Genomic DNA, 115,343 nt, shown 5'->3' on the forward strand with positions numbered 1-115,343 from the left:
CCGATCAGACCCACGGCATGGACGACCTGCGTTCGGTCGTGATGCACATGCGCCGGCGGATTCCGACCTATCTCAATCAGACGACTGCGAACGACATCATGTCGCGGTTCTCCTATTGCTTCGTCTCACCGGCGGGCAGCGACTATCCGCCGATCCTGACGGCGCAGTCGATCGAGGCCGGTGACAGCCAGACCATTCAGGGGAAGGGCGGCCAGGTGACGATGACGGCCTTCCTGGTGCAGCACGGCAACATTCCCGCGCTGGGCTATCGCATCGGCGATGCCGCCTACACGCCCGATCTCAACGACATCCCACGCGAGAGCTGGGGCGCCCTGGAAAATCTGGATCTCTGGATCGTCGATGGCCTGCGCTACACCAGCCATGTCAGCCATTTCAGCATCAACGACGCGTTGTCCTGGATCGAGCGCTTCAGGCCGAAGCGCGCCGTCATCACCAACATGACGGCCGACGTCGATTATGAGGTGATCCGGCAGTCGCTGCCGGCGGGAGTGGTGCCCGCGTATGACGGGCTGCGGCTGGAGACCCGCTGAACCTGCGGGGGAAATTCCGGCGAGAGCCGGCATACTCCTTGCTTGCGCTAGCCCCATCATGTTGATCTAACGTCTGAAAGACAGGCGCTGGGCAGGGGCGATATTCATGCAGGACCGGCGCGCGACGTGCGATCGCCGGGACCTTCTGAATCGCTTCGTATGAGGATGGGGATCGCGTTGGCAGGGGACGATGTCACGAGCCGGGGGCCGGTGCGACGCGCGCTAGATCTCCTTTATCTCGGTGCGGGCTACGCCGCCGGCGCCTTCATGGTTGCGATCTTTGCAATCATGATGATCATGTCGATCGGGCGCCAGTTTGCGGTCAACATTCCCGCCGGCGATGATTTCGCCTCATGGTGCATGGCCGCGATGGCATTCCTCGGCCTCGCTCACACCTTCAAGCGCGGAGAGATGATCCGGGTCGGCCTGTTGCTGGAGCGTCTGCATGGGCGCTCCAAACAGGTGGCGGAGGTCGTGGCCCTTGGTATTGCCGCCGCTTTCATCCTCTATTTCACCCGGCATGCCGTGCAGATGACCTACGATTCCTGGCGCTTCAACGACGTGGCGCAGGGCGTCGTCGCGCTTCCGCTCTGGATTCCGCAGCTCGGGTTTTCCGGCGGACTCGTGATCCTCTCGATCGCGCTCATTGATGAAATGGTCAGTGTCATCAGCGGCAACCGGCCGAGCTACGAGAAGGGCTCGCCGGACGAGACTCCGGACGAATTCATCGAGCGGATATCGCAGGGCGGCGGAGGTTGACGATGGCCAATCTCGGCATGATCGAACTATCGTTCATTCTGCTCGGCGTCATGATCGTGCTGCTGGGAAGTGGCATCTGGATCGCGGTTTCGCTGGGGCTTGTCGGCTTCGTGGCGATGGCGCTGACCACGAGCCTGCCGCTCGGCTCCGTGCTTGCGACCACGACATGGAGCGCAAGCTCGTCATGGACGCTGGCTGCGCTGCCGTTGTTCATCTGGATGGGCGAGATCCTCTTCCGCACCAAATTATCCGAGGAAATGTTCCGGGGCCTGTCGCCCTGGGTGCAGTGGCTGCCGGGGCGTCTGACCCATGTCAACGTGATCGGCTGCGGCATCTTCGCGGCAGTGTCGGGTTCGTCGGCGGCGACCTGTGCGACCATCGGCAAGATCGCGCTGCCCGAACTGGACAAGCGTGGTTACGATAAGGGCTTGAGTCTAGGCTCGCTCGCGGGCTCCGGCACGCTCGGCCTGCTGATCCCGCCGTCGATCCCGATGGTGGTCTATGCGGTCACCGCGAATGTCTCCGTGCTTCAGGTGTTCCTCGGCGGCTTCCTGCCGGGCGTGCTCGTGATGGTGCTCTATTCGGGCTACATCATCATCTGGTCGCTGCTGAACCCGAAGAAGATTCCGCCGCGCGATCCCCCGATGCCGTTCCGCCAGAAGCTGCGCGAGTCGGCCAGGCTTGCGCCCTGCCTGTTGCTGATCCTGGCAGTCTTCCTCTCCCTCGTGCTCGGCTTCGCGACGGCGACGGAATGCGCCGCCTGGGGCGTTTCGGGCGCGCTGCTGCTGGCGTGGTGGAGCCGCACGCTCACGCGCAAGAACTTCCTCGAGAGCATCATGAGCGCGACGCGCCTGACCTGCATGATCATGCTGATCCTGGCAGGCGCTGCCTATACGACCGCAGCGATGGCCTATACGGGCATTCCGGCGGCGCTCGCCACCTGGGTCCAGGGCCAGCAGCTGACGCCGGGCATGCTCGCGCTGTATCTGAGCATCATGTACATAATCCTGGGATGCCTGATCGACGGCATCTCGATGATCGTTCTGACCGCCGTGATCGTGCTGCCGATGGTCAAGCAGGCCGGTCTCGACCTGGTCTGGTTCGGCGTCTATCTCATCATCCACGTGGAGATGGCGCAGATCACGCCGCCGGTCGGTTTCAATCTGTTCGTGCTCCAGAACATGAGCGGGCGTGATACCTTGACCGTCGCGCGGGCGGCGTTCCCGTTCTTCGTCCTGTTGCTCGCCGCCGTGTTCATCATCACGGAATATCCGCAGATCGTGATGTTCCTGCCCAAGCTTGCTTTCCCAGACTGAGCGTACCGGTTTTGAAATTGACTGTGAGGAGAAGCCCGATGATGTCTCGTTTATTCCGCGCATCCTTGATCGCCAGCGCCGTGCTGGCTGCGACACCCGCTTTGGCTCAGACCAAATGGAATCTGCCGGCGGCATATCCGGCCGACAATCCGCACTCCGAGAATCTCGTCGCGTTCGCCAAGGACGTCGAAGCCGGCACGTCCGGCAAGCTCCAGATCACGGTTCATCCGGGCGCCTCACTGTTCAAGGCGCCCGACATCAAGCGCGCGGTGATGACCGGGCAGGCGCAGATGGGCGAAGTCTTGCTGTCGATCCACGAGAACGAGGATCCGGTATTCGGCGTCGACGTCGTGCCGTTTCTGGCGACCAGCTTCCCGGATGCCATGAAGCTGTACCAGGCGTCGAAGCCGCTGATTACGAAGAAGCTGGAGGCGCAGGGGCTCAAGCTGCTGTTCGTCGTGCCGTGGGCGCCGCAGGGCGTCTATGTCAGCAAGCCGCTTGCGACCATCGAAGACATGAAGGGCCTTAAATGGCGGGCCTACAACGTTGGGACCGCGCGCATCGGCGAACTGGTTGGCGCGCAGTCGGTCACCATTCAAGCCGCCGAGCTGCCGCAGGCACTTGCGACCGGCGTCGTGAACTCCTTCATGTCGTCAGGCGGCACGGGCTACGATGCGAAGGCATGGGAGTCGCTGAAGTACTTCTATGACGTGCAAGCCTGGATCCCGAAGGACTACACCTTCGTCAACAAGGCTGCGTTCGAGGCGCTCGACAAGCCGACCCAGGAGGCCATCCTCAAGGCCGCCGCGACCGCGGAAACCCGCGGCTGGAAGGCCTGGCAGGACAAGAGCACCTGGTACATCGATCAGCTCAAGGCCAAGGGCATGACGGTCGAGCCGCCGAGCCCGGCCCTGAAGGCTGGCTTCCAGAGGATCGGCGAACAGCTCACCGCCGACTGGCTCAAGAAGGCGGGAGCCGACGGCCAGGCCCTGGTTGACGCCTATAAGAAGATGTGAGGTCGAGGGGGCCCGGCGAATCTGACTAGTCGAAACTGCGCAACGACTTCGCGGCGACACCCAACCGCCGCGGAGGTCGAGACAAGCGGCTCTCAGCTCGAGATTGCCTTCGCCGATCCCGCTTCGTTGCGCAGCAGGAATTTCTGGATCTTTCCCGTCGACGTTTTCGGGATGGGCCCGAACACCACGGCCTTCGGCGTCTTGAAGCCGCTCATATGCGAGCGGCAGAAGGCGATGATATCGGCTTCGCTCGCGCTTGCGCCGTCCTTCAGCTCGACGAAGGCGCAGGGCACTTCGCCCCATTTCGGATCGGGCTTTGCGACCACGGCGGCAAACAGCACGGCGGGGTGCTTGTAGAGGATGTCCTCGACCTCGACGGAGGAAATGTTCTCGCCGCCGGAGATGATGATGTCCTTGGAGCGATCCTTGATGATGACGTAACCGTGCGCGTCGAGCACGCCGAGATCGCCGGTGTGAAACCAGCCGCCCTCGAAGGCTTCCTGCGTCGCCTTGTCGTTCTTGAGGTAGCCCTTCATCACGATGTTGCCGCGGAACATGACCTCGCCGATGGTCTCGCCGTCGCGCGGTACTTGCCTCATGGTCTGCGGATCGATGACGGTGACGGCTTCCTCGAGCGGGTAGGGCACGCCCTGCCGCCGCTTCAGGCTGGCGCGCTCGGCTGCGGGCAAATCATCCCAGCCAGGCTGCTCGGCGCAGACGGAAGCGGGGCCGTAGACCTCGGTCAGGCCATAGACGTGCGTCAGCTTGATGCCGATGCTCTCGGCGTCCTCGAGCACCGCGACCGGCGGCGCGGCACCGGCGATCAGGCCGACGACGCGGCGCGCGGCATCGCCCTTCGGTGCATCGGGCGCGTTGATCAGCGTGTTGTAGACGATCGGCGCGCCGCACATATGGGTGACGCCGTGCTGCTTGATCAGCTCGAAGATTTTCGTCGGCTCGACCTTGCGCAGGCAGACGTTGATGCCGGCGGCGGCTGCGATGGTCCAGGGGAAGCACCAGCCGTTGCAGTGGAACATCGGCAGCGTCCAGAGGTACACCGGATGCTGGCCGAGTTGGCCCGCGAGAATATTGCTGACGGCGTTCAGATAGGCGCCGCGATGATGGGTGACGACGCCCTTGGGATTTCCCGTGGTGCCCGAGGTGTAGCTCAGCGCGATTGCGTCCCATTCATCGCCCGGCAGGATCGCCGCGAAGTCAGGATCGCCTTGCGCGAGCGCGGCCTCGTACTCGATCTCGCCGATGCGCCCGCCGCCCTTGAAGGCGGTGTCGTCGACGTCGATCACGAACGGTTTTGGGCCACTCATCTGTGACAGCGCATCGGTGATCACGCCGGAAAACTCGGGGTCGACCAGAATGATCTTTGCGCCGCCATGGTCGAGCTGAAATGCGATCGAAGGCGCATCGAGCCGGATATTCAGCGCGTTGAGCACGGCACCGGTCATGGGGACGGCGAAATGCACCTCGTTCATCGCCGGAATGTTCGGCAGCATCGCCGCGACGGTGTCGCCGACGCCGATACCCTTGCCGGCAAGATACGAAGCAAAGCGCTTGCAGCGCTCATGCGTCTCGCGCCAGGTGAAGCTGCGCCCCTCGTAGACTGTGCTGACGTGATCGGGATAGACCGCGGCGCTGCGTGCGAGAAAGCTCAACGGGCTCAGCGGCACGTAATTGGCGGGCGTCTTGTCGAGGCCGATATTGTACTGGTTCTGCCGCTCGCTCATCGACACCTCCCTTACGCGCCGGCCTACAGGAATCCGATGGAGATCCACGGAAAGACGGCGACCACGATCAATCCTACCAGCAGCGCCAGCAGATAGCCCCAGATCGGCCTGATGCCTTCGGCCGGATCGACGCGTCCGATGGCGCAGGCGGCATAATAACCGACCCCGAAGGGCGGGGCGAATAGCCCGATACCCATGGCGAGAATGATGACCATGGCATAGTGCACCTCGTGGACGCCGACGGCGCGCGCAATCGGAAACAACAGCGGCCCGAACAGCACGATCGCCGGGATGCCCTCGAGCACGCTGCCGAGGATGGTGAAGGCCAGGATCGAGACGGCGATGAAGGTCGCCGCGCCGCCCGGCAATCCGGTCATGGCGGATGCCAGCGCCCGCGAGAAGCCTGATTGCGTCAGGCCCCAGGCCATGCCGGTCGCCGTGCCGATGATCAGCAGGATCGCGCCCGACAGCGCCGCGGTTTCGACCAGCATCGGAAACAGCCGCCGCCAGTCGAAGCGGCGGTAGACGAGGAGGCCGACCAGGGCGCCATAGACGATGCCGATCGTGGACACTTCGGTGGCGGTGGCGATGCCTTCGACCACGGCGTAGCGGATCACGAAGGGCAGCGCGAGCGCGGGCAGGGCGATGACGAAGGTCTTGCCGATCTCGCCGCCTGTGGCGCGGCGGACATGGCTCATGTCCTCGTGGCGATAGCGCCACCACACCAACATGCACAGCGTTATGGCCAGCACCACGCCGGGCAACAGGCCGCCGGTGAACAGCGCGGCGATCGAGACGCCGGTGACCGATCCGATCGTGATCAGCACGAGACTCGGCGGAATGGTTTCGGTCTGCGCGCCGGTGGCCGCAAGAAGCGCGACGAGATCGCCGGGCTTGGCGCCGCGCTGTTTCATCTCCGGGAACAGCACGGGCGCGACCGCGGCCATGTCCGCGGCCTTGGCACCTGAGATGCCGGAGACCAGGTACATCGCGCCGACAAGCACGTAATGCAGCCCACCGCGGACATGGCCGAGCAGGCTGGCCAGGAACGCCACCATGGCCCGTGCCATGCCGGTCATTTCAATCAGGAGCCCCAAAAATACGAACAGCGGCACCGAGAGCAAAATGAGGTGGCTCATGCCCTCGTCCATCCGCCCGACCAGTACCATGACCGGCGTGCGCGTGGTCAGTGCCAGATAGCCGAAGATCGCGAGCCCGAAGCCGAACGCGATGGGAACGCCGGCAAAGACGCAGAAGCCGGCGACGCCGACGAAGAAGATGACGAGGTTGAGATTGCCGAGCGGCCGCAGATATGGCTGCGCCAGCCAGAACAAGCCGACGACGACGGCAACGGCGACCGCGGCCGTCAGCACCATGCGGTAATCGACTGCGCGCAGCAGCCGCAACAGCGCGAACGCCGCCATCAGGCAGATGCCGGCCGGCAATGCCGCGGCGCGCCACATATTGGAGATCTGCAGCGCCGGCGTGGTGATGAAGCTTTCCTCGTAGGCGTAGTCCCAGGACGGCCAGACGATCAGCGCCAGGAAGGCCAGCGCCGCGCAGGTCGCGACCAGATCGAGCCAGGCCCGCGTGGCCGGCCTGGTGCTGGCGACGACCGCGGTCATGCGCATGTGCTCGGAACGGCGGAACGCCACCGCCGCGCCCAGCATGGCGAGCCACAGGAACAGGATCGAGGCCAGCTCGTCCGACCAGATCAGCGGCCGGTGCAGGCCGTAGCGCGCGACCACGCCGGCAAACAGGATCGCAATCTCGGCGACCACCAAAATGGCCGCCGGAATTTCGACGAGGAGACCGAGTGCGCGCTCCGTCGAGGCCAGCAAGGAAGGCCGGTGAGGGGACCGAACAGCCGCCTCGCCCGCCACTCCGCTCACTTCGACCTCAAGATGAGCCATGACGGCTCCAACGCGTTACGACAGCTTGCCGACGGCTTTTTCCAGCAGGTCCCAGGCCTGGTCGCCATATTTGCCTTTCCACTCGGCATAGAAGCCGGCGGAGCGCAGCTTGTCGCGGAACGGCGCGACCGCGGGCTGATTGAAGGTCAGGCCCTTGCCCGCGAGCTCCTGCTGCAGATTGGCATTGAGCTTGGCGGTATCCTCACGCTCCTTGAGCGCTGCGGCATTGATGTTCTTGGCGACGATGGTGCGCACATCCTCGGGCAGGCTGCTCCACGCCTTGCGATTGGCCAGGAACCAGAAGCCGTCCCACATGTGGTTGGTCAGCGAGCAGTATTTCTGCACCTCGTAGAGCTTGGCGGTCGAGATGATCGCCAGCGGGTTCTCCTGGCCCTCGACGATCCTGGTCTGCAGCGCGGAATAGACCTCGGCGAAATTGATCGAGGCGGGCGCCGCATCGAATGCCTTGAACATTGAGGTCCATAGCGGCGACACCGGCACGCGGATCTTGAAGCCCTTGAGATCGTCCGGATGGGTGATCGGCTTGCTCGACGACGTGGTCTGGCGGAAGCCGTTGTCCCAAATCTTGTCCATGACTTCGAGCCCGGCCTTCTTGATCTCGCCGCGGACAAAGGCGCCGAGATCGCCGTCCATCGCCTTCCAGACCGTGCCGTAGTCCGGGAACGCGAAGCCGATGCCGTTGATGGACGCCGCCGGTACCAGGGTCGACAGGATCAGCCCCGACAGCGTGAAGAACTCGACGCCGCCGGACCGGATCTGGCTCAGCATGTCGGTGTCAGACCCGAGCTGGTTGTTCGGGAAGATCTGGAGGTCGAACTTGCCGCCTGTCTCGGCCTTGATCGCCGCGGCCATCTCCTTGGCGCGCACGTTCAGCGGATGCGTGTCCGGCAGGTTATTGGCGTATTTGTAGGTGAACTCGGCGCTCTGGGCGCGGGCCACATGGGGCGCACTGAGGCCGCCCAGGACCGCGGTCGCGGCGGAGGCCTTGAGAAGCGTGCGGCGGGAAAAGCTCATGGGTCTGCTTCCTCGGAAAGTTTGTTGTTGTTCTGAGATGCAAACCTATACGGACGGAAGGTCAGAAGGTCATCTGCGATCTCGCGAAGCCTCGCTTATTGCAGCCGGACATCCTCACGGCAATATCGGCTTTCGGCGGCATCGGCCCGATTCAAAAACCGAAAAACAACCCCATGCACAGTAGCCGTCGAAAGTCGGGACCACGTCCGACGGCCAGCCTGGAAATGGACCGGGAACGAAGGTGCGATGAGAGGAATTCTAGCTAAATAACTGATCTGATTTGATATAATGATATTCCATAATATACCTTATGCGAATCGTGGATATGGCTGTGCAGGTCAGGCCAGATCATTCCGCAGCTACCCAGAACCCCTCTTTCGGATCAAACTTGTGCCAACAAATCCCGGGCAAACCGACGCAGCGGTTGTCGCCACGGCAGCATTGGGAGGTTCGTCATGCAGGAGAACGTCGCCCGCGCAGACCGCTCGCGCGCCATTCCATTCGACGCCGCCAAGCTCGACCGCCTGATGGAGGCTGCCGGCCTCGACGTCCTGGTCGCGACCTCCAAGCACAATGTGCAGTACCTGCTGGGTGCCGAGCGCGCGATCTTCTTCGACTACATGGATGCGCTCGGCGTCAGCCGCTATCTGCCGGTGCTGGTCTATCCCAAGGGCGCACCCGACAAGGCGGTTTATGTCGGCCACCGTCTGGAAACCCATCAGCGCGCCGTGGCGCCGCCATGGGTGGCGCAGGTGCGGACCGAGTCCAACGGCTCGGTCGATGCGATTACGCGGGCCGTAAGCCTGATCCGCGATGCCGGCGTGCCCCTGAAGCGGGTCGGGGTCGAGATGGCGTTCCTGCCGATGGATGCGGGCCGGGCGCTCAGTGACGCCCTGCCCGGCGCCGAGCTCAAGGACGCGCTGCTGGTGCTGGAGCGGCTGCGGGCGGTGAAGTCGGCGGACGAGCTTGCGAAGCTCAAGACGGCGTCCGAACTGGTGATCGCCTCGATGCTGGCGGTGATCGCCGGGCACGGGCCGGGCACGACCAAGCAGCAATTGTCGGACGCCTTGCGGCTCGCCGAAGCCAATCGCGGGCTGACCTTCGAATACTGCTTGCTCGCCTGCGGCAACAGCCACAACCGGGCGCCCTCGGCGCAGCGCTGGGAGCAAGGTGACGTGCTGTCGCTCGATTCCGGCGGCAATTATCACGGCTATATCGGCGACCTCGCGCGCATGGCCGTGCTCGGCGATCCCGATGCCGAGCTGAAGGACTGTCTGGCCGAGATCGAGGCGGTCCAGCGCGCCGCCTTCGCGGCGGTCAGGCCGGGCGCCATGGGCGGCGACATCTACGTCGCGGCCGAGCGGCAGCTCGCGAAGATCACCCAGCGCGACTGCACGGAGTTTTTGGCCCACGGCATGGGCCTCGTCAGCCACGAGGCCCCTCGCCTGACGGCCAAAGGTCCGATCCCCTACGACGACACGGATGCGCGGCTGCCGCTCGAAACTGGCATGGTGGTGTCGATCGAGACCACGATGAAGCATCCGAAGCGCGGGTTCATCAAGCTCGAGGACACGGTTGCGGTGACGGCGACGGGTTACGAGATCTTTGGCGAGGGTGGTCGCGGCTGGAATTTGGGTGGCAGTTCGCTGTAGGCTGGGACCGCGCGCACAGCAGACATCTCGCTCTCGGCCCAAGCCCAGCCGGGTCGTCAACCCCTGTCCTACACCGCCATGACCTAGACTTCCGCGGAAGCGGTAGCTCGCGGCATGCGCATGACCTGCTCGAGGGCGTGTGGGTGCTTCAGCACGGCAAGCGTCTCGCGTGCGCTGAGGCTGCTGACGACTTCCTCGAAATCGTCGCTCTGCTCAATCTTGGCCCGGCCGATCGCGAGATCTATGTCGATTTGGCCCGATTTGCGCGGCGGCGTTTCGAGGGACTGCATGTGCGGTCCCAGCAACGCGGGATTCTGTCTAAGTTCGATCAGGGCCCCGTGTGGCTCGATTCGATCCAGGCTGGCAAGCTCTCTCGCCCTCTGCAGCAGCGCCGGCACGCGATTGTCCTCCGGGGTTGCAAACAGGCGCGCCATTCGCGGTGCCGTCGAGGTGACGAGACCGATCGGAATGGCGCAAACCAGGCCGATGATCACCGGTGACATCCAGAGCAGCAGCGGAAGCGACACGGCGTAGGCGCTTGCCGCCATGGCCAGACCGCATAGGGTCGGCACCGTGAACTTGCGATAGACTTCGTCGCGCGTGATCCTGCCATCGCTTCGCCGTTGCACTTGCCAGCCCGCGTCACGGCCCAGCAGGATCTCCGCCACGGCGGTGGATTGAAAGATCATCATGGAGGGGGCGATCAAGGCGGCAAGCAGGCTCTCGGCGACCACCGCCAGCAGCACGCGAAATCCGCCGCCGAATGCCTGTCGTTCCGCACGCTTGGTGAGCAAAACGAGGTAGGCCAGCAATTTGGGCACGATGAGCAGCCCCATTGTCGCGGCAAAGACCCAGGCGGCGAGCACGGGATCCTGTGCGGGCCACGTTGGAAACAACGAGAAGCCCTTGGGAAAGTACTCCGGCTTGACGAAATAGGCCTGCAAGGAGGTCAGGATTCCGAGCAATAGAAACAGCAGCCACAGCGGCGCGGTGAGGTAGGATCCGATCCCGGTCAACAGGTGAAGCCTGGAGACCCAGTGCAGGCCTCGAGCCGGTAGAACGGCAAGATGCTGGAGATTGCCCTGACACCAGCGGCGGTCGCGCGCCGCGAAATCCAGAAGCGACGGGGGCACCTCCTCGAAACTCCCGCCGAGACCTGGAGCCATGAAAATTCCCCATCCCGCTCGTCGCATTAGTGCGGCTTCGACAAAATCGTGGCTGAGGATATGGCCGCCGAAAGGCTTCCTCCCGCGCAATTCGGGCAGGCCCGCCTCTTGCGCAAAAGCCTGCACCCGGATGATGGCGTTATGTCCCCAGTAGTTGCCCTCTGAGGCGTGCCACCAGGTGTTCCCGGCCGCGATCAGCGGGCCGTACAAACGACCCGAGAACTGCTGAAGCCGGCTAATCAGGGTTCGCGCATTGACGACGATCGGAAGCGTTTGAATCAGCGCGGCTTGCGGGTTCGATTCCATCGCGCCCGCCAGCCGCACGATGGTCTCTCCGCTCATCAGACTGTCCGCGTCGAGAATGATCATGTAGTCGTAGGCGCCACCGAACCGCCTCACCCATTCGGCGATGTTGCCGGACTTTCGGGCGGTGTTGTCGGATCGGTGACGATAGTAGAGATGGCCCGAACCGCAGTTGCGCTGCAGTTCCAGAAACGCAAGCTCCTCGGCAATCCAGATGTCCGGATCTGTCGTGTCACTGAGCAGAAACCAGTCGAACAACGGGTCCTGTCCGGTTTCGCCGACCGACTCGTACATGGCGCGGAGTCGCGCCATGAGATGGTGCTGATCCTCGTTATAGGTCGGCAACAGCATCGCCGTTCGGCCGGTGATCGTGGGCAGCGGACCCTGGCTGTCAATTGGCAGCATATCCGGCCGCCCCCGCAGGAGCACAAAAAAACCGGCGACTGAAGACACGAACGAAAACGCGATCCAGGCAAGCAGCACGAGAAACAACCCGAACACCATGCCTTCCAGGACCGTGACGCCACCAACCTTGAGAACATCGTACATCTCAACAGCGCCCGCAGCGGTAATCGCGACCGTTCCGCCAAGAATGAACAGGCGCCGCGCTGCAACGGCAGGGGCGGTCCGCAGTCGCCCCGGATCGGCACGGTTAGTCCGGTCCAATCGGCAAGGCTGCATGGGGAGAGGCGTTTCGTCGGGAAGATACCGAATGCCAAGCTCAAGCGAGAGCGCGGGCGAGGTCGTCAGGGCGCCCATCGGTAAACCCAGACTTCAGAGATCGGCTGTTCGCCCTGCATCAAGATCGCCCTCAACTCGACCGGCGCGTCCTTCACGGCGCACTGGAAACTCAGGCGCCAGCCGCCGGTTTCCGGGTTTGGCTGTGTGACGACGTTCTTGATCTCGGATTTGTCGGCGCTGACGGCACCCCTTACCTTGTTGGGATCGACCGCCTTCAGTCCGTCGCCGACGAGTTCGAGCACGAACAATTTGCTGTCGTCGCCCCGCGCGCCAACGCCTGTGCGGGTGAACCGGGCCAGGGAATTGGGCTTCGGCGCGTCCGGACCCCAGTGCAGACGGTAGGTGTAGTTGTTTTCGCTCTTGGCCTGGAGAGCTGTTTTCGGGCGCCAGAAGGCGGCGATGTTGTCGTGAACTTCCTCCTTGGTCGGGATCTCAAAGAGGACCACACTGCCCTCTCCCCAATCTCCGATCGGTTCGACCCAGAGGCTTGGGCGACGCTCAAAGCGCGATTCGATGTCCTCGTAGGCAAAGAAGTTTCGTTCCCGCTGCATCAGGCCGAAGCCGCGAGGATTGAGATCATTGAATGTGCTGGCTTGCAGATCGCGCGGATTGTTGAGAGGACGCCAGAGTTGCTCGCCCTTTCCGTTGAACACGGCGAGCCCATCGGAGTCGTGCACGGCAGGGCGGAAATCGTCGACATCGTGTCGGTCGTTCGGACCGAAAAAGAACATGCTTGTCATGGGCGCCAGGCCGGCATGCTGCAGCTCGATCCGCGGATAGAGCGACATCTCCACGTCGAAGACCGTCGGAGCGCCCGGCCTGATCGTGAAGCGATAGCTTGCCGTAGCGCTCTTGCTGTCAAGCAGCGCATGGACCACGACAGATGTGGCACCCGGCGCGGGCTTCTCCAGCCAGAACGCCTTGAAGAAGGGAAATTCCTCCCCCTTGCTCTCGCCGGTATCGATCGACAGACCGCGCGCGGACAGGCCATACGTCTCGCCTTTGGCAACGGCACGGAAGTAGCTGGCGCCGAGAAACGCGCAAACCTCGTCGTAATAGTCGGGGCGATTGATCGGGGCGTGAATGCGAAACCCGGCAAACCCGAGATCGGCGTCCGGTACCTGGCCGATATTGTCGCCGAATGCAAAATCGTCGCGCCGGTACCTGATCGGTACGGCTCGTCCGCCGGCGACCTCGTAAATGTCGACCCTGTTCTTATAGAAAAAGCCGCGGTGGAAAAACTGAACCTCGAAGGGCAGCTTCTCGCTGCGCCAAGCCGCGCGCTCCGGCAGAAAGCGGATTGACCGGTACTGGTCGTAGGTGAGATCTTTGAGCGCGTCCGGGACCTTTTCCTCTGGTGGCGCAAAGGGCTTACTCGCCAAATTGCGGGCAAGGTCGCGGACATAAGAGGGACCAAACGGCAAGTCCGCCGCCGATGCCGCAGAGACTGCGCCAGGTAGTAATGTCGCCAATGGCGTCAATGCCGAGGCTTCCAGGAATTGCCGGCGATTCAACTGTGCTACCCGTTCGGTTCCAACCGCAGTGCAACCCCCTCGTCGCGAACGAGTTCCACGAGCGCCGCCGAATCCGGGCGGAGTGTGGCCGACGACCTCGTCGAGCGGGCTTGGGGCGATTTCGCGCTGCTTGGCCTTGGTTGCGCCTGCAGGACAATCTGCAATTTCCGATTGCGCATTCTTGAGCCAGGGCGGCGCGCAACGTTGTAGCCCCGAAGGTAACTGGATGATCGCTCTAGCGCACGAGCAGCAACTCCAGCTGGCTCTGCGCTTTCTTGACCGCCGTCGCATACCAGCTCTGGCTTGGTGCCTCCTTGGCGAAGCACGCCGTGTACGCGGTCATCGCGTTGTCTTCGCGGGTGATGTCGCCGCGCGGGTCTTTCTTGTCGATGGGTTTGGCCATCATCTGCTTCCAGACCTTTTCGCAGGCCGGGATCTCAGCCGTCTTCACCGCGTCGCTTGCGGCGAGAAAGAAGACCTTGTCGCCCTGGATCGCGACGACGTCGATTTCATGCGGCGGTCCCTTCAAATCGCCATTGCCGCGCACGCCCAGTACGGCGACCGCAGCGCTCGCTCCCGCGGGCTTCGTGATCGGCAGCTCGGCATATTTGGCGAAGGCGGAGTCCTGGATCGCCTGATAGTAGAAGCGGTCCGATTTGAACGCCGCGCCGATCTCCTGCGGCATGCCGTCCTCGCGGTGCTCGCGAAGCCAGTGCCTGAGCAAGCCGGTCGTGGTCGCCACCGCTTGCATCTTGTCGCCTTCGGAGGCGAAGCCGAGCCCGTCGAGATGGCCAAAGCCGGAGTCGCCCTTGAAGAGCGTGTCCGCATTCGTCTTGCCGTCGGCCGGCAGTCCCTTGATTGCGACGGGACCCACCAGGCTGCGCAGGACGCCCGTCAACTCGTTGAGCGCCGCATCGTGCTGCTTATAGGTCTCGTCGTTTTCCGCAGCTTTCGAGAACTTTGCGATGTAGCGATCGCGCAGGTCGAGATAATGCTGCTCGGGCGTGGCCGCATCGGCGGGCGTAGCGAAGACGAGCAGGCAGAGCAAGGCAAGCGATCTCATGCGATTTCCGGCAAGACGGGGGGATCTCCAGTCTTTGTGCCGGTGCCGGGCGGGAAGGTTCATCCGCGCCGGACGAACGCCCTACTCCGCCGGCGTCAGCTGCTGCCGGCTCGGGCGCATCGCCGCCGTCGCCCGCACGCGCACGCGGGCGCGGCGCTTGCGCCACCAGATCACGATTCCGGTGACCGAGAGTGCCGCCACCACCAGCCCCATGACCGAGATCAGAATGCGGCCGAACAGCCCGACGATGCGGCCCGAATGCAGCGGGAATTGCGCCTGTACGAAGATGTCGGCGGCGGTGCCGACCCAAGGCAGCCGTTCGCCGATCGGACGACCGTCCTCGCTGTCGTAATAGAGCTGCGCCGGGCCGACGCCGCCGGCGCCGTGATCGTCGCCGGGGTGGAAGAAGGCCGCGGCATAGACGCCGTGGGCCGGGCCGTAATTGACCGAGCCGACCGGGACGGTCCACCCTCGCCCCTTGGCGTCGGCCGCCGCGCGCGCGGCGATGTCGGCGAAGCTCACCTTGGGTTCGATGGGATCATCGAGATCGCGATACGGCCGCTGCTCATAGGGCGTCGGCGTGTAGTTCGACACCATCTTCATCAGCGGCGAGAACACCTCGAAATAGAGGTTCAGCGAGAACGCCGTGAAGGCGATGATGAAGAGCACGCCCCAGGTCCACAGGCTGAAAGCGCGGTGGATGTCGAAATTGATCCGGTAGGCGCTGCCTGACGTCTTGATGGTCCACGCCGCCGCCCAACGCGCCCAGAAGCCGCGTTCGAGCTGGCGCGTGACCTGGGGCGCCCGTGCCGCCCTGGCGCGTCGGCGCGCGGGCAGCGTCAAATACAAGCCGACGAAGCAGTCGATGGTCCAGATGATGGCGATCACGCCGAGCAGGCGCATGCCCCAGCGGTCGCTGCCCCAGAATTCCGGGATGTGCATGGTGTAGTGCAGCTTGTACAGGAACGAGACGAAGTTTTCGCGCGTCACCGGCCACACCGCGCCCCAATAGCGCCGGCCGAGCTCCGCGCCGGTGTTGGGATCGAGGAAGATCTGATTGTAGTCGAGCGCGTAGCGCTTGCCGGTCGCGGGATCGATCCTGGGCATGACGAAGAACCACAGCGAGTGGCCCTCCTCCGGCGTCATGAACAGGTAGACCACGCGCGCGCGGGGATCGCGCTGCTCGATCATCTTGGCGAGATCGATCGAGGGAATGGCCGGGCCTTTGCTGCTGACATCGAACAGATGGCTGTTCAGGACCTCGTCGATCTCGTGATCCCAGGAGATGATCGCCCCGGTGACGCCGGAGAAGAACAGGAAGCCGGCCGTCAGCAGTCCCGCCCAGCGATGCAGCTTGCCGAATATCGCTCTCATCGTCTTCTCTCATCAAGCGGGCCCGGCCGCCATCACGGCCTGTCCTCATTCGAACTCACCACCGATATGTCAGCTTGCCGATGGCCTTGCGTCCCTCCGCGTAGAAGCAGCCCGACAGGCTGTAGCAGGCGGCGACATAGCGGGTGTCGGCGAGGTTGGTGATGTTCAGCGACAGGCGCCAATTGTCCCTTGTGTAGGCGAGCAGCGCGTCCAGCACGGTCGCGGATCCGACCTTGAATGTATTGGCGTCATCGCCCCAGGTCGCGCCGACATAGCGGACGCCGCCGCCGAACTGCAGGCCCGCGAGCGGCCCGGTCTGAAGCGTATAGTCGTTCCACAGCGAGGCGCGGTTGAGCGGCACGGTGACCGGCGCCTTGCCGACATTCACCGGATCCTGCGTGACGATTGCATCGACATAGGCATAGGCCGCGCGCAGGTTCCAGCCGTCGGCGAGCGACATCGTGCCTTCGAGCTCGAGGCCGCGCGATTTCACTTGACCGGTCTGCTCGGCAATGTTGAGCGGAGGCGCAAAGGTGACGACGTTGTCGCGCGTCAGGTCGAAGGCGGCGAAGGTGAACAGCGCGTTCCATCCGAGCGGCTGGTACTTGACGCCCACCTCGTACTGCACGCCGGTCTCGGGATTGAGCAGCTGTCCGCTCGGGCCGGTCGCGAGCACCGGCAGGAACGATTCCGAGTAGCTGAAATAGGGCGCGATGCCGTTGTCGAAATTGTACATCATTGCGGCGCGGCCGGTGAAGGCCGACGCATCCTTCGCGACCGACGTATTGAAGATGCCGCTGTCGACCTGCGTCGTTACAAAATCCTGGCGGCCACCGAGCTGGAACGAGAGCCGGCCGAGCTTGATCTGGTCCTGCGCGTAGAGGCCGACCTGCGACTGCTTGACCCCGGTGTCGTCGCTCATGGCGCCCATGGTCCAGTCGTAGCTGTAGACCGGGCTGAAGACGTTGATCTCGGGCGCGGACGTCGCGACGCCAAAGGCGGTGTCGCGGAATCTGGTGTTGCGATAGTCGATTCCGACCAGCGTGGTGTGGCTGAGGGAGCCGGTGGTGAACTTGCCCTGGAGCTGGTTGTCCACCGCGAAGGAGTTGATGTAGGAGTTGCTGTAGCTACCGAAACGCGCGAGCTGTCCCGCGGCCTCGTCGGTATAGCCGGCGCCGTAGAACACCTTCTCCTCGTTGTGCTGGTAGGCGTAGCGCAAATTCTGCCGGAACGTGATGTTGTCGGTGAAATTGTGCGAGAGCTGGTAGCCGGCGGTCGCGATCTCGGTGTTGAACGCGTTGAAGCTCGGCACGCCCGCGAAGAACGAGACCGGGATGGTGCGGCCGTTGTTTGGCCACACCGTGCCCGAGGCCGGCAAGAACTGGAGGCCCCACCCTGCCCGGTCGCGCTGGTAGTTGGCGAGGATCGTGATGGTGGTGTCATCGTTCGGCTTGAACGTGACGGCGGGCGCGATGAAGACGCGGTTGTCCTTGGTGAAGTCGACCTGGGTTTCGCCGTCGCGCACCACGCCGGTCAGGCGCCACAGCACGGTGCCGTCCTTGTTGGCGGGACCGCCCATGTCGAACTGGCCCTGATAGCGGTTGAAGCTGCCGCCCGAGATCGAGACCTCGCCGAACTGCTGGGCCGTCGGCAGCTTGGTCACGTAGTTGAGGATGCCGCCGGTGCCGCTGCCGCCATACATCGCCGAGGATGGGCCCTTGAGAACCTCGAGACGCTCGGCGCCATAGGGATCGAGGCCGTTGAAGTGCACGTAATTGCTGGAGGGAATCCGCAAACCGTCGACATAGAGGCCCGACATGGTGGTGTCGAAGCCGCGGATCTGGAGGGCGCCGAAGCGCGTGTCCGAGCCGCCGTTGACGTCGCCGCTGACGCCGGCGGTGTAGCGCAACGCCTCGCCGATCGAGACCGCGCCCTGGTTCCTGACCTGGTCGGTCGTGACGACGGAGACGGACTGCGGGGTTTCGATCAGCGGCGTATCCGTCTTGGTCGCGGTGCCGCTGCGCGTCGCAACGAAACCGCGCACCGGACCATTGGAGCGTTCACCGGTGGCATCGTTCGAGGATGCCGACTGGGTTGGCGCAGCTTGCTGCGACGGAGAGCGACGATTGGCGCGCGCGGTGCGTGTCGCCGCTGACTGTCGCGTTGAGGCGACCGCTGCAGGCCGGGCGCGCTGAGCCGGGGCTTCGACGGTGACGGCGGGGATCTGCGTTTGCGCCTCCACGGCACCGAAGGGAACGACGAGAGCAAATGTGCTGGCCGCTCCGAGGAAGAGAGTCTGTATCTGTCGACGACGCGTGTCGGCACGCGAAGCAAGTTGGAAATCGGTCACGTTTGTCGAGGCCCCACGCACTGCCGGCTTCGCCGGTATCGTTTTTGATGCCTCGCCCTAACGCAGGCGATTTCGGAGTGCGATAGGAACTGCGTTAGAATTTCTCCAGACGCGTGCGCAACGCGTGCGACGAATGCACTCAGTCGTGTCTCGAAGTTTGGAATGCTTCCAGACCGACAAGAACCTGCTTGTTCGAAATGTCTTAAACGGCGTCAGCGATGTCGCAGCCGGCGATTGACCCGGCGCGCGAGATAATCTCCGGCGCTCTGCACGAGCTGCACCAGCGCGATCAGCACCACGACGACGGCCAGCATCATCTCCGGCATGAAGCGCTGATAGCCGTAGCGGATGCCGAGATCGCCCAGGCCTCCGCCTCCGACGGCGCCGACCATGGCGGAATAGCCGAGCAGGCTGACAACCGCGAGCGTCAGCGCCAGCAGAAGACCCGGCAGCGCTTCGGGGATCAGCACCTTGAGCACGATCTGCATCGGCGAGGCCCCGAACGAGGACGCCGTCTCGATCAGGCCGCCATCGACCTCGCGGATCGCGGCCTCGACCAGGCGCGCGATGAACGGCGCCGATGCGATCGTCAACGGTACGATCGCGGCCGTCGATCCGATCGAGGTGCCGGCCACCAACCGCGTGAACGGGATAATGGCGACGACCAGGATGATGAAAGGCGTGGATCGCGTCGCGTTGACGACGGCACCGAGCACGCGATTGACGATGGGCGCCGCGAACAGCTCGCCTTTCCGGCTGGTCGCGAGAAAGACGCCGAGCGGCAGGCCGAAGGCGGTGCCGATCAGCGCGGCGAGCCCGACCATGTACAGGCTCTCGCCGGTCGCCTGGATGATCAGGTTGATGAGTTCAGGCGACATAGCCGAGACGCTCCGCGGGGAATTGATATTGTGAAAGCCAGGCCAGCGTGCGCGTCGTCGCGTCCTCGCCGCCGGACATGCCGAGAGGGATACCAAGCGTCAGCGAGCCCACATGCTGGCCGCCGATCTCGTCGATGCGGGCCGACAGCAGCGACACGTCGAGGCCGAGCTCGCGCGCCAGCCGCGCCACCATCGTGTCGCCGGCCCCTGCCCCGCGCACCTGGACGCGGATCACGGCCTGTCCGGCCGGAGGCTGCTCCGAAACGATCCGGCTCGCCAGCGACACCGGCAGGCTGTCTCCGATTACTTCGGCCAGGAAGGATTGCGTGATCGGATGCTTGGGGTAGGTGAAGATGTCGGCGACATGGCCGCTCTCGACGACGCGGCCGGCATCGAGCACCACGACATCCCCCGCAAGTTGGCGCACCACGGACATCTCATGGGTGATCAGTACGATGGTCACGCCTAGCTCGCGGTTGATGTTCGCGAGCAGATCGAGGATCGCCCGCGTGGTCTGCGGATCGAGCGCCGAGGTCGCCTCATCCGACAGCAGCACGCTCGGCCGCGTCGCGAGCGCACGGGCAATGCCGACGCGCTGCTTCTGGCCGCCGGAGAGTTCTGACGGGTAGCGATCGTGCTTGTCTGCGATGCCCACCAGCGCAAGCAGCTCGGCCACGCGCGCGCGGATATCGGCCTTGGCCCAGCCGGCGATCTCCAGCGGCAGCGCGATGTTGGCGGCAGCGGTGCGGGAGGACAGCAGATTGAAGTGCTGGAAGATCATGCCGATCGAGCGCTGCGCCAGCCGCAAGTCGCGGCCCGAGAGCGCCGAGATATCTCTGTTATCGACGACGACGCGGCCCGTGGTCGGCCTCTCCAGGCCGTTGATGAGCCGGACCAGGCTCGATTTGCCGGCGCCGGAGCGGCCGATGATTCCGGTGATCGAACCGCGCGGGATGGCGAAGTCGATGTTTTGCAGGGCATTGACGCCGGGCTTGCCGCGATAGGCCGGATAGGTTTTCGAGACGCCTTCGAAGCGGACCATCGCGTCGGACGCAGTCGCGGCAGGTGAGATCGCGTGAGCTGAGATCGCGTCAAACTTTTCGATCGGCTGTCCGATCGCGAGCGACGGGTGGACGTTCATGGAGGCGGCCTTCATGCACAATAGTTCCCTTGCCCCTGGGCATCCGGGAACGGTCGCATCAAGCGACGGAGAGTGAAACCGCGATGAGGACTCGGCTGGAGCGCGCTGCACCGCAGCACGCACAATCGCCCTTTCGGGTCGCTCTGGCAATGTCAGATATTTGCGGGGAGTTGGACGAAGTTTTCCAAATGTCTTCCCGCTGAAGAAAATTCATCTGCCGCCGTATTGCCCTCCCGCCCGACTCAGTGGACCTGCAACCAGGGCCATACGATCAGCAGCAGCCCCGCGAAATAGAGCACCCCGAAGATCAGCCCAAAACCCCAGAACTGACCCTTGCCGATATAGCCGCTCCCGAAATACATCGGCGCCGGCCCGGTCGCGTAAGGCGAGATCACCCCCATCAGGCCGAGCGAATACATGCAGAGCATGGCGAGCGTCGTGACTGGTAGGTCGGGGATGCCGGATCCGACCGCGAGCACCACGGGCAGCACGGCGGCGGCATGCGAGGTGATGCTCGAGAAGAAATAGTGGATCCAGAAGAACAGCGCGACCAGCAGGAGCATTGCGGTCGACGGCGACAGCCCGGCGAGCGGCTTTGCGTATTCGGTCGCGAACCATTTGATGAAGCCGATCTCGTTGAGGCCCGAGGCCAGCGTCAGCAGCGAGGTGAAATAGAAGAACACCTCCCAGGCGCCCTTCTCGGCGACGATGTCGGCAAACTCGATCACGCCCGTCACCAGCATCAGCGAGATCACGATGAACACGACGGTGGTGGCGTTGACGAAATTCGAGCCCAGAAGCGGCACGCGGATGTCCGGGCTCGAGCCCGCGATCCACAGGAACATCGCGAGCAAGATCAGCGCCAGCATGATCCATTCATTGCGCGACATCGGGCCCATCTCCGCGAGCTCCTTCGATGCCCATTCGGAAATTTCCGGGCTGCTCTTCACCTCGGGGCGGCAGACCGCGTAGCTGAGCAGCGGGACCAGCACCATCAGGAGCAGGCCGAGCGGCGCAAAGCCGATGAACCACTGCGCCCAGCTGACGTCGATTCCGGCGGTCTTCTTGGCGATGGCGAGCGCCGCTGCATTGGGCGCCAGCGCGGTGAAGAACAATGAGCTGGTGACGGCGGTCGACGCGAACGCGGTCCACATCACGTAGGTGCCGATCTTGCCGGCGGTCGGTCCTGGCTCGGAGCCGTAGATGCGCGGGATGTTGCTGATGATGGGATAGACGATGCCGCCGCTGCGCGCGGTGTTGGACGGTGTCGCCGGCGCCAGCAAGAAGTCCGACATCGCCACCGCATAGCCGAGACCGAGCGTGTTGGTGCCGAGCTTTTGCACCAGCACGAGCGCAATACGCCGGCCCAGCTGGCTCTTGCGGTACCCGATCGAGAACACGAAGGCGCCGACGATCAGCCACACCGTGCTCTCGGCAAAGCCCGCCAGCATCCAGCGCAGCGATTTGGTCGGATCGGGATCGATATAACCGCCGACGCCGGCAACCGTCAGCCCGATCAGGCCGACCGCGCCGACCGGCATCGATTCCAGGATGAGCCCGGTGATGACGGCCGCGAAGATCGCAAAATAGTGCCACTGATTGGCGTTGAGCCCTGCGGGCACCGGCCACAGATAGATCAGCAGCCATACCGCGAGCGGCGCGATCAGCTTCCAGCGAAACCCTTTCGTCTCGGGTGCCTGCGTGCCAGTGGTCATGGGCCCTCCCCCTCGATCGTCATTGTCGTCTGCCGGCCCGTTGATCGGGCCTATTTTGTCCCAGCGCCGCGTATACGGATAGTCCGCGGCGCAATCAATGCCTGGCCGGCTTCTACCGCCCTCTGAACTTCGGTTTGCGTCGCGTCAGGAACGCCTCGACGCCCTCCTTATGGTCCTCGCTAAGGCTTGCCAGGGCGAACTGGTCGACGTCCATGTGGCTGGCGAGATTATCCAGCGCATGCGCCAGCCGGTTGACCGTGAGTTTCGTCATGGCAACGGAGAGCGGCGGCTGCGCTGCCACCTTGCGCGCAAGCTCCATCGCGGCATCGAACGCATGGCCGGGATCGACCACCTGCTCGACCAGGCCCCACTCATAGGCCTCATCCGCGCTGATGCGCTGATCGGCCAGGACCACCGCCTGCTTGGTGCGCGCCGGGCCGATCAGATGCAGCATGCGCGGAATGCTCTGCCAGCTCATGTTCATGCCGAGGCCGATCTCGGGCACGCGCAGATGGGCATCGCGTCCCATGACGCGGAAGTCGAGCGCGACGGCCAGCGCCACGCCGCCGCCGACGCAAAACCCCTCGATGGCGGCGATCGTGATCTGCTCCATCTCCTGCCAGGCGTGGGTCAGGCGCGGTCCGAGCTTGAGATGCCGCCGCAGCGTGCCGAGGTCCATGTCCTTGCGCGCGCGGCCTTCGGCATCCTTGAGGTCGAAGCCGGCGCTGAACGCAGCCGCGCTGCCTGTCAGCACCACGGCAGAGGTTGCGGCGTCATCCTCAAAACTGCGCGCGGCCGCGGTGAGCTGGCGTAAAGCCTCTGGCGATAGCGCATTGATGCCGTCGCCGCGGTCGAACCGCACCACCGCAATCCGTCCCTCCGGCCCGAGGCCCTTCTCGATCTTGACATAGTCAGGCAACGCAAACTCCCCTGGTCTTGGTCTTCCTGGCGCTCACAGATGCCCGGTGCGCCGATGTTCGGGTTCGCTTCCATGGACCGGAAACCGGATCGTGGTCCCGATGGTGATCCAGTTGGCATTTTCGCCGGTGATGTTGCGGCCGTAGATCAGATCGACGGAGAATATCTCGTTCGGTCGGTAGCGGACACCGGTCTGGAAACGCGGCTGCACGATGCTTGCGACCTCGGCGGCGCCGGCCTGCCCGTACGCCTCGATCGTCCATTGCAGCGTGTCGGTGAATTTCCAATCGAAGCCGATGCCGTAGGTCAGGTAATGGCGATCCACCGTCCGATCCCAGAGCCAGCCGCCGTTGACGTTGATGCGCATGGTCTCCGACAGGCGGAAGGTCGCGGGGATGACGGCAAAGGGGGATAGCGCCTCGCCGGTCGCCGCGTCGAACGATCCTCCGCCATAGGCCGACAATCCCCACCGGCCGATTCCGGTCGGGACGAAATTCGTCTTGGCTTTTGGCGCGATTGTCGTGCTCCAGTCGCCGCCGCTCCGGGCCCGGATGGTCTGCAGGCTCAGCTCGATCGGCCTGAAGGGATCGACGACACAGGAGGGATTGGCGACCGCCGAAAAATCCGTGTTGGAAGCCGCCGACAGCCAACTTTCCACCTTGCAGGAGCCGACATCGGAAATGTCGGCGGCATCGACCGCATAGGCGCCATTCGCGGCGCGCGCATCCTGCGCCGCGAATGCGCCAAGAGCCGCGATTGCGACGGTTATTCCGGTTCTTGCAGCCCAGCCCATGGTGCGATGTTAGCAGAGTCTTCGGCTCGACAACGCCCGGATTCTGGGACTATCTTCGCCCCATGAGCGACCATCATCACCACGATCACGACCATTCCGAGCTGTCGGAGACCGAGCTGCGCGTGCGCGCGCTCGAGACGATCCTGACCGAAAAAGGCTATGTCGAGCCGGCCGCGCTCGACGCCATCATCCAGGCCTATGAGACCCGGATCGGCCCCCATAACGGCGCGCGCGTTGTCGCCAAGGCCTGGAGCGATCCGGCGTTCAAGAAGGCACTGCTGGAGGACGGCTCGAAGGCGATCGGCACGCTCGGCCATGTCAGCCGCGTCGGCGACCACCTCGTCGTGGTCGAGAACACGCCGCAACGTCACAACATGGTCGTGTGCACGCTGTGCTCCTGCTACCCCTGGGAAATGCTGGGGCTGCCGCCGGTCTGGTACAAGGCCGCGCCCTATCGCTCCCGCGCGGTGAAGGACCCGCGCGGCGTGCTCGCCGATTTCGGCGTGCAAGTCGCCAAGGACGTTGAAATCCGGGTATGGGATTCGACCGCCGAAACGCGCTTTCTGGTGCTGCCGATGCGCCCCGCAGGGACCGAAGGCTGGAGCGAGGAGCAGCTCGCCGAGCTGGTCACGCGCGATTCCATGATCGGCACCGGCTTTCCCAAGGCGCCGGGGGCGCCGTCATGAACGGCGTGCACGACATGGGCGGCATGGACGGGTTCGGCAAGGTCGAGCCCGAACCGAACGAGCCGGTGTTCCACGAGGAATGGGAGTCGCGTGTTCTCGCCATGGTGCGCGCGATGGGCGCGGCCGGCGCCTTCAACATCGACACCTCGCGCTTCTATCGCGAGACGATCCCGCCGCATATCTATCTCTCGAGCTCCTATTACAAGAAATGGTTTCTCGGGCTCGAGGAGATGCTGATCGAGAAGGGCTACCTCACTCGGGAGGAAGTCGCCGCCGGCCACGCGATGCAGCCGGCCAAGGCGCTCAAGCACGGCAAGTTCGATCTCGGCCAGGTCGAGCGCATCATGGTGCGCGGCAAGTTCGCCCGCCCTGCCCCGGCGCCGGCGAAATTCAAGATCGGTGACAAGGTCCGCGCGAAGAACATTCACCCGGCGACCCACACCCGCCTGCCGCGCTACGTGCGTGGTCATGTCGGAATCGTCGAGCTGAACCATGGCTGCCACGTGTTTCCGGACTCGGCGGCGATGGAGCTCGGCGAGAATCCGCAATGGCTCTACACTGTCGTGTTCGAGGGCCGCGATCTCTGGGGCGCGGACGGCGATCCGACCTCGAAAGTCTCGATCGATGCGTTCGAGCCGTATCTGGACCCGGCGTGATGAGCAGCACGGCTGCTGCTGCCGCGACGGCAGCGATCCCGAGCATTCCGCGCGACGATGACGGCCCGGTGTTCCGCGCGCCCTGGGAGGCGCACGCCTTCGCGATGGCGCTGACGCTGCACGAGCGCGGCGTGTTCACCTGGCCCGAATGGGCGGCAGCCCTGGCCTCCGAGATCAAGCGCGCGCAGGCGGCCGGCGATCCCGATACGGGCGAGACCTACTATCTCCATTGGCTCGCCACGCTGGAGGGGCTGGTCGCGCGCAAGGGCGTTGCGTCTGCGGAGACGTTGCATCGCTACCGCGACGCCTGGGACCACGCGGCCGATCGCACCCCGCACGGCAAGCCGATCGAGCTGAAGGCGGAGGATTTTGCGCCGTAGTCCCTTTGCGCGTTGCTTGGGTACACTCTAACCCCAACCAACACTGTCATTCCCCGCGAAGGCGGGGAATCCAGTACGCCGCGGCCTGTCGATTATCGCTACCTTCTCGGAGTACTGGATCACCCGCTTTCGCGGGTGATGACACCGAGTCTATGGTATCACCGTCCCGCCACGTACTCCCGCCACCCCTTCGCCCGCAGGCTGCACGCCGGGCATTCTCCGCAGCCGTATCCCCAATCATGCTGCGCGCCGCGTTCGCCGAGGTAGCAGGTGTGCGACTGCTCGCGGATGAGGTCGACCAGCCCGTCGCCGCCGAGGTCATGGGCGAGCTTCCACGTCGCGGCCTTGTCGATCCACATCAGCGGGGTATGCAGCTCGAACTTGCGGGCCATGCCGAGCGACAGCGCGGCCTGCATCGCGCGGATGGCGTCGTCGCGGCAATCGGGATAACCGGAATAGTCGGTCTCGCACATGCCGCCGACGATGTAACTGATGCCGCGCCGATAGGCCAGCGCCGCGGCGAAAGTCAAAAACACCAGATTGCGGCCGGGCACGAACGTGTTCGGCAGGCCGTCGGCGCCCATCGCAATCGCGACGTCGCGCGTCAGCGCCGTCTCGGACACGGCCGCCAGCGTCGGGATCGCTAGCGTGTGGCTCTCCCCGAGCCTGGAAGCCCAATCCGTGCGCAGGCCCTTGATGCCGTCGAACAGCCGGTCGCGGCAGGCAAGCTCGATGGCGTGGCGCTGCCCGTAATCGAACCCAAGCGTCTCCACGTGCGCAAAACGATTCAGCGCCCAGGCAAGGCAGGTGGTGGAATCCTGGCCGCCGGAAAACAGCACCAGCGCGGTTTCGGATGAAGATGCGTCAGTCATGGCCCGCGCTTTAGCACTGCGCACGCGGCTCGCCAATCTGGCGCGCCAACCGGTGGAAATCACCCTGTTCCGCCGCGCTACGCTGGGAACGGGGGCGCTTTTGGCATAAGGCTTGAGAGCCAGGAGAATGCCCGCAATGACCCCTTCCCGCGACATTTCCCGCCTGATCGAGATCATGGCGGCGCTGCGCACGCCGGTGACTGGCTGCCCCTGGGACCTCGAGCAGAATTTTGCGACCATCGCCCCCTATACGATCGAGGAAGCCTATGAGGTGGTCGAGGCCATCAGCCGCGGCGATCTCGACGATCTCTGCGAGGAGCTCGGCGACCTCCTGCTGCAGGTGGTGTTCCATGCTCAGATGGCCGAGGAGCAGAACGCCTTTGCCTTCGGCGATGTCGTCGAGGCCATCACCCGCAAGATGATCCGGCGCCATCCGCACGTCTTCGCCGACAAGGAGGGCAATCTCGCCTCCTCCCACGTCAAGGAAGTCTGGGACCGCATCAAGGCCGAGGAGAAAGCCGAGCGTGCCGCGCGCCGGCCACCCCAGGAAGCGCCGTCCCACAAGTCGCTGCTGTCAGGCGTGAAGGCCGGCCAGCCCGCCCTGACGCGCGCCATGGAGCTGCAGCGCAAGGCCTCCACTGTCGGCTTCGACTGGAACGATCCGCGCGCGGTGCTGGCAAAAATCCGCGAGGAAGCCGACGAGATCGAGGCCGCACTCGATCGCAACGACAGCGAGGGGTTGGCGGAAGAGACCGGCGACCTGATGTTCGCGCTGGTCAACCTCGCCCGCCATGTCGATGCCGATCCGGAAGCCGCGCTGCGGGCGACCAACACGAAGTTCGAGCGGCGGTTTGCCTATATCGAACGGGCGCTGGAGGCGCAGGGGCGGACCCTCGAGCAGGCGTCGCTGGCGGAGATGGACGCGTTGTGGAATGAGGCGAAGAGTGCGAAGCAGTCGTCACCAGAGGAGCGCAAGCAAGCCGGCCGCTAACTCGGCCGGGACGACACTAACTACACGGACAGTCGCGGCACGGCATCGAACCGGTTCACCACGATATCCCGCTTGGTCTCGTCCACCCGCACCGTCATGTCGAAGCGGCCGTCGTGCAGCTCTTTCGCCAGCACTTCGGAATTCCGATGCAGCCAGCTGATGCCGGCGCCGTCGGAGGCATCGATGGAGAGGTCGAGCGTGATGCGCTTGGCGGCCAAGCGCTCCTCGATCGCGGCGAGCAGCGCGTCGACCCCTTCGCCCGACACGGCCGACACCAGCATCGCGGGATGGTCCTCCGGCCTGCGCGCGGCGATATTCAAGAGTTCTTCGCGCTGTTCGGGACCATAACGGTCGATCTTGTTCCAGACCTCAATGATGCGGCCTGAATCATCGGGATTGATGCCGAGCTGGCGCAGCACCGCGTCGACGTCGCTCTGCTGCGCCTCGGCATCGTCGTGCGAGATGTCGCGCACATGCAGGATGACGTCGGCCTCCAGCACCTCCTCCAGCGTGGCGCGGAAGGCGGCGACGAGCTGCGTCGGCAGATTGGAGATGAAACCGACGGTGTCCGACAGCATCGCCTTGCCGCCATGCGGCAGGGTGAGCGCGCGCAGGGTCGGATCCAGCGTGGCGAACAGCATGTCGGCGGCCTGCACGTCGGCGCGGGTCAGGCGGTTGAACAGCGTCGATTTGCCGGCATTGGTGTAGCCGACCAGCGCCACGACGCGGTACGGCACCCGCTGGCGGCCTGCGCGATGCAGGCGGCGTGTGGCCTGCACCTTCTTCAGTTCGCCCTCGAGCTTGGAGATGCGCTCCTGGATCAGGCGGCGGTCGGCTTCGATCTGCGTCTCGCCGGGACCGCCCATGAATCCAAAGCCGCCGCGCTGGCGCTCGAGATGGGTCCATGAGCGCACCAGGCGCGAACGTTGATAGTTGAGATGCGCGAGCTCGACCTGGAGCGAGCCTTCCTTGGTCTTGGCGCGGCGGCCGAAGATTTCCAGGATGAGACCGGTGCGGTCGAGCACCTTTGCCTGCAACTCCTTCTCGAGGTTGCGCTGCTGGATCGGCGCAAGCGCGCAATCCATCACCACGAGTTCGACGTCGAGGCTCTTGGCGAGCGCGGCGATCTCCTCGACCTTACCCTTGCCGATATAGGTCGCAGGGCGGATCTGGCTGATCGGCGCGATGATGGCGTCGGCAACGACGAGATCGATCGCGCGCGCGAGGCCGGCGGCTTCGTCGAGCCGGGCTTCCGCGTCACGCACGACATGAGCTTCCGATTGCGCGTCGGCACTGCCTGCGCGCACCCGCAAATAGGGACCGATGACAAGCACCCGCCCCGTCTGCGTACCCCCTGCCGACCGCGGACGGTCGGCATCCCCGTCGAAATTCCGGGGTTCCAATCAGATCACTCTCAAGCCGGCTGATCCTCGCCGCCTTCGAACAGCTGGATCGGAGCGCCCGGCATGATGGTCGAGATCGCATGCTTGTAGACGAGCTGCGAGTGACCGTCGCGCCGAAGCAGCAAACAGAAATTGTCGAACCAGGTCACGATGCCCTGGAGCTTCACTCCGTTGACCAGAAAGATCGTCAGTGGCGTTTTGGTTTTGCGAACGTGATTAAGGAAGGTGTCCTGCAGGTTTTGTGCGCGGTCTGCCGCCATTGTTTTTTTCTCGCTTTGAGTTTCTTTTTATTGCGCCGGTTGCGGCCCTCTTTTGAAACTCGGGGTCCTCGTCCGGTTGCCGTCCCTCATGAGATCCCCCTCGGGGGGACAGCGGTTCAATTAGAGGACAGGTAGGCTTATTAGGCAAGCCGCTTCACGCGGCAGCCCATGCCGTATTGCCCCGAAAAACTACGGAAATCGATGATTTTCCTCGCCTATTCCAACGACGTCGCAGCGTTAGCCGACGCCGAGCGCCTTCAACTTCCGGTGCAGCGCCGAGCGTTCCATGCCAACAAACTCGGCCGTGCGAGAAATATTTCCTGAAAAACGGCTGATCTGTGCAATCAAATAGTCGCGCTCGAACACTTCGCGCGCTTCGCGCAGCGGCAGGCCCATGATGTGCTCGCCATTGTTGCTGGTCGGCATCGCGGGCACCATGGAGCCGACATCCTGCGGCAGCATGTCGGCAGTGATGATGACTTCCGGCCCGCCAGCGGCGAGAATCATGACTCTCTCAACGTTGTTGCGGAGCTGGCGCACATTGCCCGGCCAGACATGCGACTGCAGTACCGCCATCGCGTCCTGGCCGATCTGCCGCTTGGGCAGGCCGCTGCCCGCGGAGATCTGCTCCATGAAATAGTCGATCAATTCCGGAATGTCTTCACGCCGCTCCGACAATGCGGGCACGCGGATCGGCACCACCGAGAGCCGGTGATAGAGGTCCTCGCGGAAATGACCGGCCGCGATTTCCTCTTCGAGGTTGCGCGCGGTGGAGGAGATGATGCGGACGTCGACCTGCACCTTGCCGTTGCCGCCGACGCGCTGGAACGACTGCTCGACCAGCACGCGCAAGATCTTGTTCTGGGTCTCGCGCGGCATGTCCGCGATCTCGTCGATGAACAGCGTGCCGCCATGAGCCTCTTCGAGTGCGCCGGGCTTGCGCGCGTGCTCGCCGTTGGACTGCTCGATGCCGAACAGCTCGTGCTCCATCCGCTCGGGCGTGATCGCAGCGGCGTTGATGACGACGAAGGGGCCGTCGGCGCGGCCCGAGGCCGTGTGCAACGTGCGGGCGGTCAGTTCCTTGCCGGCGCCCGCGGGGCCGACGATCAGGATGCGGCTGTTGGCCTTGGCCGCACGCTCGATGGTCTGGCGCAGCTGGTTCATGCTGGGCGAGCGGCCGACCAGCGAGCTTGCGCTCGGCGCGAGTTGCTTCAGCTCCTTGACCTCGCGCTTGAGCCGCGAGTTCTCCAGTGCACGGTTCGCGACCAGGATCAGCCGGTCGGTCTTGAACGGCTTCTCGATGAAGTCGTAGGCGCCACGCTTGATCGCGGCGACCGCGGTCTCGATGTTGCCGTGGCCGGAGATCATCACGACCGGCAGATCGGGGTTGTCCTTCTTGACCTGCTCCAAGAGCTGCAAGCCGTCGAGCTTGGAGCCCTGCAGCCAGATGTCGAGGAACACCAGATGCGGCCTGCGGTTGGCGATCTCGGCGAGCGCCGTATCGCTGTCGCGCGCGGTCCGGGTCACGAAGCCCTCGTCTTCGAGGATGCCCGCAACGAGATCCCGAATATCGGCCTCATCATCGACAATCAGAATTTCACTTGCCATGGATCGCCTGTTTTCTCAGCTGCCTGTTGAGGCTTTGATCTTCGTTGAATCATTGGTCTTTTCAGCCGGCTCTTTGGTTTCGACGGCCGCCTCTTTTGTTTCCGGATCCTTGAGGGATTGCGTAGCCGTTTCGCCGCTTTCCGGCTTGGTCGTTGCCGCGGCTGCCGGTTCGGCCCCCTCGCTTTTCGCGGGAGCGCCGGCGATCGCAAAACGCATCCGCATCCAGGCGCCGCGCTGGCCCTCGCGGAAGTCCGAGGCATCCTTCAGCTCGATGCGCCCGCCATGGTCTTCCAGCACGCGACCGACGATCGCGAGCCCAAGGCCGGTGCCTTTGGCGCGTGTCGTCACATAGGGCTCGAGCAGGCGGGAGCGCGCCACCTTGGGCAGGCCGATGCCGTTGTCGACGACGTCGATCAGCACGTCCTCGCCCTCGCGCGAGACCACGACGTCGATCCGGCCTTTGCCGAGCTCCTCCAGGGGGACCTGCTCGATCGCCTCGGTGGCGTTCTTGACGATGTTGGTGACGGCCTGCGAGATCAGCCGCCGGTCGAACTGGGCGCGCAGCGGGTCTTCCTTGAACTCGGCCTCGATATCGATCTCGGGGTGGGCGACCTTCATCAGGAACACCGCCTGCCGCACTGTGTCGGCGACGTCCTCACCCTCCATGACCGGCTTAGGCATCCGCGCAAAGCGCGAGAACTCGTCGACCATGCGGCGGATGTCGTCGACCTGACGCACGATGGTGTCGGTGCACTGTTCGAAGATCTGCTTGTCCTTGCCCTCGGTGATGTCCTTGCCGAATTTGCGGCGAATGCGTTCGGCGGAGAGCTGGATCGGGGTCAGCGGATTCTTGATCTCATGCGCGATGCGGCGCGCGACGTCGCCCCAGGCCGAGGTGCGTTGCGCCGAGACCAGTTCGGTGATGTCGTCGAGCGTGATGATGTAGCTGTCGTGCGGCTGGCTGGTCTTCTCGGCGCTGACGCGGACCGACAGATTGCGTTCCTGCCCGTCGCGCGTGATCGTGATCTGCCCCTGCACCAGGCGCTGGGTCCCTTCCCGCGCCGTCTTCATCATCTCTTCGAGCTCGGGCAGCACGTCGGAGAGCGGATGGCCGAGCGTCTCGGCTTCGGAGTGACCGATCAGCTTTTCGGCGGAACGGTTGAGAATGCCGACGCTGCCTGAGGTATCCACGCCGATGATGCCGGCGCTGGCGGACGACAGCACCGCCTCGATGAAGCGGCGGCGGCTGTCGATGAGCTCGCTGGCGTTGACGAGCTCGTCGCGCTGGCTACGCAACTCCTCCGTCATCTTGTTGAAGGTCTCACCCAGCTGGGCGAGGTCGCCTTCCGACTGGTGCACCGGCACTTTCACATGGAGATCGCCCGTCGAGACCGTCTGGGCCGCGTTCATCAGCCGCCGGATCGGCGAGACCAGCGAGTTGGCGAAGTTGAGGCCGATCAGCACCGAGGCCATCAGGATGGTCAGCGCGATCACAGCGAACATCAGCGCGAACGCGACCTGGATGCCGAGCCGGCGCGACTCGATCTGGGCGTATTCGGCGACGCTGACCTCGGTCTGCTTGAGCTGGTTGACGACATTCGGATCGAGCGGCCGTGCGACGTAGAGGAATGTGTCACTGAAGGCGCGCAAGCGGACCACCGCGGCGACGAAGCTCGCATCGGGCAGCACCGCGATCTCGGGTTCGGATTCGTTGACGTTGCTGAGGAAGTCCGGTGCCGGCGGCGAATAGGCCAGCCGCATGCCGGTGTCGGCGGATTCGAGAATGTTGGTGTTCTTGTCGATGATCATCGCGCCCGGCAAATTGCGCGAGGCGGCGCTGGACGTCAGCAATTCGCGAAACGAGCGGCGATCCTGGTCGTAGAGCGGCCGCGCGTGGGCGATGTCGTTGGCCATGCCGAGAATGTCGCCCCGGATCAGCTGCGCATGGTCCTGCATGTAAGCCCGCGCGATCGTCAGTGAATTCTGGATCACCTCCTTGGTCGGGCCGGAGAACAGGCGGTCGAGGCCGCGCTCGATGGTGACGTTGGCGACGACGGCGACCAGCACCGCCGGCAGCACCGCCACGATCGAGAACAGGCTGACGATCTGGACATGGAGGCGCGCCGCCGCCCTGCCCCGCCGTCGCGCCAGGATCAGCTGCCAGAGCTCGCGGATGATGATGCCGACCAGCAGCAGGATGGTGGCTGCGTTGCTCAGATAGAACGAACGGACAACTTGCGGCGTCAGTTCGATGCTGGTGAGGCCGGTCAGGACCAGGAAGGTGAGCAAGGCCGACAGCAGCGCCAGCGCCACGGCGAACGGCGCCAGCCAGCGTCGCGCCGACCAACGCCGGGGCTCTTCTGCTGGGGCCGTGTCAAAGGATGCGGCCGAGGTGTCTGCGCTGGTCATTCCGGCAATGGGTGCTGAAAACGGGGGGCCGCGGCGGGCGGCTACTGATGTATTCGTACCACATTGTTGCCGAATTGCGACAATTCCGCGGCGTCACCGCCGCGACCGACCCGCGCATCCACAGCGACATGCCGGAGGGCCGGAACGGATTCCAGCCCCGGCGGCTTGACCAGCATGCACAGGTTCTTTCTCGCAGTGATGGTATCGGCCGTGCTGCTGCTGATCGTGGCGGCGGACCTGCTGGTCAATGGTCTCGGGGTGCAGGAGCCCAATGCGAACGTCGCCAGCGCAATACAGGTCTCAGGCCGGTTTGTCAGATAGGTGTGAGGCCGCGTCCCGCGGCTGAAATCACCCTTTGAATGTTCCTGCGGAACATTTCAGTCCGATCGGGACTTCTGCTCACCGCGTCAGCCACGACGGCCAGCGCGATCGGACAGGCTCAGCTCCGCTTGGTAGGGGGAGCTGAGCCACCGGCCGTTGCGTGGGGCTAGCCGCCGCTCCGATACACCTGGATATCGAGATCCCGGATCTTCTTCCGCAGCGTGTTGCGGTTGAGGCCGAGTAGATCGGCGGCGCGGATCTGGTTGCCGCGGGTGGCCGCGAGCGCGGCCGTGAGCAGTGGCACCTCGATCTCCTTCAAGATGCGGTGATAGAGGCCCGGCGGCGGCACGCCGTTCGGGAAGCCCTGGAAGTGCGAGGAGAGATACGCCTCCACGGCGCCACCGAGATTGTCGACGCCATGCTGGACGGCGGCACCCGGGCTGACCGTGGGTGGCGCCAGCTCGCCGTCGATGACGGAGCCCGTGATCACATCCTGGGGATACAGCGCCGCGAGGCGACGGGCGAGGTTCTCGAGCTCGCGCACGTTGCCCGGCCAGCGGTGCTGCTTCATGCGCTCCAGCGCCAGCGTATCGAGCTTTTTCGGCGGCAGGCCGTCCTTCTCCGCCAGCGCGAAGAAATGACGGATGAGATCGGGCAGATCCTCGATGCGCTCGCGCAACGGCGGCAGCCGTAGCGGCACGACGTTGAGGCGGAAGAACAGATCTTCGCGGAACAGGCCTTGCTGGATCAGGACGCGCAGATCCTTGTTGGAGGCCGCCACGATGCGAACGTCGGTCTTGATCGGGGTGCGACCGCCGACCGTGGTGTATTCGCCCTGCTGAAGCACGCGCAGCAGACGGGTTTGCGCCTCCATCGGCATGTCGCCGATCTCGTCCAGGAACAGCGTGCCGCCCTCGGCCTGCTCGAACCGGCCGGAGGCGCGGGTGTTGGCGCCGGTGAAGGCGCCGCGCTCATGGCCGAACAGTTCCGACTCGATCAGGTCGCGCGGGATCGCCGCCATATTGACCGCGACGAACGGGCCATTGCGGCGCTTGCCGTAATCGTGCAACGCGCGCGCCACCAGCTCCTTGCCGGTACCGGACTCGCCCGTGATCATCACGGTGAGGTCGGTCTGCATCAGGCGCGCCAGCACGCGATAGATTTCCTGCATCGCCGGCGAGCGGCCGACCAGCGGGATCGCCTCCATCTCGGCGTCCTCGTTCGGCGTCGAGACCCGCTCCTTCGGCTCGGCCAGCGCGCGGCCGACGATGGCGATCAGCTCCTTCAGATCGAAGGGCTTCGGCAGATATTCATAGGCGCCGCGCTCGGAGGCCCGGATCGCCGTCATGAAGGTGTTTTGCGCGCTCATGACGATAACAGGCAAATTCGGCCGCATCTTCTTGATCCGCGGCAACAGGTCGAACGCGTTCTCGTCGGGCATCACCACGTCGGTGATGACGAGATCGCCCTCCCCCTGGCTGACCCAGCGCCACAGCGTTGCGGCATTGCCGGTCAGCCGCACTTCGTAGCCGGCGCGCGATAGTGCCTGATTGAGAACCGTGCGGATGGCGGTGTCGTCATCAGCAACGAGAATGCTACCTGCGGGCATCGTTAATCCTCATTTCGCCCCCTGTGACGCAGACGACGACTTCCCGGCAGAGCCGTCGTGACTGCTTTGATCGGCATGTTTCACCGATGTGGAATACATCGGCATCAGCACGCGGAAGGTTGTCTTGCGCGGCTGAGATTCGCATTCGATGATGCCCCCGTGATCCCCGATGATCTTTGCGACCAGCGCGAGGCCCAGACCCGAGCCGGTCTGTTTGGTTGTGACGAAGGGATCGAACAGGTTTGGCAGAAGATCGTCCGGCACGCCTGGTCCGTTGTCCTTCACGCAGAATTCGAGCGGCAGGGATACACGGGATTTTTGACCGGGGACTGACAGGCGGACGCCGGGGCGAAACGCGGTGGTGAGCTGGATTTCACCGTCGGGAACGTCGATCAGCGCTTCGGCGGCGTTCTTCACCAGGTTGAGGAACACCTGGATGAGCTGGTCCTGGTTCGCCAGCACCGGGGGCAGCGAGGGATCGTAATCCTCGACGAAGCGGATGTTGCGGGCAAAGCCGGACTGCGCCAGCCGTTTGACGTGATCGAGCACCGAATGGATGTTGACGGGGCCGCGCACCACGGGGCGCTCGTCGCCGAACACCTCCATGCGGTCGACCAGCGTCACGATGCGGTCGGCCTCGTCGCAGATCAGCCGCGTCAGCATGCGGTCTTCCGAGGAGGCCTGCTGCTCCAGGAGCTGCGCCGCGCCGCGGATGCCCGAGAGCGGGTTCTTGATCTCGTGCGCCAGCATCGCGGCGAGCGCGATCACCGAGCGCGCGGCGCTGCGATGGGTGAGCTGGCGGTCCATCTTGTCGGCGATGGAGCGCTCCTGGAGCATCACCACGATATGGCCGGGCCGTTCCGTGACGGGGGCAACGTGCAGATCGACCTGGCGGTCCCCGCCCATGCGCGGCGTGCCCAGATCGACCTTGTACTCGTTGACAGGTGCATTCGACGAACGCACCTGGTCGATCAGCGCCAGCAAGGGGCTGCCAAACGGCACCAGCTCTTTCAGCGACTGCCGCTTCAAGAACTGCGTCGAGATATCGAAGAAGGCTTCGGTTGCGATGTTGGCGGCGACGATTTTGCCGTCCGGCCCGATCATCAGCACGGGATTGGGAAGTGCGTCCAGGATGGCATCGCTGTCGGACGGAAACGGCCGACGATGTTCAGCAACTGAGCTCATGCAGCGGCGCTCCATGCGAAGTCGTCGAAGGCATCTTGCAGTGACCGGTGAACGAGGTGCGGATCCTCCGAGGTGAGGATTTTCTGGCGCCAGGATTTCAGCTTCTCGGCCGGCGCACGGCTCACATCGGCCGCGACGTCGAGCGCCCAGCCCAGATGTTTTCGCGCGTGCCGCAGCCCGATGCGCAGGCCGTAGAGCGCGCAGACGCCTTCATAAAGCGTGCGCACATAATGCAGCTGCGTCTCGAGCGGCGGCGTGGCTTCCACCGCCCCACCCTTGAGGCGGCGGCCGATCTGGCCGGGCAGCCAGGGCTGGCCCTGCGCGCCGCGGCCGATCATCACGGCATCGGCGCCGGAGGCCTTTAACGCCGCGAGGGCCTTCTCGTAAGTGGTGATGTCGCCATTGACGACGAGCGGAATGGAGATGGCCTCGCGTACGGCGCGGATCGCATCCCAATCGGCCTCGCCCTTGTAGAACTGGCAGCGGGTGCGGCCGTGCACGGTGACGAGCTTGATGCCTGATGCCTGTGCGCGCCGCGCCAGTTCCGGTGCGTTGCGGGTGCGGTCGTCCCAGCCGAGCCGCATCTTCAACGTCACTGGCACCTTCACCGCCGCGATCGTCGCTTCGATCAGGCTGACGGCGTGGTCGAGGTCGCGCATCAAGGCGGAACCGGACTGGCCGCCGGTGACGTGACGAGCCGGACAGCCCATGTTGATGTCGATGATATCGGCGCCTTCGGCTTCAGCGATCCGGGCGCCCTCCGCCATCCAATGCGTCTCGCACCCGGCGAGCTGGACCACGTGGGGACCGATCCCCGTGGCTTCGCAGCGCAACCGGGACATATGATGGCCATTGGCGAGTTCGTCGCTGGCCGTCATTTCGGACACCACCAGACCGGCCCCCAACTCCGCGGCAAGCCGGCGGACGGGCGAGTCAGTCACCCCCGACATCGGTGCCAGGAAGACCGGGGTGGCGACATCAATATCGCCTATCTTCAATGGCTTAGAGCCTGATACTACCGAGCCGGTCACAGGGGTCTCGTTGCGTTGGCAGCGCCTCATCGCGCCTGCCATGACCTATCTTGCGCACAATTCTTGTGCAGTCAAGCGTCATGCCTACAGTTTAGACAGTTCTGCAAATCTTTCAAGTGCAGTGCAGCAAAATGCTGTTTCCCACAATCCGGGGAAACCCCCTTTTATTGCGGGCCTGCCGTGCTAGAGGCATGCGGCGATCACCCCACCCCCGACTCTCTTCATCACCAAATGAGTATTTGAGTCCTATGGCGAAATCACAGCGCACCGCAGTCGTCCTCGTCGCTGCCGGACGCGGCCTGCGCGCAGGCGCCGGTGGCCCCAAGCAATATCGCGAGATCGGCGGCGTGCCGGTGATCTATCGCGCCATGGAGGCCTTCAGCCGTCATGCGGACGTGTTCGCAGTTCAGCCAGTCGTGAACCCGGACGACAGCGCCATGTTCACGGCGGCGGTCGCAGGGCTCGGCCACGAGGCGCCGGTCAATGGCGGCGCGACCCGGCAGGCCTCGGTGCTCGCCGGTCTCGAAGCGCTCGCCAGGCACAAGCCCGACATCGTCCTGATCCACGACGCCGCGCGACCCTTCGTTTCGGAAGGCGTGATCACCCGCGCGATCGATGCGGCCAGCCGCACCGGCGCGGCGATCCCCGTCGTTCCCGTCACCGACACCATCAAGATCACCGGCGAGAATGACAATGTCGAGGACACGCCGGACCGGGCGCGGTTGCGAATTGCGCAGACGCCGCAATCCTTTCGTTTCGACGTCATCCTCGAAGCGCATCGTCGCGCGGCCAAGGACAGGCGCAGCGATTTCACCGACGATGCCGCGATTGCCGAATGGGCGGGATTGACGGTTGCAACCTTTGAAGGCGATGTTGCCAATATGAAGCTCACCACTCCCGAGGATTTCGTGCGCGAGGAAGCGCGGCTGGCAAGCCTGCTCGGCGACATCAGGACCGGCACGGGCTACGACGTCCACGCCTTCGGCGAGGGCGACCATCTCATGATATGCGGCGTGCGCGTGCCGCACACCAAAGGCTTCCTGGCCCATTCCGACGGCGATGTCGGCCTGCATGCGCTGGTCGACGCCATCCTGGGCGCGCTCGCTGACGGCGACATCGGATCGCACTTTCCGCCCAGCGACGCGAAGTGGAAAGGCGCCTCCTCCGACCAGTTTTTGCAATACGCCATCGAGCGCGTCACCCAGCGCGGCGGCCGCATCGCCAATCTCGAGGTGACCATGATCTGCGAGCGGCCGAAGATCGGCCCTTTGCGCGAGACCATGCGCGCGCGCATCGCCGAGATTTCCGGCGTCGACATCTCCCGCGTCGCGGTCAAGGCGACCACCAGCGAGCGGCTCGGCTTCACCGGCCGCGAGGAAGGCATCGCGGCCACCGCGAGCGCCACCATCCGTCTGCCCTGGAGTGTCTAGGCCATGGCCGGCAGCGACGCACGCGCCCTCTCCCGCTCGCTGCTCGATTTGTGCCGGATGCGCAAGCTGACGATCGCGACCGCGGAATCCTGCACCGGCGGCCTGGTTGCCGGTGCGCTGACCGACATCCCCGGCTCTTCCGACGTCATCGATCGCGGCTTCGTCACCTATTCCAACGACGCCAAGCGCGCGATGCTCGGCGTCGAGGTAAGCACGCTCACCAATTTCGGCGCCGTCAGCAGGGAGACGGCAACAGCCATGGCGGTCGGCGCGCTGGAGCGTGCCGGCGTCGATCTTGCAGTCGCTATCACCGGCATTGCCGGCCCCGGCGGCGCCACGCCCGGCAAGCCGGTTGGCCTCGTGCATTTCGCCGCCGCCGCGCGCGACGGACGCATCGTCCATCGCGAGCATCGCTTTGGCGCCATCGGCCGCACCGCCGTGCGTCAGCGCTCCGTGGTCGAGGCGCTGCGCATGCTGATGGATCTCGCCCGCGGCCCGCAAGTTACGGCCAAGCCGAAACGTGCCGCCGCAGTAACCCGCCTGCGCCCGCGCGTGACACGATCACCGCGCCGGCACGCGGTGAAGCGCAGGCCGCCGCGCTGACCGCGGGGGTGAGATCCCTCACGCAGCCGCGAGTTAAGCACTCACGTGATCGAGCACGCACTGCTTGATCGCGCTGTGATACGATGGCTGCGCCCCACACCAGCCCGTAGAGACTTGACCTTTCCCGCCATGCAGGTGACCTCGACGTCATTGCCGATGTGGAAGGGTCGAAACAGCAGCAGCATGACGCCGGCGGCGATGTTGGAGAGTGGGCCCTGTAATGCCAGACCAACGGCGAGAGATGCGCAACATTGCCCGTGCGATGACGCCGCTGGAGATCGAGCAGGCCGCTGCGTATTATGCCTCGCAGCCGCCGGATGTCGTGAAGGCGGTGGATTGAAATTTTGGCACGCCTGCCTTCCCCATCGTCATTGCGAGCGCAGCGAAGCAATCCAGAGTCTCTCCGCAGAGGGATTCTGGATTGCTTCGTCGCAAGGGCTCTTCGCAATGAAGGAGGAGAGAGCGTGCCCGTCCGCAACCACTACGACGACACCAGCTTCCGCCGTCCGTAGATCGCATCCGCCCGCTTCTCGAAGGCGATGGAAAATCGCGCGAACGCGGCGTCGAACATCGAGCCCATCAGGAGCGCCAGCATGCGGCTCTTGAACTCGTAGGCAAGGAAGAAGCCGACATCGCAAACGCTCTCGCCTTTGGGCTCGAACGTCCAACGGTTTTCCAGATTGCTGAAGGGACCTTGCAGATATTCGACCAGGATCTTCAAATTGGCGCGGTCGAGCGTCACGCGGCTGGTGAAGGATTCCCTGACCAGCTTGAACGACACCGTCATGTCCGCGACCAGCACCTCGGTGCCGTCGGGTTTCGCCATGCGCTGACGGACCTTCAGCGCACTGCACAGCGGCACGAATTCCGGGTAGCGCTCGACATCAGCGACCAGATCAAACATCTCGGACGCGCTGTGATCGACACGACGCTTGCTCGAAAAATTGGGCATGGCGATTCAGCGGGCGCTTGCTGCCCGCGCGGCCTTCAGTTTCGCAAAATCCTCGCCGGCATGATGCGACGAACGGGTGAGCGGGCTCGCAGACACCATCAGGAAACCCTTGGTGTAGGCGACCTTCTCGTAGGACGAAAACTCGTCCGGCGGCACGTAGCGCATCACGGCGTGATGCTTGCGGGTCGGCTGGAGATATTGCCCGATGGTCAGGAAATCGACGTCAGCGGAACGCAGATCGTCCATCACCTGCTGCACCTCGTGGCGCTCCTCGCCGAGGCCGACCATGATGCCGGACTTGGTGAAGATGGTGGGATCGAGCTCCTTGACCCGCTGCAACAGCCGGATCGAATGGAAATAGCGCGCGCCCGGCCGCACCGTGAGATAGCACGACGGCACGGTCTCGAGATTGTGGTTGAACACGTCGGGCTTCGCCGCGACGACGACCTCCAGCGCCCCCTCCTTGCGCAGGAAGTCGGGCGTCAGGATCTCGATCGTGGTCGAGGGGCACGCGGCGCGGATCGCGCGGATGGTCTGGGCGAAATGCTCGGCGCCGCCGTCAGTGAGATCGTCGCGGTCCACGGAGGTGATGACGACATGGGCAAGGCCGAGCTTGGCCACAGCCTCGCCGACGTTCTGCGGCTCGGCCGCGTCAAGTGCATTCGGCATGCCCGTCTTGACGTTGCAGAAGGCACAGGCGCGGGTGCAGGTGTCGCCCATGATCATGAAGGTCGCGTGCTTCTTGTCCCAGCACTCGCCGATATTCGGGCAGCCCGCCTCCTCGCACACCGTATGCAGGCCGTTGGCGCGCACGATGTTGCGCGTGTCGGCATAGCCGCGGGTGTTGGGCGCGCGTACGCGGATCCAGTCCGGCTTCGGCGGCGAAGCGGAATCGGGCCGGTTCACCTTTTCGGGGTGACGTGGGCGCAGCGGGTTCGAGATGGTATCGACGATAACGACCATGGGGTGTCCGGTCTGACCAAGTCCTACCTAGTCGGTCTGGCCGGGCATCGCAACCCGGCTCGCACCGCTTCAGGGAACATGGCAGATATGGGCAATATCCTGCTCTGTTCTCTGGCGATTCTCACCTCGAATGGCTCCAGTCTCGAAGACCTCTACTCCTCGGCTCGGCAAAGCCCTGAAGCGTACCTTTTTCGCGCGCAGCGTCCACGAGGTCGCGCCCGATCTGATCGGTGCGACCATGCTGGTCAACGGCGTTGGCGGGATCATCGTCGAGGTCGAGGCCTATCATCATACCGAGCCGGCGGCGCACTCCTACAATGGCCCGACGCCGCGGAACCAGGTGATGTTCGGCCCGCCCGGCTTTGCCTATGTCTACCGCTCCTACGGCATCCACTGGTGTGTGAACTTCGTCTGCGAGGAAGAAGGCTCGGCCAGCGCCGTGCTGATCCGCGCGCTGGAGCCGACCCACGGAATCGCCGCGATGCGGCGGCGCCGCCATCTCCAGGATTTGCACACGTTGTGCTCGGGCCCGGGCAAGCTGACCGAAGCGCTCGGCATCACCATCGCGCACAATGCCTTGCCGCTCGACCGTCCGCCGATCGCGCTGCATGCGCGGACGGAGGACGTCGAGGTGGCGGCCGGCATCCGGATCGGCATCACCAAGGCGGTCGAGCTGCCCTGGCGCTATGGTGTCAGGGGCTCGAAATTCCTCAGCAAGCCGTTTCCGAAATAAGCTTACGACGCCTGCTTGAGCCGCTCCAGCGCCTCGAGCAGCTTGGCCTTGCGGGCGAGCGCGGCCTCGCGCTTCTCGCGCTCCTCCTCGACGACCTCCTCGGCCGCGTTGGCCACGAATTTCTCGTTGGCCAGTTTGGACTCGGCACGCTTGATGTCGGCGTCGGCCTTCCCGATCTCCTTGTCCAGACGTGTGCGCTCGGCGACGACGTCAATCACGCCCTTCAGCGGCAGCGCGGCCACCTCGCCGCGCACCAGGAGCTGGACCGCGCCGTCGGGCGCACGGTCGGCGAAGGAGATGTCCGACAGCCGCGCCATGCGCTTGATGACGTCGCTCCAGCGCGGCGCGCGCTCCTTCGTCTCGGCCGAGGCGCCTGCGAGCACCAGCGCCGTGAGGGTCGCCGGCGGGATGTTCATCTCGGCGCGCACCGAACGGATCTGCGTGACAAGGTCAATGACCCAGCCGATCTCGGCCTCGGCCGCGGGATCGGTGAAGTCGGCATGGTCGAAGATCGGCAGCACCCAAACCGGCGAGACGAGCGCGTCGGTCGGCCCCGTCGTCGCCGCGAGCATCGCAAGCTGCTCCGGCGTCGGCCCGGCCGGCTTCAGCGGCCACGGTGCCAGCGCGAGCAGACCGTCGCGCTTGGCCGTCACCTCCCACAGCTCCTCGGTGATGAAGGGCATGAAGGGGTGCAGCAGTTTCAGGATCTCGTCGCGCGCCCATGCCACCATGGCGCGGGTCTCGGCCTTGGCAGGGCTGTCGGGGCCGAGTAGCACGGGTTTTGCGAGCTCGAGATACCAGTCGCAATAGACGTTCCACACGAAGCGGTAGATGCTGCCGGCGGCGTCATTGAAGCGATAGGCCTCGATCGCCTCGGTCACCTCGCGCGTGGTGTGCGCACTCTCATGTGCGATCCAGCGGTTCAGCGTCTCTTTGACCTTCGCCGGCTCGAAGCCTTCGGGCACGGCGCAATGGTTCATCTCCGCAAAGCGCGACGCATTCCAGAGCTTGGTCGCGAAATTGCGATAGCCCTCGACACGGCTGGTGGCGAGCTTGATGTCGCGCCCCTGCGCGGCCATCGCGGCCAGCGTGAAGCGCAGCGCGTCCGCACCATATTGGTCGATCAGGCTGAGCGGATCGATGACGTTGCCCTTCGACTTCGACATCTTGGCGCCCTTCTCGTCGCGGACGAGGGCGTGGATGTAGATCGTCGAGAACGGCACCTCCTTCATGAAGTGCAGCCCCATCATCATCATGCGGGCGACCCAGAAGAAGATGATGTCGAAGCCCGTCACCAGTGCGTTGGTCGGGTAGTAGCGCTGCACTTCCGGCGCGTCTGCGGGCCAGCCGAGGGTCGAGAATGGCCACAGCGCCGAGGAGAACCAGGTGTCGAGCACGTCCTCGTCGCGCGTGATGAAGCCGTCACGCTTGTTGCGGTCGAGCGCCATCTCGCGGCCCTGCTCGACCGTGATGACTTCCTGCTCGACGTAATAGCCGAGGGCGTGGCTGACGGCCTCCTCCTCGGTCTCGGCGACGAACACCTTGCCATCAGGACCGTACCAGGCCGGGATCTGGTGGCCCCACCAGAGTTGGCGCGAGATGCACCAGGGCTGGATGTTCTCCATCCACTCGAAATAGGTTTTTTCCCAGTTCTTTGGCACGAAGGTGGTTTCGCCCGAACGCACGGCGGCCATCGCGGGCTTCGCCAGCGTCTTGGCGTCGACATACCATTGGTCGGTCAGATAGGGCTCGATCACCGTGCCGGAGCGGTCGCCATGCGGCACCATGTGGGTGTGAGGTTCGATCCGCTCGACGAAACCGAACGATTCCAGTCGCTCGACGATGCGCTTGCGCGCTGCAAAGCGATCGAGCTTGTTGAACTCCTCGGCGAACTGCGAGGCACCTTCCGGCAGGTCGCGCAGATAATCCTCGTTGTCGAGGAGATCGAGGCAACCTTCCTTGTCGATGACGCTGATTCGGGCGAGGCCGTGGCGATTGCCGACCTCGAAATCGTTGAAGTCGTGCGCCGGCGTCACCTTGACCGCGCCCGAGCCCTTCTCCGGATCGGAATAATCGTCGGCGACGATCTGGATCTTGCGGCCGACCAGCGGCAGGATCACGTTCTTGCCGACCAGCTTCTGATAGCGCTCGTCGTCGGGATGCACGGCCACCCCGGTATCGCCGAGCATGGTCTCCGGGCGCGTGGTGGCAACGACGATGAAGCTCGAGGGATCCTCGGGGCTGAAGATCTTGCCCTCGATCGGATAGCGCAGGTACCAGAGGCTACCCTTGACCTCGGTCTGCTGCACTTCGAGATCGGAGATCGCGGTGAGCAGCTTGGTGTCCCAGTTCACCAGCCGCTTGTCCTTGTAGATCAGTCCGTCGCGGTGCAGCTCGACGAACACCTTGACCACGGCCTTGGACAGGCCCTCGTCCATGGTGAAGCGTTCGCGCGACCAGTCGCAGGAGGCGCCGAGCCGCTTGAGTTGGTTGATGATGGTGTCGCCGCTCTCGGCCTTCCACTGCCAGACCCGCTCCAGAAACTTCTCGCGGCCCATCTCGCGACGGCTGGGCTGCTGGCGCTCCATCAGCTGCCGCTCCACCACCATCTGGGTGGCGATGCCGGCATGGTCGGTGCCGGGCTGCCACAGCACGTCGCGACCGCGCATGCGCTCGAACCGGCACAGGATGTCCTGGAGCGTGTTGTTGAGGGCGTGGCCCATGTGCAGCGAGCCCGTCACGTTCGGCGGCGGGATCACGATGGTAAAGGGCACAGCGTCGCGGCGGTCTGGGCGGCCGGCCTTGAAGGCAAGGCTGTCCTCCCACACGACGGACATGCGGGCTTCGATATCGGCGGGCTGGTAATTTTTCTCGATCATGGCGCTGTTAGAAAGCCGCGCACGGGGTCCAAGTCAACGGACAAGTCAACGGAAAGCCAGGCGGCAACAGGGCTTTCCGGTCCGGTCGGGAAACAGAATATGACCCACAAGCAGGGCTTTATGAGGGCTCTGCGGCCCGATCTACCTGCCGCCGCGCGATACCCGCTCGATTTCGGCCTTCACGATGCGTTCGACCAGGCCCGGCAAATTGTCGTCCAGCCAGGATTTCAGCATCGGACGCAGCATCTCCTTGACCAGATCCTCCAGAGTTCGCGCATTGCTGCTGAGCACCGTGTGGGCCAGGGAATTGAAGGCGGATTCGACCGCGGAGACCGTCGATTGCGCCAGCATCGGCTGTTGGGGCGGCAGCGGCGGCGCATCGAAGTCCACGGGCGCATAGGATGCCGGCGTCGGACGCGGCGCCGGCGATTCGGCGAATTCGAGATCGTCGCGCGGCTCGACCTTGCGGAAGCTCGGCGGCGGCGGAGGCGGCGTCGGCTCCATCGCCAGCGCCATATCGTCGGTCAATTCCAGCACGTCGGGCTCAGGTTCGGGCTCCGGCTCGGGAGCACGGATTTCCGGCGCGGGCGTGGCTGCGTCGAGCCCCGCCAGCAGCGCGTCGATATCGTCCTGATTGTTGGATGCATCCACCTCGGGTGCGGCGGCCGGCGGCGCTGCCGGCTTTGCGGCCGGAGCCGGTGCCGGCTTTTCGGCGGCCGGTTTGGGCGGCGCGACCTTGGATGGCGGAATATCGTTGATCGCCTGCGGCTTCGGTGACGCGGCGGGGGCGGCAGCTTTCTCGGGCTTAGCGGCATCCGCCGGCGGCGGCTTGGCCTCATCGTCGGCAATGATGCGCCGGATCGAGGCCAGAATCTCCTCCATCGAGGGTTCTGTGACCTTTGCAGGCTGCGTCATCTCCGACTCCACATCATCAACGCCCTCGCATGCGTTGTTTTACACCAAGCACGACAGGATTGGCCGGTTCCGGATGGGTGGCCCGACATTTTCGTCACGGCAGCCCGACTTGTCCCCAGATGACAGCTCAACGTGCAGCGGTGCGCCCCTGCCCTCGGCACTCATGCTTTACGCACACGGCATCGGATGCAGAGCGAATCGACCCGCATCTTCTTGGCAAGGCTATGTCAGGGATTTTGCTGATTGCAAGCAAAGCACCGGTCGGCTTCGGCTATTTGCGAGGCCGACCGGATGATTACGGGACTCTAGCGTCCGTCTGGCGTGCGTACGCCGGCCCAGCTGTCGCGGACCTGATGGTAGTGCACGCTGGGATCGTAGACAGTGGTGTTGAGGCCGAGGACTTGCGGCGCGAGACGACCGACCGCGTTGAGCACCGAATAGGACGCCACCACGCGGTCATGCTGGGCAGTGACGAGCGCCACGCGCGCGTTGACCAGCGCCTGCTGCGCGTTGAGCACGTCCAGCGTGGTGCGCTGGCCGGCCTTGGCTTCCTCGCGCACACCGTTCAGCGCGATCTCGGAGGCCGTAACCTGCGCCTGCGCAGACTGCACCTGCGCCTTGCCGGCTTCCAACTGGCCCCAGGCCTGCACGACGTTGGCGCGGGTCTGATCGCGTGTGGTTTCAAGATTCAGGCGCTGCTGCGCCAAGTTCTCTTTCGATTGGCGGATCAGCGCATATTCAGCGCCGCCCTGATAGATCGGCACCGAGGCGGTCGCGATGGCGGAAGCGGTCGTCGTTCGGAAGACCGTCAGGGTCTGCTGGTACGACTGGGTGATGCCAGCCTGAACCGTGAGGGTCGGCAGCAGCGCGCCTTCGTTGATCTTGACCTGGAGATAATTGACGTCGATGCCGAACATCGATGCCGTGACGTTGGGGTTCTCCACCAGGCTGAGACCGACGGCGGAGGCGAGCGTCCCGGGCAGGAAACGATCGACCGGCGAGCCCGGCGCAAGGTTCGTCGGCTCGTTGCCGATGATCCGGCGGAAATTGGCACGCGTCGTCGTGAGATTCGATTCGGCCGTCAGGGCCTGGGTCCTGCCTGCCGCGAGCTGCGCTTCGGATTGCGCCACGTCCGTGCGCGTCACCTCGCCGACATTGAACCGATCGCGCGTTTGCTTGAGCGTCTGTTCGAGGACGCGCACATTGCTGCGCTGAACTTCGAGTGTGGCGGAGTCACGAAGATAATCCATGTAGCTGGTCGCAGCCTGCAGCAGGACCGTCTGCTCGAGCACACGCAACGCCTCGCGGGATCCCGAGACCTGGCTTTCCGCCACGCGCGTCCTGTTGGCGGTCTGATTGCCGTTATAGAGCGTCTGGTTGATGGTCAGGCTGGCGCTATTGGGCTGAAGGGGCGGGTCGCTATGGATCGGCACAGCCTTCTGCGTCTGCTGAATATCCTGATATTGATAGCCGGTGCTGAGGTTGATCCCGACCTTGGGGCGATAGCCCGACAGAGCTTGCGGCACGTTCTCGTCAGTCGAGCGCACCTGGGCGCGCTGCGCGTTGAGCTGCGGATTGTTCTGATAAGCGCGCACCAGCGCAGCCTCGATCGTATCCGCCAAGGCAGGCGTCGGCGCGGCAAGCGCCAGCAGCAGGACCGAAACCGCTGCTCCGGTGAAGAGCTTCACCCCATGCATCCAAAAATTCCGTTCATTCTAACGCCCGGCTCGTGCCCGCGAGCTGGGTTACCGTCTACGAGTGGAGTCGTTGCCCCGCCGCAACATAGGACGCGGTCAAGCGCGACGGAACTACCTGAGGGGTGTTCTCGGTGGAAACTCTTCACGTGCAGCATCCCGGCCACACTTCTGATTCAGAACGGGATTTTAACGGGCCAAAGCCGTCAGAAGACGAAGGCGGCGGCCCGTTCCAGCCCCGGAAGGACCGGGGCTGCGGCATCGAACAGCGCCCGATGGCCGAATTCGCCGTGGGTATGGGTCACGATCATGGCTCGCGGCGGCCTGGATTCGGCCGAGACCCCCACCAGGCGCCCCCCCTCCTTGAGCTGCCCGAGCAGCCCTGCCGGGGTTACCTCGGTGGCGCCGTTGAGGACGATCACATCATAGGGACCTGCGGCGGCATCACCCTCGGTGCAGGCCGCGGCCTTGCAGGCCACGTTGGCCAACCCGAGGGCGGCGAAGGCGTCGTTGGCCTTTGCCGCCAGGCCCGAATCGCATTCCGTCGCGATGACTTTGCGCGCGAGCTTGGCGGTCAGCGCAGCGAGATAGCCCGTGGCGCAGCCGACGACCAGCACGTCGTCATCCTCGCCGATCTCGGCGGCCTGGAGCAGCTTGCCGGTCAGCTGCGGCTTGATCAGGAACCGCTTGGCGCCTCCCTCGCTGACGTCGAGATCGAGGTCGAGATACGCCAATGCCTGCCGGCTGGCGGGCACGAAAGCCTCGCGCGGAACCGTGAGCATGGCGTCGAGAACACGACGGTCGGTGACGTCACTGGTGCGCACCTGGCCATCGACCATTTTTAGGCGCGCCGTCGAGAAAACGGACATTTGCGGACCCTGCAAGGCGGACGATGCCGCGGACGAAAGTTGGCGGCATCTTTGGAACAGGCCCTGCGAAAACGCAACATGGCTTTGGCCCGCAAACCGGGCCCTTCCGCAACTCGCAACGTCGAGGGTGAGCCGCCTATTCGATCGTGACCGCGAGGCGGCCGATCAATGCGGCGACTTCGTCCAGCCGTGCCGAATCGTGGGTCTCGACCGCCCGCGCCAGACAGGCGAGGCATTCGTCGTCGCTGAGTTCGGGGATGTCCGCCGGCAGAATGGAGGGGGCCAGCGGGAAACGGTCGACCTGGATGTCTCGCATGGGAATCAGCTCCGTAAAGGACCGGCCTCTGGAAGCTCGATTTCAATTGAGTCGTTTTGGCGTCACCAGGGAGGATGCCGGCTCGCGACGGTACACATCTAATTGAGGATCTGCCGCAACGAGATCGCACGCCAGATCAGAGTCTGGGCCCAAGTTGCTGAAAATGAAGCGGAATTTGGCTCCCCGGGCTGGATTCGAACCAGCGACCATCCGATTAACAGTCGGATGCTCTACCGCTGAGCTACCGAGGAAAAGGGCGAACCTGTCGTTCGCGCGCGGCTGCGTATAACAAAGCCGCTTGCGCTTGCAAAGGACGAATTCGCTATGTGGCACATTGCGGCGAGGAAGGGCACGCGGCCCCTCCTCCGCCTGGCCTCAGGTCAAGTTACTCGGCGACGAACGAAGTGGTCTTGGTGCCGGAATCGTAGCGCAGCCGGAGTGCCGTGAACTTGCAGAGGTTGACGTTCTTCCAGAGCACGGTCTCGTCATAGTTCTGCCAGTCGACGCGGACGTTCCAGACGCATCCTTCGTCGTCATCGTCGAACTCGACATAGGTGCTCGCCTGGTTCTGCAAAACCTTGTCCAGCTCGTTGTCCCATTCGTCCATGCCATCGTCCGGAGCGTTGAAGCCCAGGAATTTGATGGCATAGCCGGTCTCGTTGACGACAGTGACGTTGCGGGCGTCAGCCGCGTACGAAGGCGCGGCGGCAATCGATAGACCGACCGCGATCAGTGCAGACAGAAAATACTTCATATGAAATTCCCCCGATCGAAACGGGCTTTCGGTGCCTGACGTCGATCGGCGCAGGCGCCGCGGCAACCAATGGCGTTGCCTCGAAGGATTCGTCGGAGGCGCAATCGAAAGGTGCAAGACGCGATCGATCCGCCTCCGGCTCTCTGCACGACGCGAGACGCGCAGCGAGCCAATTCTTATCGATTCGAATTCTCCGCAGCAATGAACCGGCATTCATAGATCGCGGGGTTTGTTGTCTCCGGGGCGGGCGCCCGGCACCGCGCGAATATGATTCTTGTCGCAGACACAGCTTCGCGCCCTCGCGGCTTGGCTCGCCCGAGCTTTGCTTTGTTTCGTACACCCTCCTCGTCAGAGGGCGCAGGGAAGACCGGGTGCCGGCTGGCACCCACGGTCCACTGTGCGAAGGTTGCGCTACAAGAGGCTGCACAGCGGCATACAGGTGAAGCCCAACACACGGCCTTCCCTGCGCAGTGGTTTGACGGCTTATGCCGAGCTCTCCCCGGGGAGCGATGCACTATTGCCCCCGTCGCCTTGCGGATGGCTGATGCTGCGTGCCCGGTCGGGCAGCGACATCACCACAAGACTTGACGCACAGACCCCGGGCGTCAGGACGACACGGTTTTGCCGTACGCTAATAGCACCGGTCGTGTGCGCGACGCCTTCGCTCACGGTTGCCCGCCCTGCAAAGCCCTTCGCGCCGATGTGACTAGCGTCCACCGCAGCTCACCCCGCGTTCGTGACGATCGCGATACGCCCCGCTGACAGGGATGAGGTGGCGACTGAATACGCCAAAGTCGAATTTCGGTAAAGTAGAATCTTTTCGCGCGAGCGGATTGACCCGTCGTTTGGGTGTTTTGCCCGTCGGGCAACGCAAGGGCTTGTAGCCCCGGGGGGGGGGGGGGGGGCTGGGGGGCCCCCGAAAAGGAAAAGAAAAAAAAAAGACGAAGGCGGGGCAAACACCCCGGTGGTTGGGGTGTTTCCCCGGGGGGCAACCCCACGGGTTTGCCCCCGGGTGGCCGCCACCCTAAACCCGGGACCCTGTATCCGTTAAACGAATCCCGGATTGCGCTTCGCTCCATCCGGGCTACGGATCATCTCCTCACGGCCGGCGGCAGACCAGGTCGATCTCGATCAGCGCGTCGTAGGCAAGCCCGGTGACACCGACGCAGGTGCGGGCCGGCAGGCGGTCGGGCGGAAAGAACGCGCGATAAGTCTCGTTCATCGCGGTGTAGTCTTCCTTGAAACGCGTGAGATAGATGCGTGTCATCACGACGTGCTCGAAACCGAGATCGAGGCCCGCCAACACCACCTTCAAATTCTCCATCACCGCCCTCGTCTGCGCCACGATGCCCTCCGGCAGCACGCCCGGGATTTGCGGCGTGTCCGGCATCTGGCCGGTGACAAAGACAAAACCGTCGGTCTCCACCGCGTGGCTGAAGGGCGCGACCGGCTTGGGTCCGCCGCTGATCATGTGGAATTTCACTGGAGTATCCTTCGGTTTAAGGCGCGTCCAGAAACAGGCGCTTGCTGATGATCGCGTGCACGCCCCAATTGCCGTCGACCACCTGCGTGACGCCGAAGTCGACGGCGGCCGACATCAGCGCGATCGCCTCGTCCTCGCTCAACCCCTTCACGTTCATCAGGAAGCGTCGCATCTTGCGAAACGCATCTTTCATGGCGAGATCGAGCGAGGACTTTGCGTAAACCTCGCTCTGGCCCTGAGCGCCGAACTCGGCGAGGTAGTTGGGATGGCTGAATCCGGTCAGGACCCAATCAGATTCGGTTTCGATCAGGGGATAAGAGAGATCGGCGAAGGGTTGGCCGGAGAGGTCGGCCTTCTTGTGCAGGATCACCTCGAAGGTTCCGGTCATCGAGCATTCAATCGCGGTGCCGCTCAATTCGCCGTCGCCTTGCGTGGCATGGGGATCGCCGACCGATAACAATGCGCCGGGAACGGAGACCGGAAGATAGACGGTCGCCCCCTTCCCCAAGCGCCAATTGTCGAGATTGCCGCCGAAATAGGACGGCGGCACGGAGTCGATGAAATCGACCTCGCGCGGCGCCACCGCGATCACGCCGAAATGCGGGCGCAAGGGAATGCGGATGCCGTCGAGCACGGCGTGGCGGCGCTTCACGGTGCCGGGCAAGACCGGAACGCCGGGATAGTCGTAGGTGGCGTGCACCACGCCAAACGGGTCGGTCTGCGGCTCCCAGCGGTAGGAATACAGCGCGCGGGCATGCGGCGCATCGGTATCGTCCAGGATTTCGTAGATCGTCACGACCTCGCGCGGCTTCGGTCCTGAAAGAAATTCGTCGTAATGATAGCCCCACCAGGCCGCGACCGAGGAGCCGAACACGCGCCCTGAATGTTTCGGATGACGACTTGTGCGCGGTACGATGTCGAGGATCCGGACTTCCAGCACGTCGCCGGGCTGGGCGTCCTTCACCGACACGGGCCCCGTGCAGATGTGCACGCCAAAGCCTTCGCCGGCGCCGCGCCCGAATATGCTGGCATCCATCGGACCCGCGCCGCGGCGATCCACGTTCTTCCTCGCCTTGGTCCAACCGAATACACTTTCGGCGGCGGTATCGCCCGCGATCATCAGCTCAGGATCATCGGAGGCATGCTGCGTTAGCGTTTCGATCGTGATCGTATCACCCGAATTGATCTCGAGCTGCGGCTGTAACGCGCGACTGAAATATCCCCAATGAACACGGTGGGCTTCGATCGGAAGATGATGATGCTTGCGTTCGGCCGTTCTCGGCTCGTCGATGTCGGTTCGGGCGAGATTGCCGCGCGCCTCGGCGCTCGCCGGGTGCACGCGAAGCTGCGCCAGCGCATCCTGCGGCCAGCCGCGCTGACCGGCTATCCCCTGCTGGGTCGTCGCCCGCTCCGCTTCCTGCTGGCGAAACTCGCGCGGCGGCAGCCCGAAGCGATGGCGGAAGGCGCGGCTGAAATGCGCGGAATCGCCAAACCCATAGGCGTAGGCGATCTCCGAGATTGAGCGATGCGCCTCGGACGGATTGGACAGATCGGCCCAGGCGCGCTGCAGCCGCCGCTCGCGAACGTAATGAGTAAAGTTGTCGCCGACCGTCTCGAACAGCTTTTGCAGATAGCGCTCGGAAATCCCTTCGGCCTGCGCGACGCGCGCCGGCACCAGTCCGGGATCGTCGAGGCGGCGTTCGATGGTCTGGCAGATCCGGTGCAGGAGTGCCGACTGCGTCGCGCTCGATCCGGCGTCGGACGTCGAAGCCGCCAATTGATGGGCGAGTGTCAGCAGCAGATCGACGAGCGACTGCGTGACCGCATTCCATTCGGCATCGCTCAGCGTGTCGAGCGTGCGCGCGGTCGCGTCCATCAAGCGCGCGAAGACATCGGCAAAGCCGCTGGGCGGAACGACCCTGGGTTCGCCGAGCCGCGGCCTGCCCGAGAGGCGGCCGTGCAGCGCCTCCGAGGTCACCGACAGCACGACGGCGCGCATGTCGCGCTGGAATACGATGCTCCAGTCCCCGCTCCGCGGCAGCAGCACGAGATGGCCCACCGGAACGATGCGATGGCCGGCGGCGCTCTTGAGCACCATGCCGTCCTCGACCGGCATCAGCGCAATCGGCAGGTCTTCGTTGGCCTGCGGACGCGGACCGATGGTCTGGGCGCCGGCCGCCATGCGCGTCAGCGCAACGCCTGCGGCGTGGCGATGTGACGCCGTTGCGTGCCCATCCAGGAAGCAATGGCCTGCCGCCGGCTGCAGGCCGACCGCGGCGAGCACGTCCCGCCAGGCTTCGGGGCGGTCGTCTTGAGCGTAGGACTCGCTCGTGAAAGGACGGAAGCTCATCGGATCGACCCAGATTGCAGTGGATCGAAGCAACCTCTGTGCCAGACGAACGTGGTCATCCGTCGCAGCGAGGGGCCGCAAATGACGGTCTTTTGTCACGTCCTCATCCTGGAAATGAGCTGTTCTTCAAAGTGTTGGAGCGCGATGTCAACGTCGAGCACGATGTGTAGCCTGGATGGAGCGAAGCGTAATCCGGGGGCCTTTTGAGTCCGGCGTGACAAACCCGGATTGCGTTGCGCTCCATCCGGGCTACGGCCCATCAGTCGCACCGAAAGATGTTTTTGCGGATCGTGCCGTGAACTCCCCAATTGGCATCGACCACCTGGGTGACGCCGAAATCGGCGCCGACCGATAGCAGCGAAATCGCCTCGTCCTCGCTCAAACCGTGCACGGTCATCAGGAACCTCCTGAGCTTGCGGAACGCATCGCGCATCGCACGGTCGAGACTCGAGTGGTTGGCAATCTCGGTCTGTGCGTCGGCGCCGAGCGCGGCGAGGTAGTTCGGATAGGTGAAGCCGTAGAACGACCACGCCTGATCGGTCTCCAGCATCGGATGATCGAGACCTTCGAGGCTGGTGCCGGCGAGATCGGCCTTCTTGTGCAGGACGAACTCGAAATCGCCGGTCAGCGAGGTTTCGATCGCGGTGCCGCCAAGCTCGCTGTCGCCTTGCGCGGCGTGGGGATCGCCGACCGAGAAATAGGCGCCGGGGATCGCGACCGGATAGAACATCCGCGCCCCCTTGCCGATGCGCCAGTCGTCGATGTTGCCGCCGGTATAGCTCGGCGGGATCGAGCTGACGAAATCGGCCTCCGACGGCGCGAGCCCCATGGTGCCAAAATGCAGCCGTGCCGGCACCCTGACGCTTGTGAGGATGTTCTCGCGCTTCTTGATGGTGGCGTGATCGACGCGCACGCCGGGATAATCGATGGTCGGATGCACGATGCCGTCGGGGTCGGTCTGGGGCGTCCAGACGTAGTTGTAGACCGCTTTGGCGCAGGGCTCGCCTGACGTGTCGAGCTCGAAGATGGTGACGACCTCGCGCGGCTTCGGCTCCTCGATCAGATCGTGATAGTGAAAGCCCCAATTGGCGGCGATGTTGGAGCCGAAGCAGCGCCCGGCATGACAGGCGCTGCAGCTCGGCCGCGGCCGGATATCGAGGATGCGCACTTCGAGGATGTCGCCGGGTTCGGCGCCTTCGATCGCGACCGGACCGGTGAGGAGATGCACGCCGATCCCCTCGCCTGCTCCGCGGATGAACGGGCCTTCGGTCGGGCCCGAACCGCGCCGCCCGACGGCCTTGTGCTCGCGCGTCCATTGGAACACGCTCTCGGCGCCGGGATCACCCTGGATCATGCGCTCGTAGTCATCATTGGCGTGATGGGTCAGCGTCTCGATGGTGGCGCGATCCCCCGAGCGCAGGGTCAGGGCCGGCGCGACCTTCTTGGAGAAATAGCCCCAGTGGACGGTCTTCGGCGAAACCGGCAGCGTGACATGCTTCATGAGGTGGCCTCTTCTGGAAACGCGGTCTTGAACGGTGTGGGTGCGGCTCTCATCGCACCACCTCCGGAGTTTTGTCGGCTTCCATCACGCTGAGGAAACGCGCGGTCAGCGGATTGCGGGGGTTGGAGAGCACCTCGTGCGCGGGCCCCTCCTCGATGATCGTGCCGCCGCTCAGGAACGCGACGCGGTCGGCGACCTCGTCGGCGAAGCGGATCTGGTGCGTCGAGATGATCATGGTGAGGCCGTCATCGACGGCGAGCCGCCGGATCACCTCCAGCACCTCGCTGACGAGCTCGGGATCGAGCGCCGAGGTCGGCTCGTCCAGGAGCAGCACGCTGGGGTTCGGGGCGAGCGCTCGGGCGATCGCGACGCGCTGCTGCTGGCCGCCGGAGAGATGCCGCGGCAGCGCGTCGGCGCGGTGCGACAGCCCGACCCGCTCGAGCAGCTCGGCGGCGCGGCGATCGGCATCAATGCGGGTCATGCCGTGCACCCAGCGCAAGGGCCCGGCGATGTTCTCCTTGGCCGAGAGATGGGCAAACAAATTGAACTGCTGGAACACCATGCCGACGCCCACGCTTGCCCGCTCATTGGCGATCGCGCGGGGCGGCAGCAGCTTGCCGTCGTCGCCAAAACCGAGGCGGCGGCCGCCGACACGCACCGTGCCTCCGTCCCAGCTTTCGAGATGATTGATGCAGCGGAGCAGCGTGCTCTTGCCGGAGCCGCTGGGCCCGAGCAGCGCGACGACCTCGCCGACGCGTACGGTGAGATCGAGGCCGGCAAGCACCTTTTGCCCGCCGTAGCTCTTGGTGAGGTCCTTGGTCTCGACCGCGATGTTGTTGCGTGAAATCGTCGCCGCGCGCCGGGTGCGTTCCTCGCGGGTCAAGGCCAGCGGTGGCGTGTCGGTGAGCTCAGCCTGTGCAGGCACTTGGACGTCGACGATCGCTGCGGCAAGTTCGAGCTTGGTGGCGAGGTCGACGCGACGCCAGGGCAGGTAATCGGCGAGCCTGCGCTGGCGGCCCTTGGTACGATCGAGATCGAGCAACCATTCGACGAAAAGCTGGATGATGCTGATGGCAAAGGTCAGCACCAGGTATAGCAGGCCCGAGGCGAAGAAGATCGAGAAGAAGTCGAAGGTCGAGGACGCAAGCTGGGTCGAGCGCAGGGTCAGCTCCTGGACCGCGACCACGGAGGCGAGCGACGAATTCTTCAGCGCACTCACGGCCTCGTTGCCGAAGGCCGGGATCATGGTGCGGATCGCCTGGGGCGCGATCACCCGCCACATCAGGATCCGCGGCGTCATGCCGAGCGCCTGGCCGGCCGTCACCTGCCCGCGGTCGACACCGAGCACGCCGGCGCGCAGCATCTCGGCGATGAACGGCGCCTCGTTGCAGGCCAGCGCAAGGCCGGCGGCCAGCACCGCCGGCAGCTTGATCCCGATATGCGGCAACGCGTCGTAGGCGAACACCATTTGCAGGATCAGCGGCGTGCCGCGGAAGATCACGGTGTAGGCCCTGGCGATCGCCGCCAGCAGCCAGAAGCGGGAGAGCTGCATGCCGGCGAGGATCAATCCAAGGATCAATCCGCCGCCGAGCCCGAGGGCAGTCACCTCGAGGGTGAGCTCGATGCCCTCGAGCAGATACGGCATGCTCAGGTAATGGAGGAATAGCGACATCAGTCGGCCGTCAGAATGTCAGGCTCCTTGAAGTTGTTCACGTCGAGCCCATGCTTCTTCAGAAGCTCCATATGCGTGCCGGCCTTCTGCACCTCGATCAGGGCTGCGAGCACGGCGTCGCGGAATTTAGGCTTGTCCTTCGGGACGGCGATGCCGACCGAATACGGGATCGTCACCGCGGTCGCCTTCTCCAGCTTGTCCGGATAGGCCTTCACCGCGCTGTCGACGGTGTTGACGTCGTTGACATAGGTGTCGGCACGACCGGCGAGGATCGCCTGGATGCAGTTGGCGTTGTTGTCGTAGAGCTGGACGGTCGGCTCGGCCTTGCCGGCCTTCTTGCACTCAGGCATCAGCGTCTGGATCAGCGGCACCTCGACATAGCCGGTGTTTTCAGCGGCAGCGGCGCCGCACATCGACATGTTGATGCCGTTGATGCCCTTCGGATTGCCCTTGGCGACCAGCACGCCGTCGAACACTTTCGAATAGGTGATGAAGTCGGCGGCCTTGGCGCGCTCCTTGGTGGCGTAGATGTCGGAAATCACGATGTCGGCTTGTCCCGCGGCCAGCGTCGTCAGGAGCGCCGCGAACGTCACCGGCTTGTAGGTCAACTTGAAGCCGAGGCATTCGCCGATGGCTTCGCCGAGATCGATGTCGAAGCCGATATACTTGCTCGGATCCTTCGGATCGATGGTCTCATAGCCCGGCGTGTGCGGGTTGATGGCGTTGACGAGGGTCTTGCCCTTCCAGTCCGGATATTTGTCCTGGAGCGCGGCGCAGGCCGCAGGCGCCGCAGCCTGCGCGCTCAGGGGCGCGGCTGCCAGCGCGCCGAAAGTGACCGCGGCGCCGAGCGCGGCCTTGTGCCAAGACAGCGATGCACGTGCGTTCCCCCGCGCCTGGGGCAATACGGGTCTCTCCATCTCCAGCTCCTTCGAATTGTCATGGCAATGGCCATGTTCCAGATCGCGGAAGCGAGCCTAGGAGGAGAGCGGACCGGAAAGCTTGTCCGCGGGCGTACAAAAAATTGGATGGAGGGAGCCCGCCATTTGGGCAGGCAGCTGCTCAAAAAGTGTTCGTGAATGCGGGACGCTGTAGCGCGCAATTGCGAATTCGGGGAAACCACATGATCTTGCGTGACGCCGCGATCTGCACGATCAGCGAATCATGCGGTGAGGTCATTTGACAGAGATATGACAATCAAAGGACGCATCTGCGGCCGACATCCGAAGCACATCCCCCGCCGTCCCCAGCCTGTCCGCAGCATACCCACAGGTGTATCCACAGGACGACTATGCCGGATTCGCCTGCCCGCGCGAGCCACTTGCTGCGCACAAACCCACAGGGCCGGTATGTCAGCCGCCGGCCTGATCGAACACGATGCGGCAAGCCTCACTCAAGCTTGGCCTGTTACGGCGCAGGCAGGCCGTGATGGCGCGGACGTTGGGGATTTCGCCGGCGCAGAGCCGGTAGACGTCGGGGGTACAGGCCCGGCGCTGCTCGGGTGTTCCCTGCTGCGCATGGGCGGCGGAGGCAAACAGCGTCAGGAACAGCCCGACCGTCGAGGCCCGGCGCGCCCGGCTTTTCACGCCCGCAAATCGCAAGAACCGCGCCTTCATGACCAGTCTCCCGTCTGCTTTGCCCGACCGGCCTGTATTGGCCGGTGTGCAAAGGGGTAGGAGAAATAAACAGCGAAAGATGTGACATCCTTCACAGTGCGGGCACCCCGGCAGGAACCTAAGTTTCCCAACGCGATTTCATCAATCGCTAACCAATCGGGACCCGATTGGCGGATCGTTAAAATGCGATCGATCGGCTCAACCGGGAAACAAACCGGCTTTGCGATATTGCGCCATCCGCGGTCCGGAGGGTGTGATGAGCGAAGCCGAATTCAACTTGCTGCTGGATGCCGTCCAGGACGCCATGGTCCATGAAGATCTGGCGTTCGTGCCGGGGGAGGATCTCGTGCCGCGCTCGTGGACGTATTACGCGAAGCCCAACGCCTCCGCGAAGCCCAAAGCCGCCAATGACAATGAGGGCGCCTGGCCCTTGGTGCCTTTCCCGGACGGCTGGTACGCGGCCTGCTGAAGCCAATTTCACCGTGAGCCGACGCGCCCGCGCTCCGCGGGCGTTTTGCTATGGCAGCTACGCGGTGAAAATCCAGCGTGATCGCGATCAGGTCTTGACCCGCTCTCCGCCGTCCTGCGGCGCCTGGTCGGGTGCGGCCGGCGGAAAGATGCTGTCATAGATCGCACGGGCCTCGCGGATGAGGCGGGCCCGCTCCAGCTCGGATTTCGGGACAAATCGGACGGTTTCGCTCACGTGCTCTCCAGCGCTCGATCGTTGGGATGCATCACTTCGCAGATGCGAAGACTATGCCAGCGGGCTGAATGGCGGGTTTCCGCCGGGCCCCAGGCAAACCCGGTGTGCGCGGCCAGCACGCATCGCCCGCGCGGGCCGATGGCAGCCGCGATACGATCGAATATTGCTGAAATATCAGGAGGTTGAGATGGAGGCCACGTCGGGACTCGAACCCGAGTAAACGGTTTTGCAGACCGGCGCGTAACCACTCCGCCACGTGGCCCCAACGAGGGCGGAGCAATATAGGGGATCACAGGTTTAGGCAACCCCGACCGGACCAGCTACGCCTTCGCGCCGCCGAGATATTGGCCGAGAATTTCATCGGTCGCGCCGGCGGCCACAATCCACCCCTCCTCCAGCAGGATCGCGCGGTTGCAGGTGCTCTTGATCAACTCGATGTCGTGCGAGGCGAGCACCAGAATGCCGGCGCGTACAACGATCTCGTCGAGCCGCTGCCGCGCCTTCTTGCGGAACTGCTGGTCGCCGACGCCGATCCATTCGTCGAGCAGCACGATCTCGCCCTCGACGGCGGTTGCGACTGCAAAGATCAGGCGCAGCATCATGCCGCTGGAATAGGTGCGCAGCGGCAGGTCGAGCCGGTCGCCCAGTTCGGTGAATGCGGCGATCTCCCCCGCTTGGCGTCGATCTCGGAGCGCCGTGCGCCGATCACGAGGCCACGCCGCATGATGTTCTCGTAGCCGGTCGCTTCCTCGTCGAATCCGGCCGAGAGATCGAACAGCGGCAGACAGCGGCCCAGCACGTCCACGCTGCCCGACGTCGGATGGTAGATGCCGGCGAGCACCCGCAGCAGCGTGGTCTTGCCGGCGCCATTGGCGCCGATGATGGCGACGCGATCGCCGGCACGGATGTCGAGGTTGACGTCATTCAACGCGGAGACGATGTGCGGGGTCGCCGTGGTCCGCCGCAGTGTCATCGCGTTGACGAACCGGCTGCGCAGCGAGCGGTCGCGGAACGACAGCACCGGAAACCTTACCGAGACGTTGCGAAGCGCGATATGAGCTGCGGGGGTCATATCTCGTGCCTCACAGCCAATACGCCACACGATGGCGGTATTTCGCGTAGCAGCCGAGGCCGATGACGGCCACGACGGTCGCATAGATGACCCCGAGGAGCCATTGCTCCGCATCGGTCGACTGCGACAGTAGCGGCCTGCGCACCAGATCGAGCAGCGTCGCGAACGGATTGGCGCGGATCAGCCAATAAAACGCGGTGCCGCGCGCGCTGTCTTCGGTCCAGATGATCGGCGTCAGGAAGAAGACGAATTGCAGGCCGCTGACGATCGCCGAGCCGATGTCACGAAACCGCGCGCAGAGCATACCGAGCGCGACCGAGCCACCCAGCAGCACAGTGAGCAGGATCGCGAAGCCCGGTACCGCGAGCAGCATGCTCCCATGCAGCGGCCACGGCATCAGGAGATAGAGCAGGACGACGATCACCAGATGATGCGCGAAGATGAGGACGTTGCGCGCCATCATCTGGAGCACGTGCACGATCAGCGGCGCCGGCACCGCCTTGATCAAATGGCCTGATGCCACGAAGATGTGGGAACCTTCCTGGAGCGTCGTCGCGATCAGCGTCCAGACGATCAGGCCGACGGCAAAGTGCGGCAGAAAGCTCGTGATGTCCTGTCTGAACAGTGCCGCATAGACCGTGCCGACGCTGGCAATGGTCGCCGCGAGCGTCAGTGTGATCCAGAGCGGGCCGATCACGGTACGCCGATAGCGCAGCGAAACGTCCATCAGGGCAAGCGTGCCCCAACGATCGAACCGCGCCGCCTGGGCAAGGATCTCCTTGGCTGCAAGCTGAATGCGACGGCCCCTTCGTTTCCGGCGTTCCGATCGTGCGAGAGCATAGCAGATAGCGGCCTATTGGCCGACGGTCTCTATCCGCCCGCCTCTCGCGGGACAATCGGCCGTACGGATGATCCGGACCGGAGTCAGGCTCGCTTGACCCGCCGGACACCGCGCCGGCGGTCCTTCACCGGCGGCTTTGGCGCCAATTCGGGCATCTCGGTCTGGACCTCGCGGTAGCGGGTTAACATCCGTTCAAAGCTGGCATTCAGCGTCTCGGCGATGTCCGGGCGCTTCTCCAGAGCGGAGAGGATCGTCGCCGCAGCCTCGATGGTCGACAGTCCGTCCTTCCGAGGCTCCTTGCGCAGGCGCCCGTACCGCGATGGGGTGGTCGGGTTCAGGATGACGCGCTGGCATTTCAGCATCCACGGGTTGCGCCACCACAGGGCCTTGGCTTGGCTCCAGGTGCCGTCGAGCAGCACCACACCTTCGAGCTTGCCGAGGCGCGCGCGCTGGTTGTCCGCGACCTCGCTCTTGCGGTTGAGAGCCAGGATTTCGCCCTCGGCCTCGAGATCGGTGGCGTGCGCCGAGCCGAGATAGAGCACCGCCCAGTGCGAGGCGTTCTCGATGGGTTGCCCCAGCGCTTTCGACAGGCTCGGCCAGGACAGGCCGACCCGCAGCGTGGCACCGGCGAAATGCTTCGCAAGCAGCCGCGCAGTGCCGAGCGCCCTGTCCTGCTCCTGCGGATGCTGAAGGATCAGGAGCGAGAGCCGGTTCTTGATGGGCGTGACGCTGTCGCAGATGCACAACGGCATCGGCTTCTGGCAGTGCGGGCATTCGGGGATCGGATCGGCCGGCGCGGCGGCGGTGGGGTTCGACATAGTCGCCGCTATACGCTCTGCACGGCGGTTCAACAACCCGCCTATTCCGCCGGCGCGGCCAGCGGGCGCGGTTCGGAGCGGCGGCGCAGGCGGTCGACCAGCAGGTAGATCACGGGCGTGGTGTAGAGCGTCAGGATCTGCGAGACGAACAGCCCGCCGATGATGGTGATGCCGAGCGGACGGCGGAGTTCCGTGCCGGGCCCGGTCGCGACCACCAGCGGAATGCCGGCGAACAGCGCCGCCATCGTCGTCATCAGGATCGGCCGGAAGCGCGCCTGGCAGGCCTCGAAGATCGCCTCCGCCGACGACAGGCCGCGCTGGCGCTCGGCATCGAGCGCGAAATCCACCATCATGATGCCATTCTTCTTGACGATGCCGATCAACAGGATGATGCCAACGAAGGCGATCACGGTCAGTGGCGTGTTGGTGAGCTGCAAGGCCAGCAGCGCGCCAAGTCCCGCCGAGGGTAGCGTCGAGATGATCGTGAGCGGATGGGCGAGGCTCTCGTAGAGCACGCCGAGCACGATATACATCGCCACCAGCGCGCCGAGGATCAGGAGCGGCTGGCGGCCGCTGGTCTTGGCGAAATCGCCAGCATTGCCATCAAAACTGCCGCGAATGCCTTCCGGCATGTGCAGCTCCTCGACCGCGCGCTGGATGTTCTGCGTTGCGGCCTGGATCTGCACATCCGGCAACAGGTTGAACGACACCGTGGTCGATGGGAACGACTGCGAATGATAGACCGCGAGCGCGGCGAGCCCGCGCGTCGCATGCACCACGGCCGACAGCGGCACCTGCGCGTCGCCCGCGCCGGCGACATAGATGCGATCGAGGTTGGAGGGGTCGACCTGGAATTTCGGGTCGATCTCCAGCACGGTCATGTACTGGTTGCGCTGGGTGTAGATGATCCCGATCTGCCGCTGCGAGAACGCGTTGTTGAGCGCGTTGTCGATATCCTGGACGCGGACGCCGAGTGCGGAGGCCTTCTGGCGGTCGATCGACAAGGTCAATTGAAGCCCGCCGGGATCGCGGTCGCTGGAGATGTCGGTGATGCCTTCGACGCTCTCCATGCGCTTGGCCACGATCGGCGCCCACTTTTGCAACAGGCCGAGGTCGGTGCTGGTCAGCGTGTATTGGTAGTCGGAATCGCTCTGCCGTCCGCCGGCGCGCACGTCCTGGGCGGCGAACATGAACAGGCGGATGCCGGGCACCGGGTATAACGCCCGCCTGAGACGGTCGATCACCACCTGGGTCGAGACGTGGTCGCGCTCCTCCGGCGGCTTCAGGCTGATGAACATGGTGCCGCGATTGGAGGTCGCGCCGCCCGGTCCGCCGCCGCTGCCGACGGTGGAGCCGATGCCGGCCACTGCCGGATCCTGCATCACGATGTCGGCGAGCCGCTGCTGCAGGCTCAGCATCGACTGGAACGAGATGTCGGCCGAGGCGCGCGTCGCCCCGATGACGAAGCCGGAATCGTCGGTCGGGAAATAGCCCTTAGGGATCTTGATGTAGAGCGTAATTGTTAGGCCGATGGTGGCGAAGAACACCAGCAGCGTCAGCAGCGGATATTCCAGCACGGTGCGCAAGGTGCGGGTGTAGAACGCGACGATGCGCGACAGCGAGCCCTCGATGATCCGGTCGAACAGGGTCGCCGTGCCAGACGTGGTCTGGCGGATGTAATGGGCGCAGATCATCGGCGTCACCGTCAGCGACACCAGGGTCGAGACCAGGATGGCGAAGGTCAATGTCAGGGAGAACTCGCGCAGCAGCCGGCCGACGACGCCATCCATGAAGATCAGCGGCGTGAAGGCCGCGATCAGCGACAGGCTGATCGACACGACGGTGAAGCCGATCTGCCGGGCGCCGTCCAATGCCGCCTGGAGCGGGCGCATGCCGTGCTCGAGATTGCGGTACATGTTCTCGATCATGACGATGGCGTCGTCGACCACGAAGCCAACGGAGATCGCCAGCGCCATGAGCGAAAGATTGTCGATCGAGAAGCCCGCGACCCACATGCCGGCGCAGGTTCCGGCCAGCGCCAGCGGCACCGAGATTCCGGCTGCGATCGTCGGCGTGAGCCGTCGCAGGAATACGAACACGACGACCATCACGAGAATGGCAGTCGCGAGCAAGGTCCACTGCATGTCGAGCACGCTGGCGCGGATCGTACTGGTGCGGTCGACCAAGGTGGAGATATCGACCCCGGCCGGGATCCACTGCTTCAGCGCGGGGATCAGCGCCTTCACCCGGTCGACGGTATCGATGACGTTGGCATCGCCCTGCTTGGTGATCTGGATCAGCACAGCCGGCTGCTTGTTGAACCAGGCGATGGAACGGGCGTTACGGACGGAGTCCTCGATGTCGGCAACATCGGAGAGCCGGACGAAATTGCCCTTCGCGCTCTTGATGACGATGTCGCGGAACTCTTTCGCCGTCCGCATCTGCTTGTTGAGCGACAGCGTCTCGCTCTGGCGCTCGCCGTTGAAGATGCCGACCGGACCGAGCGGGTTGGCGTTGATAATCGCAGTTCGCACGTCGTCGGTGGCGATGCCGGCATTGGACAGCGCGACAGGATTGAGCTGAATCCTGACCGCCGGCTGGTCGGCACCCGAGATCGTCACATTGCCCACCCCCGGCACCTGCGAGATGCGCTGCGCCAGCACGGTGTCGGCGACGTCGTAGACCGCGCTGGCGGACAGCGTCTTCGAGGTCAGCGCCAGCACGAAGACCGGCGCGCCTGCGGTGTTCGCCTTGCGGAAGCGCGGCAGCGTCGGCAAATCGCTCGGCAGGTCGACCAGCGACGCATTGATTGCCGCCTGCACGTCGCGGGCGGCTTTGTCGACGTTGCGGCCGATGTCGAACTGGAGCTGGATGCTGGTCGTGCCGAGTGACGAAGTCGAGGTGATCTGGCTGATGCCCGCGATCTCGCCGAGCCGCCGCTCCAGCGGCGAGGCAACCGTCGCGGCCATGACGGACGGGTCGGCGCCAGGACGGCTGGCCGAGACGAAGATGGCGGGAAAATCGATGTTCGGAACCGAGGCAACGGGGAGGAACTCGTAAGCCACGATACCCAGCAGGAACAACCCGATCGACAGCAGCGTGGTCGCGACCGGGCGGCGGATGAAGGGCTCCGAGATCGATGCCATCACTGCATCCCCTCGGTCGCGCCCGCGACGGGCGGACCGCCGGATTCGGCCGGCGGCAGCGCCTGCTCGAGGCGGCGGTTGATGCGGTCGAGGGCGAGATAGATCACCGGCGTGGTGTAGAGCGTGAGCAATTGGCTGAGCAGCAGGCCGCCGATAATGGAGATGCCGAGTGGGAAGCGCAGCTCGGCGCCGGTGCCGCTCTCGATCGCCAGCGGCAGCGCACCGAACAGGGCGGCCAGCGTCGTCATCATGATCGGACGGAAGCGCAGCAGACAAGCCTGTACGATCGCCTCGTTCGGCGACATCCCCTGCCCGCGCTCGGCCTCGAGCGCGAAGTCGATCATCATGATCGCGTTCTTCTTGACGATGCCCATCAACAGGATGATGCCGATCAGCCCGATCACCGAGAGATCCTGCCCGCACAGCATCAGCGCCAGGATCGCGCCGACGCCGGCGGACGGCAGCGTCGAGAGGATCGTGATCGGATGGATGTAGCTCTCGTAGAGCACGCCGAGCACGATATAGATCGTGATCACCGCGGCCAGCAGCAGCCAGGGCTGGCCGGCGAGTGCCTTGGCGAATTCGGCGGCGTCGCCGGCATAGACGCCGACGATGCTGTTGGGCATCTCGATCCGGGTCTCGATGGTCTTCACGGCCTCGACGGCATCGCCAAGCGCCGCGCCCGGCGCGAGGTTGAAGCTGAGCGAGATCGACGGGAATTGCGCCTGGTGCGAAATCGCGAGCGGCGCGGTGGTGCGCGTCAGCGTCGCCACGGCGGAGAGCGGCACCTGCGCGTTGGGCGCACCGGCGGTCGCGCTCGCCGCGCCCGGCAGATAAAGCTTCGACAGGATCGAGGGATCGCGCTGGTACATCGGCAGCGCTTCCAGCACCACGCGGTACTGGTTGGCCTGGCCGTAGATGGTCGAGATCTGGCGCTGCGCGAAGGCGTCGTTGAGCGTGTCGGTGATGCCCTGAAGGCTGACGCCGAGCTGGCCGGCGCGGGTGCGGTCGACCGTGAGCTGCGCCCGCAGACCGCCTTCCTGCGCTTCCGAGGAGACGTCGCGGAACAGCGGATCGCGCCGCATTTCGGCAACCAGCTTGCGCGCCCATTCCGACACCAAAGCGGCGTCGGTGCCGGTCAGCGTGTACTGGTATTGCGAACGGCTCGACTGGGTCGAGATCTGCACGTCCTGCACCGGCTGGAAATAGACGGTCATGCCGGGGATGGCGGCCACCCGCCCCTTCAGGCGGGTGATGACGACGCTGACATCGTCGCGCCGCTCGCCGCGAGGTTTCAGCGTCATGACAAGACGGCCGACATTGGTGGTCGGATTGACCGAGCCTGCACCGATCACCGAGACCACGCCGGTCACATCGGGATCGGCCTTGATGGCGTCGGCCGCCTCGGCCTGCCGCTTCTGCATCTCCGCAAACGAGACGTCGGGACCGGCTTCGGTCACCGCCGTGATCGAGGCGGTGTCCTGCAGCGGCAGGAAGCCCTTTGGCGCGACGACATAGAGCGCCAGGGTCGCGATCAGCGTGGCGAAAGTCACGACCAGTGTCGCGCGCTGGCGCTCCAGCACCCAGAGCAGCGTGCGGTGATAGAACCCGACGGTGCGGTCGATGAAGCGGCTGACCGCGGCAAGACCCGGCACTGCCAGCTCTTCATGGGCATGCTTCAGCAGGCGCGAGCACATCATCGGCGTCAGCGTCAGCGACACCACGGCGGAGGTCACGACCGCGATCGTCAGGGTCAGCGCGAATTCGCGGAACATGCGGCCCACAAGGCCCGACATGAACAACAGCGGGATGAACACCGCAATCAGCGATACCGTCAGCGAAATCACGGTGAAGCCGATCTCGCTGGCGCCCTTCAGCGAAGCCTCCATCGCGCTGTCGCCGTTTTCCATGTGGCGGACGATGTTCTCGATCATCACGATGGCGTCGTCCACGACGAAGCCGGTGCCGATGGTGAGCGCCATCAGCGACAGATTGTCGAGGCTGAAGCCGGCAAAATACATGATGCCGAAGCTCGTGATCAGCGACAGCGGCAGCGCCACGCCGGCGATCAGCGTGGCGCGTAGCGAACGCAGGAACAGCAGCACCACCAGCGTCACCAGCACGACGCTGAGGATCAGCGTGAACTGCACGTCGCGCACCGAGGCACGGATGGTGACGGTGCGGTCGGAGACGATGGTGAGGTTCACGCCGGCCGGAATAGCGCGCTGGACCTTTGGGATTTCCGCCCGGATCTGGCTGACGACGTCGATCACATTGGCGCCGGGCTGACGCTGGATGTCGATGATGACGGCGGGCGAGCCCTGGTACCAGCCGCCGGTGCGGTCGTTCTCGAGCCCATCGACGATCTGGGCGACGTCGGCGATCGTGACCGGCGAGCCGTTGCGGTAGGCGATGATGACAGGCTTGTAGGCGTCGGCGGCGGCGATCTGGTCGTTGGCGGCGATGATGTAGGATTGCTGCGCGCCGTCGAGCGAGCCTTTCGGCCCGGAGACGTTGGCACTGGCGATCGCGGTGCGCAGGTCTTCCATGGCTATGCCATAGGCGGCGAGCCGCGCGAGATCCGCCTGGATGCGGACGGCTGGCTTCAGTCCGCCGAGCACAGAGACGCGCCCGACGCCGGAAATCTGGCTCAGCCGCTGCGCCAGAAGCGTATCGGCGATGTCGCTCATCGCCCGCAACGAGATTGTGTCGGAGCGCAGCGCCAACGTCATCACCGGCGCATCGGCCGGGTTCACCTTGGCGTAGGTCGGCGGATAAGGCAGCGTCTTGGGCAGCACGCCGGCCGCCGCGTTGATCGCAGCCTGGACGTCCTGGGTGGCACCGTCGATGTCGCGGTTGAGATCGAACTGCAGCGAGATCTGGCTGACGCCGAACGAGCTCGTCGAGTTCATCGCCGACAGCGACGGGATCTGGCCGAGCTGCCGCTCCAAGGGCGCGGTGATCAGCGAGGCGATCACGTCGGGGCTCGCGCCGGGCAATTGCGTCGTCACCTGCACGGTCGGGAAATCGACCTGCGGCAGCGCGGACACCGGCAGCGCGAAATAGCCGAGCAGCCCGCCAATCAGAAGCGCGATGCCGAGCAATGAGGTCGCGATCGGACGGCGGATGAAGGGTTCGGAGACGCCCATGGGATGCGCCTGCCGCTCAGGCGGCTGTTGTCGGGATCATGGCTGCTTAGCTCCACTTCCCGATGCACCCGGACTTGACGGAGGCCCTGGTGCCGGTCCGGTCTGGCCCTTCTGGTCGCCTTCGCTGCTCTTGCGCTTGGCGCGGAACTCGCCGTCCTTGTCTTGTCCGTCCTTCTGGCCGTCTTTTGCGCCGTCCTTCTTTTGACCATCCGGCCCGCGCGAGCGCTTGCGGGGCGCGAGATCGGCCGACGGGGTCTGATCGTCGCGCCCGATGACCACCTTGGAGCCGTCGGACAGATTGGCAAAGCCCGTCGTGACGACCTTGTCGGTCGCCGACAGGCCACTGGCGATGACGGCGTCATGCTCGTTCTGCTGCGTCACCGTCACCGGCTTGGCCGAGACGATGTTATCCTCGCCGATGACATAGCTGAAGGTGCCGATCGGTCCGCGCTGCACGGCCGAGGTCGGCACCACCAGTGCCTGGGTCAGGGTCTCGACCTTGAGGCGGACATTGACGAACTGGCCCGGCCAGAGCTGGTAATTGGCGTTGGGGAATTCGGCCTTGAGCCTGAGCGTGCCGGTGGTCTGGTCGACCTGGTTGTCGATGCCGGTGAGCTTTCCGGTGTCGATCACTGTGAGGCCATCATTGCCGAACACGTCGACCGCGAGCGCGCCCTTCGACGCGGCGGCATTGACCCGCATGATCTGCTGCTGGGGCAAGCTGAACCACACCGCGATCGGCTGCAATTGCGTGATCACCACGAGGCCGGTGGTGTCGGAGGCGTGGATGATGTTGCCTTGATCGACCTGGCGCAGGCCGGCGCGGCCCGAGATCGGCGCCACGATCTTGGTGTAGCTCAGCGTCGCCGCCGCATTGTCGATCGCGGCCTGATCGGCCTTGACCAGCGCCTCGGTCTGCGCGACCAGCGCGCGCTGGGTGTCGGCCTGCTGCTTGGATCCGGCGTTGGACGCGGCGAGCTGCTCGTAGCGCGTGAGGTCGATACGCTGGTTGGCGAGCTGGGCCTGGTCCTGCGCCTTCTTGGCGACCGCCTGATCGTACGTCGCCTGATAGAGCGCCGGGTCGATCTCGCCGACCACGTCGCCTTTCTTGACGTCCTGTCCCTCGGTGAAATTGACCGCGATCAGCTTGCCGTCGACCTGCGAGCGGACGGTCACGGTGTTGAGCGCGCGGATCGCACCGACGCCGTCGAGATAGACGGGAACGTCCTGGATGCGGGGCGTCGCCGCCAGCACCGGCACCGGCAGATCCGGCCGTTGATTGCGGCCGTTCGCCTGCTGCGGCTGCTGGTGCCAGGTGGTCCAGCCGTAGTAGCCGAGCCCGCCGAGGATCGCCAGCGTGATCAGGGTCATGACGAAGCCGCGCCCGCGCGACTTCTTCGCCGTTCCCTCCTTCACGCCTTGCTTGGTATCCGGCTTAAAGAGCATTGACCGGTTTCTCCATCCTCGGCTCCCAGCCGCCGCCGAGCGCCTGATACAGGCTGACGATAGCAAGAAGGCGGGCAAGTTGCGCCTGCGACAGCGCGTCTTCCGCCTGGAACAGGGTCAGTTGCGTATTGAGCACGGTGACGATGTCGGCCGTGCCCGCGCGCAACTGCTGCTCGGAGAGATCGAATGCGCGGCGGGAGGCGTTGAGGACGTCACGCTGCAATTGCAGCCTGATCGTGGTCTGCTTGATCGAGAACAGCGCGTTGTCGACATCGGCAAAGGACTGGATGATGGTCTTGCGGTAAGTCTGGAGCAATTCGTCCTGCCGCGCCTTGGCAAATTCGAAATTGCCGAGGATCTTGCCACCGTCGAAGATCGGCTGCGTCGCGCTGCCGACGAGCTGGAAGAACGCCGCATGCGGCTGGAACAGCGAGACCAGGGCCGAGCTTTGATAGCCGCCATTGCCGGTGAGCTGGATGGTCGGAAAGAACTGCGCGCGGGCATTGCCGACGTTCGCTGTCGCGGAGGCGAGCTGGGCCTCCTGCCTGCGGATGTCGGGCCGTTGCGTCAGGAGCTCCGACGGCAGTCCCGGCGTCACGCGCGGAATCGCGATCCGGTTCAGCGAGCCGCCGAGCACGCGCACGCTCTCCGGCGGCCGCGACACCAGGACTGCAAGCGCATTGACGTTCTGGTCGAGCGTCTGGCGCAGCGGCGGCACCAGTGCCTTCTGGTTTGCGAGCACGCTCTCCTGCTGGGCGACGTCGAGGTCGGTGCCGGTGCCGGCCTTGCGCCGTTCCCTGACGGCATCGAGGATGCGTTGCGCGCTCGCGATGTTGCGCTGTGAGGTCCTGATGCGATCCTGCGAGGCCAGCACCTGGAAATAGGCGTTAGCGACGCCTGCAAGCGTGGTCAGCGCAACGACGTCGCGATCGAAGCGGTTGGCATTTGCCGTCTCTTCCGCCGTTTGCAGGGCGTCGCGATTTTGGCCCCAGAAATCGAGCTGGTAGCTCGCGCTCAGCGAAGCCTGGTAGTTGACGACCTCACGGCCGCCATTGGTTAGCCCCGAGGCGGAGGAACCGGAGGTGCGCGAATAGGCCTCCTGCCCGGTGCCGGACAGGCTCGGCAGCAGCGCCGCACCCGCCTGCCGCGCCTGAGCGTCGGCCTCGACGATGCGCGAAACGGCGGCGGCGATGTCGAGGTTGACGGTGTGCGCCTCTTCCATCAGCTGTGTCAGCTCCGCGGAGCGGAAGCTGCGCCACCAATCCAGCGACGGCGGCGCATCGGCCTTCCCGGCATATTTGTATTGCGTGGGAACGTCGAGCGCGGGATCAGGAAGATCCTGCGTCAGCACGCAGGCGCCCGAACCGGCGGCGAGGCAAGCGACCGCAAGCCAGCGCGCCGCACGTCGCGTCCGGGACGTCGCGCCTGGTGACCGCCGCACGGCGATCGCCGGAACACGTTGTGTCACATCCACCCCCCGCCGGGCAGATCGAACCGCCGCCGCGCGGCCGGATTAGCCGATTCGCAGCGCGGTCGTCGGGGGGCTTTGGACAACTCGTTCACAAGTGATGCTTTCGGCGAAATTGTGCGCCTCATACTAGCCGGACGCGGAACCGCGGGACAGTCCCGCAGTTGCGATGTGCCCCCCAAAGCGCGACGATCTTAGAGCTGAGAAAATACAAAAGGGTGCTGTCCTGCAGGTGTTTCTTGAATTTCAGGGCCGTTCCTGAGTGCGTTCGAGCTTACCAAGATTTCATGTGATACTGCCGCCACACCGACGCCAACCCCCTCCAATCCGCCTGCACCGCTCGCGATGCGGCTTCAGTCCGGCCGCGAAACCGGGCCTGGCCACTTTCGCGAGGTTGTCCATTATCGGAAAACGAATAAGCGTTCGTCGTGCCGATATCTTGACCGCCTCCCGCGTACTATCCGCACTCTTCGACGGCGACGGCTGACATCCAATGGAGGGTGCGCTGGCGACGACCCTTATCTTCCATGTTTTGGCAGAAGCCGGCCACATCCTCCTACCGATATCCCGCGGCGTAGCACAGCAGCAGCGGCGATCTCTCCTTCCAAATTTTCACTGCTTACGGGGATTTTCGCGGGTTTCGCCGCAGCGCAAAAGCCTTCCCCTTTGGCATTTCAAGCACTAGGTTCTGGCCAACCTAATCAACCCCTTGCCAGTGATTTCCCCTGACATGACCATCAAAAACGACGTTGTCGAAGCCATCGGCAACACCCCGCTGATCAAGCTCAAGCGCGCTTCCGAACTGACCGGCTGCACCATCCTGGGCAAGGCCGAATTCATGAATCCCGGCCAGTCGGTGAAGGATCGCGCCGGCAAATGGATGATCCTCGAGGCCGAGAAGCGCGGCCAGCTCAAGCCCGGCGGTCTCGTCGTGGAATCGACCGCCGGCAATACCGGCATCGGTCTTGCGGTCGTGGCCAGCGCCCGCAGCTACCGCACGCTGATCGTGATCCCGGAGACGCAGAGCCAGGAGAAGAAGGATTTTCTGAAGCTGTGCGGCGCCGAGCTGCTGGAATCGCCGGCCCTGCCCTATTCCAATCCGAACAATTACCAGCATGTCGGCCGCCGTCTTGCCGACGAGCTGCGCAAGACGGAGCCGAACGGCGTGCTGTTCGCCGACCAGTGGAACAACCTCGACAATGCGAAGGCGCATTACGAGTCCACAGGTCCCGAGATCTGGGAGCAGACCGGCGGCAAGATCGACGGCTTCGTCTGCTCCGTCGGCAGCGGCGGCACGCTGGCCGGCACCAGCCGCTTCCTGAAAGAGAAGAGCAAGGACGTCAGGATCGCCTGCGCCGACCCGCACGGCGCCGGCATGTATGAATATTTCAGAACGGGCGATGCCAAGGCGACGCCGGGCGGCTCGATCACCGAGGGCATCGGCCTCAACCGGGCGACCGCAATCGTCGAGAGCGCAAAGGTCGATGACGCCTATCTCATTCCCGATGCGGAAGCAGTCACGGTGATCTACGAACTGCTCCAGCACGAAGGCCTGTGCCTCGGCGGCTCGACCGGCATCAACGTTGCCGGCGCGATGCGTCTCGCAAAACAGCTCGGGCCCGGCAAGACGATCGTCACCGTGCTTTGCGATTCCGGCAGCCGTTACCAGTCGAAGCTGTTCAATGCGGACTTCATGCGCGCCAAGAGCCTTCCTGTGCCTGAATGGCTGGAGAAGCGCAGCAACATCAAGCTGCCGTTCGTCTAGAACGTTCCGGAAGCCGGCCGTCTAGCTCCAGTTCGAGCGAGACGATCCCTGCGACACCCGCGCGAGGCGCTCGTTCGATAGCGAAGGCTTGTTCGCGCGTGTGCGCGGCGGGAGGGGAGCGCCGTAGGAGCCCTCGCTGTCGCCGCTCGGCCAGAACATGAGCGCGAGCATCAGCGCGAGGTTGACGAGCGCGCCGACCGCCGTTGCCTGGTGCTCCTCCCCGATCGCCCAGGCCGGAAACCGGCCCGCGACGACATGGTCGACGATCATGAGCGCGAACCAGGCAGGCACCACGCAGACCGGATCCCAGCCGATGTCGCGGATGCGCATCGATTGCAGCGTGAGGGTCGCAACTCCGAAGAACACGATCGCGGCGATCATCGCCCAGCTCTTGGTGAGGTCTTCGGGTCGGATCGCGCCGGGCGAGGTGTTGTTCAGCACGGCCATTGCGATTGCAAAGCAGATCGCCGTCATCACGATCGCAAGCGCGACCGTCGCGAGGAAGAAATGCAATCGCCCGAGCCGGGCGTTCAAGCCGAAGACGAAACCGAGCATTGGCGCACCCTTTTGGCGCCACATGCCCAGAGATAGCTTTCGGAGCCATGAACCGGCACGGTCGCGCAGCGCCGCATGGTTTCCGGAGGACTAAGGTGGCCGGCGCAATTCGAGGCTACGCCCCAACCGGCAGGGTCAGGCCCTCGCTGCCTTCGACAGCCGCGGCACAATAGTCGCGCCAGAACTGGCGATAGCCCGCTTCGACCTCGCGCGTGTAGATTTCGACATTGCCGGCGGGAGACGCTGCGATCCGGGCCGGCAAGTCGCTGCGCAACCTCGCCAGATACGCCGGCTGCGCCGCATATTTGCAGGCGATCGCGGCATAGCCCTCGTCGTCCTCGGCGACCCAGTCGTCGAGACCGACCGCAGCCACGATCGAACCACCGGCACGCGACGAGGCGCCGTTGCCAAGCTTGGCCACGACCGGAACGCCCGCATAGAGCGATTCCCAGGTGCTGACGCCGCCGTTTTGCGGGAATGTATCGAGCGATATATCGACGTTCGCAAACGCCCTCAGGTGCTCGGGGCGCGGCGACGAGCCCAGGCAGGTGACATTCTCCTCGGCAACGCCCTGTGCCACGAACCGCGCGACCAAATTGTCGCGCAGTATGGGATCGTCAAGCAGAGTATGCTTGATGATGATCTTCGAACCCGTCACCTCGCGCATCACTTTCGACCACACCTCGATGGCCTCGTCTGAGATCTTGTAGATGCGGTTGAACACGCCGAAGGTGACATGGCCGTTGCGGAGCATGGGCGGCTCCGATGCAGGTAGATCCAAAATGGGATCGATCGTGATCAGGCACGGCAGGTCGTAGACCTTTTCAGCCAGCAGATGGCGTGCCGATTGCGGAATGAAGACGGGATCCGCGAGCACGTAGTCCATGGTCTGAAGGCCCGTGCCCGTGGCGTGACCAAACCCGGAGACTTGGATCGGGGCCGGCTTGCGGGCGAAGACATGGAGCCTGTTGCCGGTCGTGTGCCCGGATACGTCGATCAGGATATCGACCTTGTCGGCCTGGATGCGATCGGCCAACTCGTCATCCGACATCTGCCAGGCGTCGACCCAGACATCCGCCGAGGACCTAAATGCGGCGGTCATCTCATCTCTTACCGGCGAGCACGAATAGCAGACGATCTCAAACCTGGCGTGATCATGATGGCGCAGCACCGGCAACAGAGCGAACGCCGCCGAGTGATGCCAAAACTCGGCAGCAACATAGCCGACCGCGATCCGCCTGTCGGGATCAAGCTGCCGGGGGGCAAGAGTCCTTCGCGGCAACTTCGAGCCGATCGCGTCCCACCACTGCTTTCGTGCGGCCTGCTGAACCGCGAAATCGGCCTCGGAGAGATAGTCGAGGAAGAAGATCTTCCGGCCGATCAAGGATGCATCCGGCACAATGGCCAGCGCCGCATCGAGAAGCTCGATCGCCGATGCGATCTCTCCCTGATTTGCAAAACAAGCGCTCAGCAGCGCCATCGCGATCGCTGAGCGTGGATATTCCTCCAGCAACATGGTGCAGGCTAAAATCGCTTGCGCCGTGTTTCCCATGGCGAGCGCGACTTGTGCCTTCCCCTGCAAGGCCACCTCGAGCTTGGGCGCAAGCGCAAGGGCCGCGTCGAAATCCGCCGCCGCCTGTTCCAACCTCGACGTCTCAAGATTGAGCCGTCCACGGTTCGCCAGGATTTTCGCCGAGCCTGGCCTGATCGCGAGCGCCGCCTCCAGCGCGCCTTTGGCCTCGTCGAAGTTTTTGAGCTCGATATTGACCAAACCTTTGCCGACGAGCGCCTCGACGTTTCGCGGCTGAAACAACAGTGCGCGCTCGAAGCTCTGTTTGGCGCGATCAAGCTGGCGCAGCGCGACCTCTGCCAGGCCGCGATTGCAAAGCGCATCGGCATGATCGGGCTTCAGCCCGATCGCGCGATCGTACAGTTCGATAGCCTGCTCGACGCGGTTTAGATGCAACAAGGTATTGCCGAGATTGGCCAAGGCCATCGGGAAGCTGGGCTTCAACGCGATGGCTCTCTCCAGGGACGTACGCGCGTCCTCATATTCCCCAAGTGCGAAATGCGTGGCTCCCAAATCGGAAAAAGCCTGTGCCGAGCGTGGGTCGACCGTCACGACATATTTGAGGGCCTGTTTCGCTGCCTCGAAGTGTCGGCTCGCGAACGCGCCCAAGCCAAGCAGGTGCAAGGCGCCGAAATGCTCCGGAAGTTCATTCAGGATCTGGCGGCAGAGCGCCTCGGTCTCCGCATACCGGCCCTGGCCATAGGCCGCATTCGCGGTCGAAATGATCGCGTCCGCCTGCTTCTTCAATTTCTTCTGCAATCGCGCGTTCTGGAACGCGCGCGCGCCGGCGCCGCTGCTCTGCAAGGATTCTCTCCGGAGGATGCCCGAGACGATTCTAGCTGATTCGCGGCCAGAGCCGCCGGTTTAGGCGGCCCGGCAATCCCCCGGAAGATGCCGGTGCCCAACCCGGGCCTCGCCTACGCAACGTCAGCGTTATCCGCGGCGGCGGCACAATAGTCGCGCCAGAACTTTCGGTAACCCGCCTCGAGCTCCCGCGTGTAGGTCTCGACATTGCCGGCGGGCGAAGCCGCGATCCGGGCCGGCAATTCCGTGCGCAATTTCGCCAGATAATCGGGCTGTGACGCAAACCTGCGAGCAATCTCGACATAGCCATTGTCATCTTCGGCCACCCAGTCGCCGAGGCCGACGGCAGTCACGATAGAGGCGCCGGCACGCGAGGAGGCCCCGATGCCGAGCTTGGCCACGACGGGAACGCCCTTGTAGAGAGATTCCCAGGTGCTGATGCCGCCATTTTGCGGGAACGTGTCGAGGGACATATCGACCTGGGCGAAAGCCGCCAGATGGTCGTCGCGCGAGGTGGTGCCGAGGCAGGTGATGTTCTCCTCGACAACGCCCTGCGCGAGGAAACGCGCGACCAGACTATCGCGCAGCAGGGGATCATCGAGCAGACCATGCTTGAGGACCATCTTCGATCCCGGCAACTCCCGCATGATGCGCGACCACACACGGATCGCATCATCCGATATTTTGTAGATGCGGTTGAACACGCCAAAGGTGACGTAGCCGTTGCGGAGCATCGGCAGCTCCGAAGGCGCCAGATCCGAGACAGGCTCCATGGTGATCAGACACGGCAGATCGTAGATTTTCTCGGCAAACAGATGCCGAACCGACGGCGGAATGAAAATGGGATCCGCGAGCACGTAGTCCATAATCGGCATGCCTGTGCCCGTCGCGTGTCCGAAGCCAGTGGCCTGGATCGGGGCCGGCTTACGCGCAAAACACTGCAGCCTGTTACCGGTCGTGTGGCCCGAAACGTCGATCAGGATGTCGACATTGTCGGCCTGGATACGATCGGCGAGTTCGTCGTCCGAAAGCCCCCAGGCATCGACCCAGACGTCGGCCAATGATTTGAACATGGCGGTGTACTCGTCCGCGCCCGGCCATGAGTAGTAGCAGATGATTTCAAATTTAGTGTGATCATGATGGCGCAGCACTGGCAGCAGCGTGAGCCCCGCGGAGTGCTGCCGGAATTCGGCAGCGACATAGCCGACCACGATCCGCTTTTCCGGGTCCAGCGGCCGCTTCGGCAACTCCCTTCGCGGCTGCTTGGAGCCGATCTGGTCCCACCAGGATTTTCGCACCGCCTGCTGGACCACGAAATCGGCCTCGGCGCGGTAGTCCTCCAGGAAGATCTTTCCTCTGATCGCATCCCCATAGTCCGGCCGGACTGCCAGCGCGCGATCGAGATACTCGATCGCTGCGTCCATGTCCCCCTGGTTCGAATAAGAGAAGCCCATCAGCGCCAGCCCCACCTCGGAGCGCGGATTTTGCTCGATCAGGGCCGTTGCGGCTGCCATCGCCTGCGCGGTCTTTCCCATGACGAGGCAGGCCTGGGCCTTGCCGCGTAGCGCCAGCTCGAGCTTGGGCGAGATCGCAAGCGCCGCCTCGAAATCCGCAAGCGCGGGCTCCAGGCGCTGCAACTCGTAACTGAGCCGCCCGCGTTGGGCCACGATCCTCGGCGAGCCGGGCTTGATCGCCAGCGCCATGGCAAATTTGGCGGCCGCCTCGTCGTGGTGCCGCAGCTCCATGCTGACCATGCCGCTGCCGACGATAGCCTCGGCGTGACGGGGCTGAAACAGCAGGGCGCGGTCGAAGCTTTCCTTGGCGCGCATGATCTGTCCAAGCACAATCTCGACCATACCGCGATTGCAGAACGCGTCGGCATAATCCGGCTTGATCTTGATGGCGCGCTCATGCAGCTCGAGCGCCTGTTCGTACTGCCCCAGATGCATCAGCGTGTTGCCGAGGTTGGTCAGCGCGACCGCAAAATTCGGCTTTAGCGCGATGGCCCTCTCCTGGCACCGCCGCGCCTCCTCGTAATTGCCGAGATCGAAATGCACGGTCGCGAGGTTGTTATGGGCATCGTGCAGGCGCGGATCGAGCACAATCACGCGCTTGAGCAGCTGTTGCGCCTCCTCCAGGCGCCGGCCGTCATGCGCGCACATGCCGAGCAGGTGCAGAGCGTCGACATGATCGGGCAGCGCTTTAAGGATCTCCCGGCAGAGTGCTTCAGTCTCAGCATATCGGCCCTGGCCATAGGCGGTAGCCGCGGCGGAGAGGACGGCGTCCGCCTGCTTCATCAATTTCTTCTGCAATCGCGCGTTCTGGAATGCGCGCGCGCCGCCGCTGCTCTGCAAGGTGTCTCTCCGGAAGATGGCCCGGGGCAGAGTCTAACTGATTCGCAAGCCCGACCTGCCGGTCAGCTGGCACGGTGACACCCCCGGGATTTCCCGGGGCTCAGCGGCCCGGCGCTGCCGGTCCCCTACGCAACCTCGCTGCCTTCGACAGCCGCGGGACAATAGTCGCGCCAGAACTGGCGATAGCCCGCTTCGACCTCGCGCGTGTAGATTTCGACATTGCCGGCGGGGGACGCTGCGATCCGGGCCGGCAAGTCGCTGCGCAACCTCGCCAGATACGCCGGCTGCGCCGCATATTTGCAGGCGATCGCGGCATAGCCCTCGTCGTCCTCGGCGACCCAGTCGTCGAGACCGACCGCAGCCACGATCGAACCACCGGCACGCGACGAGGCGCCGTTGCCAAGCTTGGCCACGACCGGAACGCCCGCATAGAGCGATTCCCAGGTGCTGACGCCGCCGTTTTGCGGGAATGTATCGAGCGATATATCGACGTTCGCAAACGCCCTCAGGTGCTCGGGGCGCGGCGACGAGCCCAGGCAGGTGACATTCTCCTCGGCAACGCCCTGTGCCACGAACCGCGCGACCAAATTGTCGCGCAGTATGGGATCGTCAAGCAGAGTATGCTTGATGATGATCTTCGAACCCGTCACCTCGCGCATCACTTTCGACCACACCTCGATGGCCTCGTCTGAGATCTTGTAGATGCGGTTGAACACGCCGAAGGTGACATGGCCGTTGCGGAGCATGGGCGGCTCCGATGCAGGTAGATCCAAAATGGGATCGATCGTGATCAGGCACGGCAGGTCGTAGACCTTTTCAGCCAGCAGATGGCGTGCCGATTGCGGAATGAAGACGGGATCCGCGAGCACGTAGTCCATGGTCTGAAGGCCCGTGCCCGTGGCGTGACCAAACCCGGAGACTTGGATCGGGGCCGGCTTGCGGGCGAAGACATGGAGCCTGTTGCCGGTCGTGTGCCCGGATACGTCGATCAGGATATCGACCTTGTCGGCCTGGATGCGATCGGCCAACTCGTCATCCGACATCTGCCAGGCGTCGACCCAGACATCCGCCGAGGACCTAAATGCGGCGGTCATCTCATCTCTTACCGGCGAGCACGAATAGCAGACGATCTCGAACCTGGCGTGATCATGATGGCGCAGCACCGGCAACAGAGCGAACGCTGCCGAGTGGTTCCTGAATTCGGAAGCGACATATCCGATCAAAATCCGCTTGTCCGGATCAAGCGTGCGGGGCGCCAACGCCCTTTGCGCCAATTTGGCGCCGATCGCGTCCCACCATTGTTTTCGCGCAGCCTGCTGAACCGAAAAATCGGCCTCCGGGAGATAGTCCAGGAAGAATATCTTGCGCCCGATCAAGTCCGCATAATCAGGCGCCATTGCCAGCCCGGCGTCGAGATGTTCGAGCGCCGTCGCGATGTCTCTCTGGCTCGCATAGCAGGAAGCAAGGAGCGCAATTCCGATGTCGGACCGCGGATTTTCCTCCAGCAAGGTCTCGACGGCCGCAATCGCCTCGGCCGTGTTGCCCTTGACAAGGTTGACTTGCGCCTTTCCCTGCAAGGCCACTTCGAGCCTCGGCGAAAGCGCCAGCGCCGCATCAAAGTCCGCGAGCGCCTGCTCCAGCCGCAACAGATCGAGATTGAGCCGTCCGCGCTGCGCCAGAATCTTCGGCGAATCCGGCTTGATCGCGAGCCCTGCCGCGATCGCCGCGGCCGCCTCTTCGTAGTGCCGGAGCTCGATGCATACCATGCCCCTGCCTGCGATCGCTTCCGCGTGACGCGGTTGAAACGCGAGGGCGCGATCGAAACTGTAGTTGGCGCGCTGGGACTGGCCTTCGATCAGCTCCGCCATGCCCCGATTGCAAAATGCATCGGCATAGTCCGGCTTCAGCCTGATAGCGCGATCGTGCAGCTCGATAGCCTGCTCGGCGAGGCCCATGTGCAGCAGCGTATTGCCGAGATTGGTCAAGGCGATCGGAGAATTCGGCTTCAGCGCAACGGCCTTCTCCTGGCATGCGCGAGCCTCCTGAAACTTCTGGAGGGTGAAATACACCGCCCCGAGATTACCATGGGCATCGGGCGAACGCGGATCGAGCACGGTCGCGCGCTCGAGCAGTTGTTGCGCCTCATCGAGCCGCCCGCCATCATACGCGCGCAGACCGAGCAAGTGCGCGGCGTCGAAATGATCCGGAACCTCCGTCAAAATCCGGCGGCAGAGTGTCTCGACCTCCGCGTATCTGCCCTGGCCGAGTGCCTGAACCGCGGCGGACATGAGTGCGTCCGCCTGCTTCTTCAATTTCTTTTGCAATCGCGCGTTCTGGAATGCGCGCGCGCCGGCGCTGCTCTGCAAAGTCTCTCTCCGGAGGATGGCCCGAAAAGAGCTTGGCCGATTCGCATGGTGCCAAGCTGGCGGGCCGGTTAGACCCGCGACGCCACCGGATTGCAGGTGCTCAGCGCAGGATCTGGCTCAGGAACAGTTTTGTTCGGGCGTGCTGTGGGGCCGCGAAGAACTCGTTGGGCGTGTTGGCTTCGATGATCTGGCCCGCGTCCATGAACACCACGCGGTTGGCGACCTCGCGGGCAAAGCCCATCTCGTGGGTGACCACCAGCATGGTCATGCCCTCCTCGGCAAGGTCGACCATGGTGTCCAGCACCTCCTTGACCATTTCGGGGTCGAGCGCCGAGGTCGGCTCGTCGAACAGCATCACCTTCGGGTTCATCGTCAGCGCGCGGGCGATCGCGACGCGCTGCTGCTGACCGCCGGACATCTGTCCCGGAAACTTGTTGGCCTGGTGCGGGATCTTGACCCGCTCCAGAAACTTCATCGCCGCAGCCTCGGCGTCCTTCTTGGGGATGTTGCGCACCCAGATCGGCGCCAGCGTGCAATTGTCCAGCACGGACAGGTGCGGAAACAGGTTGAAGCTCTGGAACACCATGCCGACTTCGCGCCGCACCGCATCGACGTGCTTGAGGTTCGGCCCGAGCTCGATGCCGTCAACGACGATCTCGCCTTCCTGAAACTCCTCGAGCGCGTTGATACAGCGGATCAGCGTCGACTTGCCCGAGCCGGAGGGGCCGCAGATCACGATGCGCTCGCCCTTCTCGACCGTAAGGTCGATGTCGCGCAGCACGTGAAACTCGCCGTACCATTTGTTCAGGCCGGAAATCTTGACGATGGGGTCGGACATGGTGACCTCGATCAGTTGCGGCGGTGAGCGTTGAGGCGGTGCTCAACGAAGAGCGAGTAGCGTGACATTCCAAAGCAGAAGATGAAGTAGATGATCCCGGCGAAGGCGAACCCTGTGAAAGCGGTCGATGGCGACGACCATTTCGGATCCGAGAACGACGCCCGCAGCGAGCCGAGGAGATCGAACAGCGCCACGATCGAGACCAGCGAAGTGTCCTTGAACAGCGAGATGAAGCTGTTGACGAGGTTCGGAATGACGTGGCGTAGCGCCTGCGGCAGCACGATCAGCGAGGTCGTCTTCCACCAGGACAGCCCCAATGCCGCGGCCGCCTCGCCCTGCCCGCGCGGGATCGCAGCCAGCCCGCCGCGGACGTTCTCGGCCTGATAGGCGCCCGTGAACAGAGAGATTCCAATCAGCGCACGCACGAGACCATCGACCGTGAAATTGCCCGGCAGAAACAGCGGCAGCATGTAGGTGGCAAAGAACAGCACGGTGATCAGCGGCACGCCGCGCCAGAACTCGATGAAGGCGATCGAGAAGATCCGGATCAACGGAATGGTCGAGCGGCGGCCAAGCGCCAGCGCAATGCCGATCGGCAGCGAGGTGACGATGCCGGTGACGGAGACCACCAGCGTCACCAGAAGTCCGCCCCACAGGTTCGTCTGCACGATCGGCAGTCCGCCGTGATCAAGCCCCATCAGCTTGATCACGATTGCGATGGCGGCGAAGGTGACGATGCTGGATGTGAGGGCCCGCCCCCCGGTGCGGAGGCCGCCGCCGAGAACGAAGGCGATCAGTGAGACGATCGCGGCAGTGATGGCGAAATCGGCCCAGACCGACTGGCCTGTCCCCTGCAACTGGTCACGCAGCCAGGTCAGCGGAAAGATCAGCCAGTAGATCGCGGTACCCACGAGCACGATGACATTGCCGACGACCCACAACAGCGGTGCGGCAGAGGAGGTCTTGCCGAGACCGAGCAGAGCCTGCCCAGCGCCGATGATGCTGTCGTCGAACAATTGCAGCAGGTCAGCGGTCCAGCTCAGGCCAAATCCCTTGATGCCGCCGCCATGCAGCAGAAAGAATGCGACCACCGGAAACGCAAGGAAGAACAGGCCAGCGTTCAATCCTTTCGACGGCAGTCGCGGAATGAGCAACGGCACCAACAGGACTACTGACAACACGAGCGTGAGGTTGACCCGCCAGCGTTCGGCTTCGGGGTAGAAGCCGTAGATCAGTTGCGGCAGCTTGGCCTGGATGTAGGGCCAGCAGGCGCCGACCGTAAAGCCGGCGTTCTCGGCGAGGCAGGCCGTGCGATCCTTGCCGGTCCAGACTGCATCGACCATCAGGAATTTGACGGAAGGAATGATGGTGAACCAGAGCAGCAAGGCGCCGACGATCGTGAGCAGGATGTTGGTCGGCGAGTTGAACAGGCGCGTCCGCACCAGGCCGACGAAGCCCGTGGTCTTCACCGGCGCGGGACGCTCATCCAGAAGATCCCGGCGAACGAAACTGGACGAGGTGATATCGCTCATGCGCCGAGACTCCGGCTGACGCGCCAACCGTAGACGCTCATGACGGCGCTGGTGATCAGCGAGATCAGGAGATACACGCCCATCGTCATGGCGATGATCTCGATGGCCTGCCCGGTCTGGCTCAGCGACGTGCCGGCGAACACGGAGACGAGGTCGGGATAGCCGATCGCGACGGCCAGCGACGAATTCTTGGTGAGATTGAGGTACTGGTTGGTCAGCGGCGGAACGATGACACGCATCGCCTGCGGCACGACGACCAGGCGGAGCGTCGTGCCGCGGCTCAGGCCCAGCGACGATCCCGCCTCCATCTGTCCGCTGTGGACGGAGAGGATGCCCGCGCGCACGATCTCGGCAATGAAGGCGGCCGTATAGGTCGACAAGGCCAACGTGAGCGCCACGAACTCCGGGATGATCCGCGAGCCACCGGCGAAATTGAAACCCTTGAGCTGCGGCAGCTCGAAGCTGAAGGGCAGACCCGCTACCAGCATGGTGACGAGCGGCAGTCCGAACAGCAGGCCCAGCACATAGGGCCAGATCCGGATCACCTGACCCCGCTGGAACAGCGCCCGGCGCGCACGGATGCGCAACGCCACCGAAGCCACAATGCCGAGCGCCAGCACCACAAGAAAGGCCTCGAAGCCGCTCTCGCCGATCGGGCGGGGAATGACGAGACCGCGATTGCTGACGAAAGCTATGCCGAGCAGCGAAATGCTCTGTCGTGGATTGGGCAAGGCCGCGAGCACCGCCAGGTACCAGAACAGGATCTGGAATAGCAGCGGCAAATTGCGGATGATCTCGACATAGATTTCGCCAATGCGCGCGAGCAGCCAGTTGGGCGACAGCCGGCACAGCGCGACGATGAAGCCGATCAAGGTGGCGAACACAATGCCCACCACCGAGACCACGAGCGTGTTGAGGAGCCCGACCAGGAATACGCGCAGGAACGTGTCCGAGCCGGTATACGAGATCAGCGTCTGATTGACGTCGAAACCGGCGTTGTTCGCGAGGAAGCCGAAGCCGGCGGCAATATGCTGGTTCTCGAGGTTGGCGCGGGCGTTGGAGACGATTTCATAGGCAATCCAGCCCAGGATCGCAGCGAAGGCAAACTGGACGGCGATGCCGTTCCAGCCTGTCTTGCCCCCCAGCACGCGCCTGATCTTCAGCGCGATCTGGGGCGGGGGTTTGCGAGCCTCGATGCTCATCGCCGCGAGCGCGGGTCAGGCGGGATCAGCGGATCGGCGGGGCGTATTGGAGACCGCCCTTGTTCCAGAGATTGTTGAGACCCCGATTGATACCGAGCGGCGAGCCTGCGCCGACATTGCGATCGAACACTTCGCCGTAATTGCCGACGGCCTTCACGATGCGCACCACCCAATCCTTGCTTATGCCGAGCTGTTCACCGAAATTGCCATCGGTACCCAGAACGCGCTTCAGTTCAGGATTTTCCCCTTTCGCCTTTTCGTCGACGTTTTTCGCGGTCACGCCGAGCTCTTCGGCGGTGATCATGGCAAACAGCGTCCATTTCACGATGTCGAACCATTGGTCGTCGCCGTGGCGCACCATCGGACCGAGCGGCTCCTTCGAGATGATTTCCGGGAGCACCATGTGATCGCCGGGATTGGCAAGCTTCAGGCGGTTGGCGTACAGGCCCGACTGGTCGGTGGTGAAGACGTCGCAGCGCCCGGCCTCGTAGGCCTTGACCGTTTCGTCGTTGGTGCCGAACGCGATCACCTCGTACTTCATGTTGTTGGCCTTGAAGTAGTCGGCGAGATTCTGCTCGGTCGTGGTGCCGGTCTGGACGCAGACCGACGCGCTGTTGAGCTCGAGCGCCGAGTTCACCTTGAGCGACTTCTTCACCATGAAGCCCTGCCCGTCATAATAGGTCACGCCGGTGAAGTTGGCGCCGAGCGAGGTGTCGCGCGAAATGGTCCAGGTGGTGTTGCGCGACAGCACGTCGACTTCGCCGGATTGCAGCGCCGTGAAACGGTCCTTGGCGGAGAGCGGCACGTATTTGACCTTGGTCGGATCGTTGAAGATCGCCCCGGCGATCGCGCGGCAGACGTCGACATCAAGCCCGGTCCAGTTGCCCTTGTCGTCCGGCGAGGAGAAGCCGGGCAGACCCTGACTGACACCGCAGGACAGCATGCCCCGGTCCTTGACGGTCTTGAGCGTTTGCGCATCGGCGGCTTGGGCAGACAGGCCGGCGGCGAGGGCGAGAGAGAGAGCCAGGGTTACGCGTTTCATGGGCTTTGGGCCTTTCAAAGTCGTCTCAAGGTCAGGAACGTTGTCTTTGCGATCGCCTCTGCCAGGGCTAGCCGTCTCAAGACCAGCCCTGCAAGAGTCATGCTGGAAATCCTTGCCGATCACCCGCCGATCCCGGGAAGCCCTGCCTTAATCCCCGCCGACAGGCGCCCGCCGTTACGGCTGTGGCGCTTGGTCCGGTCAGGCGATGGATCGAAGGTCGCGGCAGGCCCCTCAACATGCGGCGACTGAATAGCACCTGCGATAACAGAACGACTGGCCTGCCGGGTCAAGGGGTTGACGGGACTCTTCTGTGTTCTGTTATTAACGACAGCGGCCTTTCGGCCAGCCCGCGGGCGCAGCGTGCCTGGTGGAAACGCGCTTTTGAAAGCAGACGCATGGATTCTTCACCCCCCTCCGAACAGCACGCCGAGACCCGGCTGGTCACCTCCGGCCGCGACACCAAGGCGCAGAAGGGGTTTGTCAATCCTCCGGTGTTCCACGGCTCGACCGTGCTCTATCCGACCGCCGAGGACCTGCACGCCCATCGCGGCGAGTTCACCTATGGCCGCCATGGTTCCCCCACCACCAAGGCGTTCCAGGAGACGCTGATGACGCTAGAGGGGCCGCAATGCGCCGGCGTCGGCATCGTGCCGTCGGGTCTGTCGGCGATCTCGACCACCCTGCTCTCGGTGCTGAAGGCCGGCGACCACATCCTGGTCTGCGATAACGTCTATCGGCCCTCGCGCAATTTCTGCAACGGCATGCTCACCCGCTACGGCGTCGAGACCACCTATTTCGATCCGATGATCGGCGCCGGCATCGACAAGCTGTTCAGGCCCAACACAAGCGCTGTGCTGGTCGAGGCGCCAGGCTCGCAGTCGTTCGAGATGCCAGACATCCGCGCCATCGCCGAGGTCGCGCATGCCCGCGGCGCGATCGTCATCGACGACAACACCTGGGCGACGCCGCTCTATCACCGCTCGCTCGAACAGGGCGTCGACATCAGCATGCAGGCCGCCACCAAATATATCGGCGGTCATTCCGACATCATGTTCGGCACCATCTCGGCCAATGCCAGGGCATGGCCGCAGATCGCCGAAGGCATCCGCCTGCTCGGCGTCTGTGCCGGTCCCGATGACGTCTTCCTGGCACTGCGCGGCCTGCGTACGCTGTCGGTGCGGCTGGCGCAGCATCATCGCTCCGGGCTCGACATGGCGCGCTGGCTTGCGAGCCGTCCCGAGGTCGCGCGCGTGCTGCATCCGGGGCTCGAGACCGATCCGGGTCATGCGATCTGGAAGCGCGACTTCACCGGCGCTTCGGGCCTGTTCAGCATCGTCTTGAAGCCGGCGCCGCAGAAGGCGGTCGACACCATGCTCGATACGCTCAAACTGTTCGGCATGGGCTTTTCCTGGGGCGGCTTCGAGAGCTTGGCGATTCCCTTCGATTGCGACGCCTATCGCACCGCCACGACATGGTCGCCGGGCGGCCCGACGCTGCGTCTGCATATCGGGCTCGAAAGCGTCGACGACCTCAAGGCCGACCTCGATCGCGGCTTCGCTGCCCTCAAGGCAGCAATGTGAGCCTGCTCACAAGGCATCACGCCGTGGGAACGTGCAGAAGCCGCAAACGTTAACGCCGACGCGCCAACAAATGGTTTGAACCTCAAGCATTTGGCGCTAGCCTCACCAATCGACTCCAATCCGGACACGGAGCATGGGAACGTTGGTACTGCTCGATCTGATGGGCGGCGTGGCGCTGTTGCTGTGGGGCCTGCACATGGTCCACAGCGGGATTCTGCGCGCCTTTGGCCCGGACTTGCGACGGCTCCTCGGCAAGGCGCTTGGTAACCGCTTCAACGCGTTCGCCGCCGGTCTCGGCCTTACTGCCCTGCTCCAGAGCAGCACCGCGACCGCGCTGCTCACGAGTTCGTTCGCAGCCGAGGGCTTGCTCAGCCTGGTCACCGCGCTCGCCATCATGCTCGGCGCCAATGTCGGCACGACGTTGATCGTGCAGGTGCTGTCGTTCAACATCGCCGCCGTCGCGCCGGTCCTGTTCGTGCTCGGACTGGTCGCCTTCCGCGTGGGTCCACGCTCACGGATCAAGGACGTTGGCCGTGTCTTGATCGGCCTCGGGCTGATGCTGCTGTCGCTGCACATCCTGCTCGACACGCTGGCGCCGGCCGAGAACGCGCCGGGCGTCCGCATCGTGATGTCCTCCATCACGGGCGATCCCGTTCTGTGCATCGTGATCGCGGCGCTCGTCACCTGGGCGGTGCATTCGAGCGTCGCCAGCGTGCTGCTGATCATGTCGCTCGCCTATTCGCAGTTCATCTCGCCTTACGCGGCGCTCGCACTGGTGCTTGGCGCCAATCTCGGCAGCGCCATCAATCCCGTATTCGAAGGCGCCAAGCGTGACGATCCCGCCAGTTATCGCCTGCCGGTGGGCAATCTCGTCAACCGCGTGATCGGGATCGCCTTGGTCCTGCCCTTCCTGGGCCCGATCGCCGAGCACATGCACGCCTGGCAGCCCGATCTCGCCAGGATGACGGCGGCGTTTCATATCGCCTTCAACGTCGGCACGGCCATCATCTTCATCGGCCTGCTCGATACCGTGTCGCGCCTGTTGACCCGGCTCCTGCCCGATCGTGTTCAGGAGGCCGATCCGGCCCGGCCGCGCTATCTCGACGAAACCGCGCTGGAGTCGCCGTCGCTGGCGCTGGCCGATGCCGGCCGCGAAACCCTGCGCATGGGCGATCTCGTCGAGATCATGCTGCGCAAGGTGATGGCGGCGATGATGAGCGGCGACCGTGCGCTGGTCGACCAGGTCTCGAAGATGGACAACATCGTCGACGGCCTCGACGAAGCCATCAAGCTCTACGTGACTAAACTCATGCGCGGCAGCCTCGACGAGAGCGAGGGCCGGCGCGCGATGGAGATCATCTCCTTCGCCATCAATCTGGAACATATCGGCGATATCATCGACAAGAGCCTGAGCGAGCTCGCGACCAAGAAGATCAAGCGTCGCTTCCAGTTCTCGCCCGAGGGCGCCGAGGAGCTCGCCGCCTTCCACAAGCGCACGATGGATTCGCTGCGCATCGCCTTCGGCGTCTTCATGTCGGGCGACGCCAACGAGGCGCGCAAGCTGCTGGTGGAGAAGACTGCGCTGCGCAATACCGAGCTTGCCGCCGTCGAGCGCCACCTCGACCGCCTGCGCGAGGGCCGCCCCGAGACAATCGAAACCACGTCGCTGCATCTCGACGTGCTGCGGGACCTGCGCCGCATCCACTCGCATATCTGCTCGGTCGCCTATCCCGTGCTCGACGCGGCCGGGGAGCCCCATCGCAGGCACGAAGCGGAGACCGCCGCCCTGCCCGCGCCGGGCGCGGCGTCCGCGTTGCCGCGCTAGCCTGGATCAGCGCTCCAGCGTCTTTGACGCGCGGCCGCGGTTCTTCACAATCAACATGATGTTACGGATATAGATGATGGTCGCGAGCGCCTGGCCGAGGATGATGACAGGCTCGCGCTTGACGACGCCATAGACCAGCGTCATCAGCCCGCCGCCCATCGAGCAGAACCAGAACGCCATCGGCACCACGCTGTTGCCGGCGCGCTCGCTCGCGATCCACTGCACCAGGAAGCGTGCCGTGAAGAACAGCTGCGCGACGAGGCCGAACGCGAGCCAGAAGTCGAACTTGGCCACGAAGACATCGTAGAAATAATTGCTCAGCGCCTGACCGTATTGGATGATCATGCCGTCACCTCAGTCACATCCGGCGTCGGCTTCTTGCGGCGGATCAGCCACCAGACGCCCACGAGATCCATGATCCCGATCCACAGCCGGTCGAAGAAACCGTAGTTTGACACGCCGGAGCGGCGCGGACGGTCGATCACGTCGACATAGGCGATCTCGTAACCCTCGCGGCGCACCAGCGCCGGCAGGAAGCGGTGCAGCCCGTCGAAATAGGGCATCATCAGGAACACCTCGCGCCGGAACGCCTTCAGGCCGCAGCCGGTGTCGCGCGTACCGTCCTTCAGGATCGCGTTGCGGACGCCGTTGGCGACACGTGACTGGAATTTCTTGAAGCCGGTATCCTTGCGGCCGACGCGTTGTCCAGCCGCAAGTCCGACCTTGCTTCCGTTCTCGACAGCCGAAATCAGGTCCGGCAGGAAGGCCGGATTGTTCTGGCCGTCGCCGTCGAGCGTCGCCACGATCGCGCCGCGTGCCGCACGCACCCCGCTGCGCACGGCCGCGGATTGGCCGCCTGATCTGGCATGGCGCAGCTGGCGCAGATTGTCCCGCTGCTTCATGACCGCGCCAAGCCGTTCGCCGGTCGCGTCCGTCGAACCGTCATTGACGTAGATGATCTCATAGGCCCAGCGGCCGTCGAGCGCCGCGCCGATCTCCTCGATCAGCGGCACGATGTTGTCGGCTTCGTTGCGCACGGGAACGACGATGGAAACCGAGGGCTGGAAAACCGAAGGCTGGGACGACAAATCGAAGCTCGTGGTTGGAATTGGCTTGGCTCGGGAACCGGCGGTCCCGGCAGGCAGCCGCTTTTATGGGGCGGATGCCCCGTGGGCAACCCTTTTGAGGCGGCCTGAGACTGCCCCCGCAAGAGGCACAATGGTCCCGTCGGCACGGATGGCAAAGCCGAGCCTGCGGGCCGCGAACCAGTAGCGCACCGCCATCGCGCCGACCATGCCGACCAGGGCGCCGGCCACCACGTCACTCGGGTGGTGCGCAAGCAGCACCAGTCGCGTCAGCAGGATCACGATCGCGTAAGTGAACATGAACACGCGCAGGCGCGGCCACAGCGCCGAGACCGCAAACGCCAGGGCGAACGCCGTCACTGCATGCCCCGACGGCAAGCTGGCATAGGCCCCGGTCCCCTCGAACGGGATGAAGTTGAAGGGATTGGCCTTGCCGCCGACAAACGGACGTCCGCGGCCGATGAGATATTTCAGGATCTCGGCGACGAATATCGGCACGGCAACAGACAGAAACACGAACTGCAGCCGCGTGCCGAGGCCGAGCAGCAATGCGCGGCTTGTGCCGTGCAATCCCGCCGCAACCAGCACCAGCACCACCAGCACACCCCCGAGCACCGAGAGCACATACTCGTCCTTGCCGAAATCGGTGAGGATGCGGATCGGCCACAGGCCTGGCGTGCCACGCGGCGGCATCAGCTGGATCTCGGTCAGGTCGAACACGACCATCAGCGCGATGACCAGGGCTGCACCTGCAGCACTCAGCCAAAGCGAATGCCGCGCCAGCTTTCGCGCGGCCTCGGCGCGGCGCGAATGCGAGGGCGTGCGCACGAGCTGTGCCAGGGCGCGCCCCGAGAGCGTGAGCAATTGTGCGGGATAGCTCGCGCGCGGCGAGATGTCGGTTGGTGCCGACATCCTACTCGGTGCCTTCCGAGCGGAAGATCGAGATCGAGATCGCGCGCCCTTGCGAGAAATTGTAGCCGTCGATGCGGGTGCCAACCTTGTAGCGCAGCCCGATCGCCTCGGCGCGCTGCACGAAGCCGCGCTCCGAACGCTGCTCGATCAGCGCGAAACGGCAGCTCCCCTGCCGCAGGAAATCCGCCGCACCCGAACCGTCGGTGAGCAGCGTCTGCGTACCCGTCAGAAAGACCAGGCTCGGCTCGTGATAGCCGGCCGCGGCCGCCTTCGGGCCCACGCAGGTGACGTTGCGAAGGGCGCGTGCGATCTCGATGCTCGGAAACAGCGGCGTCAGCGACGGCAGCACGATGCCGTAGACCGTTAGCGCGAGCATCAGGGCTGCGACCAGCGCGTTGAGCAGCGAGCGCTCGGCGTGATTGTTGTCGTGAAGCCACCAGGCGAACAGGCCAAAGATCAGCGAGGCCGCGATGAACGGCCATGCCACGAAAGCAGGCTGCCGCGTCAGCATCACCGCGCCGACGACCGCGATGATCGAGCCGCCCACGGGGATTGCGAACCACCATGCCGAGCCGCGCATCAGCCAGGACCACGACAGCACCCGCCGCTCGAGCGCGCCCGCGGTGAGGATCGCGATCGCAGGATACAGCGGCAGCACGTAATGGGGCAGCTTGGTCAGCACCACCTCGAACACGATCCAGGACGGGACCAGCCAGGCCAGCAGGAATTGCGCGCCGGGCTCGCGCCGCGCGCGCCAGACCGCGGGCGCGGCCATCGCCGCGAGCGGCGCGCCGGGCCAGAACGTGATCCAGAACAGCACCAGATACAGTCCGGGCGGCGCGCCGTGGGATTCCTGCGCGCCCAACTTGCTCAACATGTCGCCGCCGACGGAATCGGCGAAGAAGGCATCGCCCGCGCGCCAGAAGATCGCGACGAACCAGGGCAGCACCAGCACCAGCATCCACATCAGGCCCCAGAGCGGGCGCAGCTTCCACAGCCAGGAGGCATCGCGGTCCTGGATCGCGAGCGCGATGATGGTCAGGCCTGCGAACATCAGGATCAGCGGGCCCTTGATCAGGATGCCGACAGCGAGAGCCGTCCAGAAGATCGCGGGCCAGCTCCAGGGCGGATGGGTCTCGTCCTCGGCGCGCTGCCACGACAGATACGCCCGTGCCATCGCGCCCATCGCGGCGACCACGCAGAACAGCAGCATGGCGTCGGTCTTCGCAAGCCGCGCCTCGACGCCGAGCAGCACGGAGGCGCACATCAGAAGTGCTGCAAGCACCGCGGCGCGCCGCGTGACGAAGCCGAGCGCCGTCCAATAGGTCATGAGCACGGCGCCTATCGCGCCGATCAGCGAGGGAAGCCGATAGACCCAGATGCGCAATTCGGCCCGCGGCAGACCGAGCGCCGATGCCGTCTCGACCGCGGCCGATTGCAGCCAGTAGATGCCGACGGGCTTCTTGTAGCGGACGTCTTCCTGGAAGCGGATGTCGACATAATCGCCGCTCTCGACCATCTGCTTGGTGGCCTGCGCAAAGCGCGCCTCGTCGCGATCAACCGGCGGAATCGTAAAGAAGCCCGGCAGGAATAGCAGCAGCGCGCACAGCAGCAGGAAGGCGACCGCGCGGACGTGGCTGGCCGTGGCGATGTCGAACATGGACACGAGCCGGCTGCCCGGATTCACCGGGGATTTCGGCTCGCGGGGAGCTCCAAAACGGGGTGTTGGGTAGGTCTCGGCCATCGGTTCCGCTTACGCTGAAACCGCCATCGCCACAACCGCTTGAGGCAGGGTCATTGAATTCGAATGACAACTGTGTCCGCGGCGCCCGTGGCGTCGATGACGGTCAGCCGCGCAAAGCCGGGACCGGGCGGATCGATCAGCCGCTGACGACGTCCGTCGATCTCACCCTGCGCCGTTCCGTTAACCATGACGGTCATGGGCAGGACGCCGCCGGCGACTTTGACCGGCATGGCTGCGCCCCCCTCGCCACCTGAGCGATCGACGTCGATCCGCGAGCCGTTCAGCGGAAACTGGATGTGCAGGGCCTGCTCGCCCCCGGTCCGCACCAGATCCCCGACCGGGCGGAACCGCCTCAAGGGCAATGGCAGCTTGGCGTTGCTGGCCACGAGAGTTCCTTTCGGCGGCTTCGGCAACGGCAGGAGCGTCTTGCCGGTGCGGGCGAAGGCGTCGAACAGGATCGGCGCGGCGGCAACCCGACCGGTCAGGCCCGGAACCGGCGCGCCGTCGGGCCGGCCAACCCAGACCCCGATGGTCATGCGCCCGTCGAAGCCCATCGACCAGGCATCGCGGTAGCCGTAGGAGGTGCCGGTCTTGAAAGCGATGCGGTTATGAGCCGCGTTCGCCGGCGGCGGGGTACCGAGCAGCACATTGCCCACTTGCCAGGCCGCGACCTGATCGAGCAGCCGCAGCGGCTCGCGCTCGTCCCCGTCGCTCATGATCTCGCGCAGCGGCTTGGTGGTGCCGAGCCGGGCGAAGCCCGCATAGAGCTGGGCGAGGTCCTGCAGCGTCACGCCGACGCCGCCAAGGCCCATGGCAAGTCCCGGCGCCTCGTCTTTGGGCAGAACCAGATTGCCACCGGCCTGACGCAGCCGCGAGGCCAGCCGGCTCGCGCCGACGCGGTCGAGCAGCACGATCGCGGGCACGTTTAACGACAGCTGCAGCGCCTTCTTCACCGGCACCGTGCCCTGAAACGTCATGTCGAAATTTTCCGGCGCGTAGGAGCCGAAGCGCACGGGCCGATCGTCGATCAGACTGTCCGGATGAACAAAACCGTCCTCGAAGGCCAGCCCGTAGATGAAGGGTTTCAGCGTCGAGCCCGGCGAGCGGATGGCGCGGGTCATGTCGACCTGCCCTGCCCGGCGCTCGTCGAAATAATCGGCCGAGCCGACGCGCGCGAGCACGTCGCCGCTCTCATTGTCGACGACGATGATGCCGACCGAGATGTTCGGCCCCAACGCAATGGCACGATCGCGCGCTAGCGGCTCCAGCACCTTCTGGAGGGTGGCATCGAGCGTCAGCTTGATGACTGGCGCGTCTTTGACCGTCGCAAGCGCCGCATCGGAGGCGTGCGGCGCCAGGATCGGCATCGGCTTGCGCAGTTTCGGCACAGGAACGGCTTTCGCCTGCTTCGCATCGTCGAGGCTGATCTGTTGCTCCTCGACCATGCGGTCGAGCACGCGGTCACGTGCTTTGCGCGCCGCATCGGGATAGCGATCGAGCCTGCGGGTCTCCGGCGATTGAGGCAGCGCGACCAGCAACGCGGCTTCAGCCAGCGACAACCGCTTCGGCTCCTTGCCGAGATAGGCGATCGAGGCAGCGCGAATGCCCTCGAGATTGCCGCCGTAAGGCGCGAGCGCCAGATAGAGGTCGAGGATCTGCTCCTTGCTCAAGCTGCGCTCGATCTCGATCGCACGCACGATCTGCCGCAGCTTTGCATGGAGCGAGCGCTGCCGCCGAGGCTCCATCAGCCGCGCGAGCTGCATCGAGATGGTCGAGCCGCCCGAGACGATGTGGCCGCGCGTCGCAAGCTGAAACGCAGCGCGCCCCAGCGCCACCGGGTCGATGCCGTCATGTGCGTAAAAGCGCTGGTCCTCGTAGGCGAGCAGCAGCTTCAGATAGGTCGGATCGACGTTCGTTTTTGTCTCGACCGGCAGTCGCCAGCGTCCATCCGCCATCGCATAGGCGCGCAGCAGCTTGCCATTCCGATCGACGATGGTGGTGGAAACCTGGCGGGCGTCGTCGAAAGGCAGCGGACCGAGGGAGTAAACCCACGCGACGACGCCGACGATGGTGAGGATGAGCGAGAATGCCAGCGCGGAGAGGACACGCGGGCCCCTGCCCCTTGCTCCGTCATGGCCGGGCTTGTCCCGGCCATCCACGTTCTTGCCTCTCGCACCAAAGTCCGTGGATGCCCGGGACAAGCCCGGGCATGACGGCGGAGCATGTGGCTCCTTGTCGCTCATCCCATCACCACTCACTTCGCCGCCCGCACCTCGACCGTGCCGGTCCCGGTACGGCCGTAGCGCGAGGGATTGTACATGTCCTCGACATAGGCCTGCGGCAGCACGTATTTGCCGGGTGAGACCACACGCACGACGTAGGCCACCGTGAAGACCGCCTTGGAATCCGAGGCCCGATCGACGGCAGCCGTGAAACGATCGTCGCGGAACTCGGTATCTTCGGGCTCTTCGCCATCCTCGATCCAGCCCAGCGTGCCGCTGTCGCCCGACGACACCAGTTTTGGATTGTCGATTTCCAGGCCGGCCGGCAGATAGTCGGACACCATGATGTGGCCGTATTCGGGCTTGGCCTCGGTGATCTTCAGCACCACGGCGAAGCGGTCGTTCTGCTTGACCTTGCTGATATCGGCGGGCTTGCCGTCGAGCGTGAAGAAACTGCGCTCGATCTTGAAGCCGTTCGATGCCGCGGGCTCAGGCGTCACCGGCGACCCCGACACCGAGACCACCGCCTGCACCGGCGCGTCTCCGGTGTTGGTGATCTTCAGCGGCTTGCCTTCCAGAGTGGCGGCCTTGTAGCTGCGGTACAGCGCGGTCTTGACCGGCTGGCCGTCCACCTCCATCGACAGGTTCTCCTTGGCGAGCGCGCGCGCCGCCAGCACCAGCCACGCATTTTCCTGCGTGGAGGTGTAGGGCGTCAGCCCGCGCGCAGTCTCGACCCGCGACACCGCCTGCGTCAGCGTTGCCTTCGGCGCGTTGCCTTCACTGGCAAGCGACACCAGCGCTGCGGCATCGCGGAGCTGCGAGCCGTAGTCGGTGCGGCCGAACTCCAGCACCGGCTTTGGGGCGAGACTGTCGAGGGCTGCGCCATAGACCCGCTCCGCGCGGTTGCGGTCACCGACCAGCGCGAGCGCCGCGGCGAGCTGCGATTTCGCGATGGGAGTGGCGAGGTTGCTCAGCTTGGTGTCGGCGAGATAGCGGAGGTCGCCGATCGGCGCCGCGCCGTTGCGCGCCAGCACATAGAGGCCGTAGGCGAGATCGCGGCCGCCGTCCTTCTCCGGCTCGTTGCCGTTGACGACCGAGTTGCGGATGCGGTCGAGCGCGGTCTTGAACAGCACATCCGGCACCACAAAGCCCTTTTCGCGGGCGCGAGTCAGGAAGTCCGTCACATACGCGTCCAGCCAGGAATCGTCACCGCCTGCCGACCACAGCCCGAACGAGCCGTTCGAGCCCTGGCGGGCCAGCAGCCGCTCGATGGCGTCGCGGATGCGCTGGTCGACCTCGGTGTCCATGGCCAGGTGCGCACCGGCCGCGAGCTCGTTGACATAGAGCAACGGCATGGCGCGGCTGGTGATCTGCTCCGAGCAGCCATAGGGATAGCGGTCAAGTGCTTTGAGGATCGTCGCCGCATCGAGCGCAGTGGACAGGCTGGCCGAGACCGAGACGCTAGCGGTGCCCGGCACGAGATCGGCGAACATATCCGAGGTCAACGTCAGGCTCTCACCCTTCGCCAGCGTCCGGATCGAGCGCCGCGCCAGCACTTGCGTCGCCGCCTTGACGTCGAGCGCATAATGGCGCGCCAGCGCCAGGCCATTCGGCCCCTTGATGTCGACGTCGAGTGTCGCCTGCCCCGCCGCCGTCGCGTCGATGGCGAGCGTGAACGAATTCCGCTGCTTGGCGGCAAGCTTGACCGTGGTCGCGGGATTGCCGGTCATTCTCACTGGCCCGCCGGTCTTCACGTTGATGACGTAATCGCCGGCCTGCCCCTCGACATTGTCGATCTCGAGATTGACCGTGCCGTGGTCGCCGTTGAGCAGGAAGCGCGGCAAGGTCGTGGTCAGCACGACAGGGTCGCGGATCACCACGTCCGTGTTGGCGCGACCGAGCTTGGTCGCGGTCCACGCCACCGCCATCACGCGCGCGGTGCCGGCGAACTCCGGAACGTCGAAGCTCACTTCGGCCGTGCCGTCGGCGGCAACGGTGACGATGCCCGAATAGAGCGCGAGCGGCTTTTGCGCGGGCGGCGAGCCCTGGAGCTCGGCGGCACCGGCGTCGCCGCCGGACTTGATCTGCCCGCGCGTGCCCGACATGCCGTCGATGAGTTGCCCATAGAGATCGCGGATCTCCGCGCTCAGGCGGCGCTGGCCGAGATAATAGTCGTCTGGCGCCGGCGGCTTGTAATTAGTGAGGTTGAGGATGCCGACGTCGACCGCGGCGATCACGATCTTGGCGTCCTCGCCCGGATTGAGCCCGTCGAGCTTGACGGGGATCTTCAGCAGCCCATTCGGCCGGATCAGAGCCGGCGGCGTCAGCTTCACCTGCAATGTACGGGTCTGCTTGTCGATACCGAACCATTTGAGTCCGATCGCCCGGCCCGGCATGCGTTGCGCGGCCGCATCGAGCGGACGGCGCAGCGTTGCCACAACATAGGCGCCGGTGCCCCAGTCCTTGCCGACCGGGAGCTTCACCTGGGCGGTGCCTTCCTTGACGTCGATGGTCTGCGTCGTCAGCAGGCGATCGCCGAGCACGTTGACCGTCAGTTTGCCGGCGCTGCGGACGTTGACCGACACGGTCATCGTGTCGCCCGAGGCGTATTGCGGCTTGTCGATCGAGGTCTCCAGGAGGTCCGGCGTGTCGGCGCTGCCGTCGGAATACCAGCCGACGTCGAACTGTACCGAGGTCACGGGCCCGTCGGCGTCGTTCGACTTCACGTCCAACCGGTAGCGGCCGGGCTGTGGGGTCAGCGAAATCCGCGACGGCTTGTCCGCGGCAACTGTCACGTCGCCGTCGGAGACGCGCGAGGTCGATTTGACCGGCTCGTACTCCCAGTAATTGCTCTGGCGATACCATTGGTAGCGCGACTCCATCTTCAGGAGCTCGTAGCGCAGGCCGTCGCGGCGAAGCCTCTCACCCTCGGGCGAGACGAACACAACATCGAACTCGGCCTTGTCGCCCTCGGCGACGTTCTTGTCGCCGAATAGCGGCTTGATGCCGATCATCGCGGCAGCAGGCGCGACCGGCAGCACGATCTTGCGCTCGACGGCGCGGCCGCCGGTCTCGACCATGCGGACGAAGATCTGCGCCTCCTGCGGCCGCGTCGAGGCCGGCTGCTTGTCGAGCGTGACCGGGAAGGTCGCAACGCCGTTGGCGTCGGCTTCCGGCAGGTTCTCCAGCGGCGTGCGCTCGTTCGAGGTGGTCTCCTCGTCGGCGACGCCGAACTGGTAGCCGGCGAAGCCCGGCCGCTCGGACGCGGGCGCGACCAGCATGTCGCCTTCGAGCGCTAGCCCCGAGGCCGGCGCGCCATAGAGGAAATGACCGTCCGCCTTAAGCTCCACTGGAGCGTTAGCTTTGATCAGCTTGTCCTTGGCAGACAAGTCGAATTCGATCCGATCGGGGACGTAGTCCTCGACCATGAAAGTGGTCTCGCCGACCGAAGAGCCCTTCGGATCGGTGAAGGCGCGCACCCGCCAGGTCCCGGTCGGGACGGCCGAGTTGAGCGGCACCGACAAGGTGCGCCCGCCCGCGCCCTGGTCGGACAGCACGGCGCGGCGGAATTCGACGCCATCAGGACGCTCGATCACCAGGGTCATCGGCCCGCCGGTGACGGCGTTGCCCTGCCCGTCGCGCAACAGCGCGGTGAGATAGACGGTCTCGCTGGAGCGGTAGACGCCGCGCTCGGCATAGACGAAAGCGTCGGCGCCCGCAGGCACGGCCCTGCCCGAAACGCCGCGGTCCGACAGGTCGAAGGCGGAGGACTTGAGGCTGAGGAAGGCATAGTCAGCCTTCTCGCCGGTCACGGTGAGCATCGCCGGCGACAGGCCGCCCTCGCCGCGCGCAAGCCCCGCCTCGAACAGCACATGGCCGCTCTCATCGGTCTTGCGGGTGGCCAGGATCTCGTTGTTGCGCGCGACCAGCCGCACCTCGGCTTTGCCGACCGGATCGGTCGAGGCCAGCGAATTCACGAAGACATGGACGCCGTCATTGCCGGAATAGGCCGTGACGCCGAGATCGGAGACGATGAACCATTGGGTGGCGAGCTGATAGTCGTCGTCCGAGCCCGGCCCCTTGGCCGCGGCCGTCATCACATAGACGCCGGGCTGGAGTTCACCAAGCGCCTGGTCGACCGGGAATGCCGTGGTGACGTCCTGGTTGAGCGTCATCGCGGTGGCAAGCTCGCCGGTCCAGACTTTCACGCCGCGCTCGCCGCCGAGATCGCTGAGCTGGTATTTCGACAGGGTCTTCTGGAAATCGCTGTCGACCACCGTGTTGATCAAATTGCGGTCGCCGATCCGGAACACGTTGATGTTGACGGCTGGCGTGTTGACGCTGACGACGGGAATGCCGCGCTGGCCCGTCCTCGGCAGCACATAGGCGCGGCCGGTGAAGCGCACGAAGGGCTTGCGGTCGCGCACATAGACGTTGAACTCGGCCGATTTCGGAAGGCCTTCCTTCACGGTGGACGGCAGGCCGGCGCGCAAATTGATGTTGTAGCGCTCGCCATGCTTCAGCCCGTCGACGCAGAGCTGCTTGGCCTCGGCCGACAGGGCCGGCTTGTCCTGGCCGGCCAGCGCGAGGTACGGCGCGAAATCGGTGCGTTTTGCCAACTCCTCCGAGAACTGGAAGCAGGCGCGCGGACTGGCGGAGTCCGAGTCCACGGTGTAGTCGAGCAGCCGAAAACCGTGCTCGTCGCGCATCTTCTCATATTGGCCGCGGACGTCGGCGACCTCGCGCATGTCGAGCGACAGCCGCAGAGCATCCAGCGCCGGCCGCCACAGCTTGCGTTCGGAAAGAGACTTGCCGAGCACCGCGAGCGCGTCGGCCTCCTCGCCCGCATTCCCGGCGCGCTGGTAGGCGATGTAGGCGGCGGTCGAGGCGCGCTCCAGCAGGAACGTCTGCTCGCTCGAGCTCTTCGGCGATATCTGGAAGATGACCTTTGCCAGCCGCAACCAGTTGCCGGCGTCCTCCGGCGTGGTCGCCGCGATCTGGCCGAGCACCGACAGGCCGGTGCGATAGTCGTTGCGCCGGAAGGCAGCATCGGCGTCGGTGCGCAAGCTCGCGCCGGTCTTGGCGACCGGCCCCGCCTCGCCCTTGATCTGCGCCTCCAGCTTGATCGCGGAATCGGCGAGGTCGTCCCGCTTGAAGGCTTTGTCGGCGGCCTGCGCGACGCTAAGGCCGAACGCCAGCATGGCGCAGAGTGTGACGGCGCGAACAAGACCGATCATGGATGGACTCCCGGAAATCACGGACGAACGCCGCTTGTCGCATGAAATGCGCGGAAAGGTGACGGACTCAAGGCGATGGAACCAAAGGTGCAAACCGTCGCATTCGCCATGACAAGGCACGCCCAGAGGAGACCGATCAAGCTACCGCCGCGCACGCCGTCCTGATGGCGCAGCAATATCCGACCAGTCGTCCGGCGGCCGTGTCCCGGAAGCTGATCAGCATTCCCGGCGATGTGATCCATCGTCCAGTCTGCTGCCGCTCAACCCGGCACCCTGACACCCCACCGTTCCGCTTTGTCGCGGCTTCGACGAAAACGGTTCGGTTCAGGCTTGGCGAAAGACGATATTTTTCATAATGGCATGGTAGATGAACAGCGGCCCCCAACCAGGGCGGCTCAAGACGGTCCCGTAGCTCAACTGGATAGAGCATCAGATTTCTACTCTGAGGGTTGCAGGTTCGATTCCTGCCGGGATCGCCAATTTCGGTCTCATCCGTTCATCGTGAGCCCGATCTACGGCGCGCACCTGCAGAATCCGTCCTTCACGAACGCGTGGGCCGCCTCGCTCCGGCCTTTGATCCGGGCAAACGAGCCCTATCTATTCGCCGAGCGACGTGCGCCCGATAAGGACTTCGATGCCACTATCCGACTTGACGAGAATGGCGATCGCGTCGGCGGTGGCGGTTGTAGCAATATCGTTTTTGGCGGTTGACGCGGGAGTCGTGAACTCCGGTGTGGTCACAAAGCCGATCGCGACGGCCCGGGCCACCATCGCGGACGCGGCAGCGAGTCAGCACCAACTCGCCTTCGCCGTTCAAGCGTGGGCGCGTCGCGGCCACCAGAAGCCGGCCGTGGAAGAATGCCTGGCGATCGATTGAAACAGCGCAGTTTGTCGCCCCTCTCGTCTGGCGGATGTATGCGCAACGTAACAATCATGTTTGTTATAGGCCGTTATTCCCCCGGATGAAGATCGTCCAAATCCAGCCGAACAGTGCGCTCAAGGCGGCGACCGATGCGGCGATTGCCGCGGTCCGAGTCCACCAGATCTGCCGCTCGTGCCGTTCGATATCCGCCTCGGATTTTTGATTATCTTTCCAGTTCAGCCATTCCTGGGCGAACCCGATCGTCATGACGGGCGTGGTTCCGATCGCGATCGCTCCTGCGGATGCCGCGTCGGTCTGGGCAAGGCGCGCTCGGACGTTGGCTGCACCCGTCTTTTCAAGCACCGCAAGCCATTGCCGGGACTGTTCGTCTGAAACATGCCACGTGCATTCCCTGTAAGGAAACGCTTTCGGTCGCTCTGTCATGGCCTTGCACCGCACTCACCCTTCAGTGTCGCCTTGATGTCGCGCCCACCACCCGGCAATCGCCGCTGCTAGATCCTTCCACAACTCAGTCGGCAAATCCGGCACCGCCACCCGGACGCTGTACCGATCCGTCGTCGCGTCGTGAAACCACTCGGTCGCCGCGAAATCGAAACCAAAACTGCCGGCGTGGCGAATGGGGAAGCCTTTGCCGCTCAGGTCGCGGCTCATGTCCTCGGCGGCCTGCCGCGCGGTCGCCTCATCGAGGGCGCGCCTGCCGCGAAGCGTGACATAGAGGCCGTGGGTGAAATGCAGCTCGGCCGAGAGCGAAGCGAGCTCGGCGGCGAAATATCGCGCCGCGTGGCGACCGTTGCGCAGAATCGCAGCGACGCGCCTTTTCGTCAGGGCCCAATAGGCCACAGAGCCCACGAATGGCGGGAAGTGCGCCGGCAACGCCGCGCCACCGAGAAGCCGGACGGCATTGCGGGTTTCCGCCGCCAGGCTTTCGGACAGCAGCTGGCCCGCCTTGAGGTCCTTCCGGCTCCAATGCACGAACACGGCAGAGCCGAGCCGGCCGTATTCCACCCCGAGCGAATCCAGCTTGTTATGGCTTCGCACCAACACGACTGCAATGTCCCATCGCGCGGCCCATCTCAGGACGCGCCGGATGCGCCCCGATCTGCCAGCGAAACATGTCGTGTCGAAAATCAAGAGATCGAGCCCCGAACCGTCGCAACGCAGAGCCGCTTCGAACGCCCCGGCAGGGGCGCATGAATCGAGCAGGAGAAAGCGTGGCAAGGCTGCCGCAGCGAACGCTTCGCCCAGCGGGAGGCTGGCGGTGACAAGCCGCAAATGGGGAACGAGGCTCTCGATCAGCTCCAGTGTCTCGCCGTAAGTGCCCGGCAGCACCACGACGTCTGCTTTGCCGATGATCCGTGCGGACGCGAGCAGCAGCGCGGAGATCGCGGCCATGCCGGAGGCGGTATAGATCGCCTCGCCCCTGCAGCCCCGCTCGAGTTCATAGAACGAGGGACCACTCACCTTGAGGTCCGCGCGCTGATAGTCGTAGCTGAACACGAACGGACCGCTGCTGGGAGACGCCGCATGCGACCAGGCCGTCTCCGTCGCTCTCCAGTCCTGCAGCGCATGTTCCGCGCGTAGTGCGGCGGCGAGCTGAAACTTGGAGACCACAACCTCGTCGACCGATTGCGGCCGAGCCAAATGCAGCGGGCTCCTCAGGCAATCGTTCAGCAGCCCGATTTCCCTGTGCTTTCGATCGAGATAGGCCTCGGAGGTCTCCATGCGGATCTTGATAAGCGTCTTGATGCGGATCTTGGCAATTGCGACTGCCATTCAACGTTCGGCGAGCGCATTGGCTCCAACAGCCGGGCCCGCCTATCCTTGCAACGAAGACCGGTCCTCGCCGTTGACACGGCACAAGGAGAACATCATGAGCGAGATCAGAGAGCACATGAAGATCGTCGGCAAGGACGGCGCACATGTCGGCACCGTCGACCGCGTCGAGGGCAACCGTATCAAGCTGACGCGGAAGGACAACCCGGGAGGTCACAAGGACCATCATCATTACATCGACACGAAATATGTCGGTGCCGTCGAAGCCGATGTCGTCAAGCTTTCGGTCAATGCCGAGGCGGTGCCGAAGTCGGAAGCTGCCTGACACAGTGCAGCCCGTCGGGGACTTTTTGTTTGTTCACGGTCCTGCTCCGCTTCGTTCCCCGAAACGAATCGCGATCGGAAAATCGTCGTCCGAACGAGTCTTAACGGAGCGTTTCGGCGGCTCGCGTCAGGCGTCGAGTGTCACGAGCATAGGCGCCGATGGCGGCGTTCTCGCGCGAAAAAATTGAAGGGGGCGCGGAACGAACTTGCGATCGGCGCGTTCGAAATCCAGTGGTGCCGATTTGCCAGCCCCGATCGGCTCTCGAGAACCCCGTGCCCGAGCACGGGGTTTTTCTGTGAATACCAGTTCTCTCGTAACAGAGAGAGCTCAGTCCGTCCGCTCTTCGCGCCGGTCGCGGGCGAGTTGATGCCAGGCCAGGGCCAGCTCGATGAGACGTTGCCGGTCAGGACCTTCGGCCGCCACGGCGCGCTTCATCGCCGTCTCGGCTTCATGCTGTGGATCGTACTTGGTACACATGAAGCCAATTCTAGCCGGACGATCTGGACAAGCGCGTGGCAATTTCGTCCGTATGATTGCGGGGTAATGCCGTCCTCGCGGATTTGCGACGCAATCCAATTCACGCATCTGTCGAACGACCCGCCCCGATTGGGGGCTTGATGCGTACCGATCTGTGAAGTGCGTCACAGCCGGCGCACGGCGCCTCCGCTAAACAGTCCTCAGCGCTCCCAGAGAGCGAGAAGGCTTGGGAGATATTCCCGTCATGACGCAAGAAGCCGCAGCCGAAATTCCCGTCCCGACGCGAGGCGAAAGATCCGACCCGCTCGGCATCGCTTATCTTGCGACCATCGGCATCGTGATGCTGGCCTGGATCGCAGGCCTGGTCTGGGCCGCGATCGCGTTCTTCAGCTGGCTAGTGTCCTGACGCGCGGAGCGATCCCCTTGAATCAATTCCCGGCCAGCTGAGGGCCAGCGCCAAAACGAAAAGAGGCGGCTTTTCGCCGCCTCTTCGCTTCAGCCCTCGCCTGGCGTGCTCAGTAACAAGCCCGTGGATCAGCCTGCACGTACTGGCCGCTCGGATAGCGGTAGTAGCAGTTGCCTTGGGCCAGATAGTAGCCCGGGCGCGAAGCAGCCGTCGCGCCGGCGATCGCGCCGGTGGCACCGCCGATCACAGCGCCTGCGGCCGCACCCGAGGCGTTGCCCGAGATCAGGCCGCCCAGCACGCCGCCGACGATAGCGCCGCCAAGCGCGCTCGCGCCGGGATCGGCCGGTGGCGGCGGCGGCGGCGGTTCGTAGGCGACGGGCGGAGCATAGGCCACGGGGACGTCGTCGTAATAATCCTCCGAGATATAGGCCGGAGGCCCGTCCATCCGCTGCGGATAATAATACCGCGCGCCGCCCACATCCCACCACCAGCCAGAGCGGCCGTTGTGGACTTCGTGGCGCCAGCGTCCGCCATCCCAGGCGAGATGGCCGCGATAGGTGTGTCCGCCCCAGTCGCGCGCCGGTGCGGGACCCCTGGCGTAATTGCGTCCGGGCGGCGGACCGCCGGCATTGCGAGGGCCAGGACCTGGACTCGCGAGAGCAGGATTTGGACCCGGACCAGCATGACCAAGACCGCCGGCGTAGGGCTGGACGCCGGCCTGTGGCGCCGGCCGGGCAGCCTGCTGCGGCGGCGGCCCCTTTCGCATGTTCTGCGGCGGCGCGCCGGCGCCTGGCCCGGCCGATGGCTGGGCGGCGTCTCTCGGCGGTCTGGCGTCCTGAGCCTGCGCCGGGACGGCGAGCAATGACATCGCCGAAACCAAGGGAATGATGATCTTGATGCGACTGGACACACTCATGCGTGCTTGCCCCCTACTCTTTCGATTGCCGTCAACCGCCGTGATGCCTGGCGCGATAGACGATTCGGCTCGCGCTGAGCTGATGCCGGCTGACATGACTGACCTGCTTTGGTCGGCTAAGTCCCGTTACAAATGATTAAGATCACGACATTTTTCGTCCGCGCGGGTCGCTCTGGCATGCCTCTAGTGGGCCGGCTCGATCACATTGCAGTTGCTTCGCCCGGACATCAGGCAGTCCTGCATCTTGCTCGCGGAGGTGAGATCGCGGGCGAGCCACCAGCCGACGCCGAGGATCAGGATCGCGATGATCAAGCCAGCGATGGCGCCGCGGCGGTTGTCACCGGATTGAGGTTTTGGAGTGGATTTCGGCTTCGCGCCCGGTTCGGGCTTAGCTTCGGAGTTGGCTTCGGAACTGGCTTCGGGCTTGGACATGGCTGACCGATCACGGGGGCGAGCGGGCTTTATCACCTCTGCGGCGTGGCGTCACATCCCGTCCAGCTTCTCCCGGTTAGCCTCGGGTCGGCCGGATCGCTTCCTTGCGGGAGGTTTCGGCCGCCGGGATCGCCTGCTGGACGCGCGGAGCGCAGGTCGTAAGCACAAACGCGGTCTGGGTGCATTCCCAATCCGTGCCCAGGACGGCACTTTCGATTGGTTGCGGACGGGCGAGCAGCAGCGCGGCAGTGGCCAAGGCTGCCACCACAACGGCGATTGCGAGCGCCTTCAGGCTCAGTCGTGAGATCGTCATACCCGTGCTCCGCGTCTCATACCCGGGCGGACGCTAGGCACCGCCCTGGTGCCCCCTTATGAGGGACATCACAATTCGGCAGTTTTTCGGGGCTACGAGAGATCGTCGGGGGCGGCGATTTTCGTCTACCTGATCGGCTGCGATTATAGGTGGCATCACGGCGCGCGCCGATGTACACGCATCTGCGTCGCGCGGCGCCCGCTATGCCCAGCCGACGTACCAACAGGCAGTGATGTAGGATCGAAAGCGAGGATGACAAGGTTCGCCGATGAGTGGATTTAGGGAACCAGGCTTCTCCGACCGGCAAAAGGCGGCACAGGAAGCACGCAAGAACCTTTTGAACAAATTCAAGTCGCAGCCGGGGCCGGATGATCCCGCGGTTGTGGCGAAGCGTGCGGAGCGCGAGGCCCTTGCGGCCAAGCGCGCCGAGGCAAAGGCTGCGCGCGACACGGAAAAGGCCGAGCAGAAGCGCCTTCAAGAAGAAGCTGCCGCGCTCGAGGCCGCGCGGATCGCCCGCGAGGCCGAAGAAGCCGTCGCGAAGGCGGCCGAAGCCGAGGCCGAGCAAAAAGCCAAGCGGGACGCCCGCTACGCCGCCCGCAAGGCGAAGCGCAAGTAACGTTTGCAAGTCTAACGCGCGCAAGTCACGTTCAATTGAATTTGGACTGAAACAAATGCTCCGGGGGCGGTCTACGTGACCGCCCCCGGATTTTTGGCGCGCGTCAGCCTGTCGCAAGCGCCTCTCGACGTTGGAAGATCAGTGCTTCTTCATCATCCCGTCGTCTTTCTTCATCCCGTCCTTCGACATCGTGTCCTTCTTCATGCCGTCGTCCTTGGACATGGTGTCCTTCTTCATGCCGTCCTTGGACATCGTGTCCTTTTTCATCATGCCGTCATCCTTGTCCATCTTGTCCTGGGCAAAGGCGGCCGGCGACAGCGCGAGGCCGAGCGAGAGAACGGCCGCCGAAACGCCGAGCGCGATGCGGGTACGAATGGTCATGACTGGTCTTCCCTTCGAGATGGATGTTGGTCAGCGACGGACGCCGCTATCTGATCTCGACGGATTGCCACGGGGCGTTGTTACGCGGCCGCTGATAAATTTCCGCGAGCCCGCCGCCATCCTTGGTTCTGCGGATGTAGGAGATCAGGAGTGTGCAATGCAGCATCACCGACGCTTGCCGCGGCATTCGGTCTCGAACTATCAGACTAGAGAACATTGTCTGAAAGACCGGCTAGGATGGGCCTCAGCGCGGTCTCCAAGACCGGCCCAAAATCACGGCAAAGCAAACAAGAACCTTCCAAGAACCGTCCAAGGGAATCACGCCATGTTCACGCGCCGCCACCTGATCGCGACCGCCGTCGCCGCACCCGCCATTCTCCGTTTCAGCACCGGCACCGCGCATGCCGCGACCACGCTGAAGATCTCGCATCAATTCCCGGGCGGCACCGTCGACAAGGGCGATTTCCGCGACCGGCTCTGTCGCGTGTTCGCCGCCGAAGTCAGCAAGCGCAGCAACGGCGACATCGCCGCCGAGATCTATCCGAACTCCTCGCTGATCAAGACCAACGCGCAGTTCTCCGCGATGCGCAAGGGCGCGCTCGACATCAGCCTCTATCCGATGCCCTATGCCGGCGGCGAATTGCCGGAAACCAATATCGGCCTGATGCCGGGCCTCGTCACCACCTACGACCAGGGCATGCGCTGGAAGAAGGAGCCGGTCGGCAAGGCCTTGACCGACTTCCTCGCCGACAAGGGCATCATCCTGCTCAGCTGGGTGTGGCAGGCCGGCGGCGTCGCCAGCCGCTCCAAGCCGATCGTGGCCCCCGAAGATGCCAAGGGTCTCAAGGTGCGCGGCGGCTCGCGCGAGATGGACATGGTGCTGCAGACTGCCGGCGCATCCGTGCTGTCGGTGCCCTCGAACGAAATCTACGCAGCGATGCAGACGGGGGCGTGTGATGCCGGCATCACCTCCTCGACCAGCCTGATCTCGTTCCGGCTTGAGGAGGTCGCGAAATCGCTGACCTCGGGCGCAGGCGCGTCCTATTGGTTCATGCTCGAGCCGCTGATGATGTCGAAGGCGATCTTCGACAAGCTGCCGAAGAACCAGCAGGACGTCCTGCTCGCGGTCGGCACCGAGCTCGAAGCCTTCGGCCGCAAGGGCGCGCAGGACGACGACGTCGAGGTCGCCAAGGTCTACGAGAAGGCCGGCGCCAAGGTCTCGGCGCTTGATGCCGCGACCGTCGGCAAGTGGCGTGACATCGCCCGCGACACCGCATGGAAGGACTACGGCGCCAAGACCGCGACATCTGCCAACCTGCTCAAGCTCGCGACCGACGTCGCCGCATGAGCCACGGTCCGCTTCCGGATCGTGACAGCCAGGTAAACGCTGCCGCAAGGACCGGCCTTGCGGCAGCGATCGATCGCGGTCTCGCCATCCTCAACAACATCATCGTCGTGTTCGCCGCGATTGCGCTGATCGCCGCCTGCGCCATCCTGAGCTACAGCGTGCTCAGCCGCGCCTTGTTCAAGGCTGCCAATTACTGGCAGGACGAGGCCGCGGTGTTCCTGCTGGTCGGAGCGACCTTCATGACGGCCGCCTACGTGCAGCAGAACCGCGGTCACATCGGCATCGAGGCCTTCGTCGGCCTGCTCTCACCACTGGCGAACCGGATCAGGCTCTGGCTGGTCGATGCCGTGACGCTTCTGTTCTGCGCTTTCTTCGCCTGGAAGTCCTGGACACTGGCGCATGAAGCCTATGTCGATGGCCAGGTCTCGAACTCGATGTGGTCGCCGCCGCTGGCCATCCCCTATTCGCTAATGGCGTTCGGCATGAGTCTGCTCTGCGTCCAGATCCTCGTGCAGCTTGCGCTGCCTTTCGCTGGAGCCAGGCGTTCATGAGCGTTTTCGGTATCGGCCTCGCCTACGGGATCGCGACGCTCGTCGTGATGTTTTCGGGCATGCCGATCGCGTTCGCGCTCGGCGCGGTCGCAGTCGTGTTCATGGGCATCTACATGCCCGCCGCCTCTCTCGACACGGTGACGCAGAATGTCTACGAGGAAATGGCCTCGATCACGCTGCTGTCGATCCCGCTCTTCATCCTGAAGGGCGCCGCGATCGGCAAGTCGCGCGCCGGCCAGGATCTCTACTCGGCCCTGCACGCCTGGCTGCACCGCGTCCCCGGCGGGCTCGGCGTCGCCAATGTGTTCGCCTGCGCGCTGTTTGCGGCGATGGCGGGCTCCTCGCCCGCGACCTGCTCGGCAATCGGCTCGGCCGGCATCCCCGAGATGCGCAAGCGCGGCTATTCCGGCGGCTTTGCCGCGGGGATCATCGCCGCCGGCGGCACGCTCGGCATTCTGTTGCCGCCGTCGATCACCATGATCCTGTTTGCGGTCGCCGCCGAAAAATCGCTAGGACGGCTGTTCCTCGCCGGTATCGGGCCCGGCCTGCTGCTGGTCTCGCTGTTCGGCGTTTACGCCGTGATTCGCTTCCGCCAGGAATACGCCGCGGCCGAAGCGATCTACAAGAACGGCGGCCCGGAAGCTGCGATCCTCGCCCGCGACGAGTACACGCTCGCGGAACGCTTCAGCGTACTGCCGCGCGTGATCCCGTTCGTGCTGCTGCTCACCGGCGTCATGATCGCCCTCTATGGCGGTTACGCCACGCCATCAGAGACTGCCGGCCTCGGCGGCCTCTTGGCGCTGGCATTGATCGCGGCGATCTACAGCGTGTGGCGGCCGAGCGACCTTGCCCCGATCCTGAAATCGACGATCCGGGAATCGACCATGCTGATGATGATCATCGGCATGTCGCTGCTCTATTCCTACGTGATGAGCTATCTGCACATCTCGCAATCGGCCGCCGAATCCGTCGTCGCGATGCATTTGCCCCGCTGGGGCCTCTTGTTCGCGATCCTCGTCATGGTCGTCGTGCTCGGTTTCTTCCTGCCGCCGGTCTCGATTATTCTCATGACCGCGCCAATCATCCTGCCGCCGCTCCGCGCCGCCAATTTCGACATCATCTGGTTCGGCGTCGTCATGACCATCGTGATGGAGATGGGACTGATCCATCCACCCGTCGGCCTCAACATCTTCGTCATCCGCAACGTCGCGCCGGATATTCCCCTGCGCGAGGTGATCTGGGGCACGCTGCCGTTCGTGCTTTTGATGATGCTCGCGGTGCTGCTGCTCTGCTTCGTGCCGGGCATCTCGACCGCACTGCCGGACCTGGTGATGGGGCCGGACGGGAGCAGGTAGCTGCGTCCACCATCATTGCTTCGCTGCGCTCGCAATAACGGAGAACTAGGAGCTGGCGCGCTTCCTCTTCGCGTTCAGTGCGGAGGCCACGCGGCTCACCGGCGGCTTGCCCAGCACGCCGCTCATCTCGTTGGTTGCCGCCAGCAACCGGTCCATATCGACACCCGTCCTAATCCCCATGCCACCGAGCATATAGACGACGTCCTCGGTCGCGACGTTGCCGGTCGCGCCCGGCGCGTAGGGGCAGCCGCCGAGGCCGCCGGCGGCGGCGTCGATGACGCGGACGCCTTCCTCCAGCCCCGCATAGAGATTGGCGAGCGCCTGGCCGTAGGTGTCGTGAAAATGCATCGCGAGATTGGCGGGAGGGATGTTGGCGCTGACCGCCCGCAGCATCTCTTTGGCTTTGGCAGGCGTACCGACACCGATCGTGTCGCCGAGCGAGATCTCGTAGCAGCCGAGCTCCCACAGCGTGGTGGCGAGATCGGCGACCGCTTTCGGCTGGATCTCACCGTCGAACGGACAGCCCAGCACGCAGGAGATATAGCCGCGGACCTTGACACCATCGTCCCTGGCGCGCGCCAGCACCGGCTTAAACCGTTCGATGGACTCCGCGACCGTGCAATTGATGTTGGCCCGCGAAAAGCCCTCGGAGGCCGCGGCGAACACCGAGACGATCTTTGCGCCGGCCGCGCACGCGGCGTCATAGCCCTTCTCGTTCGGCACTAGCACGTGGAATTCGGCACTGGTCAAATGGCTAACGCCGCGCAGCACGGCGTCCGAGCTCGCCATCTGCGGGATCGCCTTGGGCGAGACGAAGGCGCCGACCTCGACTGTATTGAGGCCGGCCGCGACCAGCGCCTCGATGAAGGCGATCCGGGCCTCGACACTGACCGCCGTTTTCTCGTTCTGGAGGCCGTCACGCGGCCCCATTTCGATGATGCGGACCTTATCGCTCATCTCATTCTCCGGAAGGCTCGACCACGGCGAGCTCGACGCCCTCCTGGACGATGTCGCCGACCTTGCATTTGATGGATTTCAGCACGCCGGCATAGGGCGCACGCAGCGTCTGCTCCATCTTCATCACTTCCAGGGTGAGGATCGGCGCGCCCTTCTCGAGCTTGGCGCCCTCCTCCGCCAGCACGGCGACGACGGTGCCCGGCAAGGGCGCTGCGATCTTGTCCGCGCCGGCCTGCTCCTCCATCTCGCCGCCGAACGGATCGACCCAATGCAGGTCGAATCGCCCGTTGCGCGTGCGCAAATACAGCTCATGGCCGTCGATCACGGCCGCGACGAACGATTTGACGCCGTCAAGCGTCACGTCGAAGCCGCCGTCCCGGGGCGCGATCGCAAATGCCAGCTCGCGTTCGCCGATCACCAGCGTCGCTGGTCCGCTGCCATAGTTCAGCGTGATCTTCTGCTCGGACCCATGACCAACACCATGACCCGCGCGAAACGCAAAATTGCGCTGGCGGCGGCCGACCGGCATCCAGCCAAAGGTCTGCCAGGGCGAATTCGCGTCCGCCTGTGCAGCCTGCCGCTCGTGGTTGATCACAGCGGCCACCGCGGCGCAGAGCTCGAGCTCGCCCGGCGCCGCCGGGGCCTGCGTCAGAACCGTCAGTTCGCGCTCGATGAAGCCGGTGTCGATCGCGTTCGCCCTCACCTTCGGATGCGTCATCAGCGCCGACAGGAACGGGATGTTGGTCACGATGCCGCGGACGTCGGACTCTTCCAGCCCGCGGTTCAGCCGCTCGATCGCGACATCCCGCGTCGGCGCCCAGGCGATCATTTTTGCCAGCATCGCATCGTAGTACGGCGAAACCGTATCGCCTTCCCGATAGCCGGAGTCGATGCGCAGCCCCCCCGCTTCAGCGGGCAGACGCCAGGTTGATATCTTGCCCACCGACGGCATGAAGTTCTTGGTCGGGTTCTCCGCGTAGACCCGCGCCTCCACGGCGTGGCCGTGAAGCTTGATCTCGTCTTGCTTCAGCGGCAACGCCTCGCCGAAAGCGACGCGCAACTGCCACTCGACCAAGTCGATCCCCGTGATCAGCTCGGTCACGGGATGCTCGACCTGGAGACGAGTGTTCATCTCGATGAAGAACACGTCCTTGCCGTCGGACACGAACTCGATGGTGCCGGCGCCGACATAGTTGACGGCGCCCGCGGCCTTTCGCGCGGCGGCACAGACCGTCTCGCGCTGGGCGGGATTGAGCGTCGGCGACGGCGCCTCCTCGATCACCTTCTGGTGGCGGCGCTGCAGGGTGCATTCGCGTTCGAACAGCGAGAGCAGATTGCCGTGGCTGTCGCCGATCACCTGCACCTCGATATGCCTCGGGTTATCGACATATTTTTCGATCAGCATGCGGTCGTCGCCGAACGCGGCCTTGGCCTCGCGCTTCGCGCTGACGATCGCAGGCGCAAGTTCATCCGCGGAGCGAACGATGCGCATACCACGGCCGCCGCCGCCAGCGGACGCCTTCACCAGAATCGGGAAACCGACCTTCTCGGCCGCCTTCGCCAACGTCGCATCGTCCTGCGCCTCGCCGTGATAGCCTGACACCAGCGGGACGCCGGCCTTCTCCATAAGCGCCTTGGAGCCGGACTTCGAGCCCATGGCAGTCATCATTGGCGCTGTCGGGCCGACGAAGACCAGTCCGGCGTCGAAACACGCCTGGGCGAATTCGGCATTCTCCGACAGGAAGCCATAGCCGGGATGGATCGCCTCCGCGCCGGTCTTGCGCGCGGCCTCGATCAGCCGCTCGACATTAAGATAGCTGTCGCGGGCACGTGCGGGCCCGAGCAGCACGGCCTCGTCGGCGAGCGCGACATGCATCGCGTCGCGGTCCGCCTCGGAATAGACCGCGACCGTGCGCAGGCCCATGGCGCGCGCGGTGCGGATCACGCGGCAGGCGATCTCGCCGCGGTTGGCGATCAGGAGGGTGCGAAAACGGCGGTAGAGCTTTGAGCGGTCCATCGCATCACATCCTGAACAGGCCGAATTTCGTCGGTTCGATCGGCGCATTCGACGCCGCCGAGAGGCCGAGACCGAGCACCAGCCTTGTGTCGGCCGGGTCGATCACGCCGTCGTCCCACAGCCGCGCGGTCGCGTAATACGGGTGCCCCTGGCTCTCATATTGCGCGCGGATCGGTTCGCGGAATTTATCTTCGTCTTCTTTCGACCAGCTGTCGCCCTTGGCCTCGATATTGTCGCGGCGGACCTGGCTCAGCACCATCGAGGCCTGCTCGCCGCCCATCACCGAGATGCGCGCGTTAGGCCACATCCACAGGAAGCGCGGGGAGTAGGCGCGGCCGCACATGCCGTAATTGCCGGCGCCGTAGGACCCGCCGATCACCACGGTGAATTTCGGCACCGACGCGGTCGCGACCGCCGTCACCAGCTTGGCGCCGTCACGCGCAATGCCGCCGGCTTCGTATTTCTTGCCGACCATGAAGCCGGTGATGTTCTGCAGGAACACCAGCGGAATGCCGCGCTGGCAGCACAGCTCGATGAAATGCGCCCCCTTCAGCGAGCTCTCGCTGAACAGGATGCCGTTGTTGGCAATGATGCCGACCGGAAAACCCCAGATGTGGGCGAAGCCGCACACCAGCGTCGTGCCGTAGAGCTTCTTGAACTCGTCGAACTCGGAACCATCGACGACGCGCGCAATGATGTCGCGCACGTCGAACGGCTTGCGCCCGTCGACGGGCACCACGCCGTAGATCTCCTCCGCCGCGAACAAGGGATCACGCGGCGGATGCATGTTGAGGTTTGGTCGTACCGACGGCTTCAGCGTGCCGACGATGCGGCGGGCGATGCCGATCGCGTGTGCGTCGTTCTGGGCATAATGATCGGTCACACCCGATTGCCGCGAATGCACGTCGGCGCCACCAAGCTCCTCCGCGGTCACCACTTCGCCTGTCGCGGCCTTCACCAGCGGCGGCCCGCCGAGGAAGATCGTGCCCTGGTTGCGCACGATGATGCTCTCGTCCGACATCGCGGGGACATAGGCGCCGCCGGCTGTGCAGGAACCCATCACGATGGCAATCTGCGGGATTCCTTGCGAGGACATCTGCGCCTGGTTGTAGAAGATGCGGCCGAAATGCCGCTCGTCGGGAAATATCTCGTCCTGCAGCGGCAGGAAGGCGCCGCCGGAATCGACCATATAGACGCAGGGAAGATTGTTCTGCCGCGCCACGTCCTGCGCGCGCAGATGCTTCTTCACGGTCATGGGATAATAGGTGCCGCCTTTGATGGTGGCGTCGTTGGCGACGATCACGCATTCGCGGCCCGCGATGCGCCCGACCCCGGTGACGACGCTCGCCGAATGCACGTCGCCGCCGTAAAGGCCATAGGCCGCGAGCGGCGACAGCTCCATGAACGCGGTGCCGGGATCGACCAGCAGGTCGACGCGCTCGCGCGCCAGCATCTTGCCACGCGAGGTGTGGCGGTTGCGCGAGACCTCGCCGCCGCCGCCCGCAACCTGGCTCAGCTTTTCGCGCAGATCCGCGACGAGGGTGCGCATGGCCTCGGAATTGCGCGCAAAGTCCGAAGAAGACGTATCGATGCTGGAATGGAGCGGCATGTTGGTTCCAATTGCGTGAAGGTTTTAAGCCGTCTCAGCCATCAATTCGCGACCGATCAGCATGCGCCGGACCTCCGAGGTGCCGGCGCCGATCTCGTAGAGCTTTGCATCGCGCCACAGGCGTCCGACCGGAAATTCGGAGGTGTAGCCGACCCCGCCAAGCGCCTGGATCGCCTCACCCGCCATCCACGTCGCTTTCTCGGCGGAATAGAGGATCGCAGCGGCGGCGTCCTTGCGCAAGCTGCGCGCGTGATCGGCGCGGTTGCAGGCACGCCCCACCGCATAGACATAGGCGCGCGTGGCCTGCCAGGTCGCGTACATGTCGGCGAGCTTGCCCTGCATGAGCTGGAAGTCGCCGATCGGCTGCCCGAACTGCTTGCGCTCGTGCATATAGGGCACCACCGCGTCCATGCAGGCCGCCATGATCCCGAGTGGTCCACCCGAGAGGACCGTACGCTCATAGTCGAGGCCGGACATCAGCACCTTGACGCCCTCGCCGACCTTGCCAAGCACGTTCTCCTCCGGCACCTCGCATTCGTCGAAGAACAGCGGATACGTGTTGGAGCCGCGCATGCCGAGCTTGTCGAGATGCTGGCCGTGGCTGAAGCCCTTCGTCCCCTTCTCGACCAGGAAGGCGGTCATGCCGCGCGGGCCCGCTTCCGGATCGGTCTTGGCATAGACCACCAGCACGTCGGCATCGCCGCCATTGGTGATCCACATCTTCGAGCCGTTGAGCACGTAGCGGTCGCCGCGTTTGTCGGCGCGCAGTTTCATCGAGACGACGTCTGAGCCGGCGCCGGGCTCGGACATCGCGAGCGCGCCGACATACTCGCCGGAGATCAACTTTGGCAGATAGCGCTCGCGCTGCGCATCATTGCCGTTGCGGCGGATCTGGTTGACGCAGAGATTTGAGTGGGCGCCATAGGAGAGGCCGACCGCGGCCGAGCCGCGCGAAATCTCCTCCATCGCGACGATATGGGCGAGATAGCCCATGTTGGAGCCGCCATATTGCTCCGGCGCGGTCATGCCGAGCAGGCCGAGGTCGCCAAGGCGCTTCCAGAGGTCCGCCGGGAATAGATTGGCCTTCTCGATATCGGCGGCACGCGGGGCGATCTCCGCCTCCACGAAGGCGCGCAGCGTGTCGCGCAGCATGCTGATGTCTTCGCCCAGATCGAAATCGATGCTCGGGATATTCAAGGCGATTCCTCCCTATTTTGGGGACCGAACCTAGCGGCATCGGGGCCCTTCTGCGGTCGAAAAGGTTGCATTTTCCGCCAAACTTGGCGAGGATTTTCCCAGAGGATTTTCCGATGCCTTTTCAAGTCGCAACCGCGATCCCGCGCCGTGCCGTGACCCCTGCCGCCTTCGTCCGCGGCGTCGTTGCCGCTTACGAACGCTACGGCCGCGATCCGACCGAGGCGCTGAGCCGGGGTCAGGTAACGCCGGACCTTGTCAATTCTCCGGATGGGCGGGTCACGGCCGGCCAGTTCGAGGCGCTGGCGGGCCATGCCATGCGCGAACTCGATGACGAGGCGCTCGGCTGGTTCTCGCGGCGGCTGCCCTTTGGCACCTACGGCATGCTGTGCCGCGCCTCGATCACCGCCCCGACGCTGGAGGTCGCGCTCAAGCG

At 64.5% G+C, this 115,343-nt stretch carries 91 protein-coding genes, 3 tRNA genes and 3 pseudogenes (2 of these 97 only partly in view); 26 read left to right on the top strand and 71 right to left on the bottom strand.

Annotation, left to right across the window (positions count from 1 at the left end):
* From AC0L23_RS00455 to AC0L23_RS00470, 4 genes are all read left to right on the top strand, one after another.
* Positions 1-551, top strand: partial view of an MBL fold metallo-hydrolase gene (locus AC0L23_RS00455; protein ID WP_018457853.1) — the 3' portion only. Its footprint begins 247 nt before the window's first position; the window shows 551 of its 798 coding nt (coding positions 248-798); the start codon falls outside the window, past its left edge; it ends in the stop codon at positions 549-551.
* A gap of 165 nt (positions 552-716) precedes the next feature.
* The gene (locus AC0L23_RS00460) at positions 717-1,310 is read left to right on the top strand and encodes a TRAP transporter small permease (RefSeq protein WP_018457852.1); all 594 of its coding nucleotides are present in this window, start codon (positions 717-719) and stop codon (positions 1,308-1,310) included.
* Positions 1,311-1,312: 2 nt separating this feature from the next.
* Entirely contained in the window at positions 1,313-2,626 is a 1,314-nt protein-coding gene (locus AC0L23_RS00465; protein ID WP_007591091.1) for a TRAP transporter large permease, read from the top strand.
* A gap of 38 nt (positions 2,627-2,664) precedes the next feature.
* A complete protein-coding gene (locus AC0L23_RS00470) occupies positions 2,665-3,642 on the top strand; it encodes a TRAP transporter substrate-binding protein (protein ID WP_018457850.1) in 978 nt (325 codons plus the stop codon).
* Between the two features lie 92 nt (positions 3,643-3,734).
* Here the strand turns inward: AC0L23_RS00470 and AC0L23_RS00475 are convergent, their stop codons facing one another.
* The 3 genes from AC0L23_RS00475 to AC0L23_RS00485 are packed head-to-tail and all read right to left on the bottom strand — an operon-like array spanning position 3,735 to position 8,332.
* On the bottom strand, positions 3,735-5,384 hold the full coding sequence (locus AC0L23_RS00475) for an acyl-CoA synthetase (protein WP_018457849.1): 1,650 nt from the start codon (positions 5,382-5,384) through the stop codon (positions 3,735-3,737).
* A 23-nt stretch (positions 5,385-5,407) separates the two neighbouring features.
* Positions 5,408-7,297 (bottom strand): TRAP transporter large permease, encoded by a 1,890-nt coding sequence (locus tag AC0L23_RS00480; protein ID WP_026233452.1) that lies wholly within the window; start codon positions 7,295-7,297, stop codon positions 5,408-5,410.
* A 15-nt stretch (positions 7,298-7,312) separates the two neighbouring features.
* Positions 7,313-8,332 (bottom strand): TRAP transporter substrate-binding protein, encoded by a 1,020-nt coding sequence (locus AC0L23_RS00485; protein ID WP_018457847.1) that lies wholly within the window; start codon positions 8,330-8,332, stop codon positions 7,313-7,315.
* 455 nt (positions 8,333-8,787) lie between these two features.
* On the opposite strand from AC0L23_RS00485, the gene AC0L23_RS00490 reads away from it, so the two are divergent.
* Entirely contained in the window at positions 8,788-9,984 is a 1,197-nt protein-coding gene (locus AC0L23_RS00490; protein WP_018457846.1) for a M24 family metallopeptidase, read from the top strand.
* Between the two features lie 83 nt (positions 9,985-10,067).
* Here AC0L23_RS00490 and mdoH read toward each other — a convergent pair whose 3' ends face one another.
* The 10 genes from mdoH to AC0L23_RS00540 all read right to left on the bottom strand — a co-directional run bounded on the left by mdoH (position 10,068) and on the right by AC0L23_RS00540 (position 23,940).
* Positions 10,068-12,212 carry a glucans biosynthesis glucosyltransferase MdoH gene (gene mdoH, locus AC0L23_RS00495; protein WP_085349808.1) on the bottom strand — a complete coding sequence of 715 codons (2,145 nt, stop codon included), beginning with the start codon at positions 12,210-12,212 and terminating at the stop codon, positions 10,068-10,070.
* Complete coding sequence (locus tag AC0L23_RS00500; RefSeq protein WP_473333830.1) at positions 12,200-13,666, bottom strand: glucan biosynthesis protein G; 1,467 nt, start codon at positions 13,664-13,666, stop codon at positions 12,200-12,202. The genes mdoH and AC0L23_RS00500 overlap by 13 nt, the downstream gene beginning before the upstream one ends.
* A gap of 277 nt (positions 13,667-13,943) precedes the next feature.
* Positions 13,944-14,771: a hypothetical protein gene (locus AC0L23_RS00505; protein WP_085349810.1), complete on the bottom strand. Its 828-nt coding sequence runs from the start codon at positions 14,769-14,771 to the stop codon at positions 13,944-13,946.
* Positions 14,772-14,852: 81 nt separating this feature from the next.
* Positions 14,853-16,145: a siderophore utilization protein FsrB gene (gene fsrB, locus AC0L23_RS00510; RefSeq protein ID WP_085385238.1), complete on the bottom strand. Its 1,293-nt coding sequence runs from the start codon at positions 16,143-16,145 to the stop codon at positions 14,853-14,855.
* Between the two features lie 55 nt (positions 16,146-16,200).
* Positions 16,201-18,189 (bottom strand): TonB-dependent siderophore receptor, encoded by a 1,989-nt coding sequence (locus AC0L23_RS00515; protein ID WP_473356749.1) that lies wholly within the window; start codon positions 18,187-18,189, stop codon positions 16,201-16,203.
* 518 nt (positions 18,190-18,707) lie between these two features.
* Positions 18,708-19,373, bottom strand: coding sequence for a methionine ABC transporter permease (locus AC0L23_RS00520; protein ID WP_018457839.1), 666 nt, complete (start codon positions 19,371-19,373; stop codon positions 18,708-18,710).
* Complete coding sequence (locus AC0L23_RS00525; protein ID WP_473356750.1) at positions 19,363-20,529, bottom strand: methionine ABC transporter ATP-binding protein; 1,167 nt, start codon at positions 20,527-20,529, stop codon at positions 19,363-19,365. Before AC0L23_RS00525 ends, AC0L23_RS00520 begins: the two co-directional genes overlap by 11 nt.
* A gap of 227 nt (positions 20,530-20,756) precedes the next feature.
* Complete coding sequence (locus AC0L23_RS00530) at positions 20,757-22,229, bottom strand: DASS family sodium-coupled anion symporter (RefSeq protein WP_085349813.1); 1,473 nt, start codon at positions 22,227-22,229, stop codon at positions 20,757-20,759.
* 112 nt (positions 22,230-22,341) lie between these two features.
* Positions 22,342-23,148 (bottom strand): enoyl-CoA hydratase/isomerase family protein, encoded by an 807-nt coding sequence (locus AC0L23_RS00535; RefSeq protein WP_085349814.1) that lies wholly within the window; start codon positions 23,146-23,148, stop codon positions 22,342-22,344.
* A 33-nt stretch (positions 23,149-23,181) separates the two neighbouring features.
* Positions 23,182-23,940, bottom strand: a complete 759-nt coding sequence (locus tag AC0L23_RS00540) for a hypothetical protein (RefSeq protein ID WP_085349815.1) — start codon at positions 23,938-23,940, stop codon at positions 23,182-23,184.
* A 62-nt stretch (positions 23,941-24,002) separates the two neighbouring features.
* On the opposite strand from AC0L23_RS00540, the gene nthA reads away from it, so the two are divergent.
* The 3 genes from nthA to AC0L23_RS00555 are packed head-to-tail and all read left to right on the top strand — an operon-like array spanning position 24,003 to position 25,662.
* Positions 24,003-24,626 (top strand): nitrile hydratase subunit alpha, encoded by a 624-nt coding sequence (gene nthA, locus AC0L23_RS00545; protein ID WP_085349816.1) that lies wholly within the window; start codon positions 24,003-24,005, stop codon positions 24,624-24,626.
* On the top strand, positions 24,623-25,282 hold the full coding sequence (gene nthB / locus AC0L23_RS00550) for a nitrile hydratase subunit beta (protein ID WP_018457833.1): 660 nt from the start codon (positions 24,623-24,625) through the stop codon (positions 25,280-25,282). Before nthA ends, nthB begins: the two co-directional genes overlap by 4 nt.
* A complete protein-coding gene (locus tag AC0L23_RS00555) occupies positions 25,282-25,662 on the top strand; it encodes a nitrile hydratase accessory protein (protein WP_018457832.1) in 381 nt (126 codons plus the stop codon). Before nthB ends, AC0L23_RS00555 begins: the two co-directional genes overlap by 1 nt.
* 158 nt (positions 25,663-25,820) lie before the next feature.
* On the opposite strand, the gene queC is transcribed toward AC0L23_RS00555, so the two are convergent.
* Positions 25,821-26,534: a 7-cyano-7-deazaguanine synthase QueC gene (gene queC, locus AC0L23_RS00560; RefSeq protein WP_018457831.1), complete on the bottom strand. Its 714-nt coding sequence runs from the start codon at positions 26,532-26,534 to the stop codon at positions 25,821-25,823.
* A 136-nt stretch (positions 26,535-26,670) separates the two neighbouring features.
* Between queC and mazG the strand changes: the two genes are divergently transcribed.
* Complete coding sequence (mazG, locus tag AC0L23_RS00565) at positions 26,671-27,525, top strand: nucleoside triphosphate pyrophosphohydrolase (RefSeq protein ID WP_018457830.1); 855 nt, start codon at positions 26,671-26,673, stop codon at positions 27,523-27,525.
* Positions 27,526-27,545: 20 nt separating this feature from the next.
* On the opposite strand, the gene hflX is transcribed toward mazG, so the two are convergent.
* The 4 genes from hflX to AC0L23_RS00585 all read right to left on the bottom strand — a co-directional run bounded on the left by hflX (position 27,546) and on the right by AC0L23_RS00585 (position 33,205).
* Positions 27,546-28,928 carry a GTPase HflX gene (gene hflX, locus AC0L23_RS00570; protein ID WP_026233449.1) on the bottom strand — a complete coding sequence of 461 codons (1,383 nt, stop codon included), beginning with the start codon at positions 28,926-28,928 and terminating at the stop codon, positions 27,546-27,548.
* Between the two features lie 11 nt (positions 28,929-28,939).
* Entirely contained in the window at positions 28,940-29,188 is a 249-nt protein-coding gene (hfq, locus tag AC0L23_RS00575; protein ID WP_007591126.1) for an RNA chaperone Hfq, read from the bottom strand.
* A 237-nt stretch (positions 29,189-29,425) separates the two neighbouring features.
* A complete protein-coding gene (ntrX, locus tag AC0L23_RS00580; protein WP_007591127.1) occupies positions 29,426-30,796 on the bottom strand; it encodes a nitrogen assimilation response regulator NtrX in 1,371 nt (456 codons plus the stop codon).
* Positions 30,797-30,811: 15 nt separating this feature from the next.
* Positions 30,812-33,205, bottom strand: coding sequence for a sensor histidine kinase (locus AC0L23_RS00585; protein ID WP_018457828.1), 2,394 nt, complete (start codon positions 33,203-33,205; stop codon positions 30,812-30,814).
* A 174-nt stretch (positions 33,206-33,379) separates the two neighbouring features.
* Here AC0L23_RS00585 and AC0L23_RS00590 point away from each other — a divergent pair, with 174 nt between their 5' ends.
* Positions 33,380-33,526: a hypothetical protein gene (locus AC0L23_RS00590; RefSeq protein ID WP_162847234.1), complete on the top strand. Its 147-nt coding sequence runs from the start codon at positions 33,380-33,382 to the stop codon at positions 33,524-33,526.
* Positions 33,527-33,692: 166 nt separating this feature from the next.
* Here the strand turns inward: AC0L23_RS00590 and ntrC are convergent, their stop codons facing one another.
* From ntrC to dusB, 3 genes are read right to left on the bottom strand one after another with little or no spacing between them, the layout of a single operon-like run.
* The gene (gene ntrC / locus AC0L23_RS00595) at positions 33,693-35,135 is read right to left on the bottom strand and encodes a nitrogen regulation protein NR(I) (protein WP_007610301.1); all 1,443 of its coding nucleotides are present in this window, start codon (positions 35,133-35,135) and stop codon (positions 33,693-33,695) included.
* 9 nt (positions 35,136-35,144) lie between these two features.
* Entirely contained in the window at positions 35,145-36,320 is a 1,176-nt protein-coding gene (locus AC0L23_RS00600) for a two-component system sensor histidine kinase NtrB (protein ID WP_026233448.1), read from the bottom strand.
* The gene (gene dusB / locus AC0L23_RS00605) at positions 36,317-37,318 is read right to left on the bottom strand and encodes a tRNA dihydrouridine synthase DusB (protein WP_018457824.1); all 1,002 of its coding nucleotides are present in this window, start codon (positions 37,316-37,318) and stop codon (positions 36,317-36,319) included. Before dusB ends, AC0L23_RS00600 begins: the two co-directional genes overlap by 4 nt.
* A 281-nt stretch (positions 37,319-37,599) precedes the next feature.
* On the opposite strand from dusB, the gene AC0L23_RS00610 reads away from it, so the two are divergent.
* Together AC0L23_RS00610 and AC0L23_RS00615 are read left to right on the top strand one after the other, a co-directional pair.
* Positions 37,600-38,781, top strand: coding sequence for a bifunctional 2-C-methyl-D-erythritol 4-phosphate cytidylyltransferase/2-C-methyl-D-erythritol 2,4-cyclodiphosphate synthase (locus AC0L23_RS00610; RefSeq protein WP_018457823.1), 1,182 nt, complete (start codon positions 37,600-37,602; stop codon positions 38,779-38,781).
* Positions 38,782-38,784: 3 nt separating this feature from the next.
* Positions 38,785-39,384, top strand: a complete 600-nt coding sequence (locus AC0L23_RS00615) for a CinA family protein (RefSeq protein WP_018457822.1) — start codon at positions 38,785-38,787, stop codon at positions 39,382-39,384.
* Between the two features lie 151 nt (positions 39,385-39,535).
* Here AC0L23_RS00615 and AC0L23_RS00620 read toward each other — a convergent pair.
* Positions 39,536-39,629 (bottom strand): annotated as a pseudogene (locus AC0L23_RS00620) (mechanosensitive ion channel family protein); the annotation flags it as partial.
* On the opposite strand from AC0L23_RS00620, the pseudogene AC0L23_RS00625 reads away from it, so the two are divergent.
* Positions 39,611-39,724, top strand: a pseudogene (locus AC0L23_RS00625) (c-type cytochrome); the annotation flags it as partial. The pseudogenes AC0L23_RS00620 and AC0L23_RS00625 overlap by 19 nt on opposite strands.
* A gap of 141 nt (positions 39,725-39,865) precedes the next feature.
* On the opposite strand, the gene AC0L23_RS00630 reads toward AC0L23_RS00625, so the two are convergent.
* Positions 39,866-40,336: a type II toxin-antitoxin system RatA family toxin gene (locus AC0L23_RS00630; protein ID WP_018457820.1), complete on the bottom strand. Its 471-nt coding sequence runs from the start codon at positions 40,334-40,336 to the stop codon at positions 39,866-39,868.
* A gap of 6 nt (positions 40,337-40,342) precedes the next feature.
* On the bottom strand, positions 40,343-41,299 hold the full coding sequence (lipA, locus tag AC0L23_RS00635) for a lipoyl synthase (protein WP_007591147.1): 957 nt from the start codon (positions 41,297-41,299) through the stop codon (positions 40,343-40,345).
* A 130-nt stretch (positions 41,300-41,429) separates the two neighbouring features.
* On the opposite strand from lipA, the gene AC0L23_RS00640 reads away from it, so the two are divergent.
* Positions 41,430-42,032 (top strand): DNA-3-methyladenine glycosylase, encoded by a 603-nt coding sequence (locus tag AC0L23_RS00640; protein WP_085349818.1) that lies wholly within the window; start codon positions 41,430-41,432, stop codon positions 42,030-42,032.
* Between the two features lie 2 nt (positions 42,033-42,034).
* Here AC0L23_RS00640 and AC0L23_RS00645 read toward each other — a convergent pair whose 3' ends face one another.
* The 13 genes from AC0L23_RS00645 to AC0L23_RS00705 all read right to left on the bottom strand — a co-directional run bounded on the left by AC0L23_RS00645 (position 42,035) and on the right by AC0L23_RS00705 (position 58,078).
* Positions 42,035-44,911 carry a valine--tRNA ligase gene (locus tag AC0L23_RS00645; protein WP_085349819.1) on the bottom strand — a complete coding sequence of 959 codons (2,877 nt, stop codon included), beginning with the start codon at positions 44,909-44,911 and terminating at the stop codon, positions 42,035-42,037.
* Between the two features lie 141 nt (positions 44,912-45,052).
* The gene (locus AC0L23_RS00650; RefSeq protein ID WP_085385239.1) at positions 45,053-45,826 is read right to left on the bottom strand and encodes a PopZ family protein; all 774 of its coding nucleotides are present in this window, start codon (positions 45,824-45,826) and stop codon (positions 45,053-45,055) included.
* A 305-nt stretch (positions 45,827-46,131) separates the two neighbouring features.
* On the bottom strand, positions 46,132-47,523 hold the full coding sequence (locus AC0L23_RS00655) for a TolC family outer membrane protein (RefSeq protein WP_018457815.1): 1,392 nt from the start codon (positions 47,521-47,523) through the stop codon (positions 46,132-46,134).
* A 203-nt stretch (positions 47,524-47,726) separates the two neighbouring features.
* Positions 47,727-48,389 carry a protein-L-isoaspartate O-methyltransferase family protein gene (locus AC0L23_RS00660; RefSeq protein ID WP_018457814.1) on the bottom strand — a complete coding sequence of 221 codons (663 nt, stop codon included), beginning with the start codon at positions 48,387-48,389 and terminating at the stop codon, positions 47,727-47,729.
* Between the two features lie 136 nt (positions 48,390-48,525).
* Positions 48,526-48,705, bottom strand: coding sequence for a hypothetical protein (locus AC0L23_RS00665; RefSeq protein WP_026233446.1), 180 nt, complete (start codon positions 48,703-48,705; stop codon positions 48,526-48,528).
* Between the two features lie 176 nt (positions 48,706-48,881).
* Positions 48,882-48,956 (bottom strand) — tRNA-Asn (locus AC0L23_RS00670).
* Between the two features lie 134 nt (positions 48,957-49,090).
* Entirely contained in the window at positions 49,091-49,459 is a 369-nt protein-coding gene (locus AC0L23_RS00675; protein WP_085349822.1) for a hypothetical protein, read from the bottom strand.
* 1,099 nt (positions 49,460-50,558) lie between these two features.
* Positions 50,559-50,942, bottom strand: a complete 384-nt coding sequence (locus tag AC0L23_RS00680) for a RidA family protein (protein ID WP_026233445.1) — start codon at positions 50,940-50,942, stop codon at positions 50,559-50,561.
* Positions 50,943-50,958: 16 nt separating this feature from the next.
* Complete coding sequence (locus AC0L23_RS00685) at positions 50,959-53,292, bottom strand: acetamidase/formamidase family protein (RefSeq protein WP_018457810.1); 2,334 nt, start codon at positions 53,290-53,292, stop codon at positions 50,959-50,961.
* 259 nt (positions 53,293-53,551) lie between these two features.
* On the bottom strand, positions 53,552-54,793 hold the full coding sequence (locus tag AC0L23_RS00690; RefSeq protein ID WP_018457809.1) for an acetamidase/formamidase family protein: 1,242 nt from the start codon (positions 54,791-54,793) through the stop codon (positions 53,552-53,554).
* A 49-nt stretch (positions 54,794-54,842) separates the two neighbouring features.
* Positions 54,843-56,465: an amino acid ABC transporter permease/ATP-binding protein gene (locus AC0L23_RS00695; protein WP_018457808.1), complete on the bottom strand. Its 1,623-nt coding sequence runs from the start codon at positions 56,463-56,465 to the stop codon at positions 54,843-54,845.
* Positions 56,465-57,382, bottom strand: a complete 918-nt coding sequence (locus tag AC0L23_RS00700; RefSeq protein WP_026233444.1) for an ABC transporter substrate-binding protein — start codon at positions 57,380-57,382, stop codon at positions 56,465-56,467. Before AC0L23_RS00700 ends, AC0L23_RS00695 begins: the two co-directional genes overlap by 1 nt.
* A 432-nt stretch (positions 57,383-57,814) precedes the next feature.
* A complete protein-coding gene (locus AC0L23_RS00705) occupies positions 57,815-58,078 on the bottom strand; it encodes a hypothetical protein (RefSeq protein WP_018457806.1) in 264 nt (87 codons plus the stop codon).
* Positions 58,079-58,334: 256 nt separating this feature from the next.
* Between AC0L23_RS00705 and AC0L23_RS00710 the strand changes: the two genes are divergently transcribed.
* Entirely contained in the window at positions 58,335-58,547 is a 213-nt protein-coding gene (locus AC0L23_RS00710; protein WP_018457805.1) for a hypothetical protein, read from the top strand.
* Positions 58,548-58,634: 87 nt separating this feature from the next.
* On the opposite strand, the gene AC0L23_RS00715 is transcribed toward AC0L23_RS00710, so the two are convergent.
* From AC0L23_RS00715 to AC0L23_RS00755, 9 genes and pseudogenes are all read right to left on the bottom strand, one after another.
* Positions 58,635-58,781, bottom strand: a complete 147-nt coding sequence (locus AC0L23_RS00715; RefSeq protein ID WP_018457804.1) for a hypothetical protein — start codon at positions 58,779-58,781, stop codon at positions 58,635-58,637.
* Positions 58,782-58,969: 188 nt separating this feature from the next.
* A tRNA-Cys gene (locus AC0L23_RS00720) sits at positions 58,970-59,043 on the bottom strand.
* Positions 59,044-59,101: 58 nt separating this feature from the next.
* A pseudogene (locus AC0L23_RS00725) lies at positions 59,102-59,853 on the bottom strand (ABC transporter ATP-binding protein).
* A 10-nt stretch (positions 59,854-59,863) separates the two neighbouring features.
* Positions 59,864-60,580: an ABC transporter permease gene (locus AC0L23_RS00730; protein ID WP_085385242.1), complete on the bottom strand. Its 717-nt coding sequence runs from the start codon at positions 60,578-60,580 to the stop codon at positions 59,864-59,866.
* Positions 60,581-60,777: 197 nt separating this feature from the next.
* The gene (locus AC0L23_RS00735) at positions 60,778-61,512 is read right to left on the bottom strand and encodes a tRNA-uridine aminocarboxypropyltransferase (RefSeq protein WP_018457801.1); all 735 of its coding nucleotides are present in this window, start codon (positions 61,510-61,512) and stop codon (positions 60,778-60,780) included.
* A gap of 41 nt (positions 61,513-61,553) precedes the next feature.
* Entirely contained in the window at positions 61,554-64,658 is a 3,105-nt protein-coding gene (locus AC0L23_RS00740; protein WP_018457800.1) for an efflux RND transporter permease subunit, read from the bottom strand.
* Positions 64,658-67,807: an efflux RND transporter permease subunit gene (locus AC0L23_RS00745; RefSeq protein WP_018457799.1), complete on the bottom strand. Its 3,150-nt coding sequence runs from the start codon at positions 67,805-67,807 to the stop codon at positions 64,658-64,660. Before AC0L23_RS00745 ends, AC0L23_RS00740 begins: the two co-directional genes overlap by 1 nt.
* A 36-nt stretch (positions 67,808-67,843) precedes the next feature.
* Entirely contained in the window at positions 67,844-69,253 is a 1,410-nt protein-coding gene (locus tag AC0L23_RS00750; RefSeq protein ID WP_247338011.1) for an efflux RND transporter periplasmic adaptor subunit, read from the bottom strand.
* Entirely contained in the window at positions 69,243-70,727 is a 1,485-nt protein-coding gene (locus tag AC0L23_RS00755; protein WP_026233443.1) for an efflux transporter outer membrane subunit, read from the bottom strand. The genes AC0L23_RS00750 and AC0L23_RS00755 overlap by 11 nt, the downstream gene beginning before the upstream one ends.
* A 724-nt stretch (positions 70,728-71,451) precedes the next feature.
* On the opposite strand from AC0L23_RS00755, the gene AC0L23_RS00760 reads away from it, so the two are divergent.
* A complete protein-coding gene (locus AC0L23_RS00760; RefSeq protein ID WP_085385244.1) occupies positions 71,452-72,486 on the top strand; it encodes a cysteine synthase A in 1,035 nt (344 codons plus the stop codon).
* 21 nt (positions 72,487-72,507) lie between these two features.
* Here the strand turns inward: AC0L23_RS00760 and AC0L23_RS00765 are convergent, their stop codons facing one another.
* The 8 genes from AC0L23_RS00765 to AC0L23_RS00800 all read right to left on the bottom strand — a co-directional run bounded on the left by AC0L23_RS00765 (position 72,508) and on the right by AC0L23_RS00800 (position 84,749).
* Positions 72,508-73,041 carry a DUF805 domain-containing protein gene (locus tag AC0L23_RS00765; protein ID WP_018457795.1) on the bottom strand — a complete coding sequence of 178 codons (534 nt, stop codon included), beginning with the start codon at positions 73,039-73,041 and terminating at the stop codon, positions 72,508-72,510.
* A gap of 115 nt (positions 73,042-73,156) precedes the next feature.
* Positions 73,157-75,415 carry an O-linked N-acetylglucosamine transferase, SPINDLY family protein gene (locus AC0L23_RS00770; RefSeq protein WP_473296375.1) on the bottom strand — a complete coding sequence of 753 codons (2,259 nt, stop codon included), beginning with the start codon at positions 75,413-75,415 and terminating at the stop codon, positions 73,157-73,159.
* Positions 75,416-75,528: 113 nt separating this feature from the next.
* Positions 75,529-77,769 (bottom strand): O-linked N-acetylglucosamine transferase, SPINDLY family protein, encoded by a 2,241-nt coding sequence (locus AC0L23_RS00775; RefSeq protein ID WP_162496619.1) that lies wholly within the window; start codon positions 77,767-77,769, stop codon positions 75,529-75,531.
* A gap of 125 nt (positions 77,770-77,894) precedes the next feature.
* Positions 77,895-80,135 (bottom strand): O-linked N-acetylglucosamine transferase family protein, encoded by a 2,241-nt coding sequence (locus AC0L23_RS00780; RefSeq protein WP_473356751.1) that lies wholly within the window; start codon positions 80,133-80,135, stop codon positions 77,895-77,897.
* A 100-nt stretch (positions 80,136-80,235) separates the two neighbouring features.
* Positions 80,236-80,973: an amino acid ABC transporter ATP-binding protein gene (locus AC0L23_RS00785; RefSeq protein ID WP_018457791.1), complete on the bottom strand. Its 738-nt coding sequence runs from the start codon at positions 80,971-80,973 to the stop codon at positions 80,236-80,238.
* A gap of 11 nt (positions 80,974-80,984) precedes the next feature.
* On the bottom strand, positions 80,985-82,505 hold the full coding sequence (locus AC0L23_RS00790; protein ID WP_018457790.1) for an amino acid ABC transporter permease: 1,521 nt from the start codon (positions 82,503-82,505) through the stop codon (positions 80,985-80,987).
* Positions 82,502-83,707: an amino acid ABC transporter permease gene (locus tag AC0L23_RS00795; RefSeq protein WP_085385247.1), complete on the bottom strand. Its 1,206-nt coding sequence runs from the start codon at positions 83,705-83,707 to the stop codon at positions 82,502-82,504. Before AC0L23_RS00795 ends, AC0L23_RS00790 begins: the two co-directional genes overlap by 4 nt.
* A gap of 25 nt (positions 83,708-83,732) precedes the next feature.
* The gene (locus tag AC0L23_RS00800) at positions 83,733-84,749 is read right to left on the bottom strand and encodes an amino acid ABC transporter substrate-binding protein (protein WP_085385248.1); all 1,017 of its coding nucleotides are present in this window, start codon (positions 84,747-84,749) and stop codon (positions 83,733-83,735) included.
* 395 nt (positions 84,750-85,144) lie between these two features.
* Here AC0L23_RS00800 and metC point away from each other — a divergent pair, with 395 nt between their 5' ends.
* Positions 85,145-86,329 carry a cystathionine beta-lyase gene (metC, locus tag AC0L23_RS00805; RefSeq protein ID WP_018457787.1) on the top strand — a complete coding sequence of 395 codons (1,185 nt, stop codon included), beginning with the start codon at positions 85,145-85,147 and terminating at the stop codon, positions 86,327-86,329.
* 133 nt (positions 86,330-86,462) lie between these two features.
* On the top strand, positions 86,463-88,154 hold the full coding sequence (locus AC0L23_RS00810; RefSeq protein ID WP_018457786.1) for a Na/Pi cotransporter family protein: 1,692 nt from the start codon (positions 86,463-86,465) through the stop codon (positions 88,152-88,154).
* Between the two features lie 6 nt (positions 88,155-88,160).
* Here AC0L23_RS00810 and AC0L23_RS00815 read toward each other — a convergent pair whose 3' ends face one another.
* From AC0L23_RS00815 to AC0L23_RS00840, 6 genes are all read right to left on the bottom strand, one after another.
* On the bottom strand, positions 88,161-88,499 hold the full coding sequence (locus tag AC0L23_RS00815; RefSeq protein WP_007591223.1) for a lipid-A-disaccharide synthase N-terminal domain-containing protein: 339 nt from the start codon (positions 88,497-88,499) through the stop codon (positions 88,161-88,163).
* The gene (locus AC0L23_RS00820; protein WP_018457785.1) at positions 88,496-89,242 is read right to left on the bottom strand and encodes a glycosyltransferase family 2 protein; all 747 of its coding nucleotides are present in this window, start codon (positions 89,240-89,242) and stop codon (positions 88,496-88,498) included. Before AC0L23_RS00820 ends, AC0L23_RS00815 begins: the two co-directional genes overlap by 4 nt.
* Before the next feature lie 63 nt (positions 89,243-89,305).
* Positions 89,306-90,151, bottom strand: a complete 846-nt coding sequence (locus tag AC0L23_RS00825) for a phosphatase PAP2 family protein (protein ID WP_085385250.1) — start codon at positions 90,149-90,151, stop codon at positions 89,306-89,308.
* Position 90,152: 1 nt separating this feature from the next.
* Positions 90,153-91,895: an ArnT family glycosyltransferase gene (locus AC0L23_RS00830; RefSeq protein ID WP_026233442.1), complete on the bottom strand. Its 1,743-nt coding sequence runs from the start codon at positions 91,893-91,895 to the stop codon at positions 90,153-90,155.
* Positions 91,896-91,945: 50 nt separating this feature from the next.
* Positions 91,946-94,054, bottom strand: a complete 2,109-nt coding sequence (pbpC, locus tag AC0L23_RS00835; protein ID WP_085385251.1) for a penicillin-binding protein 1C — start codon at positions 94,052-94,054, stop codon at positions 91,946-91,948.
* 95 nt (positions 94,055-94,149) lie between these two features.
* On the bottom strand, positions 94,150-99,354 hold the full coding sequence (locus AC0L23_RS00840) for an alpha-2-macroglobulin family protein (RefSeq protein ID WP_085385252.1): 5,205 nt from the start codon (positions 99,352-99,354) through the stop codon (positions 94,150-94,152).
* A gap of 402 nt (positions 99,355-99,756) precedes the next feature.
* Between AC0L23_RS00840 and AC0L23_RS00845 the strand changes: the two genes are divergently transcribed.
* Positions 99,757-99,833, top strand: a tRNA-Arg gene (locus AC0L23_RS00845).
* Between the two features lie 118 nt (positions 99,834-99,951).
* On the opposite strand, the gene AC0L23_RS00850 is transcribed toward AC0L23_RS00845, so the two are convergent.
* The 3 genes from AC0L23_RS00850 to AC0L23_RS00860 all read right to left on the bottom strand — a co-directional run bounded on the left by AC0L23_RS00850 (position 99,952) and on the right by AC0L23_RS00860 (position 101,959).
* The gene (locus AC0L23_RS00850; RefSeq protein ID WP_198957645.1) at positions 99,952-100,125 is read right to left on the bottom strand and encodes a hypothetical protein; all 174 of its coding nucleotides are present in this window, start codon (positions 100,123-100,125) and stop codon (positions 99,952-99,954) included.
* A gap of 169 nt (positions 100,126-100,294) precedes the next feature.
* Positions 100,295-100,660, bottom strand: a complete 366-nt coding sequence (locus AC0L23_RS00855) for a hypothetical protein (protein ID WP_085385289.1) — start codon at positions 100,658-100,660, stop codon at positions 100,295-100,297.
* 15 nt (positions 100,661-100,675) lie between these two features.
* The gene (locus tag AC0L23_RS00860) at positions 100,676-101,959 is read right to left on the bottom strand and encodes a hypothetical protein (protein WP_085349861.1); all 1,284 of its coding nucleotides are present in this window, start codon (positions 101,957-101,959) and stop codon (positions 100,676-100,678) included.
* 148 nt (positions 101,960-102,107) lie between these two features.
* On the opposite strand from AC0L23_RS00860, the gene AC0L23_RS00865 reads away from it, so the two are divergent.
* Both AC0L23_RS00865 and AC0L23_RS00870 read left to right on the top strand, forming a co-directional pair.
* On the top strand, positions 102,108-102,335 hold the full coding sequence (locus AC0L23_RS00865) for a DUF2171 domain-containing protein (RefSeq protein ID WP_085385253.1): 228 nt from the start codon (positions 102,108-102,110) through the stop codon (positions 102,333-102,335).
* A 721-nt stretch (positions 102,336-103,056) separates the two neighbouring features.
* A complete protein-coding gene (locus tag AC0L23_RS00870) occupies positions 103,057-103,218 on the top strand; it encodes a hypothetical protein (RefSeq protein ID WP_085349841.1) in 162 nt (53 codons plus the stop codon).
* A gap of 109 nt (positions 103,219-103,327) precedes the next feature.
* On the opposite strand, the gene AC0L23_RS00875 is transcribed toward AC0L23_RS00870, so the two are convergent.
* The 3 genes from AC0L23_RS00875 to AC0L23_RS00885 form a co-directional block, all read right to left on the bottom strand.
* Positions 103,328-104,134 (bottom strand): hypothetical protein, encoded by an 807-nt coding sequence (locus AC0L23_RS00875; RefSeq protein WP_085385254.1) that lies wholly within the window; start codon positions 104,132-104,134, stop codon positions 103,328-103,330.
* A gap of 183 nt (positions 104,135-104,317) precedes the next feature.
* A complete protein-coding gene (locus AC0L23_RS00880) occupies positions 104,318-104,566 on the bottom strand; it encodes a hypothetical protein (protein ID WP_085385255.1) in 249 nt (82 codons plus the stop codon).
* A 76-nt stretch (positions 104,567-104,642) separates the two neighbouring features.
* Entirely contained in the window at positions 104,643-104,879 is a 237-nt protein-coding gene (locus tag AC0L23_RS00885; RefSeq protein ID WP_085385256.1) for a hypothetical protein, read from the bottom strand.
* 268 nt (positions 104,880-105,147) lie between these two features.
* Here AC0L23_RS00885 and AC0L23_RS00890 point away from each other — a divergent pair, with 268 nt between their 5' ends.
* Complete coding sequence (locus AC0L23_RS00890) at positions 105,148-105,495, top strand: DUF6481 family protein (protein WP_018457771.1); 348 nt, start codon at positions 105,148-105,150, stop codon at positions 105,493-105,495.
* 138 nt (positions 105,496-105,633) lie between these two features.
* Here AC0L23_RS00890 and AC0L23_RS00895 read toward each other — a convergent pair whose 3' ends face one another.
* Positions 105,634-105,876 carry a pentapeptide MXKDX repeat protein gene (locus AC0L23_RS00895; protein ID WP_473356752.1) on the bottom strand — a complete coding sequence of 81 codons (243 nt, stop codon included), beginning with the start codon at positions 105,874-105,876 and terminating at the stop codon, positions 105,634-105,636.
* A 325-nt stretch (positions 105,877-106,201) separates the two neighbouring features.
* On the opposite strand from AC0L23_RS00895, the gene AC0L23_RS00900 reads away from it, so the two are divergent.
* The 3 genes from AC0L23_RS00900 to AC0L23_RS00910 are packed head-to-tail and all read left to right on the top strand — an operon-like array spanning position 106,202 to position 109,130.
* Complete coding sequence (locus AC0L23_RS00900) at positions 106,202-107,224, top strand: TRAP transporter substrate-binding protein (protein WP_085349845.1); 1,023 nt, start codon at positions 106,202-106,204, stop codon at positions 107,222-107,224.
* Positions 107,221-107,775: a TRAP transporter small permease gene (locus AC0L23_RS00905; protein ID WP_085349846.1), complete on the top strand. Its 555-nt coding sequence runs from the start codon at positions 107,221-107,223 to the stop codon at positions 107,773-107,775. Before AC0L23_RS00900 ends, AC0L23_RS00905 begins: the two co-directional genes overlap by 4 nt.
* The gene (locus AC0L23_RS00910; RefSeq protein WP_007591317.1) at positions 107,772-109,130 is read left to right on the top strand and encodes a TRAP transporter large permease; all 1,359 of its coding nucleotides are present in this window, start codon (positions 107,772-107,774) and stop codon (positions 109,128-109,130) included. The genes AC0L23_RS00905 and AC0L23_RS00910 overlap by 4 nt, the downstream gene beginning before the upstream one ends.
* 45 nt (positions 109,131-109,175) lie before the next feature.
* On the opposite strand, the gene AC0L23_RS00915 is transcribed toward AC0L23_RS00910, so the two are convergent.
* From AC0L23_RS00915 to AC0L23_RS00930, 4 genes are read right to left on the bottom strand one after another with little or no spacing between them, the layout of a single operon-like run.
* Positions 109,176-110,087: a hydroxymethylglutaryl-CoA lyase gene (locus AC0L23_RS00915; protein ID WP_018457768.1), complete on the bottom strand. Its 912-nt coding sequence runs from the start codon at positions 110,085-110,087 to the stop codon at positions 109,176-109,178.
* A 1-nt stretch (position 110,088) separates the two neighbouring features.
* The gene (locus tag AC0L23_RS00920) at positions 110,089-112,104 is read right to left on the bottom strand and encodes an acetyl/propionyl/methylcrotonyl-CoA carboxylase subunit alpha (protein ID WP_473356753.1); all 2,016 of its coding nucleotides are present in this window, start codon (positions 112,102-112,104) and stop codon (positions 110,089-110,091) included.
* 4 nt (positions 112,105-112,108) lie between these two features.
* Positions 112,109-113,713, bottom strand: a complete 1,605-nt coding sequence (locus AC0L23_RS00925; RefSeq protein WP_027517803.1) for a carboxyl transferase domain-containing protein — start codon at positions 113,711-113,713, stop codon at positions 112,109-112,111.
* A 24-nt stretch (positions 113,714-113,737) separates the two neighbouring features.
* Entirely contained in the window at positions 113,738-114,865 is a 1,128-nt protein-coding gene (locus AC0L23_RS00930) for an isovaleryl-CoA dehydrogenase (RefSeq protein ID WP_473356763.1), read from the bottom strand.
* Between the two features lie 158 nt (positions 114,866-115,023).
* Here AC0L23_RS00930 and AC0L23_RS00935 point away from each other — a divergent pair, with 158 nt between their 5' ends.
* On the top strand, positions 115,024-115,343 hold the 5' end (the start) of the coding sequence (locus AC0L23_RS00935; protein WP_018457764.1) for an AraC family transcriptional regulator. The gene runs 709 nt beyond the window's last position; the window shows 320 of its 1,029 coding nt (coding positions 1-320); its start codon is at positions 115,024-115,026; its stop codon lies off the right edge, out of view.

This window comes from Bradyrhizobium sp. MI1.4, assembly GCF_055811315.1.

What these genes read in the sequence shown, in the direction of transcription:
- AC0L23_RS00685 (WP_018457810.1), bottom strand. Translation starts at nt 53,292, where the DNA reads ATGAGCTTCCGTCCTTTCACGAGCGAGTCCTACGCTCAAGACGACCGC.
- AC0L23_RS00735 (WP_018457801.1), bottom strand. Translation starts at nt 61,512, where the DNA reads ATGTCGAACCCCACCGCCGCCGCGCCGGCCGATCCGATCCCCGAATGC.
- AC0L23_RS00925 (WP_027517803.1), bottom strand. Translation starts at nt 113,713, where the DNA reads ATGCCGCTCCATTCCAGCATCGATACGTCTTCTTCGGACTTTGCGCGC.
- AC0L23_RS00675 (WP_085349822.1), bottom strand. Translation starts at nt 49,459, where the DNA reads ATGAAGTATTTTCTGTCTGCACTGATCGCGGTCGGTCTATCGATTGCC.
- AC0L23_RS00520 (WP_018457839.1), bottom strand. Translation starts at nt 19,373, where the DNA reads ATGTCGCCTGAACTCATCAACCTGATCATCCAGGCGACCGGCGAGAGC.
- AC0L23_RS00665 (WP_026233446.1), bottom strand. Translation starts at nt 48,705, where the DNA reads ATGCGAGACATCCAGGTCGACCGTTTCCCGCTGGCCCCCTCCATTCTG.
- AC0L23_RS00730 (WP_085385242.1), bottom strand. Translation starts at nt 60,580, where the DNA reads ATGGACGTTTCGCTGCGCTATCGGCGTACCGTGATCGGCCCGCTCTGG.
- mdoH (WP_085349808.1), bottom strand. Translation starts at nt 12,212, where the DNA reads ATGGGCGCCCTGACGACCTCGCCCGCGCTCTCGCTTGAGCTTGGCATT.
- AC0L23_RS00505 (WP_085349810.1), bottom strand. Translation starts at nt 14,771, where the DNA reads ATGAGATCGCTTGCCTTGCTCTGCCTGCTCGTCTTCGCTACGCCCGCC.
- AC0L23_RS00705 (WP_018457806.1), bottom strand. Translation starts at nt 58,078, where the DNA reads ATGAAGGCGCGGTTCTTGCGATTTGCGGGCGTGAAAAGCCGGGCGCGC.
- AC0L23_RS00785 (WP_018457791.1), bottom strand. Translation starts at nt 80,973, where the DNA reads ATGTCCGACCCCATCGTCAAGATTTCCGGCCTGAACAAATGGTACGGC.
- AC0L23_RS00590 (WP_162847234.1), top strand. Translation starts at nt 33,380, where the DNA reads ATGCACAGGTTCTTTCTCGCAGTGATGGTATCGGCCGTGCTGCTGCTG.
- AC0L23_RS00800 (WP_085385248.1), bottom strand. Translation starts at nt 84,749, where the DNA reads ATGAAACGCGTAACCCTGGCTCTCTCTCTCGCCCTCGCCGCCGGCCTG.
- AC0L23_RS00860 (WP_085349861.1), bottom strand. Translation starts at nt 101,959, where the DNA reads ATGGAGACCTCCGAGGCCTATCTCGATCGAAAGCACAGGGAAATCGGG.
- AC0L23_RS00540 (WP_085349815.1), bottom strand. Translation starts at nt 23,940, where the DNA reads ATGGGCTGGGCTGCAAGAACCGGAATAACCGTCGCAATCGCGGCTCTT.
- AC0L23_RS00645 (WP_085349819.1), bottom strand. Translation starts at nt 44,911, where the DNA reads ATGATCGAGAAAAATTACCAGCCCGCCGATATCGAAGCCCGCATGTCC.
- AC0L23_RS00740 (WP_018457800.1), bottom strand. Translation starts at nt 64,658, where the DNA reads ATGGCATCGATCTCGGAGCCCTTCATCCGCCGCCCGGTCGCGACCACG.
- AC0L23_RS00885 (WP_085385256.1), bottom strand. Translation starts at nt 104,879, where the DNA reads ATGACGATCTCACGACTGAGCCTGAAGGCGCTCGCAATCGCCGTTGTG.
- AC0L23_RS00760 (WP_085385244.1), top strand. Translation starts at nt 71,452, where the DNA reads ATGACCATCAAAAACGACGTTGTCGAAGCCATCGGCAACACCCCGCTG.
- hfq (WP_007591126.1), bottom strand. Translation starts at nt 29,188, where the DNA reads ATGGCGGCAGACCGCGCACAAAACCTGCAGGACACCTTCCTTAATCAC.
- AC0L23_RS00530 (WP_085349813.1), bottom strand. Translation starts at nt 22,229, where the DNA reads ATGACCACTGGCACGCAGGCACCCGAGACGAAAGGGTTTCGCTGGAAG.
- AC0L23_RS00490 (WP_018457846.1), top strand. Translation starts at nt 8,788, where the DNA reads ATGCAGGAGAACGTCGCCCGCGCAGACCGCTCGCGCGCCATTCCATTC.
- AC0L23_RS00525 (WP_473356750.1), bottom strand. Translation starts at nt 20,529, where the DNA reads ATGAAGGCCGCCTCCATGAACGTCCACCCGTCGCTCGCGATCGGACAG.
- AC0L23_RS00615 (WP_018457822.1), top strand. Translation starts at nt 38,785, where the DNA reads ATGGCCGGCAGCGACGCACGCGCCCTCTCCCGCTCGCTGCTCGATTTG.
- AC0L23_RS00465 (WP_007591091.1), top strand. Translation starts at nt 1,313, where the DNA reads ATGGCCAATCTCGGCATGATCGAACTATCGTTCATTCTGCTCGGCGTC.
- AC0L23_RS00745 (WP_018457799.1), bottom strand. Translation starts at nt 67,807, where the DNA reads ATGGGCGTCTCCGAACCCTTCATCCGCCGTCCGATCGCGACCTCATTG.
- AC0L23_RS00890 (WP_018457771.1), top strand. Translation starts at nt 105,148, where the DNA reads ATGAGTGGATTTAGGGAACCAGGCTTCTCCGACCGGCAAAAGGCGGCA.
- metC (WP_018457787.1), top strand. Translation starts at nt 85,145, where the DNA reads ATGGATTCTTCACCCCCCTCCGAACAGCACGCCGAGACCCGGCTGGTC.
- AC0L23_RS00910 (WP_007591317.1), top strand. Translation starts at nt 107,772, where the DNA reads ATGAGCGTTTTCGGTATCGGCCTCGCCTACGGGATCGCGACGCTCGTC.
- AC0L23_RS00930 (WP_473356763.1), bottom strand. Translation starts at nt 114,865, where the DNA reads ATGCTGCGCGACACGCTGCGCGCCTTCGTGGAGGCGGAGATCGCCCCG.
- AC0L23_RS00480 (WP_026233452.1), bottom strand. Translation starts at nt 7,297, where the DNA reads ATGGCTCATCTTGAGGTCGAAGTGAGCGGAGTGGCGGGCGAGGCGGCT.
- AC0L23_RS00585 (WP_018457828.1), bottom strand. Translation starts at nt 33,205, where the DNA reads ATGACCAGCGCAGACACCTCGGCCGCATCCTTTGACACGGCCCCAGCA.
- AC0L23_RS00485 (WP_018457847.1), bottom strand. Translation starts at nt 8,332, where the DNA reads ATGAGCTTTTCCCGCCGCACGCTTCTCAAGGCCTCCGCCGCGACCGCG.
- mazG (WP_018457830.1), top strand. Translation starts at nt 26,671, where the DNA reads ATGACCCCTTCCCGCGACATTTCCCGCCTGATCGAGATCATGGCGGCG.
- AC0L23_RS00765 (WP_018457795.1), bottom strand. Translation starts at nt 73,041, where the DNA reads ATGCTCGGTTTCGTCTTCGGCTTGAACGCCCGGCTCGGGCGATTGCAT.
- AC0L23_RS00610 (WP_018457823.1), top strand. Translation starts at nt 37,600, where the DNA reads ATGGCGAAATCACAGCGCACCGCAGTCGTCCTCGTCGCTGCCGGACGC.
- AC0L23_RS00690 (WP_018457809.1), bottom strand. Translation starts at nt 54,793, where the DNA reads ATGAAGCATGTCACGCTGCCGGTTTCGCCGAAGACCGTCCACTGGGGC.
- AC0L23_RS00855 (WP_085385289.1), bottom strand. Translation starts at nt 100,660, where the DNA reads ATGACAGAGCGACCGAAAGCGTTTCCTTACAGGGAATGCACGTGGCAT.
- AC0L23_RS00815 (WP_007591223.1), bottom strand. Translation starts at nt 88,499, where the DNA reads ATGATCATCCAATACGGTCAGGCGCTGAGCAATTATTTCTACGATGTC.
- AC0L23_RS00905 (WP_085349846.1), top strand. Translation starts at nt 107,221, where the DNA reads ATGAGCCACGGTCCGCTTCCGGATCGTGACAGCCAGGTAAACGCTGCC.
- AC0L23_RS00630 (WP_018457820.1), bottom strand. Translation starts at nt 40,336, where the DNA reads ATGCCCAATTTTTCGAGCAAGCGTCGTGTCGATCACAGCGCGTCCGAG.
- nthA (WP_085349816.1), top strand. Translation starts at nt 24,003, where the DNA reads ATGAGCGACCATCATCACCACGATCACGACCATTCCGAGCTGTCGGAG.
- AC0L23_RS00710 (WP_018457805.1), top strand. Translation starts at nt 58,335, where the DNA reads ATGAGCGAAGCCGAATTCAACTTGCTGCTGGATGCCGTCCAGGACGCC.
- AC0L23_RS00825 (WP_085385250.1), bottom strand. Translation starts at nt 90,151, where the DNA reads ATGTCGGCACCAACCGACATCTCGCCGCGCGCGAGCTATCCCGCACAA.
- AC0L23_RS00900 (WP_085349845.1), top strand. Translation starts at nt 106,202, where the DNA reads ATGTTCACGCGCCGCCACCTGATCGCGACCGCCGTCGCCGCACCCGCC.
- AC0L23_RS00795 (WP_085385247.1), bottom strand. Translation starts at nt 83,707, where the DNA reads ATGAGCATCGAGGCTCGCAAACCCCCGCCCCAGATCGCGCTGAAGATC.
- AC0L23_RS00650 (WP_085385239.1), bottom strand. Translation starts at nt 45,826, where the DNA reads ATGACGCAGCCTGCAAAGGTCACAGAACCCTCGATGGAGGAGATTCTG.
- AC0L23_RS00920 (WP_473356753.1), bottom strand. Translation starts at nt 112,104, where the DNA reads ATGGACCGCTCAAAGCTCTACCGCCGTTTTCGCACCCTCCTGATCGCC.
- AC0L23_RS00870 (WP_085349841.1), top strand. Translation starts at nt 103,057, where the DNA reads ATGACGCAAGAAGCCGCAGCCGAAATTCCCGTCCCGACGCGAGGCGAA.
- AC0L23_RS00700 (WP_026233444.1), bottom strand. Translation starts at nt 57,382, where the DNA reads ATGGAGAGACCCGTATTGCCCCAGGCGCGGGGGAACGCACGTGCATCG.
- AC0L23_RS00750 (WP_247338011.1), bottom strand. Translation starts at nt 69,253, where the DNA reads ATGCTCTTTAAGCCGGATACCAAGCAAGGCGTGAAGGAGGGAACGGCG.
- AC0L23_RS00660 (WP_018457814.1), bottom strand. Translation starts at nt 48,389, where the DNA reads ATGTCCGTTTTCTCGACGGCGCGCCTAAAAATGGTCGATGGCCAGGTG.
- AC0L23_RS00470 (WP_018457850.1), top strand. Translation starts at nt 2,665, where the DNA reads ATGATGTCTCGTTTATTCCGCGCATCCTTGATCGCCAGCGCCGTGCTG.
- AC0L23_RS00655 (WP_018457815.1), bottom strand. Translation starts at nt 47,523, where the DNA reads ATGCATGGGGTGAAGCTCTTCACCGGAGCAGCGGTTTCGGTCCTGCTG.
- AC0L23_RS00600 (WP_026233448.1), bottom strand. Translation starts at nt 36,320, where the DNA reads ATGAGCTCAGTTGCTGAACATCGTCGGCCGTTTCCGTCCGACAGCGAT.
- ntrC (WP_007610301.1), bottom strand. Translation starts at nt 35,135, where the DNA reads ATGCCCGCAGGTAGCATTCTCGTTGCTGATGACGACACCGCCATCCGC.
- AC0L23_RS00895 (WP_473356752.1), bottom strand. Translation starts at nt 105,876, where the DNA reads ATGACCATTCGTACCCGCATCGCGCTCGGCGTTTCGGCGGCCGTTCTC.
- AC0L23_RS00830 (WP_026233442.1), bottom strand. Translation starts at nt 91,895, where the DNA reads ATGGCCGAGACCTACCCAACACCCCGTTTTGGAGCTCCCCGCGAGCCG.
- AC0L23_RS00555 (WP_018457832.1), top strand. Translation starts at nt 25,282, where the DNA reads ATGAGCAGCACGGCTGCTGCTGCCGCGACGGCAGCGATCCCGAGCATT.
- AC0L23_RS00640 (WP_085349818.1), top strand. Translation starts at nt 41,430, where the DNA reads ATGGCTCCAGTCTCGAAGACCTCTACTCCTCGGCTCGGCAAAGCCCTG.
- AC0L23_RS00475 (WP_018457849.1), bottom strand. Translation starts at nt 5,384, where the DNA reads ATGAGCGAGCGGCAGAACCAGTACAATATCGGCCTCGACAAGACGCCC.
- AC0L23_RS00875 (WP_085385254.1), bottom strand. Translation starts at nt 104,134, where the DNA reads ATGAGTGTGTCCAGTCGCATCAAGATCATCATTCCCTTGGTTTCGGCG.
- AC0L23_RS00840 (WP_085385252.1), bottom strand. Translation starts at nt 99,354, where the DNA reads ATGATCGGTCTTGTTCGCGCCGTCACACTCTGCGCCATGCTGGCGTTC.
- lipA (WP_007591147.1), bottom strand. Translation starts at nt 41,299, where the DNA reads ATGGTCGTTATCGTCGATACCATCTCGAACCCGCTGCGCCCACGTCAC.
- AC0L23_RS00850 (WP_198957645.1), bottom strand. Translation starts at nt 100,125, where the DNA reads ATGGTGGCCCGGGCCGTCGCGATCGGCTTTGTGACCACACCGGAGTTC.
- AC0L23_RS00865 (WP_085385253.1), top strand. Translation starts at nt 102,108, where the DNA reads ATGAGCGAGATCAGAGAGCACATGAAGATCGTCGGCAAGGACGGCGCA.
- AC0L23_RS00810 (WP_018457786.1), top strand. Translation starts at nt 86,463, where the DNA reads ATGGGAACGTTGGTACTGCTCGATCTGATGGGCGGCGTGGCGCTGTTG.
- AC0L23_RS00460 (WP_018457852.1), top strand. Translation starts at nt 717, where the DNA reads ATGGGGATCGCGTTGGCAGGGGACGATGTCACGAGCCGGGGGCCGGTG.
- queC (WP_018457831.1), bottom strand. Translation starts at nt 26,534, where the DNA reads ATGACTGACGCATCTTCATCCGAAACCGCGCTGGTGCTGTTTTCCGGC.
- AC0L23_RS00915 (WP_018457768.1), bottom strand. Translation starts at nt 110,087, where the DNA reads ATGAGCGATAAGGTCCGCATCATCGAAATGGGGCCGCGTGACGGCCTC.
- AC0L23_RS00790 (WP_018457790.1), bottom strand. Translation starts at nt 82,505, where the DNA reads ATGAGCGATATCACCTCGTCCAGTTTCGTTCGCCGGGATCTTCTGGAT.
- AC0L23_RS00695 (WP_018457808.1), bottom strand. Translation starts at nt 56,465, where the DNA reads ATGTCGCTATTCCTCCATTACCTGAGCATGCCGTATCTGCTCGAGGGC.
- fsrB (WP_085385238.1), bottom strand. Translation starts at nt 16,145, where the DNA reads ATGAGAGCGATATTCGGCAAGCTGCATCGCTGGGCGGGACTGCTGACG.
- AC0L23_RS00880 (WP_085385255.1), bottom strand. Translation starts at nt 104,566, where the DNA reads ATGTCCAAGCCCGAAGCCAGTTCCGAAGCCAACTCCGAAGCTAAGCCC.
- ntrX (WP_007591127.1), bottom strand. Translation starts at nt 30,796, where the DNA reads ATGGCAAGTGAAATTCTGATTGTCGATGATGAGGCCGATATTCGGGAT.
- nthB (WP_018457833.1), top strand. Translation starts at nt 24,623, where the DNA reads ATGAACGGCGTGCACGACATGGGCGGCATGGACGGGTTCGGCAAGGTC.